Here is a 113773-nt window from a genome sequence, read left to right as displayed (position 1 = left end):
CGCAGCCTTTTGCCACGACATCGACGCTCACACTTTGCGATATCCGCCTTTTGCAGTATTCAACAAAGTGCCTAATGGTTCCTTGCAGAAAAACTAGCAAGGCCCATTCTTTGGCGAATTGCCCGACCGCCGAACGACCGGGCAATCCTCTAGCGGATGACGTTGATGAGATCGGACATCATCTGCTGGGCGGTCGACATCACCCGGGTATTGGCCGAGTAGGCCTGCTGGGTGACGATCAGCTTCGAGAACTCGCCGGCCGTGTCGGTGTTCGACTGCTCGACATTGCCGCCGACGATCGTGGTGCCGGACAGCCCGGTCAGCGGCTCGCCGGATTCCACCGTCTTGGCGTAGTTGCCGCCCGAGACCGCCTTGAGGGCGTTGGGGGCGCTGAACCGCGCCACTCCGACCTGCGCCAGGGCCACGCTGTTGCCGTTGGAATAGGTGCCGGTGATCTTCCCGTCGCTCGTCACCGCCAGGGAGTTGAGCGTGCCGGCGGAGTAGCCGTTCTGCTGCAGGGTGTTGGTGGTGATCTGGCCGGACGCGGAGCCGTACTGGGTCAGGCCGCCGGTGCCGAAGTTCAGCGCCACCGCCCCGAGATTCGTCCCGTTCACCGTCAGGTTGGGGAGGCTGAGGCTGGTGCCGGCGGGCGCGGTGAGCTGGCCGCTGCCGTTGAAGGTGAAGGCGGTGCCGACATTCTGCCAGGTTCCCGCATTGGTGCCGCTCCCGGTCTGGTTGGCGTAGTACAGGTTCCAGGTGTCGCTGGTGCCCGCCTTCGCGTCGGCTTCCGCGACCTTGGCCCAGCGCAACTGCACGCTCACCGGGGTGCCGGTGCCCGAATAGGCCGTGAGCTCGCCGCCCGCGAGACTGGAATTGACGAAGGCGGTCGCGTCGGAGGCCGCCACCGCCGGGGGCGTCGTCGCGGTGCCGGCGAGCACCCTCGCATCGCCGCCCGGCAGCGTGCCCAGGAGCGCCGAGCCCGAGGTGGTGCTCGGGCTGCTCGGCAGGTTCGCCGCGTAGGCGATGCTCGTCGTCGGCTTGGCCGGCAGGGAGGTGCCGGAGATCTTGATCGGCCCGGTGCCGGTCGACTGACCGGTCACGGCGTCGAGGCCCTGGCCGGTGAGGTAGGCGCCGGCGCCGTTGACGAGGTAGCCGTCCCGGTCGACCGAGAAGTCGCCGCGGCGGGTATAGAGGCTGGTGCCCGAGAAGACCGGCGCGCCGGCCGCGTCGCTCCCCTTGGTCTGCACCGTGAAGAAGCCGTCCCCGCTCAGCGCCATGTTGGTGGGGATGCCGGTCGCCGCCACGTTGCCCTGGAGGCTGTTGGTCAGCTGCGAATAGGCCGCGACCGAGCCGGCGGTCTGGCGGCTCGGCGGCTGCTCGGTGAGCATGTCGACGAAGTCGGTGTCGATTCGCTTGTAGCCGACGGTCTGCGAGTTCGCGATATTCCCCGAAATGTTCTCGAGGCTGAAGGCCTGGGCCTTGAGGCCCGAGACCGAGGTCTGCAGCGCGCTGAAAACGTCCATCTTCCCCAGGGCTCCACATCCCGTCTGGATCACTCGGGGGATGATCCGCAAGCCGTGTGCCACGGCTAAGTTCTTGATTTCATTGAAGGCCCGAGAGCCTGAGCGGCAAAACCCGCCGGGCGGATCCGGGTCCCTGCGGCAAAATCTGCCGCGGGATGCGAGCGGCCATGTTTACGCGGTGTTGAACCTCTTGGCCTTAGCTGCCCTTCTGGACGGCGGTGGAATCAGGGATATGCGCACGAGCAAGCGAAGCAGCCTCATACACCTGATCTACTTCTCGCGCGCTCAGCTCTCCGCCGAGCCGCGGGAACGCGCGCGCCAGGTCAACGACATCGCCCGACATGCGCAGAAGAAGAACGAGTTCTCGGTCATCACCAGCATCCTGATCGTCGATCAGGGCTACTTCATCCAGATCCTCGAAGGGGAGCGGATGTCGGTGCAGGAGACGTTCCAGCGGATCAGCGGCGACATCCGCCACCGCGACGTGCACATCGTCGAGTGGCGCGAGATCGCCAAGCGCGAATTCGTGACGTCGTTCGCGTATGTCCTGCGCACGCCGGCCAATGATGGGCTGTTCCAGAAGGCCAACCTGGCGCCGATGCTCCAGCGCGGCACCCCGAAGGCGAGCACGATCCACGCCCTCGCCCAGGCCCTCCAGGCCGACACCATGGCCAAGCAGGGCATCGACCACCTGTTCGTCTAGGAACCGCCGGGAGCCCCCGGTGATCCGTCGTGAAACTCAACCCGCTGGCTGGTTCCGATGAGCGAAGCACCCCCGATCCTGATCGTCGACGACCAGGTCAAACTCGTCCGCCTGGTGACAGAGCTGATGAACCGCCTCGGCTTCCCGGAGGTCGAAGGCGTGACCGACGGGCCGCAGGCGCTCGAGCAGCTGCGCACGAAGCGCTACGGCCTGGTGATCTCCGACCTCGAGATGGAGCCGATGGACGGGATCCAGCTCCTGCGCGAGATCCGGGCCGACGACATGCTGATGAACATGCCGTTCATCCTCACCGAGACGTCGTTCAGCTTCGAGGACATCAACGTGGCCCACCTCGCCGGGGCCGACGCCTTCATCCTCAAGCCGTTCGACCTGTCGCTGCTGAAGACGAAGCTGAAGCAGGTGCTCAACGGCCGGCCGCGCAAGCGCGAGACGCCGGTGGGACCGATCTCGAGCCTCAACGTCGACTTCCCGCTGCTCGGGAAGGTCTAAGGGACCGGGCGCCGCCCCGTAAGGGTTTTCGGGGCGGGCGCCGGATGGCCCCTCACTCCCGCCGCTTCTGGTAGTCCTTGACGTCGGTGAAGCGGATCGCGGGCGCCCGCTCCTCCTCGTAGCGCAGCGAGAAGCCGGTGGTCGCCATGAAGACCGGCGCACCGTCGAGGTCGCTTGCCATCGACGAGCCGTGCGAGCCGATGAACTTGTCGAGCTCGGCCTGCTCCTCCGACTCGATCCAGCGGCAGATGGTGAAGCGGGTCGGCTCGTAGTCGATCGGCAGGCCGTACTCGGCCTGGAGCCGCTCCTTCAGCACGTCGAGCTGCAGCGCGCCGACCACGCCGACGATCGCGCCCGAGCCGTCCTGCGGCAGGAAGAGCTGCACCACCCCCTCCTCGGCCATCTGCTGCAGGGCCTCGCGCAGCTTCTTGGCCTTCATCGCGTCGGTGAGCTTGATCCGGCGCAGGATCTCCGGGGCGAAGCTCGGGACGCCGCGGAAGACCAGCTCCTCGCCCTCCGTGAGGGTGTCGCCGATGCGCAGGGTGCCGTGATTGGGGATGCCGACCACGTCGCCCGCATAGGCCTCGTCGGCGATGGCCCGGTCCTGGGCGAAGAAGAATTGCGGCGCCGAGAGCGAGATCGGCTTGCCGGTGCGCACCAGCCGCGCCTTCATGCCGCGGCTGAGCTTGCCGGAGCAGACCCGCATGAAGGCGATGCGGTCCCGGTGGTTCGGGTCCATGTTCGCCTGGATCTTGAACACGAAGCCGGTCATCTTCGGCTCGGTCGGCGAGACGGCGCGGATGTCGGCATCCTGGCCCCGCGGCGGCGGCGCCACCTCGGCGAGCCCGTCGATCAGGTCGCGCACGCCGAAATTGCGGAGCGCACTGCCGAAGAATACCGGGGTCAGGTGGCCCTCGCGGAAGGCTTCGAGGTCGAACGGCTTGCAGCCGCCCTCCGCCAACTCCGCCTCCTCGCGCCAGGTCGCGGCGTCGCCGGCCTCCGGCAGCAGGGTGTCGAAGAGCGGGTCGTCGATCCCGGAGACCGGCACCGTGCCGGCATCGTCCGCCGCGTCGAGCCGGCGCACCCGGCGGCGCAGGAGGTCGTAGGTGCCGGCGAAGCTCCGGCCGCGCCCGATCGGCCAGGTCACCGGCGCGACGTCGAGGGCGAGCGTCTTCTCGATCTCGTCGAGGAGGTCGAAGGGATCGCGCGATTCCCGGTCGAGCTTGTTGACGAAGGTGACGATCGGGATGTCGCGCAGGCGGCAGACCTCGAACAGCTTGCGGGTGCGCGCCTCGATGCCCTTGGCCGCGTCGATCACCATCACCGCGGAATCGACCGCCGTCAGCGTCCGGTAGGTGTCCTCCGAGAAGTCCTCGTGGCCGGGCGTGTCGAGCAGGTTGAAGACGCAGTCGCCGTACTCGAAGGTCATCACCGAGGTGACGACCGAGATGCCGCGCTCCTTCTCGATGCCCATCCAGTCCGAGCGGGTCGAGACGCGGTTGCGCTTGGCCTTGACCTCGCCGGCGAGCTGGATCGCGCCGCCGAACAGCAGGAGCTTCTCGGTCAGCGTGGTCTTGCCGGCATCCGGGTGCGAGATGATCGCGAAGGTGCGGCGCCGGGCGACCGGATCGGCGGGAGCGCGCGGGGCGTCTGTCTGCATCAGCATGGGAATGTTTTTAGCCCGGACCCAGGACTCTGTCGCGGGTCCGCCAGGGGCCCCGGTCGTCGGTGAGGAGATGGCCCCGATATGGGGAGGCGCGGGCACCGCGTCAGCGCCCGCGCCGCCTCTCTACCCCGAGCCGGCGCCGGAGGGCCAGAGGGACGCCTCTCAGCCGCGGCCGATGAACGGCATCTTGGTCGCCATGACGGTCATGAACTGCACGTTGGCGTCGAGGGGGAGGCTCGCCATGTAGACCACCGCGTCGGCGACGTGCTTGGCGTCCATGGTCGGCTCGGGCCGGGTCGAGCCGTCGGGCTGGGGCACGCCGGCTTGCATGCGTACGGTCATGTCGGTGGCGGCGTTGCCGATATCGACCTGGCCGCAGGCGATGTCGTGGGCGCGCCCGTCGAGCGAGGTCGAGCGGGTGAGGCCCGTGATGGCGTGCTTGGTGGCGGTGTAGGGTGCCGAGAACGGCCGCGGCACGTGGGCCGAGATCGAGCCGTTGTTGATGATGCGCCCGCCGCGCGGCTGCTGCTTCTTCATCAGCCGAAACGCGCCCTGGGTGCACAGGAAGGCGCCGGTGAGGTTGGTGTCGACCACGGCCTTCCAGGTCGCGACGGGCAGCTCGTCGAGCTCCACCGGCGGCGCGCCGATGCCGGCATTGTTGAACAGGACGTCGAGGCGACCGAACGTCTCCTCGAGGCGCCGGAACAGCTCGGCCACCGAGGCCTCGTCGCCGATATCGGTCGGCTGCGCGAGCGCCCGCCGGCCCTTGGCCTCGATCGCAGCGGCGACCGCCTGCAGCGGCTCGGGGCGCCGGCCGGACAACGCCACGTCGTACCCCGCCTCCGCGAGCGCCAGCGCCACCGCGCGGCCGACCCCCGACCCGGCCCCGGTCACCAGTGCGACCTTCTGCGTGCTCATCGGCCTCTCCTCCCCCTGTCGTCGATGGTTGCGGCTCTTGATGGCTGTGGCTCCTTGACGGGTGCGCCTCTTCGGTTCGCCGCGCCCCCCGGAGCCGTCCGCGGCTCCCGGCATACACGAGCCCGAAAGCCCCTCCAACCGCCGCACGCGCCGCGAACCGCAACGCCCCGGTTGCCAGCACCGCCCCGCCCGGCTATGGAAGCGCCAGCCGCGCGTTGGGGCGTCGCCAAGCGGTAAGGCAGCGGTTTTTGGTACCGCCATTCCCAGGTTCGAATCCTGGCGCCCCAGCCAAAGTCTCAAGATTCTCAGCCGACCGTTGATTCTCCGGCTGTTTTCGGACCCGCCCGGGCCGACCGCTCCGTCCAGGTCCACTCGGGAGGTCCACTTGTCTGGACGGCAGGGATTCCTGCCTTGCCCCGCACCCACCTCCGCCGTCGCCGACAAACGGTCTTTTTTCGCCGTATCATCCCCCATGACCTGCGTCAGAGGTTCGGTCAGCGCGAGATCCTGCGCTCGCTCGGCCAAGCCACGCCGGGCGAGGCCCGACGGATGGCGCAACGCTTGTGGGATGGGACAGAGACCTTGTTCACCCTCGTCCGTTTCAACCGATCGCTCACGCGCGCCGATATCGCCCGGCTCGCGGAGCAGTACTTAGACTCCGAATCTCTGAAGCACGAAGGCCTCATAACGGCTATCGGGCACTACCCCAAGATCGACGACCTTCCTGGTGTCGACAGCGCGATGCTTGAAGACGGAATAGCCGATGGCAGCGATTTCGTCGGAGACTGTCCGAGGGGGACCCTCAATGATCCGGCCGAATGGGAGTTCCTCTATCAGTGCCGACTGGACGGCCTAAAGCGCGACCGGTCACTCAACAAATTCACATCCGTTCGCAGCGCGGCACAGGAACTCGCCTTACGCAACGAGATCGACCTCGACACCCCCACTCAGGAATACGCGCTCTGCCGCGCGCTACTCGACGCCGAAATCACGATCGCTGAGCAGAAACTGGCCTATCTGCGCGACGTCGTCAGGCCTCATCACCCCCTGCACGCGGTCGCCCATCGTCCGATTGTTCCTAACCCGCCCACTCGGTCCGATGCGCCAACGAAAAAGATGGCGCATCAATCTGAGAGATTGTTCAGCGAGATTTGGACCGCCTATAGCGACGATCGCGTCAGACACAACGAATGGAAAGAGGCTATTGCTCGCCAAGCCCAGTCGACAGGGCGTCTTTTCGTCGAGATATGTGGCGACAAGCCGCTCGAGGCCTATGGACCCGCCGATGCCGCAGAGTTCAGGCGTGCTCTGCTCAGCCTTCCTGGGAAATACGACAAGTGCGTTGAGTGGCGTGACATTCAGCGCCGAAGCGGCATCCGCGGCCTGATCGAGCATTGCAACGGTAAGGCGGACATCGATCGCCTGAAGCCTCAGACCTTCAACCGGCACCTTGCGGCCTTGTCGGGCATCTGGCCATGGGCTCAGGTCAACGAAGTCGTTCCCAAGGGTACGCCGTCGATCTTCGACGGTCTGCACATCAACATGAGCCGCGTCCGAGGTCGGCATCACAGCGCTCGGGACGAGCGGCCGGCGTGGAACAGTGACGAACTCGCGGCCGTGCTGAATGCAGATTTGTTTTTCGGAATTCGCAGTCGCCGAAGCTGGAAGAAGCCGGGTCCGCACGTCCTACGTGACGAACGCTACTGGGGCATCCTCATCGGCTGCCACAGCGGCATGCGACGCGGTGAAATATTCCAACTCCGGGTACGACACGTCGTACGACACAAGGAGACAGGAATCTGGCATTTCAATCTCAAGGATCCGACTCTTGACCTGAAAGCCGGAGGAAGCGCCCGATGGGTCCCTCTCCATCAGAATCTGCTGAGTCTCGGGTTGATTGAGGCATTGGTGGAGGGACGAGAAGAGAATGAATTGCTCCTCCCTGAGGGTGAGGCTGGCGCCGAGAAGACGGATACTCTCAATGATGGAGAGAACTCGCCATACGGCAGCGCCTTCGGGAAGTGGTTTCAGCGCTTTAAATCGTACCACGGTGTACGTGCTGACGTCACGTTCCACTCATTTCGACATTCGGCGACCACGCTCATCATAAACGCAGGTGCTCAGCCGAACTTTGTGGAGGAGGTGATTGGCCACGAGAGCAAGACCAGACGGTCTGAAATGGAGCGTTATTACAAAGGTCAGGCCTTGATCAAACTTAAAGACGTTATTGATCGTCTCATCTTACCAATTAACATCGAGAAAATGACCGAGGCCGCGCGCACCGGCGAACCACATCGGGTATCTGATACTCGACGGCAACTGACTGCCTGAAAATGAAATCGGCACGCTGTTTTGGCTATGCAGCGACCTTCCACACGGCTTCTACAGAAACTAGGCCGGCTCGTTTATGTGAAAATTTTGCGAATTCCTTGGTGGGCTATTGTCATGTCAGATACGCGGCTTCGCAGCGGACCTTCCAAACGATAATCGGACGGCTAAATCGGGTGGATTGCAGCTGTTCCGGTTTAGGGAGCAGGTCCGACAAAAGCAGACGCTCGGCAATTGACTGGAAATGGCCGTGACCGGCTGGTCCGCTTCCGAGCCGCTTCGTCGGATAAGCGGACGGCCCCCACCCAAATGCGAACGGGAGCAGGGCGGTCAGGCGCCTCGCCATCCTTATCCAGGGCGGTGCGCCGGCCAGCGCTGGTGCAGGTCGTCGATGACGAAGGCGTGGGCGTGCCGCCGTGCCGCGGCGCCGTCCAGGTGCGGATGGTCTGGCCCGAGGTCGGCGTGTGCATGCTCGACGACGTCCGGGTCCGAGGCGGGCCACAGCACGGCCGCCGCCGCGATGGCCGCTAGGGTGAGCACGCCCAGCACCGCGAGCGTGACCGGCATGCCGGCCTCGGCTCCAAGCCAGCCCGCCAGCGGATAGGTGACGAGCCAGGCGACGTGCGACAGGGCGAACTGAGCCGCGAACACCGCGGGCCGGTCCTCGGTCGTGGCCGAGCGCCGGAGGAGCCGCCCGGTCGGGGTCTGAGCGGCCGAGTAACCGATCCCGAGAACCAGCCATGTGGCGAGCAGCATCGGCCAGCCGATCACGCCGCCCCAGGTCGTTGCGGCGAAGGCGAGCAGCACGACGCCGAGGAGGGCCGCCGCCGGCAGCATCACGGTCCGGTCCGGCAGCCGGTCGAGCACCCGCGGCAGCAGAAGAGCCGCGACCATCGAGCCACCGCCGAACAGGCCGAGCGCGACCGCGACGTCGTTCTGGGGCCGGTGCAGGATGGCCTGCACGATCACGACCGTGTTGACGATGACCATAGAGCCGGCCGCCGACACCGCGAGGTTCAGGGCGAGGAGGCCCCGCAGGCGCGGCGTCGCGAGGTAGATGCGGAGGCCGCGGGTGGTCCGTTCGTAGATCCCGCGGCGCTCGGTCGGCTTCGGGCTCGGTAGGCCGACAGACACGACGAGCGCCGCCGAGCATAGGAAACCGACGACCGTGCCGCCGAACAGCCAGTGGAAGTTGATCACCGTCAGAAGGATGGCGGCGAGCGCCGGGCTGAGCAGGTTCTCCAGGTCGTAGGCCAGCCGCGAGAGGGAGAGCGCCCGGGTGTAGTCGCGCTCCTCCGGCAGGATGTCGGGAATGGTTGCCTGGAAGGTCGGGGTGAAGGCGGCCGAGCAGGACTGGAGCACGAAGACGAGGACGTAGACCTGCCAGATCTGGTCGACGAAGGGCAGGATCAGGGCGACGGCGGCCCTCACAAGGTCGGTCGTCACCAGGAAGGCGCGGCGCGGCAACTGCCCGGTGAAGGCGTTCGCCACCGGCGCGACCAGCACGTAGGCGACCATCTTGATGGCCAGCGCCGTGCCGAGCACCGCACCGGCCTCGGCCTTGGCGAGGCGATAGGCCAGGAGCCCGAGGGCGACCGTCAGCAGGCCGGTGCCGATCAGGGCGACGACCTGCGCGGCGAACAGGTGGCGGTAGGTCCGGTTTGCGAGGACGCTCAGCATCGGGCACCCCTCACAGGTACTTCGCCAGCGCCTTGAACTCGGCGAGCGCGGCCCTGGCCGTTTTGCCGCCGTCGGCGACGCCGTCGCCGATGCAGTGCTCCATGTGGTCCTCGATCAGGGTGCGCTTCGCGTTGGCGATGGCGCTCTCGACCGCTTGGAGTTGCTGGGCGAGGTCGAGGCAGGGCCGGCCCTCGTCGATCATCGCGATGACACCGGCGAGGTGGCCGTGTGCGCGCTTGAGGCGCTTGACGATGTCCGGGTGGGAGGCGTGCACGTGTTCCATGTTGACATGCTATCCTCCTGGATAGGATAAGGGAAGGGTATTTGACGCGTCGGTCGGACCACGGCTCGACGGGGAGATTGGATCGGGTGTCATTCGGGCGGCGTCTCATGACGATGGCCGTGGCGTTGCTGCTGTCGGCGGTGACGGTGCTGCCGCTGCTCGCCCATGGCCGGCACGAGGCGACGGGTCCCGTCGCGCACGCCATGCCGTCGACGGCGGTGCAGGATCATGCGACCGACCACCAGGATGCCGACGAGTTGATCCACCACACGCAATCGCACGCGCAGGGTGTCATGCCGACCGCGGCCGAGGCTCCCGCGGCCGGCCGGGCCTCGGTGGCGCGACCATTCACCTGCGCGGACGATGCCTGCCGCTTCGGCGGCGCTGCCGAGGGGCCGTTCGAGCCACCGAGGGCCTGAGGCCGCTCACCTCGCCCTTTCCTCGAACCACGGCTCCGCGCAGGTGCGCGGCACGCCGCCATGGCATCGACATGCTCAAACGCCTCATACCCGTGCTGCTGGCCGTCGCCGGCGGCTTCCTGATCGCGACCTGGTGGCCCGGGGCTCCCGAGGCCGTCCGCGCGATGCTGTCCCCCACCAAGGGCGGGAACGCTCCCGCCAAGCCAGAGCCTCTTCCGGCGGCCAAGGGCGAGCCGGAGAGGCCCGGCCTCGTCGCGCTGACGGACGACCAGATCGCCAAGGCGGGGATTCGGACGGGCACGGTCGGCGGAGGCAGCCTCTCGCGCCACCTGCACGTGCCGGGCACCGTCATCCCGAGCGCCAACCTGACCGCCCGCATCGCGGTCAAGACCACCGGGACGGTCGTCGAACTGCGCAAGGGGCTCGGCGACACGGTCGCGAAGGGCGAGGTCGTGGCGCTGCTCGACAGCCGCGAGATCGCCGAGACCAAGGGCGAGTACCTGGCGGCGCGGGTCTCGGCCGCCCTGCAGAAGACGCTCTACGAGCGCGACAAGGAGCTTTGGGACAAGCGCATCTCGTCCGAGCAGCAGTACCTGCGCTCGCAGGCCAGCTACCAGGACCTCAAGGTCAAGGAGGACGCCGCCCGGCGCAAGCTGACCTTCCTGGGCCTCAGCCAAGCCGAGATCGACGCCCTGCCGAAGCAGCCGGAGGCTCAGTTCGAGCGTCAGGAGATCCGCTCGCCCATCGCGGGCAAGATCGTCGAGCGCCGCGTCGACCCCGGGGCCGCGGTCGGACGGGACAACCTGGAGACCGAGCTCTACTCGGTCGTCGACCTGTCGAAGGTCTGGATCGACCTCGCGGTCAGTCCCGGCGACATGCCGCTCGTGCGCGAGGGCCAGGCCGTGACCGTCCGGGCCGAGGCGACCGGGGAGGCCGCGAAGGGCCGGATCGTCTTCATCGTGCCCGTCCTCGACCAAGCCACCCGCGCGGCCAGGGTCGTCGCGGAACTGGCCAACCCTGACGAGACGTGGCGGCCGGGCTCGTTCGTCGCCGCGGAGATCGTCATCTCCGAGAAGCCGGTGCGCGTCCTCGTCCCGGCCTCGGCGATCCAGACCCTGGAGGGCAAGCCCAACGTCTTCGTGCGCGTGGCCGAAGGCTTCGAGGCGCGCCCGGTCAAGCTCGGGCGGTCGGACGACGACGACGTGGAGGTGACGGAGGGGCTCGATCCCGGCCAGGCGGTGGTCGTAGCGAACTCGTTCACGCTCAAGTCCGAGCTCGGCAAGGCCGCGGCGGAGGACTGAACCATGATCCGTTCCATCCTCGGCTTCTCCGTCGCCAACCGCTACGCCGTCATCCTGGTGACCCTCATCGCCACCGCCTTCGGGGCGTGGTCGCTCGCGCGCTTGCCCATCGACGCTGTGCCCGACGTCACCAACAACCAGGTGCAGATCAACGCCATCGCCCCGGCGCTGACGCCGGTCGAGATCGAGAAGCAGGTCACGGTGCTGCTGGAACGCGCGCTGGCCGGCACGCCGGGGCTGGAAAGCATGCGCTCCTTCTCGCGCAACGGCTTCGCCCAGTTGACGGCCGTGTTCAGCGACAAGGTCGACGTGTACTTCGCGAGGACCCAGGTCAACGAGCGCCTGACCGAGGTGCGCGGCACCCTTCCGCCCGGGGTCGAGGTGAAGCTCGGGCCGATCTCGACCGGCCTCGGCGAGATCTACTGGTGGTCGGTGGAGTATCTGCCCCCAGGCGAGGGCGTGCCCGTGAGGGACGGCCGTTCTGGCTGGCAGACGGACGGGAGCTACCTGACGCCCGAGGGCGAGCGGCTGAGGTCCGACTTCGAGCGCACGGTCTACCTGCGGACCGTGCAGGATTGGATCATCCGGCCGCAGATGAAGAGTGTGCCGGGCGTGGCCGGGGCCGACGCCATCGGCGGCTTCGTGAAGGAGTACCAGGTCCGGCCGGACCCGATGAAGCTCGTGGGCTACGGCCTGTCCTTCGCTGACGTCACCCGCGCCATCGAGGCGAACAACGCCACGCGCGGGGCTAACTACGTCGAACGCAACGGCGAGGGCTACGTCGTCCGGGCCGGCGGCCTCATCGAGAACGTCGACCAGATCCGGGACATCGTGGTGGCGACCCGGGCCGGGGTGCCCATCCTAGTGAAGGACGTCGCGGAGGTCGGAATCGGACAGGAGCTCCGGACCGGTTCGGCCAGCGAGAACGGGCACGAGGTGGTGCTGGGCACGGCCCTGATGCTGATCGGCGAGAACAGCCGCACGGTCTCGGCCGCCGCAGACGCCAAGATCCGGGAGATCAACAAGCTCCTGCCGCCCGGCATCCAGGCCCGGACGCTCCTCAGCCGCACCGACCTCGTCGACGCGACCATCCGGACGGTGGGCAGGAACCTCGCCGAGGGCGCGCTGCTGGTCATCGCGGTGCTGTTCCTCACGCTGGGGAACATACGGGCAGCCGTCATCACCGCCCTGGTCATCCCCGTGACGATGATGCTCACGGCCACCGGCATGCTGGCGGGGAGGATCAGCGCCAACCTGATGAGCCTGGGCGCCCTCGACTTCGGCCTCATCGTCGACGGTGCGGTCATTATCGCGGAGAACAGCCTGCGGCACCTCGCCGAGCGACAACACGAGCTTGGACGCCGGCTCGGCCTGGACGAGAGGCTGGAGACGGTGCGGGTCTCGGCCGAGGAGATGATCAAGCCGAGCGTCTACGGGCAGGCCATCATCATCCTGGTCTACGTGCCCCTGCTGACCTTCACCGGCGTGGAGGGCAAGACCTTCACGCCAATGGCGCTGACGGTCCTGATCGCGCTCGTGGCGGCGTTTGTGCTGTCGCTCACCTTCGTCCCGGCGATGATCGCGACCTTCGTCACCGGGCGGGTCAGCGAGGGCGACAACGCCTTGGTCCGCGTCCTGAAGGCGGCCTACCGGCCGGTACTGTGCGGTGCCATCCGGTCACCGATAACCTTCATCGTCGGTGCGCTGGTCGTTCTCGGGATCGCCGGAGCGCTGGCGACGCGGCTAGGGCAGGAGTTCACGCCGACGCTCGACGAGAAGAACATCGTCATGGAGGCGCGCCGCATCCCATCGACGTCGATCACGCAGTCGCAGGCGATGCAGCTCGGCGTCGAGGAGACGATGAGCAAGTTCCCGGAGGTGGCCTTCGTCTACTCGCGCTGCGGCACGCCCGACATCGCCGCCGACCCGATGCCGCCGAACGCCTGCGACGCCTACCTCATCCTCAAGCCGCAGAGCGCCTGGCCCGACCCGCACGAGAGCAAAGAGGCGCTTATCGGACGGATGGAGGCGGAGGCGAAGCTGATCCCCGGCACGCTGCTCGGCTTTTCCCAGCCCATCCAGATGCGCTTCAACGAGCTCATCGCCGGCGTGCGCGACGACCTCGCCGTGAAGGTGTTCGGCGAGGAGTTCGGTCCGATGGTCGAGGGGGCCCGTAAGATCGCCGGCATCCTGCGCAGCCTGGAGGGCGCCGCCGACGTGAAGGTCGAGGAGGCGGTCGGGCTGCCGTTCCTTGAGATCAAGATCGACCGGCGCGAGATCGCCCGGCGCGGCCTGAGCATGGCCGACGTGCAGGACGTCATCGGCACGGCCGTCGGCGGCAAGGATGCCGGGCTGGTGTTCGAGGGCGACCGGCGCTTCGCCATCGTGGTTCGCCTCGCCGACGACGTCCGAGGAGACGTCGAGGCCCTGAAGAACCTCCCCGTCCCGCTGCCGCCCGCGCAGGCGGCTCCGGCCCGGTCGGGTACCGGCGTGCCGACCGCGCCGGGAGCGATGGGCATGAGCGTGCCGCTCCGCCAACTAGCGACCTTCACCTTCACGGAGGGGCCGAACCAGGTCAGCCGCGAGAACGGGCGGCGGCGCGTGGTGGTGACCGCGAACGTGCGCGGTCGCGACATCGGCTCGCTCGTGGCGGAGGCGCAGGAGCGAATTGCCGCGGAGGTGAGGCTGCCAGCCGGCTACGAGGTGCGCTGGGGCGGTCAGTTCGAGAACCTGACCGCCGCCCGGCAACGCCTGATGGTGGTCGTGCCGGCGGCCTTCGCGCTGATCTTCATCCTTCTGCTCGGGGCGCTCGGCTCCGCGCGCGACGCGTCCATCGTGTTCAGCGCCGTGCCGATGGCCCTGACCGGCGGCGTGGCCGCCCTGTGGGTCCGCGACATGCCGTTCTCGGTATCGGCGGCGGTGGGGTTCATCGCGCTGTCGGGCGTGGCGGTGCTGAACGGCCTGGTGCTGCTCAACCATATCCGGACGCTGGTTGCGGGGGGCATGGCCATCCCCGAGGCGGTCCGGGACGGGGCGCTGACCAGGCTGCGTCCCGTGGTGATGACGGCGCTGGTCGCCGCCCTCGGCTTCGTGCCGATGGCCCTGGCGACGGGGACGGGCGCCGAGGTGCAACGGCCGCTGGCGACGGTGGTCATCGGCGGCCTCGTCAGCGCGACCCTGCTCACCCTGCTGGTCTTGCCGGCGCTCTACGTCCGCTTCGGCCGGGCGGCGACGGGAGTGCGTGTCACGGAGGTGCGGCAACCTGCGCTGTGCGAGGCAGTGCGTTGAGGAAAGCCCGTGCGAGCGTGATGGCCGTTAGGTCCGCCTCCTGGTCGATCCCAGGTCGCGTGCCATCGCCGACGACTGAACCTGTTTCGGCTCATGGCCGGTCGGTCAGCCTTGAATGTCGACAGTCCATGCGGCCGCGTGGTCCTGGTGTGCGTGGCTGATGCCTTGCCAGCCTAGCCAGCCGGTGTAGAGGCCGACCAGGACGATCAGGGCGGCCGAGGCGTAAGGGGCCTGCCGGGCGAAGGCGTCGAACCCGGACCAGCGGGAGGCGACATGCTTGACGCTCAGCGCCGCGACGACGCCGGCCGAGACCATGGTCAGCGCCAGGCCGATGCTGAAGCAGACGACGAGCGCGAAGCCCAGGCTGAACTGCTTGAGCTGGATGCACAGGAGCAGGACCGTGATGGCTGCCGGGCACGGGATCAGCCCTCCGGTCAAGCCGAACAGCACGATCTGGCCGGTCGTCACATGCCGGCCCGCGAAGCGGCGGCGGATGTCCTCGGCATGGGCCCGGGCGTGGGCGTCGTCCTCGTCGCCCAGGTTCATGTGCCCGTGGTCATGGTCGTGCTCCTCGAACGCGACCTCGTGGATCTCGGCTCCGGCCGGCCCGTTGAGGCGCAGACGTGCCGTGAAGGCGTGCGGCTCCGGGATCTCCTCCAGGCTCTCCAGGAATTCGCCGCGGTGCGCGAAGGCGAACGCCTGCCGACCGCCGTCCGGGCGAAGCGTCTCGACGGTCATGCTCCCGGGAGCCGGTAGCTCACCCCGCTCCGCACGCACCCGCCAGCGCGGCGGCACCCCGTCCTCGAACACTTCCAGCGTCAGGAGACCGGCCCTGGTCGTGACGTGCTTCGTCTCGTCGTGATGGTGATGATGGTCGTGGTGCTGCTCGCGCCACGTGCGCCACGCCATCCAAAGCGCGATGCCGACGATGAGCACCGCGGAGGCGAGCTGGAAGTACGGCTCGCTCGCTTGGCCGCCCCATTCCTGGCCGAGATACTGCCCGCCGAGGGCAATGACCCAAACTACGGCGGTGTGCGAGAGCGTCGCCGCCAGCCCAAGCAGCACCGCCTGCGTGACCGTGCCTCGGACCGCGATGATGAAGGCGGCCATCATCGTCTTGGAGTGGCCGGGCTCAAGCCCGTGCAGGGCGCCGAGCAGGATCGCGCTCGGCACGAACAGCCAGGCATGCGCGGTGCCCTGCTGGAGCAGGTCAGGCAAGGAGGTCATGAGGTCTCGTCACTTGAGGTAGGTCCGCACCACCTCGATCAGCTCGGCGGCCCCCCGGGCGCGCTCTGTGTCCGGCTCGGCGTCCGGGTTCACGACGTGGTGGCGGATGTGGTCTTCCATCAATTCGGCGGTCAGCCCGTTGATGGCACCCCGCATCGAGGCGACCAGCATCAGGACGTCGGCGCAGCCGAGCTCGGCCTCCAGGGCCCGCTCGACGGCTTCCGCCTGTCCCTTGATCCGGCGCACACGCGCCAGGAGCTTGGTCCTTTCCTTGATCGTGTGGGCCATCACAGGCTTCCTCGTTATGGCGACACATAGGGGGGTACCCTATGTGTGTCCAGCGGCGTCGATGCCGTGGTGTGTGCGGAGCCGTACCATGAAGAAGGACGATCCCTGCATCGGGGTTTGCCAGTGGGACGGGCGCACCGGCTGGTGCCTCGGCTGCGGCCGCACAATCCCCGAGATCCGCGCGTGGAAGAAAATGACACCCTACCGGCGGACCGCCCTCGCGCGCGAGCTGCCCCGGCGGGTCGAGCAAGTCTCGGCCACACGGGAGCCGGCCCACTCCGACCTCGGGGACGCTTGACAGGGTGGGCGCTGGCGGGATGTATTGACTCATCGGGGAGCGATCCCCCGACGAGGCTTCGGCTGAAGAATCGCGTCCCATCTGCACTTGCTGCAAGGACGCGTCATGCCTGTGCCCAACACCATTACCGTCGACAAACTCGCGCGCCTGATCGGAACTCCCGGCTGCCCGGCCGTCGTCGACGTGCGCACCTACAAGGAATTCCTCGCCGACCAGCGGTACGTGCCCGGTTCCCTCGTCCGGGAGGCTAGCCGGGTCGCCGAGTGGGCGCCGGCGCTGCGCGGCAGGTCGGTCGTCGTGGTCTGCGAGGACGGGCGCCGGCACAGCCACGGCGTCGCTGCCTGGCTGCGCAGCGCCGGCGTGAACGCCGAGGCTCTGCAGGGTGGTATCGCAGACTGGGCGGCCGCCGAACTGCCGATGGTCCCGGCCGACAAGGTCCGCAACCGCGACGAGCAGGGCCGAACCGTCTGGGTCACGCGCGCCCGACCCAAAGTCGACCGTATCGCCTGTCCCTGGCTGATCCGCCGCTTCGTCGACCCCGACGCGGTCTTCCTGTTCGTGCCGCCGGGTGAGGTCGTCGGCGTTGCGGAACGGTTCGAGGCCGCACCCTTCGACATCGACGACCCGGGCACCTTCTGGAGCCACCGGGGCGAGCTCTGCACCTTCGACGTCATGGTCGAGGAGCTCGGCCTCGCCACGCCGCCGCTCCTGCACCTCGCGACGCTCGTGCGCGGGGCCGACACGGGCCGGCCAGACCTGGCGCCGGAGGCGGCCGGGCTGCTCGCGGCATCGCTCGGCCTGTCGCGCATCTATGCCAATGACATGGAGCAGCTCGACGCCGGCATGCTCCTCTACGACGCCTTCTATCGCTGGTGCCGGGACGCAACGGAGGAGCGTCACGACTGGGTGGGCGACCGCACTAAGGGGAAGGCCTGACCATGGCCGCGACCGCAGGCATCCAGACTGCGCCGGAGCATAGCGCAGCTGCCCCGGGAGCGCCGCTGCCCGTGACCCTGGCCGAGGCCGTGCCGATCTGGGCGCGCATCGCCGCGCTCTCGTTCGGCGGGCCGGCCGGGCAGATCGCGGTCATGCATCGCATCCTCGTCGAGGAGCGGCGCTGGATCTCCGAGAACCGCTTCCTGCACGCCCTGAACTTTTGCACGCTGCTGCCTGGCCCCGAGGCGCAGCAACTCGCCACCTACGTCGGCTGGCTCATGCACGGCACCCGCGGCGGGCTCGTCGCCGGCGGGCTATTCGTCCTACCGGGCGTGCTCGCGATCATGGCGCTGAGCTGGGTCTACGCGCTCTACGGCAACGTCGGTTTCGTCGCCGGCCTATTCTTCGGCCTGAAGGCGGCGGTGCTGGCCATCGTGCTCCAGGCCGTGATCCGGATCGGCAAGCGGGCACTCAAGGGACCGGTCATGGTCGGCCTCGCGGCTGCGGCGTTCGTGGCCATCTTCTTCTTCGACGTGCCCTTCCCGCTGATCGTGCTCTGCGCGGGCGTCATCGGCTACCTCGGCGGCCGAGCCGGCCTGCCGCAGTTCAAGGCCGGAGGGCACGGGGGTGGTGGCAAGGTCGTCGAGGGCCCCTTCCTACTCGACGATCACGAGCTTCCGCAGGAGCGGGCCGCCGCCGGGCAAACGCTGCGGATACTGCTGACCTGGGGCGCTATCTGGCTAGTACCGGTCGCTGCCATCCTGCTCGCCGCCGGCCCGGACGACGTCTTCAGCCAAGTGGCGGTGTTCTTCTCGAAGATGGCGATGGTGACGTTCGGCGGGGCCTACGCGGTGCTCGCCTACGTGGCCCAGCAGGCGGTGGAGCATTACGGCTGGCTGAAGCCCGGCGAGATGCTCGACGGCCTCGGCATGGCCGAGACCACGCCCGGCCCGCTGATCATGGTCACCCAGTTCGTGGGCTTCCTCGCCGCCTACCGGGCGCCGGGAAGTCTGCCGCCGCTCCTGGCGGGGACGCTCGGCGGGCTGCTGACCACCTGGGTGACCTTCGCGCCGTGCTTCCTCTGGATCTTCGTGGGCGCCCCTTACGTTGAGCGGCTGCGCGGCAACCGGGCCTTGGCCGGCGCGCTCTCGGCTATCACCGCCGCGGTCGTCGGCGTGATCCTGAACCTCGCGGTCTGGTTCGCCCTGCACACCGTCTTCGCCGAGACGCGACCGTTCGCGGCCGGCCCTGTCCGGTTCGACGTGCCGGTCCCGTCAAGCCTCAACCCCTGGGCCCTCGCGTTGGCGGCCGCGGCGGTGCTGGCGGTGTTCCGGTGCAAGGTCGGCATGGTCCAGACGCTCGCGGCCTGCGCCGCTGCCGGCGTCGCCCTGCACTTGGGAGGTTTGGTGTGATGGGCACCGGGCGCCGCACCGCGGCGGTCATCCTTCTCGTCCTGGCGGCGGGTCCGGCACCCGCGGGCGAGGCGTTCCGGCGCCTGACCGCGTCCGAGATCCGGGCGCGCCTTGTCGGCAAGGAGGTCACCGACGAGGTGCACTGGGCCTACCGCTTCGAGCCGGGCGGCCGCTTGCACGTCGTGTCCCTCGGGCGGGCTCACACCGCGCGGTGGCGGATCGACAAGGACGAGCTCTGCCTGGAGGCCGTTCCCTGCGTCCAGGTCTGGATGGCCGGCAACCGCGTCGAGCTCCGGCGTGGCGACGGCACCCTGCCGGACGAGGGTGTGCTGCAGGCACCGGCACGCCGGTCCTGAGGACTTCGAACCGCAACCACAATCGAGGAGACGACCATGCGTCGCTTGCTTGCATCCATCGCCGTCCTGGGCACCCTCGCGACCGGCGCGTCGGCCGCGGAGCCCTGGCAGGACGCCATCGCCACCGGGCTGGGCAAGCCCGGGACCGCCATGCCGGGCGGGGTCTACCGCGTCGGCCTGCCCCGGACCGACCTGAAGGTCACCCTCGACGGCGTGCAGCTGAAGCCATCCCTCGCCCTTGGCTCCTGGCTCGCCTTCGTGCGGCACGGGGGCGGGAACGAGGTCATGGTGATGGGCGACCTCGTCCTAACCGAGGACGAAGTGAACCCGGTGATGAAGCGCCTCGTCGAGAACGGCGTCGAGATCACCGCCATCCACAACCACCTGCTGCGGGCCTCACCGAGCACCCTCTACATGCACGTCTCCGGGCAGGGCGAGCCCGGGAAGCTCGCCACGATCCTGGCGGGGGCGCTGGGCGCGAGCCGCACGCCCTTCGGCGGCGAGACCGCCGGCGGCTCCCCGCCGTCCGGGAAGACCGAACCGGCCTCGGCCGGCGAGGGACCGGTGCCGGCGAAGGCGACCGCGCCGGATCAGTCGCTCGACCTCGACACGGCGGCCATCGACGCCGCCATCGGGCGCAAAGGCAAGGTCAACGGCGGCGTCTACGCCGTGAGCGTGCCGCGCTCGGAGACCCCGAAGGACCACGGCATGGTCGTGCCCGAGGCCATGGGCTCGGCGATCGCCATCAACTTCCAGCCGACCGGCGGCGGCAAGGCGGCCATCACGGGCGACTTCGTGCTCACCGCCGACGAGGTGAACCCGGTGATCAAGGCGTTGCGGGCGAGCGGCATTGAGGTCACGGCGCTTCACAACCACATGCTCGACGACGAGCCGCGGCTGTTCTTCATGCACTTCTGGGCGAACGACGACGCGGGCAAGCTCGCCAAGGGCCTGCGCGACGCGCTCGACCAGGTGAAGGTCGCGAAGGGCTGATGCCAGGAGCATCGCCATGATGACGATGTCGGTGAACCTCAGGGGGCGGTGCCTCGCGGTCCTGGCGGCGGCTTCGGTCACCGTCTCACTTCCGGCGACGGTTCCGCCGGCGAACGCCGCCGGCTGCGAGGGCACGTCCTGCGCCCTGAATGCGGGCGGCCAGGGCGTCGGTGCCCCGGCGGTGCCGCCGGCCGCTTCGGTCGACATCCGCGAGAGGCGGTCGGGGGACCTGTACCGCGTCTGCCTCGCCGAGCGGGGCAAGGCGTCGGGCTGGTGCAGCGCCTACCTCATGGGTGTCGCCGATACGCTGGCGGCCTTCGGCGATGGCGGCGACAAGGCCGGGATCTGCGCCGTCGACTACACCATCGAGGCCCTGACCGAGGCGTATATGGCCTGGGCGCACGCCAACGAGGCCCTGCTCCAGACCGACATGCTGGCGGGGGCCAGCCTCGCCTTCCGGCAGTGCTGGCCCTGTGGGCGGTGAACCGGAGCGCGCCCGCCTCCCTCACGATCCGCGCCAGCAATGCTCCCGGTGCCAAAGATGACGGGTCCAGGCCAGCATCCCTTCAAGGTCGCCGTCGTCTGGCGGGGCGACGCCCGGGCGCGAGCCGAAGCGCGTCCGGAAACCAGCCGGTTCGCGGCGGTGTTCGCCGTCCTTGAGCGGCACGGGCTCGCCGGCGAGCCCGCCGTATGGGTGGAGGAGCTCGCCGATGACGTCCGGGCCCAGCTTATGGCGGTGGACGCCGTGTTGGTCTGGGTGAACCCAGTGACTGAGGACACCGGCGAGGACCGCAGAGCTCTCGACGCGGTGCTGCGGGAGGTGGCGGCCGCCGGGATCCTCGTCAGCTGTCATCCCGACGTAATCGACCGGATAGGCACGAAGGAGGTGCTGGTCCGGACGCGGGAGTTGGGTTGGGGCACGGATACGCACCTCTACGCCAGCCATGCCGCGCTCGCGGCGGAGTTCCCCGCGCGCGTCGCCGAGGGGCCGCGGGTGCTGAAGTGCAGCCGCGGCAACGGCGGCATCGGCGTCTGGAAGGTAGAGCGCGCCGCGGGTCCCGACGTGCTGGTGCAGGAGGCGCGCGACCGGAGCCGGCGCACGATGCCACTCGACGCGTTCCTGGCCGAGCGCGCCGCCGACTTCGCGGCGGGCGGCCCCCTCGTCGACCAGCCGTTCCAGGCGCGGCACCTGGAGGGGATGGTCCGCTGCTACGTGAGCGGTACGCGGGTGGCCGGGTTCGGTGCCCAGTACGTGACCGCGCTCGCCTCGCCCGAGCATGGACGGGCCCCACCGCGCCTCTATTCTGGGCCGGACGACGCGCGCTTCCAGCACCTGCGCGGCCTGATGGAAGCGGAATGGATACCTGAGATGACGCTTCTGCTCGGCTTGGTCCCGGACGACCTGCCGGTCGTCTGGGACGCCGACTTCCTGCTCGGGCCGAAGGGCGCCGCCGGCGAGGACACTTACGTGCTCTGCGAGATCAACGCGAGCTCGGTTTACCCCATTCCAGACGAGGCGCACGACACCCTGGCCGCGACGCTGCGACATCGATTGGACGATGCCCACCGACCGGTGGAGCGGGACGCGGCCTTCGGAGGCTGACCGGAACCGGTTGTTAGCCTGGAAACAGCCTTGGAATACCGGATCGCTCCTCGTTTCATAGCGTACCCTTATGCGAATGGGCGGCCGCTGCCGTCACGGTGAACGTCCGCTATGGAGTGGCGTCCGCGGCTTCGTGAATGACCGGGATGGGCGCAAAGCAGCCAGAGGAGCCGTCCAGCACACGTCCGCTATCGGGATCCGAAGGGCTACGTGTGAACGATGGCGTTTGGTCGCAATCAGTCCGTCCGCATTTGCGTCAGCAAATCCCATTACGGCCGGCGGCTCTCAAAGATTGTCATCCGCTCCAACAAGAGCATGTCCGGAATGGCGTTTTTTTAGGCAACACGTCCGACCGTAGCTGACGCTTTGTCCGAGGCAGAGGTAATCGGCCCTTCCGGGGTTTGGATAGGTACCCATGCCTCTCCCGAGGCGGCATCCGCGACGGGCGTCGCGGATGTGTTTCCTCAGGCGCCACCGCCGATGGTATGACATCGGCGGTGACCCGGATCCTCGGGCTATGCCGACCGGCGGCGCAGGTCAGCGATCCGGGCGTTCAGCACGGCGCGCAACTCTTGCACCTCGACATAGGCGGCCTCGGCCTTCTCGAAGGCGGACAATCCGTCCTTTTGGATTTCCTGGGTCAGCGCCTCGATGCGCCGGACCGCGGTCAGGAAGCTCGGCGTCTCGGGTGAGCGGGTCTTGGACATGGTCAATCTCCTGGTCGCAGATCAGTTGTATGTGACGAAGGTCGGCACGACCCGGACGAAGATCGTCCCGTCGCGGAAGTGCAGGAACAGCGGCATGTGGGACTTGAGCTCGCGATAGCGCTCGATGACGAGGCCGGTGTCGGCCGCCGTCACCAGCGCCCAACCCGGCTCCCAGGCCGGGTCGTCGTCATCCCCATCGCCGAAGCCGAGCACCTCGATGGGAGCGGCATATGGCTTGATCTCGGCTGTCGCGCCGGTCCCAACGCCAGCTGCCGCGGCAAGGCCGGTCAGCAGGCTGCGCTCAACGCCTCGATTGAGCTGTCGCAGCCGCCGATCGGCGAGTTCCGCGAGATCGCCGAGGCTCGCGGCGAAGCCCTGCAAGGCCCCCGCCAGGGCGATGCGCCCAGCCGCCTCCAGATTCTCCGCGAGGGCGGCGTCGAACGCCGCGAGCGCGCGCTCGGCTCGTACGCCGGTGGCCTCGACAAGCCGGCGCACCAGTATCGCCGCGGCCGTCGGGGTCGGCTCAGATCGCGCCGCGACCGCATCCAGGGCGGTGAGCGGCGTCCCGGCATGGCCGAGCCCTGCGATGACGTTCGGAGCCCCGGTGGCCGCGCGCACGGTCGCGTAGGCGTTGAGGGCCTGGAAGCCCTCGACCGGACCGCCCCCTCGGCAGACCAGGGTCGCCGATAGGCCGTGCTCGCGGTGCAGCTCGCCCGCTCGGCCGAACGCCTCGCTCAACGAGTGCTCCGCCGACGGTCCCTCGAACATCGCGTAGATCCGGTGGAGCCGGATCAGGCCGTTCTCCTCCAGTGGGCGCAGGACGTGCTCGACGTCGCGACGGGCATCGCCGAACTCGGCGGCGATCAGCGCGATGTGGCGCGGATCCTCGGGCACCTCCCAGGTCCCCGGGCCTAAGCGGCGCCCCTCGCGCCTCAGGCGCTGCAGCGTCCTCTCCCGCTGGATCTCGCCCTCGACCGGCACCGCGCCGACCGAGATCACAGCGATGACCCTGGCTTGTACCCCGGCACCGCGCCCGTAGCGCTGACGCAGGCTGGTTTGCAGCCGGAGCACGACGGTCCTGTTGACCAAGGCCGCCGGATCGAGGGCGTCGCCGATCGCATCCCGGCAGGCGGCGAGGTCGGCAGCGGCGAGCCGAACCTTGAGCCGGGGCGGCTCGAGGCTACTGCTTGGATCGGCCTCGCCGAGCAGGAGCAGGTGTCCGTCGGACCCGAGGGGTGCGACGGTCAGGACGCTGGCCCGCACCGTGTGCTCGCCTCGCAGGCGTTGGCGCAGCCAGCCGAGCAGATCGCGGAGCTCGCGGATCTCGTCGGCGACCCGGGTCGCCCCTGCGTCGTCCAGCGGGATAGGAGGAGGACGGGCATCGCCCGGTTCAGCCGGGGGTACAGGCCCCCCGTGGGTCTTAGGAAAGAATCTGTGGTGTCGCATCGTGTCGTTCGCTGAGGTCGGGATGGGGCAGTGGTCCGGCGGCCAGCATGCCGGCGGCCGGATCGTCGAGGGTGGCGTCAGTCGAACAGCGGCCCGGGCTTGCCGTGCGGCGTCTTCGCCTTGCGCGTGGGCTTGGGGATCGCCTCGATCAGTTCGGCGATCGCATCGAGCCGCGCCCGGTCGGCCAGCCGCAGCTCCTGCCGGAGGATGCCGGCGAGGAAGGCCAGGATCTCGTCCGGGTGATCGAAACAGCGGTGGGCCAAGCCGTCGAGCAGCGTCGGCGACGACGCGCGGCGCGTGATCACCGGCACCGGCAAAACGGCGACCTGACGCATCAGCCCGTCGTCCGACAGCTCGCGGAACGCGAACCCACAGCCCGGGTCCACGACCACCACGTCCAGGGAACCCCACTCGTACTGATCGATCGCACAATCGAACGCATGCCGAAGCGCGGCGACCGAGCCCGGCTGCTCGAACGCGATCGGATGTCGGATCAACTCGATGGCGCCCTGATCCCACCAATGGGCGAGGGCATTGACCAGCGGGTGCTGAGCGCCGTCATCCGGCTCGATTAGGAACACCCGCCGGAGCCGGCGCGGGACCGGCAGGTCGTGCTGCCGGACCCACAAATAGTCGGCTTCCAGGCCATCCCGAACCACAGCGTCCTGCTCGGCCCATCCCGTCAGGAAGGCGTCGCGCACGAAGCCGGCGACCCCCGCGGTGAGGTTGCCCAGCGGCTCGGCCACGAAGGTCAGCTTGAGTTCGTGTTCGCCGATGATCGCACCGGGATCGAGCAGGATGCCGGTCGCGTCCTGGATCTCGCGGATGAGGTCGCCGGAGAGGAAGGCGTGAAGCCTTCCGGTACGGTCAGGATCGACAGGTTGGAGTTCGAGGGTAAGGCCGTCCTTGTGCCGGCGCGGGCGCTCGACCCGTGCGCGCACCCGCAAGCCCGGCGACTCGTGCGGGCGGCCGGGCTCGTTCGCGCCGGTGGGCGCGTCATGATCTGTATCTGTCATTTGTGATGTCCATCGTCAGGGGAAGGGGCGAAGGCGCCTCACCGACCGTCCAGCGAGCGCTGTCCGAGCGCCGCGTTCTGCCGTCCCCGTCCTCCTTGGGCTTTTGGGGCGAAGGGCCTTCGCCTGATCTGCTGTGATTGGACTGCTTTCCCCTCCGCTCCCGCAGCCGCAGAGGCTCGGGAGCGCGTCGCCTTTCGCTTGATTATGTTCTTCTAAGTTTGCTGTGTTTCGACTTGCTTCAGGCTCCCCGATCGGGCCGCAACGCCGACGATCCGAGCGCTCAAGGCTCGCAAGGGGTCGAGCGTCAGCGATAGGAAGAGCGTGAACTCGTCGGGCGATAACCGCACCTCCGCGGCGCGCTCCAGGCGTCCACGAAAGGTCGCAAATGCGGGCGGACAGCTTTCCGTCCTGGCTCGGATGAAATCGCTGCAGTTCGTGGGGGAAACTGCCTCGGTATGGGCCCGTATGATCGGCGCGAGCGCGCACCCAGAGCCTCGCCAGCTCGAGATCGCAGCCAGCCTCGTTCTCGCCGGCGGGCATGTCGTAGGTTGTGATCTCTTCGTGTTCGTGAGGAAGAGAGCACAGATGCCTCGCCGCCCTCCGTCGTCGCATTACTCCCGGTGTTCGCGAACTGTCTTTGCTTCACCCCGCCTCGGTTCTCGTCTCATCGATCTCGGCACGATCAGCCCCCGGGCTCTCGGGCGGCAACGCTCTGTCAGTGAACGTCTTTCAGGCTCAAAGCGATAACCGACGTAGGGTTGGGAGTGATAACCGACGTCTATCCAATTTTGGTGATATCCCACGTGACGGCGACCACCTCGATCCTAAGTCCGAGCGGAGGGGCGCCGGCTGAGCCCAACTACTCGAACTTCTGCCGTTGTTCGAAAGCAGGATATCTTACGGCGTCGTACCCCAGGCCCCGCTGTCGGATCAGGACGATCCGACAGCTCCTTGCCTCGTCTTCGCAGCGCTCGCAGCAACAGGTGCCTGGCCCGGCCTTGCCTTCCGGCTTCGGTATCCCGCAATCTAAGCCTCAGGCACGAGAGGCAGCGACCAGCGGCCAATCATATCTGCTGATCAGCCAAACACTCCAATCGACGATCCATTCACTCATCCAGTCGTCGTTCTCGGCGAAAGCCTCCGCGAAGGCGTCCTCCTGAGCGTCGTCATGGAATGCAAGCGCCGCGCGCACGTCGTCCAGGCATAGGTACCCGCACGCCACCATCTCAAGGCCCGCGTGGATCAGGTCGGCACGATCCTGCATCAGCACGGCCATCACATCGCGGCGCAAACGCTCGCAGAGTACCGCGTCGGTTAAGACTAGCAGGGCGTCCTCGTCGAGTCCGGCCAGAACCTTGAGCGGGCTCTTCTTCGTACGCCCCTCCCTGTACGCGACGACCGGATTTCTCCTATCCGCCTCTTGGCCGTCAGAGAGCTTGTGCTGGCGAAGCCAGAGGTCGGCAGTAAGCGCGTCCCAGGCATCCATCGGTTCCTTCAGGTCGCCGGGATCAGGCGGCCAGCTGGACATGAATTCGGAGGCATCGTGTATGGTCCAGCAATCGAGGGTCTGGGCTCCAGGTAAGAATGGGAGATCCCAGCACGGGTGATCGGCCAGAATCTTCGCGGGCGGGCGTCCGCGGAAGCCGAGGTCGAACGGCTTTTCGCCATAAACCTTTAGCTCCGGTGGCAGTAAGGTAAGGTCGCGACACGCTCGGCGGGCTTCCCGGAAGGCACCGGACGCGAACACCGCGGGCAGCGCTTGCACGAGATCGGGATCTGTCAACGGCATCGGACCATCGATCCGCGCCTTCCAGATCGCCAAGTCGAGGCCAGCAATCTGAGCGACTGCGCGCAGGATGGGGCGCATTTGGTCGTTGAGATGCTCTCGAACTGCGAGACGGCGCGCCTCGTCCGAGAATTCGGGCGTCATGCGATGCTGTGCCGACCGGTCGACGTCAGCGACCGCGACGTCGGGCCGATCTGACGTCACGTTGACGACCTCAGGGACCTGCGCTCCCATCAGGGACAGGCGGAAGCGCTGGCGGACGAGGTCGTGGCGGATGTGGCCGAGGAGCGTGGCGATGGTCGCTGGGTCGTGACGGCTATCCCGATCGGAGGAGGGATGGAGGGTGTATCGTGCGTCGTCCATGATCGTCGGTTCCCGATAGTCATGCTGAGAGGTTGCCAGCCGAGGGGCGTGGCGGCGGGGGGATGGCGGCCGGGGCGGTCTTCGCCCGGCTTCGGAGGATGAAGGGCTCACGACGCTCCGCTACTGGTGCGCTGTGATGCTGAGATGCCTCGACGCCAAAGCGTCATGGACTTGGAGCATCGTGACGCCGTGGCATCACGATGCTCTTGCTGGAGAGGCGAGCACGCTCAGCTCGTGTCTTGAGAGGTCGGCGATGGCAGGTGGCCACTTTCGCGCAGGACGGCCTCCGCGCCCTCGACGAGGAGATCGTTCACCTTGCAATCGCGTGCGAGGGCGACCTCTTTCAGGCGCCGTAACGTTGCGGCCGGCAGGTAGACCGACGTGCGCCGCGTAGGTGCCGGAGCACGGCCTGAGGACGGGACGCCACGATGCCCCCCGGTGAGCATCCGATCTTTCGAGTCAGCTTCGATGCCGGTTGATGCTTCGACAAGATCGTCTAAGTCGCTGAGCAGGGAGAGGCGCTTCGAAGGGCGTTGGGTCGGCTTGCTCATCGATGGGTTTGCTCCAAGCGTCGCTCGGTCCAAGCCCACAGGGCGCGGATCTCAGCGGCGGCCTTGCCAGCCGACGCGAACTCGGTGACGCCCTGCCCGCCCAGCAGCGCGTCCTGACAGTCCACGCGCTGCGTCAGTGGAGGCTCTGCGAGATGCCCCCAGCGCCGCAGGCGCGCGGCATAAGCGGCGGTGCGCGCTTGCCCTTGAGTGGGGCACTGCGTGAGCAGGAGCGCCACGCGTCCGGCGAGGCCGATCTGACCGAGCGCGCGAAGCGTGGGCTCGGTCGCCATCAAGTCGAGTAGACTTGGCCGCGCTGGGACGAGAACAAGGCCGGCGGAGCGCATGGCGAGATTGGCCGCGGGGCTTAGGGATCCCGCGGTGTCAAGGATGATGAGGTCGAAACCGCGCCGCTCGAGTGCGGCGAGGATCTTCGGCAACTGCTCGACGCGTTCGAGCCCGAGATGATCGACGGCCGGATCGTCAACCTCGCGCCGGGCGGCCCATGCGGCGAGCGAGCCCTGCGGGTCGAGGTCCAGGGCGGCCACGCGTCGTCCGGCCTGTTGGGCGGCGACAGCCAGATTGACTGCGGTGGTAGTTTTGCCGGTACCGCCCTTCTGTCCGGCGATGGCGACCGTGTCCATCAGCGTCGCCCTCCGCAAGAGGGGGCTATGGCATCAAGGCGCCATGGCGTTTCGGCGTCGCGGTGCCATGGCCTTATGGCATCGCGACGCCATCCCATCGAAGCGCCCCAGCGCCTCGGCATCGCAGCGCCAGAACGCCGTGACGCTACGGCGTTACGATGCTTCGCTCGACGATTCCCGTTTTCTGCGAAAATTCGGCAGCGCGGCTCCTGCCTGCCAAGGATATGATGCGATCTCTTCATCTCAGTCTCCGATCCCGCGACCACCTCGTCCGCCTCGCCCGTTCCGCGAGGACGTGAGGCTTGGCCGGACGCCTTCGTCCTTGCTCATCGCCGCCCCCTTCACGCCCTTGACTGCCCAGGCAGGCACGCTCGGCGGCGGTGTCTCGGTCGAGGAGGCGGGAGGAGGTGCCACGCGCACCGCAGTTCGGCTTGCATCGACGGCGCGCTCGGATGCCGCGAGAAGAGAAGGTTCTGACCGGGGCTGATCCTTCATGGCAGGCAGATCATCATGCTGATCCGAAGCGATTGGCGGCCCGGCCGCGACGTGCTCCCGGATGAGGCTTGGGATCTCGGATTGCGGCTCGGCCCCGCAATCCTGGACCGGATCCAATTCTGATGGATGCAAAGTGGGATTGAGTGAACGTGGCCCTGGTGAACCAGCTCGGACGGAAGCTATTGCCTCGACCTCGGCCGGGGCGGTTGCGCCTGCCGGTGGAAGCAGCTCGCGAGACTCTGATCCAGCGTTGGCTTGGACTGTTTGGGGATCCGCCGCGTGTACCGCCGCTTGAGCCACGCTACGCTCGTCCGGAGGCGACGCGACTGGAGCGGGTTTCGGTGCAGCTGTAGGGGGCGGCGGCGGTGACCGAGAACTGGAGACCTCTGCCTTTGTCCCGATAAGTTCGGGAGCGGCCGGTGTTGCGCCTACCGGCGTCGCTGGCCGATCCGATTTCGGACCGGGGCTGTGTGCCGCCGAGGTTGGTTGCCCGACCGCAGTGTTAGTCGAACCCGTCGCCGGGAGCTGTGACGCAACACTCGCGGCGACTGGCGGCCGCTCGGCCGGACTCGAGGTGGTTGCGGGAGTGGGCGGATGGATCAGAGGCGCACCATTCGACGTGCGCCTATATGCGAGGCCGGAAGCGAGCTCGTGGTAAGGCCGAAGCTGCGACGTTCCCAGACCGCCCAAGACCGCGGGAAAGCCCCCCACGCTCGGAGAGGTCGCTCGAAAGCTGCGACGCGCGGCATCGTCTAACTCACGGCCACGCTGTTTAGCCGCCTGGCTTACGGCATTCGCCCAGGATGACGTAGGTGAGGCTTCCGCCCCTCCAGGGGATTGGGCTGGCGTGTCAAGCGTCGCCGGGACCACAATCGGCGACCGTCCGAGCGAGATCGCAGGGCGTGAGAGCTTCGCGACGGCAGCGTCGTTCCTCCCCGGCTCGACGGCTGTAACTCGATCCCAAAGCGCTACAGCGCTTCGATCGAGGCTTGCTCGAACTTGGTCGCGGAACGTTGAAGCCGGCACTGCTTCGATCGGCAGAACGTACCCAGTCGGACGCTCGACAACTGCATCTGCGTCGCCACCGCCGACCCGAGCCGGACTGCGGGATGCGACGTCAGTGGCCTGAACTCGATCGGCCGCTCCCACATAATGGAGAAGCTCGGCACGCTTCAGCCCAAGTTGCCGACGCAGTTCTACGATCTGCGCGTCGTAGGCTGCGGCCAGACGCTCGTGCCCTTGTTCGAGCCGGTCAAAGAACTCGACCAGTTCGCTCCGGCGGGAGAATCCGAAGCTATGACCTTCCCGGACGGCTGGATCGGTCACCCCCGAGTGTAATGGAGCGGCCTTCGCGGTCTCTCGTTTGCCTTGCGCCTCGTTTGTCGCCAACAAGAGGCGCGGCCGTGAGATCGTCCGCCCGAAGACCAACCGGGCGAGATCGCGCGCGAGTTCCAGCTGACCGATTTCCATGATGAGTTCGAGGCCACGCCTCGTCAGTGCCCGCACATGGTCGGCCGGGCCTTCGATCGTGCCGTAGGCTACAGGTGTCTGTCGCCCGACCTGCATGATCTCGGCCTGGCGACCATTCGCCAGCATCAGGCTGATCGTGATCCCGGTCGCAGCCGCCCGCTCCGTAAGGATGAGGTCAGCCTCGGTGTCCCACTGCTGGCGGGCGAGGTCAGCGCCCGCCGCCGTCAGCCCGCCTTTGCGTTCCTTATTATATTGGCGCGCGGGGATGTGCTTGCCCGGCGTCCGGTCGATGCCGAGCTCTTTGTAGCTCCTCAGATCGACCCGCTTCCCCAGTCCAACCTCGGCTAGAACCGCGTTACAGCACGTACCCCAGTCCGTTCGCAGATCCTTGATCCAAGCGCGCTCGTGACAATCACGATCTTTGCGTTGTCGATGGGGACGCTCGAGAACCGTGGTGCGGTTTGCGCGCCGCTTGGTTCGCGTGATCGCGAAGTCCCAGGTGGGCGCGCCCGTATCCGGGTGCGGAATACGCCGAGCCGGACGGTCGTAGTAAACGATGTGGCAGTGGAAGTTTCGCTGATCGTTGTTGGCATCGGGCGCATGCACGACGGCCCAAAAGGGAAAGCCGCGCTGCTTGAGCTTTTCCGTGAATGCGCAAACGATGGCGTGGCGCGCGTGGCCATCCAGTTCAAACGGAAGCTCTGCGATGATCCGAGTCTGTGTGCGACCGCCACGACCTGGCGCAATGTCGATAGGCGCATGTTCTCCGACCGTCTCCGCCCATCGCCAGAATGCGAAGGCATCCTGCGTCGACAGCTTCAGCTTCAGGGGGGCTGTACGCCTCGCACCCGCCTCTCGTAGTACGGCCTGAACAACCGGTGGCGCCTCATCGATCGCCGCGAGAGCCTGGGTCCACCAACTAGGGTTCTCGCCTGGCTTGACCGTGACACGGTCGCCGGCCGGAGAGCGCTCAGTCGACTCAACGACCTCCCAAAAATGCGCGCGCTGCTCGGCCGTATCCCCGAGAGTACCGAACGAAGAGAGCGTAGTGCCGCCGTGCCGGTCTGCCTCGACCGCGCCCGCCCGCTCAACATAAGCCTGCTGCTCAGCTCCGCCTCGTCCGCCGACGCTACCGCCGATTGCTCGCGGGAGGCGTTCGGCGGCGCCCGGTCGATCAATATACTCCTGATGCGCGCAAGCGTACGATTTGCTCATGCGCCGCCCCGTCTTGGCAGCCCGGATCATCTTCAAGATCGGCGAGGTCTTGGAGATCGCGGTCTGGGACAAGTGGCAGGTCACCGCACCACTCGGCGAGATCGGGCGCTCACGGCTCTCGCGTGTGGCGAAGCGGATTCCCGGCTGCGCGTAGAGCCGATATGCGAGTTCGCGGTCGCGCTCGGTCTGAAGAGTACCAAGACCGTTCGCGGTGCCGCATAGGCGCGTGATTGCCTCGCGCACGAAGCAGTGCGTGCCGGTGATATTGGGCATTGGTGGTGGCCGCCTGAGAAGCAACGCCAAATGTTCAAGGCCAAGCTTAGGCAGGTGCGCTCGATTCGAGCAAGTGGAGTTGGTTTCGGCGCGAATCGAGGCCAGAAATTTAATCAGGCTCTAGGCGACGGCTGCGATTCATTAAGCATCGAACCCTCCAAAGACCGCTCCGGGACGCTTAAAAGGGGGGTGCGTTGTTCTGCCGCATCCTGAGCGTTTGCCTGACCTCAGATCGAATTTGGCAGCTCGTTAACTTCTGTTCGGCCGCCGCCAAACGGCCTCTGCAGAGACGCTCGTTCGATCTCGTAATGCGGGGATGGCCGACGTTCGGCTCTTCGCAAGACGCCTTACTCAGTCTGTTCCATTTGGGAAATCGAAGCCGGCTCGCAGGAGTCGCCTAATTTGGAGCTGCCGCCGGGCTGCTCCGGATTAGGGGAGCTGAGCCCTGTTCCGGTGCGCCTCGGACACGCGAGGCGCACCGGAACGTCTTTTTGGGATCGTCCTTCCCGGGAACGCTGTCCTTCCGGGGTCCTGGTCGGGCTTTGGTTCGCGCGCCCGAGCGAACGGCAAAGCCCGGCCGCCGCCCGTCGGGGCGGCCGTCTCCCGGGGTTCCCTTCCGGGGTTTTAACGGCTGTTCAGGCTACCCGCCGTGGCTGCCCAGCGGGCCGATCCGGAGCACGTGCGGTCCGGCATGAGGCTTGACCGTTCGCTCGTCATCTTGTCGCCTTCACGCATGAGGCGATCGATGAGGTTGGAGACCCGTGGAACCCCTGTCGTACACCCAGATGATCGGGACGGCGTTCGCGGCCGTTCGAATCGAGCTCGGCTTGAGATCACGCACGCGTCAGCCCGACGACCCTTACCCATGGGGCCAGCAGAAGGTCGGCGCTCGCCTGGCCGCACTGAAAAAGGGTATCGCGGGTACGAACGCGAAGGGCGAGGCCCTTATTCGGGAGTTCCTCGAGCGTTCTCAGGTCCTGATGCACAAGCAGATCTCCTACGCGGTCGATCGCGCCGAGGTCGAGACCTTTACGGCAATCATGAACGGGGAGCGTGCTCGCCGCGCGGGTCGCAGGATGCGATCGGCGCAATCCGTAGGTTCGGCGGAGCATCTTTCGCTATCCGGATGCCATTCCGAATGGGGAGCCTGGGACGATCCGGACCCTGAGGAGGACCCTTGGGAACAGGACGACTATGACAGCCCCGACGACGTTCCCAGTCTTGCTGCCATCATGGATGGCACCGACGAGCTGGACGAGGAGGAACCTCGGTTGGATCTGCGGGGGCTGTACGCGCTGGTCGCCGCATCAACGCCCGGTTGGCTGGATGTCGACGCGCCGCCGCCCTGCGTCAGTGCGCGGTTCCCGCTGTGCGGGATGCGCATTGGTGACCAATGGGAGCTAAGCCCTCTCAATATCGGTGAGCTCATGCCGGTGCTCCCGGAGATCGGCGACATCCCTTCGTCTGCGCTGCCAGCCGCTGAGGATGAAGTGCTGACTTGGCTCTTGTCCGATGGGGGAGCTGGCTACCGAGAGCCGATCCAGCAGGCGATCTGGCGCGAGCAGGCGCGACGCCACGTCTGGCCCGATCTCCTCGAATTGTATGGATTGGTTCTGGCAATAGCGCCGGGCGGCCCGGGCGGAACGACGACGCTTGAGGAGGCTGAGGTGAAATTTGCTTACTACAAAGACTGGTGTCGCTTTCCCATTGACCCCGTTTTGCATCCGGTCTGGGAAGAACTCGTCATGCTCCTTCCAGGGCGTCCTTGGCTCGCGTCGGGCGCCGGGCTGCAAGCGGTACCCAAAGGCGACGGCAGCGACGCCTCCGCCTACGAGGACGACGTTCACTACGGCGCGCGGTCGACCTGATGTCAGCGGGCGTTGAATACTCCCTGATTGTGGGCATCGAAAATTCCCTGGTCGGTGCCCTGGCCCGTAGGGTCGCGACGCCCCGCGCCCTCTCGGGCTTTTCCATCCTCAGCCACCATGCCTGCCGATACCGATCGGCTGGGAGCGACGAGGATGGTTCTGCTGGGAGAACTCGTCATGATCTTGGACCTGCACCGACAGGGCCTGTCCGTCTCCGCCATCGCCCGCCGGACCGGCCGCGATCCGAAGACGATCCGCAAGTACATCGAGCGCGGCCTCGAGCCGCCGGCCTACGGCCCGCGTCAGCCCGGCCGCCCGAGCAAGCTCGCGCCCTATCTCGATTATCTGCGCGAGCGGATCACCGCCTTCCCCGACCTGAGTGCCGTGCGCCTGACCCGCGAGTTGCGCGAGCGCGGCTACACCGGTGCCTACACCGCGGTGAAGCGGTTCGCCGCCGCGATCCGGCCGCCCGAGGCCAAGCCCTACGAGGTCCGCTTCGAGACCCCGGCCGGCCAGCAGGCGCAGGTCGACTTCGCCCGCTTCCTCGTCACCTTCACGGATGCGCCGGACACGACCTGCATCGTCTGGCTGTTCTCGCTGGTGCTCGGCCATTCCCGGCACATCGAGGCGCGCTTCGTCCTGCATCAGGACCTGCAAACGCTGCTGCGCTGTCACATGCAGGCCTTCACCGCGATCGGCGGCGTGCCGATCGAGATCCTCTACGATCGCATGAAGACGGCGGTCACCGGCGAGGATGCGGACGGCCACATCGTCTACAACCGATCCCTGCTGGCACTCGCCCAGCACTACGGATTCCTGCCGCGCGCCTGCCGCCCGTACCGGGCCAAGACCAAGGGGAAGGTCGAGCGACCGTTCTCCTACATCCGCCAGGACTTCTTCCTCGCACGTTCCTTCCGCGACCTCGACGACCTCAACCGCCAGCTTCGGAGCTGGCTCGATACCGTCGCCAACGTCCGCTTGCACGGCACCACGCAGCGGATCGTCTCGGAAGCCTTCGCCGCCGAGCGGCCCGAGTTGCAGCCCTTGCCGGCTCTGCCCTTCGACGCTCTGCTCACGCTGGAGCGGCGCGTCAGCCACGATGGCCTCGTCTCGATCGGTGGCAACTATTACAGCGTACCGGATCGGACCCGGCGCGTCGTCGAGGTGCATCAGTTGCCCGACACGATCCGCATCCTCGATGGTGGCCGGCTCGTCGCGAGCCATCCGATCCTGGAGGGACGACGGCAGTACCGCATCGACCCCGACCATCGGCAAGGCACGGCCGCTCGGGCCATGCGCCACGGCCATCCCGACAGTCTGCCGATCGGCCGCCATGGCGATCACGTCGCCCGGCGCTCGCTGGCTGTCTACCAGGCAGTCGGCGAACGGCTCGCCGGCGGGATCGGAGGCCAGCGATGAGCCGCACCGCATCCTGTGCCATCACGACCCTCGACAGCATCAAGCGCAGCTTGGTCGGCCTGCGCATGCCGCGCGCCCTGGAGGTGCTCGACGCGACGGTCCGGCGCATCGAGCAGGGCGAGATCGACGGCTTGGCCGCCCTCGACGTGATCCTGACCGAGGAACTGACGCTGCGCGAGAACCGCCGCGTGAAGACCGCCCTGCTGGTCGCGCGCCTGACCACGATCAAGACGCTGTCCGGGTTCGACTTTGCCTTCCAGCCCTCGCTCGACCGCGAGCGCGTCCTGGCGCTGGCGGAACTGACCTTCATCGACCGGGCCGAGGTCGTCCATCTGCTCGGACCACCCGGCACCGGCAAGAGCCATCTGGCGATCGCGCTCGCCGTCGAGGCGGTCAAGGCCGGGCGCAGCGTCGTGTTCTCGACGCTGGCCGACCTCGTGACCTCGCTGGCCAAGGCCGAGCGCGACGGCTCCCTGCGCGAGCGCATCCGCTATCTCTGCCGGGCCTCGCTGCTGGTCGTGGACGAGATCGGCTACCTCCCCGTCGTCCCCGGTGGCGGCAACCTGTTCTTCCAACTCGTCAACGCGCGCTACGAGCGCGGGGCGATGATCCTGACTTCGAACCGCGGCTTCGCCGAGTGGGGCGAGGTGTTCGGTGATCCGGTCGTGGCGACAGCCCTGCTCGACCGACTCCTCCACCATGCCGTGGTGATCCAGATCGAGGGGGCGAGCTACCGCCTGCGCCAGCACGCCGACCTCGTCCCCGAGCACGTCCGCTCCAAGGCCCTGATCGTTCCGCCGCCCGCACCCAGGCGTCGCGGTCGTCCACCCGGAAAGGCTGCCTCCGATCACACGGCCGGCTGATCACCGATCCGCACCGAACCCGCCGGCCAGGGAATTTTGAAAGCCCACAATTGCGGAGACTTCGGTGCCCGTTGACAACCTGAGGCAGATGGGCTCGCCGAGCCTCTGTGGCGGCTCCGGTGCAGTGATAGCATCGGAGCCGAGCCGACCATCGGTCCACTGGATACATACCTCGGGCCGATCCGACCCCGACGACAGGTGATAATTCGACGTCCGGCCATCCAGCCGTACAAGTGGAGATCCCTGAGGCCGACCTCTACGACATGCCCAGAAACGCTAGCGATGGCTACACTGTCTAAAAGGATGACGACGAAGTCGAGGGTTGAGGCGAGCTAAATTCATTATGACATCGCACGCTGCGCTGCCGCGGCGCGCGAGGATGTTGATGACTGCCATCGGACGAAAATCAAACTCCCTACAATTTTGAGTGAGCCTCCCTGGTCCCGGCATTATGAGCTTCGAAAAGGAAAATCCCTTGCAGCACATAACCGCTGATTCAGAATGGCAGACGAAGCTTCTTCGCGCGGTGCGCTCGCCTGAGGAATATCGGATCTATAAGGCAGCCCTTGAATGGGACCTGACCGATCCGATCGTGATTGAGTCACGCAAGGACGTGAAGTCGGAAGCGCAGTGGCGTGACCGGGTCGAGCCGTTCCATCATCAAGTCAGCAACCTGATTACTTTCTGTCGCCGCCTGCCTGTAACGCTGCTCGCGGACGATGTTGGGCTCGGCAAGACGATTAGTGCGGGCTTAGTGATGAGTGAGCTCATCGCGCGTTCACGGCTGTCGCGGTCCCTGATCGTCTGCCCCAAACTCCTTGGACCACAGTGGAAGGAGGAACTGGAAACGAAGTTCGATATTCCGGCCGAGGTCGCAACGGGCCGTGACCTGCTGAGCGCGAACCCGGACGGCGTCGGCGCGATCATCACAACGTACAATTCAGCGCGACTTTACTTGGAGAAACTTCCTGCCGATCGCTTCGAGCTGCTGATCCTCGACGAGGCACACAAGCTACGAAATCTCTACGGTACACCGGAGCCGCCCAAAGTGGCGCAGGTCATTCGGAGTTCCTTAGCGGCGCGGCGGTTCCGGTTCGTGCTGATGCTGACAGCCACGCCGATCCAGAATCGGCTTTGGGACCTCTATTCGCTAGTCGATCTGCTCACCGTGGCGAGAGGACACGAGAACCCGTTCGGCAACGAAGGCCAGTTTGCCCGGCGCTTCATCGCAGGTGACCGAGAGCAGGCACGCCAGCTGAAGCCGGAGGCGGCCGAGGCGTTCCGGTCGATCGTCTATGGTTACATGTCTCGGGTGCGTCGCGGCGACGCCAAGCTCCATTTCCCCGACCGCAAAGTGCAGCTGCACCGGGTGCAGCCGACACCAGCCGAGCTCGAACTGATCGCAATCGTCGCCAAGGGTATCGAGAAGCTCAATCGTCTGGCGCAGATCGGCATCCTCCAGGCGCTGACAAGTAGCCCGCACGCGCTCAGCGCCCAGCTCGATAACATGGAGCGCAACGGCACGATTGGGCCCGATTTCGCGGGCGCGGTGCGGTCAGTCGTGCGGGGCATGACGACGAGCGCGAAGCTAGATGGCCTCGGACGACTGATCACCCAATTGAAACACGAGAATCCGGACAGCTGGCGGCTCGTCGTCTTCACGGGACGGCGGGAGACTCAGACCACCATCCAGGAGTTTCTGGAGGGACACGGCCTGACGGTGGGGATTATCAACGGCACGTCTGGTGCGCGCAACCAGGAGACAATCGGACGCTTCCGCGCCAATCCGCCCGGCTACCGCGTCATCGTTTCGACCGAGGCTGGGTCAGAGGGCGTGAACCTGCAGGTCGCCAATGTGCTGGTGAACTACGACCTACCCTGGAACCCGATGATCGTGGAACAACGCATCGGCCGGGTACAACGGCTTGCATCCCAGCACGCCCATGTCAGCATTCTGAATGTCACGCTGCAGGGGACTTTCGAGGAGTACATTGTCGGGCGGCTCATGGAGAAGCTGCAAATGTCGACGAGCGCCATAGGCGACATCGAATCTCTGCTGGAAGGCTCCGTGGGGGGCGAGGATGGCGCCGCGGGCTTCGAAGAACGGATCCGCGAACTTGTGGTGGCAGCGCTCAAGGGCGCGGACGTCAAAGCAAGCGTGGCAATGGCCGAGCAGAGCATCGCGGCGGCTAAGCAGGCGCTCCTAGAGGAAGAAAAACGCATCGATGCGATGCTCGGGGACACGGATGGCCAGGGCTATGTCGGGCCGCAGGCACCAAGCCTGCCGCCGCAGACGCGCTCGATGGAGTACCAGCCCTTTGCTCTTGGCGCTCTGGGCCAGCTCGGCGCGCGGGTCACGCCGTTGGCCAACCGTCTGTTCGCGGTTGAGGATGAGGGCGGCCAGGAAGTGATCCGCTTCGAGCGCGACGCGATGAGCGGGACGCGGTCCTCGCTTTACCAGCCGGGGTCGCCTGCCTTCAGCCGGATGGTACAGCGGATGGTGGTCAGCGGCCGCTATGCGGTCCGTGACCTCGACGAGGATCCGCGGCGTGGGGCAGATGCAGCGGCGAGACAATGGGTCGAAAGCTTCGGGGGGACTCTGGTCGGCACGGAAAGCGCGGCCGCGCGCCGCTGGTTCGAAGGGGTTATCCTGGTTCGTGTACGGGCGACCGTTGCGCACGACGCCTACGAGCGGCTGATCGAGGTGCGTTGTGCACCGCGCAATCGGGCAAAGTTCTCATTTACCCGTGATGCTTTAGCTCCGCTCCCTCTGGTTCTCGATGCAGCCTCCGATGCGTTGGGGCTTAGCATCGACCAAGTCATGGAGGCGGCCCGTCAGGACCCGGGCATCGCGGAGTTCACGCGCTTCTACCTGGAACGGCGCGGACAGGAGATGGCCTCGGCGGGCCAGGATGCCCGAAAGCGTGCCAAGATGGAGGAGGATTTTACACCGCGCCTGTCGTTCGTGCTGGCAGGCGCGGAAGGCGCTGTTCTCCGGGACGTGCAGCTGCGGGTCAGCTACCGGGTCGGCGACGGCGGCTATGCAGATGAGCTGACGATCGTCCCCTCCTCTAGCCACATTTTAGCGGCGCCGGCACTGGTATCATGCGGCCCTAATCAGCAGGCCTTACCGGAGACCTGCCTCGATGCATGCGCGATCAGCGGGAAGCGGGAACTGCGGCATCGCTTGGTGGTGTCGGAACTTAATGGACGTCGGGCGCTGCCTGAGTTCGTGGTCCGGTGTGCGCTGACAAATCGCTGCCTCCTGACCGATGAGGTCGAGCGGTCGGCCATGACTGGCAAACTCGTAGGACGTGACCATCTCAAAACATCAGCAGTCAGCGGCAAGCATGCAGAGGCCAACTATTTCGGGCGCTGCGTCTTCTCGGGCGACGAAGCGTTGCGAAGCGAGCTCCGGACGAGTGATCTGTCAGGCAAGCTGTTCCGAGAGGATCGGGCCGCGTCGTCGGCCGTATCCGGGCGCATTGGCCATCAGGACGAATTCGTGGCCTGCCACCAGTCGCAAGCCCTCCTCGCCCCGAGCGAGGGCGAACGGTGCGGGGTGACGGGACATCTGGTTCGTCCCGGTATCCTGGAGTCCTGCGCAGCCACGGGAACTCGCGCCCTTCCATCGGAGCTTGACCGTTGCGTCGTTACGGGACACCGGGCGTTAAAGCGTCTCCTCGTGCCGAGTAGCGTTTCTGGAGCGCTGATGCTGGAGGAGAAAGCCGTGCGGGCCGCGCATGGAGTATATTGTCTACCTGCTGAAGCCCAAACGTGTGGCTGGAGTGGACAATCTGTGCACCCAGAGGATGTTAGGATCTGTGCGCTTACCGGAATCGGGATCCTCTACACGTTCGCAACGAATGCTGCTCCACCGCGTCTTGCGCCACTGGTTGCCCTGCTCGACGGCGTCAACCGTGCCACTGATCGGCAAGATGTGTGGGTCATGGCGGCAGCTCAGGAGGCGGCGGCTCTTCGCAAGGGTAAATGCCGGATCGAAGCCGGTGTCGCGTCACCGAACGGGCTACGTGTCGCCATGGCGTCTGAGGTCCGCACGCTATTAGGCCTGAAATCGCGCCAAGCGGGATTCATCTACGAGCCCTCCACCAACCAGATCCAGGGTCGGGTAGCGCTGGGAAAGCGGGGTACTACCGGCTGGTCCGCAGATGATGTGAATCAGTAGCTGGAAGCGCGCGTGAGTAAGCCAGCCGCGATGGTCCAATTCTAGTTAGGCATTGCAGGCCGGCTTCCGACTCGAAGCCGAACAAGCAACATGCGAATTGCTAACCCCTTGCGGACATTTGACCCGTTTCACCTGAAGATTCGGACAAGGTGGAGAGTGAAATTCTGGGTCGTGGTCGAGAGAAGACGTTCAAGTCGGTAGAAATCGGTCTGATTTGAGTGCACCCCAATCGGACCGTGCCATCCAGTAGGCTGCATCTCGTTCTATCGCTCAGATCGCAGATACAGATTGGCCGGTTTAACGAAGTGTTTTCTGCAGTAACACATTCCGACGCCGCGAGTTAGGCAACGTTTATTGCCGCAAATCCAAAAATTTAGCCGTGCGGTCATGAGGCTTGCTACCTCGTAGCCATACTCGCCTCCAGACACTATTCCACAACTTTCTCGCAAGATGCTACTCGTAAAGTTAGCAGCTCGTCCGATAATCCATCATAGTGTTAGATCGTGCCGTCGCGCGCTCGGCGTGGCCTCGCTGGGATGCGCCATGAGCGTTGCGGATGCATTTCGAAGCTTTCTTGGCAATATCAAGATTACGAACGGCCTGACGATCTCGGCACGTTACGGCGAGATCACGGCTGCGCTGAATAAGAAATTCCGGGACACTGAGTCAAAAATTGCAAACAGTCTGCAGGTCGGCTCCTATGGTCGTCATACGGCCATCAAAGGCGTTTCCGATCTCGACATGCTCTATATCATGCCGGCTAAAACATGGAATGACTATAAGGACGGCGGTCAGTATCGGCTTCTCTCTGACTGCGCAGCAGCCATAAAGGCCCGCTATCCTTCCACGACAGTCAAAGTCGATCGCCTCGTGGTACGTGTGCTCTATTCGAACTTCCATATCGAGGTTCAGCCTGTTTTCGAGCAGAGTGATAACTCTTACAAATATCCAGATAGCTACAAGGATGGAAGTTGGAAAATTACTAAGCCGCGAGATGAGCTCAAGGCTATGATGGAATTCAACGCCCAGAAGAATGACAACCTTCGTCGGCTGGCTCGGATGGCACGCGCTTGGAAAAATAAGCATGGCGTTGCGATGGGCGGGTTGCTGATAGACACTCTCGCCTACAACTTTCTAAAGCAGATGGGGTGGATGGCTCCCGCTCCGACTGACGGCATCTCGATGCCAAGATGTGGTTGCTGTCAAAGCAGCAGCCACGCTCATGCAGGAGCCATCCCCATGGAGATCACCACCGTCGGCATCGATCTGGCCAAAAGCATCTTTCAGGTTCACGCCGTCGATGCAGTTGGGCACGTCGTCGTGCGCAAGGCCTTGAGGCGGGCGCAGGTCGTGCCGTTCTTCGCCAAGCTGCCGCGCTGCCTGGTCGGCATGGAGGCGTGCGGCACGGCGCACCACTGGGCCCGGGAGCTCATGAGCCTCGGCCACGACGTGCGGCTGATGCCGCCGGCTTACGTGAAGCCGTACGTCAAGCGCGGCAAAACCGATGCGAACGATGCCGCAGCCATCTGTGAGGCGGTGACGCGCCCGAGCATGCGGTTCGTGCCGGTGAAGTCGACCGACCAGCAGGCGGCGCTGGCGCTGCACCGGACGCGCGATCTGCTGGTCAAGCAACGCACGCAGTTGGTGAACATGATCCGCGGCCTGCTCGCCGAGTTCGGGATCGAGATGGCGCGGGGCTTGCGGCACGCGCTCGAACTGGCGGCCCGGCTCTCGGCCGGAGACGCGGCCGAGGTGCCGCCGCTCGCCCAGCGCGTGGTGACCGGGCTGGCCGACCAGATCGGTGCCGTGCAGATCCAGCTCACCCGGCTGGAGAAGGAGTTGCTGGCCTGGCATCGGGACAGCGACCTGTCGCAGCGGCTTGCGACGATCCCGGGTGTCGGCATCGTCTCGGCGACCGCGCTGGCCGCCTCGGTGAGCGAGCCCGAGCGCTTCCGCTCCGGTCGGCAGTTCGCCGCCTCGTTAGGGCTGACGCCGCTTCAGAACTGCAGCGGCGGCAAGGAGCGCCTGGGCCGGATCTCACGCATGGGCGACCGCTACCTGCGTCGCCTGCTCGTGGTCGGCATGACCTCTCTGATCCGGCGCGCGAAGGCGACGCCGACCTCGGTCGACCCGCGGCTGCCGGCACTGCTGCAGCGCAAGCCGGTGCGCGTGGTGACCGTTGCGGCGGCCAATCGCACGGCGCGGGTCGCCTGGGCGATCATGACCCGCGGCGGCACCTACCGCGCACCCCTGGCCGCGGCCGCCTGACAGCACGGCAAGGAGACTTTTCCAGGTTGCGAGGACGATGAGAGTTGATGGCGAACCGGTCAGCCCGGGAGCCGGGACACCCCGCCGCTAGTCCAGGGCGTGATAGCCCGCAAAGCAGAGTGGGACCCAGCTCGCGGATACCATCAGGGCCAGCGGTCACATGAACGACTGCATCAACAGGCCGGACACAAGACTGCACCCGACCAACGCGTCAGAAGCTCAATTCGCCGCTTGCAATGCGGGAGCCATCCACACAAGACTGACGCTTACGACGGAAAGAGCTACCTATATTACGACTGGATGAGCCGAGATTTCTTTGCATTTCTCAAGGATCAGCCGAAGCAAGATTATTACGCCGCACTGGGGAGCGGCCAGCGTGTCAAGGTAAAGAAGGATTTTCGCAGAAAGGCAGGGAAGGCGTACGATCTTTGCTTGAAAGCGATCGAGGCGGAAACACAGGATTACCGCAACGACCGCTGGCGCAAAGTTTTCGGATCGAACTTCCCGCCCAGACCCGTTGCAACCACGGCTGCGGACTCGGCTTTCGAGTCCGCTCTCAAGTCTGGGGGCTACGAGGCTCGAAACACCGAACGCTTTATCGAGGACATGTACCCAATCGATATCCGCTTCGATATCGAACTGGAGTGCGAGGTGAAGCAGGATGGCTTTCGCCCATCCCTCCTACGCAGCTTGCTTGCCGCGAGCCGCGTTCTCCAGGCGAAGAAGGACTTGAAATTCTTCGTCACTGATACCGACGTACCTCCGCCTTTCACGTTGCTGTGGAAGGTGCTCAATAGAGGTCCCACGGCCGTGAGACGTGATTGTATCCGAGGCGAGATCGTACCGGATGACGGCCGTCTGGAGAAGATAGAAAGGACCAACTTTCGGGGCGACCATATTGTAGAATGCTACGCCGTGAAAGACGGCGTCGTCGTCGCCAAAGATCGCATTCACGTTCCCATAACCGAGTAGGATATCCGGTGGACAGAGCTGGTCTTCTTAAGGCGATAGCCAACACCGGCTACAACGTAGGGTTCGGCGCGAAGAAGCATTTTGCAACCTTCGATCTTGTCGAGAAAGTGCCGGGTTGGATCGGCTTCATATCAAGCGCGGTCGGAATATTTGCGCTGGTTTGGGAGCCCCTCTCCGCAAAGGTACCCTCAGCGTGCTTGGCCGTGCTTGGACTGTGCAACGTCTATATCGCAGCCTATCGAAGTAAAGAATATGATGAGGTTGGCCGGAAGCTGACCCAAATTTACAACCAGCTTCGAGATTTATATTATGAAGTCCAAGGTGGTTCTGACGTGGAGCAAAGCCACGCTCGCCTCGCAGAACTCGAGAGCAGTTTCTATGCTGCATCAATCAGCAAGCAGATACTCTTTTCCGATTGGTTCACACACTACAAGTTTTTCGCACAGCAAGAGAGAGCATGGATTAACGAGCAGCGAAAATTTACTTGGAAGGATATGGTGCCTCTTTCGCTGAGAATCGCTCTTGTAATTTTTTCTTTGGCTCTGCCTGCCGGGTTGTACCTCTTGGCGCACAAATAGTCACGTCGCTTTCTTCACTTAATTCGGGCAGTTCGGTTGGAATCTTATTGTCCACCGTGATCTACAATCTATTCTATATACTGTCAGAGGCCATTCGAAACGGACTTTCTCAAGTAAGCTATTCATAGAGAGCCGGCGCTGTGGAATGCCCCGAGGTGGACGTCGTGAGGGTCCGTATCAGGTCCAGAGCGGCGGTTCGGCGCCTGCCGACGGAAGGTCGGCTTACGGCGCTTTGCGGATCCGCCGCCGATTTCTACAGGCTGTGGAGCGCTTAAAACCGAGCGTTGACCAGGGTCCAATCCGATGGTCCATTTCCTAGGTCCGATGCCGCTCAAGACGGGTGATCGGGGGCTTAACCCCTTGATGTCGTACCCCTTCGGTTTTGGCTGAGAATCCTGGCGCCCCAGCCATTTTCTCCTTTGTTTTCCAGGGTTTGCTACCGCGGACATCGCGGACATCTGGGAACAGAACGCGAATTGCGGACGCACAAAAGTGGGCACAGTCTCCCTGTGTGGCGTCTGTTCGCTGCCTGAGGTGCTTCATCTGTGCCCGCACAAAAGTGGGCACAGGTGCCGGCCGCCCCTCACCTCGAACCGGGCCACGCGAATCAGCATGAGCGATCCCGCCTCCCCTGCCCTCCCAGGCGTCCTCGAATGGTCACGCGGCCTCGCCAGCCTCTCCCTCGGCGTGCCGCCCTGCCCCGGCCTCCGCCCCGACGAGTGGGCCGAGACGCATCGGCGCTGCCAGGAGTTCGTCGAGCGGTGGGGCATCCAGGCGCACGCCGCGGGGTGGGACACGCTGCGGCTGTTTGGCGTCGGGCCTCAGACCGGCACGATGCGGGGCGATTTCTGCGGGATCCTCATGCCTCTCTCGGTCGACGTGCACGAGGTCATGCCCGAGTGGATCAAACTCGGGAAGTGGACGGCCTACCGGCACGAGCCGGTGAAGATGCCGGGCATGATCCCGGTGTGGGAGTGCAGGCGATGACCGGCGGTGAGGCCTACCGAGCGAAGCTTCTGGCCGACAATGCGCTCGACTCGGCGATCGCGGCCTACCTCGCCGATCCGTCGAAGCCAACGGTGCTGGAGGTCGGGAAGCATCGCCTCGACATCACCGCGACTGTCCTGGCGCACCCGTGGTCGATGGAGGAACTGGCGGTGGAGGGTGCTAGCCCAGCTCGGCGGCGGAATGCTGTTCGGACAGCGGTCCTGCTGGCACTAATCTGATACGCGCAGTCTATAATTGTATCAAGACCCGGCTTCTCCGCCTAATTCAGCATGGACTGCTTATCATCAATCGCTCGCGACTAGTCATTCCATCTCCGATCAATGAGCCGATTAACTTAACGATCTGAAGTTTGGCTTTTCAAATTTTCCAGACACCAGGACGATCGCTCGACCTTGCCTTCCTGTCGGACCGCAATCGAGTTGCCAAAAACGTCATGGCATAGGCGGCTCCGTGTTAGCGATGTGCTAAAACCATGCAAACGTTGATTCGGACTCTGAAGAGCGCGGCATTATGGACAACCCTAATCTTAGCACTGAAGAGCTGGCTTCGTTCGAGAAAACAAAAATGGATTTAACTTTTTTTCGGCATGGAACTGCGTGGGCTGACCCGCTTTTCCTAGTCGAACCGCTGCATTTCTCCGAAATAAGAGACGTTTTTTATTCGTTTAGAGATAACATTACGCAGACAAGGAATTTATCTAATTTGCTACTGAATGTAATAGCCCCGACCGTAGTGATAGAGCGCGCCACTCTGAATGCAACGTTCGAGTTAAAAGATCGCCAAGATTCATTGAGCGAGCTGCATAAACGAAGATTTGTCGATGAAAAAATAAATTTTGACATATAAAATTTTTGGATTGATTATTATCCCGGGTATTCTAAAGGCACCCATCCGGATTATATATGCAAGATTATAGATACGTCTTTTTATAATTTAGCGTTCACATGTCAAAATCCTGCCGTTCGCAGTGGAGTTCGATCTCTACTGCTTGCACAAATAACGGGCGCATGGACATCGATCGAGATTATGTTTGCGGATCTTTGGGAGCAGGCCGTAAATATCTGTCCAGGCGAGCTATGCGGCTACGACGGCAAAACTCTGGGATCGATTATCCATGTCGAAAGAATGAAGCAATACAACTTTAATATTTCTAATAGATTAGGGACGCTGATCCGCGAAAAAGAGAGTTTTGATAACATATCGGAAATAATCAAAAGATATAAAGCTTCCTTCCACTCTCACGATCCTTCAATATCAGGCTTGATAGACAATTCTCATATTAAAATTCTGAATCTAGTGCGGAACGTAATTGTACACAATGCGGCCAAGTACGACGCAGAATATTTAAAATATACAATAAGCTTGACCGTTGCACCTAAGGGTGAGATTGGCGCTGATCTTGATATCAATGCGCACATGATGCACGCCCTCTTGTTTCCGGCCATGCGCTGCGCCTGCTCTTTAATCCTATCGGTTGATCGGTGGCTGTCTAATCAAAGACAAAATAAATCTCAGATGTAAAACTCTAATCAAATCCGGCGGCTACTGCCTTTGCTTGACCGCTGGACGAAGAGTTGTTTAACGTAGCTAGAGCGTGCTATGCACTTGTCATAAGTTTTCCGGCTTGCTTGAGCATGAGACAGACGAAGTCGACCATGTGCAGACCAGCCAACGTCGTGGCGTAGCGCTCGTAATCCTTGACCAGTCGCCGACAGCGAGTGGCCCAGGCAAACGAGCGCTCCACCACCCACCGGCGCGGCAGCAGGACGAAGCCGCGCTTGGCCTGGGGCGCCTTCACCACCTCCAGGTCAATGCCGTGGGCACTCGCGGCGGCTGCGGGCTTGGGACCGGAATAGCCCTGATCGACAAAGCCCAACTTGACGCTGTCGCTTGTCTCCGCCTGAACACCGGCCGCCAGCCGGCCGACCTCGGCTCGGTCGTCGGTACTGGCGGGCGTCACGTGCAGCGTCACGACATGGCCGGGCGTGTCCACCGCCAGAGGCACCTTCGCCCCCCGCTTGCGCTTGGCCCCGTCGTAGCCTGCCCGCTCGCCGCTCTCGGGCGAGGACCGCAGCGTCCGGCTGTCGAGGATCACCGCCGAGGGCTCTGGCTCCCGCTCCGCCGCCATCCGCAGCACCGCCCGCAGGTCGCCAGCCACATCCACGAAGCTGTCGGCTGATAGCCAGCGTTGCGTCTGCTGGTAGACCGTGGCCCATGGCGGCAAATCGTGCGGCATGAACCGCCAAGGCGCACCCGTCTTCACGATGGAGCGCAGCCCGTTGAACACCTCGCGCAGATCGTGGTCGCGCTGGGCCGAGTCCTCCCGCAGCAACGCGAGGTAGGGGGCCACCAGCGCCCATTCTTCATCGGACACGTCGGACGGGTAGGCGCGGCGATCGGTCGGCATCACTCTCAACGCAACGCCACCCTAACTCGTTCATAACACGCTCTAGAGCCAGGCCTACTACGCGGCTGACACACTCGGCACCTCGCTCAACCGCGTCGTGAACCGCGGCGAACGCATCTCGAACTTCGTCGACCACATACGCCTCTCGACGAGCCCCGCCCGCGCCGGCACCACGGCGCCGCGCCCGAACCGGCTGTTGCAGGTATCCATCGCCGCCATCAGCCTGCCGGACTTCTCCCGGTCGAGCGCATCGAACAGCGGGCGGGGCGCCTCGTCGAGCGGCACGAGGTCGGTGGTGACAAGCCCGGCCTTGCTGTAGCGCCACGGCATCGGCCCCTGCTCCTTCCAGGTCTGCGCCACGCCGCGGATCGCCGCGTCAATCAGGTGCCGGCTGTCGTTCGTCGCTTCGGGCAGGTGCACCACCGTCGAGACCGAGCGCATCGGGTCGCCGCGGTCGTGCTCGCTGGTGTGGTAGAAGACCGTCACGGCCGAAACCGCGAGCCCGTCGCGCCGCAGCTTCTCGCCCAGCCGCGTCGCGTGCGCCGCCACCGCCTGTTCGAGCACCGTCCGCTCGGTGATCCTGGAGGAGAACGAGCGGGTGACCGCGCAACCCTTGCGCCGGGCCGGCACGATCTCGAGCGGCAGGCAGGCGCGCCCGCGCAACTCGTGGATGATGCGCTCGCCCACCACCGTTAGCGACTGGCGCGCCGGACGCGGGTCGAGGTCGCGCAGGTCCGCCACCGTGTCGACGCCCATGGCGGTGAGCCGCGCCAGCGAGGCACGGCCGATGCCCCAGACCTCGCCCACCGAGATCCCGACCATCCAAGCGGCCCGCTCCGTCTCGTCGGAGAGGTCGCACACGCCCCCGAGCTCGGGCACCGTTTTCGCGATGTGGTTGGCGAGCTTGGCGAGGGTCTTGGTCGGACCGATGCCGACGCAGGTCGGCAGGCCGGTCCACTGCCGCACGGTGGAGCGCAGGTCCCGCGCCAGTGCCACCCGGTCGCGCTCGCGCACGTCGGAGAGGTCCAGAAAGCTCTCGTCGATGGAGTAGATCTCCACATCCGGCGCGAACTGCCGGTAGACCGTGTTGGCCCTCGCGCTCATGTCGCCGTAGAGGGCGTAGTTCGAGGAGAAGACGCGCACGTTCTTCTGACGGCATAGATTGCGGATCTTGAAGAAGGGCTCGCCCATGCGGATCCCGAGGGCCTTCCTCGGCAGTCCGCGCGATGGCGCAGCCATCGTTGTTCGACAGCACGATCACCGGCACGCCGGTGAGCTTCGGGTCGAACACGCGCTCGCAGGAGCAGTAGAAGGAGTTGCCATCGATCAGCGCGATCGCCCGGCTTATCGCTGGACGCTTGCCCGTGCCTTCACGTGGTGCCAGCGCACCGAGAACAGCAGCACGCCCCAGAGCAGGCCTTCCTCGAGATCCTCGACGGCGAAGTCCTGATCCATCTCCCGGTTGTTGAACGTGAGGGACAGCCGGTTGCCGGTCATCACCAGGCGCTTCAGGCTCATCTCGCCGTTGACCACCGCGACCACGACGGCGCCGGACGACGGCAAGAGCGAGCGGTCGACCACGGCCAGATCCTCGTCGTGGATGCCGGCGCCCTTCATGCACCAGCCGCGCACGCGCCAGATGAAGGTGGCGGGCGGGTTCGGCACGAGCCAGCGCGGCAGCTCCAGTGCGCCCTCGATGAAGCCTTCGGCCGGGCTCGGGAAGCCGGCGCAGAGGGTCGGGAGCATGAACGGGATCCGCACGAGCCCGCCCGCGTCCGCCGCCTCTGCACCGACCCGATAGAGACTCACGTGCGCCCTCCATGTTAGAACACAAAGAGAACAAACAGGCCGGAGGTTCCCGGTCAAGGCAGAGCTTCGGGCCTGTGTGGAGCGGGGACGGTGGGATCAGGAGATCGTGATGGGGAGGCGGACGACGTTCATGGTGCAGACGTTCGAGATCCACCGGAAGCGGCTGCGGCCGGGCAACCGGGATGTAGCGCCGACGGAGAGCGGTGCGCTCAAGCGCGCCGAGGCTATCGCAGGTCGGATGCCGGGCGCGGCGGCTCTGCGCATTGTGGCGGATGACGAGACGGGCGAACTGGAGAGCGTCGCGATCCCGGGTCAGTTCGGCGAGGTGCCGGAGGACTTCGCGGAGCAGGTAAGCGGGGGCTGAAGCGCGTCGTCGGCCATGACCTGTCGTGGCCGGACGGGTGGGGGCCTTGAGACGAAAGCGCCCCAAGCCGGAGATCTGGACGCGTTGAAGGTCGCTTCACCCTCATCTCCGCGGCAATACAGGCAAGCAGCCTGAGCGCGCCCCTATCACTACTGAATGCCACACACCCTCTGGGTGAGTGATTACCACAAGTCAGGCATCGCAAATATCCCCAGTTTCGTTCGCCATACTGATTCATATATACTGAAAATTTGTTTTTATTCCAAATTTGTCAATTGATCGCCGCTCGCATTTTGCCGCCCCCTGTCTCTCCTAAATCGATAGCCGCCGCTCGATTTCACTCAGATATTTTCACAAGATAGGCCCTTGCGCAAAAAACATATTAATGGATTAAAGGCGCCTTGGTCCTGAGTAGCCGCCTGGATGATCGATTATGAACCGCGATGATTTGCTTGCCAAAGTGAAATCAATGAATTGGCACCACCGGATTGATTTGGGCCAAGGTATCGTCACACCCAGCGCCGGCGCCACCAATGGAACTTTGCAAATTATCGGAGTGCCGACAAGCCTACATGGCAGTTCTGTTATTGATATCGGAGCGTGGGATGGATTTTACTCATTCGAGGCTGAGAGACGCGGAGCCGATCGAGTTCTTGCAACAGATCATTTCTGCTGGGGCGGCTCTGGAGTATTCACAAAAGACGGATTTGATTTGGCAAAAGAAGCATTGAACTCCAACGTCGAGGCGCTAAAAGTTCGCGTTGAAGACATCAACCCAAGAGATGTTGGATTGTTCGACATAGATCTTTTCCTGGGTGTGCTATATCATGCCCCCGGTCCTCTTGGGTATTTTATGAGGGTTAGATCAGTTACAAAGAAATTCGCTATTATCGAGACCCATGTCGACCTTCTGGATATTGAGAGGCCTGCTCTGGCCTGCTACCCTGCAGGCGCGCTTGGTGGCGATCCCACGAATTTCTTTGGACCGAACGAGGCGGCTGTGAAGGGCATGTGCATGGACGCCGGGTTCTCACGGGTGGAAACGGTCGGCCAATCTCCGACACGCATGGCATTTCACGCATTCGTCTGAGCGAGAGACCTGCCAAAACAAAGAACCCCGCTCGGCGGCTGCCGGCGGGGCTGAAGGCGTGGGTCCGAGGAGATCCCGTCGGCCAACGGGACGCCGCTAGTGCATTGACGCATTCAGATGATTCACGTCAGGCGTGAGGCATGCGAGTCTGAGGCATGGCTCAGACTGTCTGCGTGATTCCCAGCGCCGCCGACCTGGCGCACCTGTCCGCCATCGTCGCCGATCGGGCGCAGCCCCTCAAGCACATCCAGCGCGCCCGCATCGTTCTGCTCTCGGCCGAACGCCTCTCCGTCCTCGACGTCGCCCGCCAGGCCGGCGTCAGCCGGCCAGCCGTCTGGCGCTGGCAACAGCGCTACGCCGAAGAAGGCGTCGAGGGACTGCTGCGCGACAAGACCCGTCCGCCTGGCAAGCCGCCCCACTCCACCGACACCGTCGCCGAGGTGCTGGCGCTGACCTGCTCCGAACCGCCCGGTGAGGTCACCCACTGGACCGGCCGCGCCCTGGCGCAGGCCGTCGGGATCTCCTTACGATCGGTCCAGCGCATCTGGGACGCACACCGCCTCCAGCCACATCGGGTCCGCAGCTTCAAGCGCTCGAACGATCCAGCCTTCGCCGAGAAGGTCGAGGACATCGTCGGCCTCTCCATGGATCCGCCGCGCCATGCCGTCGTGCTCTCGCTCGACGAGAAGAGCCAGATCCAGGCCCTGGAACGCACCCGTCCGAGCCGACCCGTCACGCCAGGTCGTCCCGTCACGCCAGGTCGTCCCGTCACGCCAGGTCGTCCCGTCACGCCAGGTCGTCCCGTCACGCCAGGTCGTCCCGAAACCCAGACCCACGACTACGTCCGTCACGGTACCACGACGCTGTTTGCCGCGCTCGACGTGCTGGAGGGCACCGTGATCGGTCGCTGCATGCAGCGTCATCGCCACGACGAGTTCCTGCGCTTCCTCAACACTATCGAGGCCGCGGTGCCGGCCGGCAAACTGATCCACGTGATCCTGGACAACTACGCCACCCACAAGCACCCGAAAGTGCGAGCCTGGCTGGCCCGGCATCCGCGCTGGATCTTCCACTTCACTCCGACCTCGGCCTCGTGGATGAACGCGGTCGAGGGCTTCTTCTCGGCCTTGACCCGGCGCAGGCTGAAACGTGGCAGCTTCAGCGGGATCGTCGACCTTCAGGCTGCGATCAACCGCTACATCACCGAGCACAACGACAGGCCAAAGCCCTTCGTCTGGACCAAGCCGGCCGCCGCCATCCTCAATGCCGTCAACGGCAACGCTGCACCATCCGAATGAGTCAATGCACTAGGGCGGTTCCGGCTTCAGTCGTCGTGATGCCGCTGCCGGGCCCGGCCCTGCACGTCCTGCTCGCGCTCGATGCTTTCCAGGATCTCGGTCTGGCGCCGCGCCTCCTCGCGGATGATCCGCACGCACTCGGCGACCTTACCAAGGTGATCCCGCATCTCGCGCTGCAGGCCGCGCTTCTCCCGCTGAAGGTCGAGATACGCGATGTTGCCCTGGAGGTGCATCTGCGGCGCGTCGGGGAGCGGGGCCGGCGCGGGCGCCACGGCCGTGTCCTTGATCTTGTCCGCCTTGAGCATCAGCTTCAGCCCTCCGAGGAGGATCAGGGCACCGACAGCGGCCTGGAGGACGGGAAAGCCGGCCAGGGAATCGAAGATCGCCTTGAGGAAACCCACATCACCCATCGGCCCGCTCTCCTCGTGCATTCGCCCGCCTCCTCGCGCGAATGTCGGATATGACTTGCTCGGGGGATGGCCCGGGCGGCGCCGGGACAAGGGAAACCCCTTGCCCGGCTGCTTCTTCCTTGAGCGCTGTGATCTGCCCGACCAGGGTGTCCTTGCGCCGGACCGCGTCCTTGCGGGCGATGAAGCAGGTCAGCAGCTCGAACATGGTCAGGTTCCCGAAGGTCGGGATGTTCAGGCTGGCGGAATTGGCCTGGAAGGCGTCGAGGAACAGGGCGAGGGTCAGCTGCCCCCAGACCATGGCGCTCAGGAGCGCCCCGATCGCCCGGATGTTGGCGCCGGACGGGAAGACGCGCCCGTTGTTGATGTGCCCGTTCATGAAGAGCGCGAAGGCCCGCAGGCCTCCGCACAGGGAGAAGAACACCGCCATGTTCTCCTCGGTGGCGCCCAGGGCCGCGATGGGGCGGAGGGCCGCCCGCTCGAGGGTGTCGCCAGGCACCGCCAGCGTCAGGGCGATGAAGATCATCATCACGGCCATGCACCACTCGAACAGCCGCTCGCTGCTGTAGGGACCCGCCGGGTGGGACGGATCCGCCTCGAATAGCCCCATCGGGACCTCCCGGGTTCGTCACTTCACCGCGTGCGGGGCAGCTGCGCCACCACCGGCGCGAGGGTGTTGTGCTCGTTCGCGTCGTCCTCGAGGTTGAGCTTCCGGAACACGATCTCGGCGAGCCCGGCTTCCCCACCGGCCGCCTCCAGCGCCTTCGCCGGTGCCGCGTCCACCGCCCGCTGCACCGCCTTGGCGATCACGGCCGAGCCGACGTTGATCGACAGCTTGCCCTCCTTCACCGCGCCCGGCACGGCGTTGATGGCGTACTCGGTCACGGCGTTGGCCATCTGCTCGACCCGGCTCTGGGTGAGGAACAGGGCGGCCCAGGGGTAGACCTTGCGGATGGCCTGAATCGCGTAGGCGGCCGCCGCCGGGATGACCGCGGTGATGACGATCTCCTGGAGCAGCGCGATCCAGGGGGCGGCGGACAGCGTCACGCTGGTGGTGTCGGTGGTGGCGACCTCGGCGGCGAAGGCCGGACCGGCGATGACCGCGATCGACGTGGTCGTGATCGTCGGGCGCGCGAGCGCGCTCCGCGGAATGGGTCGCGGCCATGGTGTCTCCGGATTGTCAGGGGTGGTGAGGCGCTCAGATCAGGCCGCCCCGCTAAAGCTCAGCTATCGCATGACTTTTAATGAGACGATCTTACCATCAATCGAGATTGACAAAGACCCCTGGAAATCTCCGCGAGCACCAGCTACCGAAACGACTATCGACTGCGGGTTGTCGCTGGCTGCCGCGAGCGTCATCGCCGGTGGCGCGACCGAGCTGCTTGTGTCGCTGAGCGACGTGGTGGTGACCGCCGCCCCTGTATTCGTCAACAGGATGTCGTAGGCCCGGCTCGCCGCGCCGACACCCTGGATTACGCCCTCCAGAGTCAGCCGCGCTCGGGCGCTCCGGAACTGCCGGGTGTCGATCCGGTATACGGCCTGCGCCGGAGAGCCGGCCGTAAGCGCCAGCGGGCGCGTCTCGGCATTGTCGATACGCCCCGCACCGGCTGCCCGCTGATCAATCACCCGTGGCTTGCCCGGGCTGGTCGCGTACCCGTTGACACCCACCGTCACGTCACTCGAGCCCTCGAGGATGCTCACGGCCCCAGTGTTGAACGCCCGGAAGTTGTTGCCGACGACCGTCACGCCGTGCGCGCCGTCGCCGATCTCCACGGCGGTGTCGTTGCGGGGGAAGACGTTGCCCGAGATTGACACGTTGAAGATGTTCTTCCCGATAAAGATACCCTTCGGCTGATCAAAGATCTCGTTTCCGGTGATGGTGACCGATCCGAACTGGTAGATATTCTCAGCTTGCACCGAGATCCCGACCTTCGACTGGTTCTCCAGTGACGAGTTGGCGATTTGCAGGATGCCGGTCCCGCCAGCGGGCGGCGTGGTGACCAGGGCGTCAAGCTGGAACCAGTCGATGCCGTATTGGGCGCCCAGGAATTTGGAATTGACGATCTTGCCCGACCCGCCGCTTTCGGCCCGCAGTCCTGCCGTTCCAGAGTCTGGTTTGACGTTGTCGTACTGGGAGACAAAATCAACGATGCTCCAGTCACCGTTGTCGTTGTAGTTCATATTGCGGATGAGGCCACCGTATTTCCTGAAATTACGGCTCCAAACACGGTGCCAAGACCAGAAATATCCGCTCTCGACGTAGATATTATTTGTGAAGTCGTGAACATAGACATCTTCAATTCGTTGGCGGGTCGGGTTCTCGACCTTGTCCGACATCTGCACGCCAACCGACGACGTGGTTCCGACGCTGTTGTACAGGTGGAACCCTTTCAAGGTGGCCCCGTCGCCCATCAGCTTCACCGCAGTCCCGGTCGGGGCGCTGAACGCGATGGTGGTGCCGGCGACGCCGCCCGCCCCTTCCCAGACTTGCCGCGTGTTGGTCAGGGTGCCCGTGATGAGGATGCAGGCTTGCCTGGGGAAGATGAGCCATGCGCCTGCCGGCAGGCTCGCCGACAGCGCGTTGATCCGGCTCGTCTGGTCCGACGCGCACGCGGTGTTGCTGAGGTAGGGTCCGACATAGGTGGCCGAGGCGAGCTTCTGGACGAACTCGGTCGTCGCCAGGGAGGTCGAGCTATCGGTCAGGAGACGCGTCACGGCCGTCATCCCCGACGCGTCGTCGGTCGGCCGCAGCACCCGCGTCCAGGTCTGCCCCTGAAGCACGCACGGCACACGTGGTCCGCTGCTGCCGGATGCGTAGCACTGGCCCTGGGTGTTCGGGCCGCTCGGCGATGCGAGAGTGAGACCGTCGGCATGAGCCGGGGCAACCCACAGGGCGGCGATGATGGTGATGACGCGACGCATCAGACGAGAACCCACACATTGGAGAGGAGGCCGCGACGCAGGCGCACGGATGCGCCCGCGTCGGCGAGGGTGATGCCGGACGGATAGCCAGCAATCGCATCGCCTGACCCGGCGAGAGGGATGACCGCCAGGGTCGGCCCGGCTCCGAGAGTTCGTCCGTCGTCAACGATCACGAGATCTTGGCCGTAGGGATATCCGTCCACATCAGGCAGGGACCATGACCGCGAAGCGGTGAGCGTTGGGATGACGACGTGGACCGAGCCTTGCGGGATCAGTAGGTCCGCATCGGGGCCGATGAGGCCACCGAGCGAGGCCTTGGCCGCCAGGTGATCTGGCATCGTCTTCTGCTCCGTCGCGCCGGTCTGGGCGAATGCGACAACCGGGACCGCGCCGGCTAGCGCCGTCTCGGCCGGCATGTCGTAAGGGCGGCCGTCACCGCCCGTCACAGCGAACATGACGCCAGAACTCATCAGAATGCTCGCAATCAGAGGGTGATAAGCCGCCAATCTCTACTGAGAGCGGCCAATTTCCTGCCAGTACGACCCGGTATTGAGCAGTGTCAGGGATGCTCCCGATACCATCGTCATATTCGTTCCGCCTTTGAGACGGATGCGCGCGTTGTTCGCGATGGTCGTGTTGGCATCCTGTGCGATAATCGTGATCTGCCGGCCAACCTCGGCATTGGTAAAATCCGTCATCGTCACGGCAGTGGACGGGTTATTGGTATAAAATACCTTCTGGAACCACGCGCCGACATTAAATGTAGCCGATCCAGTTCCAAACGGAATGTAATTCGGATCGTTACCCGCAGCGACCGGCACGTTATTGCGGCTGATCGTATTGAAGCCGATGTTCTTCTGCCAGCCCGACCCCGTCGCGACCGCGGTATTGTCGGTCACGACGTTGGTCGAGCCAATCCCGCCGAAGTTGAACACCCAATCCATCCGGACGAACCGGTTGACGGCGATCATGTTGCCGTCGCCGCCCGACGCATCAAGGCCGACCGAGCTGCCGCCGGCGGCGCCGCCGCCCGAATACCCGAACAGGGTGTTGCCGCGCACGATGTTGTCGGTGGCATAGTAGGTCGTGCCGCCGCCGACAGCGGTGCCGAGCACGATGCCGCGCCAGTCCTGCGCCGACCCGGTCCACTTGTAGAGCAGGTTGCCGGTGATGAACCCCTGCTGTGCGCCCGAGATCGCGATGGCGGTCGAGAACGTGTTGAAATGATTGTTCGAGATGAAAAAGCCTGGATAGCCCTTGGCATCGGGCCAGGTAATGCCCTGATCGACGGGGACGCCCGTATTGTCCGTCCAGTGCAGTCCTTCGCAGTCGCCCGAGACATAGCCGACGTACCTGGCGAAGACAGCGTTGACGCCCGAGATCTTGCCGTCCGAGCAGCCGCCGCCGTTCTCGCCCGTGATGCTGATCGCGGCGCCCATGCCGGCGCTTGGGAAAGCCGTCGCTCCGCCGACGTCCTTGCCGCGGATGTTGAGGCCGTGGAAGTCGAAGCCCCAGATGTTGTAGGCGTCGATGCCCCTGTCCCAGTAGGTCGCGTTGTTGCCGGCGCCTGCGATCTCGACGTTGGTGACGCGCGGGCCCTTGAAGATGCTCGAGGGCGCCGAGCCGTAGCGCAGGGTGATCGCGGCGTTGCCGTTGACCTGATCGACGGCCGTGGTGAGGGTGAGGCCGTCGATCGTGATCGGCCGCAGCGCGTCACCCGGCGACAGGGCGGTACCGGCGGCGCCGGCAGCCGCGGAGGTGAACACGATCTGGCTGACGCCCGGGCCGTCACCCTTCAGGCTGACCGACTTGCCGTTGCAGACCAGGCGGCCGTTCGCCGGCGGCATGCCCTTCGGCAGGTAGATCGTCCCGCCGGTGCTCGGCAGCGCGGCACAGGCCGCGGCGAATTTCTGCGACAGGTCGGCGCCCGGGAACGCGAGCACGTTGGCGCGGTCACTGAACCAGTCCAGCAAGGACCGGTACAGTCCGGTGCCGGTATCGACCGGACCACGATAGGCCGGCAGGTCGCGCGGCATGGCGGCGGCGGGGACGAGCGCGGTTGAGAGCGCGAGCGCAACGCGCAGGTTGGCGGCACGAGGCATCGGAGATCAGCTCGCGGGAGAGAGGCGCACAAGGCGGTAGCCGTTGGCATCGCCGTCACGGTACAGGCCGCCGGCGGCGGGGACGGTCGACAGGTCGACCGGAAGCGGGGGGAGGGCGTCGAATACCCCGGCGAGCACAGCAGCCAGTGCCTGCGGGTTGGCTGCGAATGCCGCAGCGATCAGCGCGGCAACGGCGCCCTGGTCCGCGCCACCGATCAGGACCAGCGGCGAGACTGGGTTGTAGAGCGCAGCTCGCTCAGGCCGGAACAGGATCGTAGACGCGTCTGTCGCCACGCCGACGCATTGCCGCCAGCCCATCGCGGGCGGCACGCGGGTGAGTCCGCCCCCGGCGGCGATCCACAGGCGGTCACCCAGCCCGAAGTTGCCGACCGCCCCCTGAACCGGACCAAGTGTCGTGATGGCGGCGCTCTGTCCCTGGCTGGTCGCGTCGCGCACGAAGCCGAGGAGCTTGCCGCACTGGGTTGGGTCGCTTGGGTCAGCCGGCGCGCACGTATTGCCTCTGACATCGACGACGCAGCAGCTCGCCCGGATCGGCACCGCGGCGGTGCGCGTCGCCATATTGCCGCCCGAGCCTGCGGTGGCGAGCATCGCCGCGAAATCGGTCTCGCTGCCAGTGTCGCCGCCCGATTCGACCGCAATCTGATATGCGGAACGCCCGTCGGGGCCCTCACCGCCCGGTGGGCCGGGCGGCCCGCCGATCGGGATGACGACCGGCTCGCCGGCCGCGTTGTGTGTTGCAAAGGGCATCGGCTCCTCAGGGCAGGTAGGCCACGCCGTCCACGTGCTCGAGATTGCCGAAATAGGCGCTCTTGCGACGGCCGTCGGCGAGGGCGAGCAGCTCGTAGACGTAGGATCCGGGCGGGAACCGCACCGGTGCCATCATCAAGTCGGGAACCAGCAGGGTCGGCATGCCACAGCCCCGGCCCGGGATCAAAGTCTGCAAGGTGCCGCCGGGCGGCTGCGACACGGCTTCGAGGGTGACCACCGGAGACGTTTGGCTCTGGCGGATCTGCAGGACGTAATCGATGCCGGCGTCGTCGATCATCTGGGTGGTGGGTTGCACCCCCCATGCGTCTCCAGCCACGAACGGGGCGGTGCCCGGTGTAAGGGAGAGGGTCAGACCGCCGACCGTGACGGGCGGGCCCGCCATGCCTCGCCCGATGAGCATGCCGCCGGGCTCGGTGACGCTGAATAGCGTCACGCCTCCGGTCGCGCTCGTCACCAAGACGACGTGCGGGCCGAGTTCGACGTAGGGCGCGACAGCCGAGACCGTGAGCGCTCCGTCTCCCCGATTGCCCGTCCTGGCCACGATGGCGGCGGGACCGGCTTGGACGAGCGGAAACGCGTCGGTCCAGTCCTCGCTCGCTGAAGTGCGCAGATCCTGCCGCCGCGGCTGGATCGCAAGGATGTTGGTCGCCATTGCCTCAGGCCTGGGACGGGGCCAGCAGCGTGGTGGCGCGCGCGTCACCGAAGAGTGCCGTCAATGCCTCGCGCATCATGGCGAATGGGCCCGCTCCCTGCGCGACCAGTGCGCGGCCGCGGGGGTGCCGTTCCTGTTCAAGCAACAAGGGGCCTGGATGCATTCGCCCGGCCTGGCCGGCGCCATGGCCTCTAACGGTCTGGTGCTTTGGCCCAACGGCGACGTAGGCGCTGGCGATGAGAGCCGCTGCGGCGGTCGCGGCGCCGTGATGCTGCGCGTCGGCAAGAAGAGGGCCGGCCGCCTCCTCGACGGCGTCACCCACGACGGCTTTCCCACCCTTTGACGGGCTGAGAGGTAGACCTGATGACCAAGGTCCTATTCAACTTTGTCCGGTCGCGACTTCTCGCGATCGCCGATCGCCGTCCGCCCGACGTGATGATCGGAGGCGAAGCCGATCCGTATATCCGGCGCTGGTGGGTGATCCCGCGCAACCGCTTCTTCAACATCTACTTGCACCACTTCCTGCGATCGGACGACGATCGGGCACTGCACGATCACCCCTGGTGGAATGTCTCGCTGCTGCTCGACAGGCGGTACACTGAAGAGACGATCGCCGCTGGCGGCGTGCATGTGCGGACCGAGCGGCAGGCTGGTGGGTTCAAGTTCCGCGGCGCCAGCCACGCCCACCGGATTGAACTGACGCACGGCGCCTGCTGGCCCCTCTTCATCACCGGCCCGCGCATCCGGCGTGGGGTTTCCACTGCCCGCGCGGCTGGGTCCACTGGCGCGACTTCACCAACCCCGGGGACGGCGGGAAGACGATTGGGCGCGGCTGCGGGGAGGATGCTTGATGACCACGATCGAAGTCCCGTGCCCGACCTGCTCCGCCACCGGCGAGAGCACCCAGGAGGACCGACACACCGAGACGCGGCAGGACCAGTGCCGGACCTGCGGCGGGACCGGCCAGGTGCCGGCCCGCCCGGGCGGTAACGGAACGCGAAGCGCGGACGCACAAACGCCGGCACAGTTTCTCTGCGGTGTCCGTTTGCAGCCTTGGGCGTTCCGGATATGCCGGCACAATTCCCGGCACATCTGCCGGTCCCCTCCATCTCGGCCCAGGCTACGCGAATCAGCATGAGGGCTTCCGCCTCCCCTGCCTTTCCCGCCACCGTCCTCGAAATGTCTCGCGGCCTCGCCAGCCTCTCCCCCGGCCCGCCGCCCCGTCCCGGCCTCCGCTCCGACGAAGAGGGCGAGACGCACCGGCGCTGCGGCGAGGTCGTCGAGCGGTGGGGGATGCAGGCGCACGCCGCAGGATGGGACACGCTGCGGCTGTTCGGCGTCGGGCCCCGGTTACCGGCGCCGTCCGCGGCGATCTCTGCGGCATCCGGATCCCGTGGTCGGCCGACATGCACGAGGTCACGCCCGAGTGGATCAAGCTGGGGAAGTAGACCGCCTGGCCGCGGCCGAAGGCTCGTGGGTGCTCGGCGAGGATGCGCCCGGCCTGGCGGAACTCGATGCGCTCGCCGTCGGCGCGCACCTCGGCCGGGCGACCGATGACCGAGTCATCCTTTTCATCGACGCGTATCAGGCAGGGCGAGGACACGGCCGCGGGCACAGCGTGGAAACCGTACGGGCACCATCGATCATGCCTCCGGCTGGCGGCGATGCTTCGCTTGGACATTCTGCGCAGTGAGCGCAAGATGCTGGCATCGCCAGCCGATCCGAACCTGTAGGCGCTGGTGGCCGAGAGAGACGTGCGCTCCCGCCTGCACCGCGAGGATCGCCGTCATGGTGGAGATGTCCCGCAAGCGCCTTCCGGGTACTGGCTATGATATCTGGTTGATCGAAACGTCTCGGGACACCATCAAGAGGTCTCGTGCATTGTTAGAGCAGACCAAGACATTCGTCACCGCTGAGGATTTTGGACCCTCGCTGTCGCGATCCAGCGCATTCCAAACAGACGAGGCTGCCGCCACAGCCCATGTGCCGAGTTCGCACGACGGTACATGATGGATGGCAGGTGAGCGGCAGGTCATCTTCGACCGACGGTGTGCCGGCTAAACTCACCGCGTGCGGCGCAGAATGCAGGCGAGAATGAGCGCTGCTGTATTCGTCGCGTAAGCGCCCGCGCTCACAGCACGGGACCGTATTATGCGATCCGCTCAAGAGCGTCTTGGAACTCTTCGTGCATGTCCTCCCTTGGCACGTAAAGGCCGCTTCTCCGCCGTTCAACGGTGAACCATTCGCCCGTCAGGTCGTCGGAATCTTCCGCGCGCCAACGTCGCACGCGGCCGATTGGTTCACCGTCACGGTAAACTCCTTTCACGCTCGAACGGATGTCGGGTCCGAAGATCCAGGCTTCAACATGGCTGGTCGGCATCGGCTGTCCAGTTGGCGGGCCGGGCTGTACACCCTGCCAGGGACCGACCCGCCAGCCCCGTCGTCGAGGTTTGGGAGCCGTCGACGCGACGAGACGATATGAGGGCCTGCAGGTCGAGCCCCTTTCACATTTGAGATAAAATATCAAGAAAATAGTAGTATTATTTTATGGATAATCAGCCTGCAAATCCGACCCGATTGACATATATTGGATGCACAGCAGGAGTTCTCACCCATGTCGAACCGCCGCGAACTATATCAGAGTCCAAGCGGAGACTGCTGGTATCTGGGCCGAGAGCCGGGCAATGGCAGGGCTTTCATCATCCATCAGCCCAACAGTCCGTCAGGCGGCCGTCTCCGCCACATAGAGCTTGCGGCGTTCTTGAGCGACGGAAGCGGAAAGCCTGAGCAACAAGCTCTGCTTCGCTTGATCGCGACGCTTGTCGACGTTCCGCCATACTCGGATCGCCCCTGAAAGCCGAGCAATCGCCGACGATCCAGTCGAACTGTTGAGTAGAAATTTTTATCTTGATCCTGTAAACACATATTGCGAGCAAGGCGAACGCCGGCATTTGTGATGGCATTCGGCAAGGCTGATTACTTCTCTATGGCGCTATCCTGCTTGCTGAAATCACGCGCTCTTGGCAGGTGGCCATCAACGGGCTTCAGGTGAGCACCGGGCGCCGTTGCCGGACTCTCCGGCGGGGGGCTGGTGGACGAACCAGACCGGCGTTCCGCGGGCGGCCAGCCGCCCGGAGCTATCCAGGCTGATCTGAATCGAAGATTTCCAAGTAGTCGAGGGCGGCGGGTCGGGGGACGACAAGGGAGCGGGCCGATCGCGCGGCCCAGGCGCAGCTCTCATCGGCCTTGATGTGTAGTCCCGGAGGGTGATGGTGCATCACCGGCGCTGACGCGTCAGGCGGAGGACGCACCATCACCCTCCGGGACTACACACCTGGATGCCGGGCGTTCACGCCTTGTCCATCGGGCGCGACTCGGTTCCCAGGGTCGCTTGAGATCGGCAAGCACAGCGAAGACCATACTCTGCAGACGAGCATCTTCGCAGCCTCGGGCGGCGAACAGCCTGGCTTCCAGGTTGTGCCGGGGCGCCCTGAGGCTCGCACCTTGGGCTTTCACACCGGCTCGCGCCCCCGGCGACGTGGCATCCCTTCTGAGCAGCCATTCCGCGCCGCTCATCCAGCTGGATCCGGCGGTCCGCATCCATCCAACCGTTCACGGGTACGAAGCGTCGGGCAAAGCCGGTGCCGGAGCCGAGGGGGGCAGGCTGGTCACCGAGTGAGAGTTCAGCCCTGCGGCCGCATCGTCATACTTCTCCGCTCAATACGTCTCCGCTCAGGAATCAGGTGCCCGGTAAGGCAGGCAGAAGGGATTCCCTTCCACGATTCCCGTCCACGAAGAGAGGGATCAGAGTTCCGCCATGAGCCGTGGTACTGACAGTGGTGCAGCCGTACCCTGGCCAGCCACGGACCGAATGCCCACATTCCCGACCAACAGCTCGATTCGCGCAATGGAGACGCGGATTTGGCCAGCCGCGTCTTCAAGTTTCGACAGATCGATTTGACAAGGCTCGTCGTCAGTCCACCATCGACCATTGTCAATAAGCTGAAGCAGGCGACCAAGCCGCCTATGATCAAGCATCAACGACTCTATGATATCGAAATTTTGCGCCATCTCTACCTCCTTGAATTGAACGACATAGAAATACATCTCCAAAGAGATAAAGTACGATCATAAGATTCCTTCCCAATCGCGTATGATCTTTGGTAACTACGAATATTTCCCCTGATTCGATCCCGCTTCAAGCGGCTGGAAATCCGGTCGAGGCGCCGCTCTTCCCGAATAATTTTCGATACGCTCACGCGGAGCCGATCGCAGAACAGGTTTCTATCCCTGTCCATATTTGCTGGAACCTCGTCATGCAGCAACGCTGATGTACGCTGGTGCAAGGCGACCCAGGTGTTCAGGACCTGGAGCAGTTTTACATGATCGTGCTCTTCGACGGCTTGTTCGATGCGCCAGCCTAGCAGCCGTAGCCGGATGCCGGTGATCGCGATCCGCAGGGTCGATATGCCGTGAACCCTAGAGGGAGGTCGTCGCGAAGGAAGGTCGGTGGGCATCGCACCCTCCGGATTGATCCCAGCCCATCGCCGAGATGCATATGTGCATATGGCGCCTCGACCGATCGAAGCAATAAGGGTTTGCGAATAAAAATGATTATTTTCAGATATCATCCTACAAAACTGCGGTTCTGGGGGCGTCTTTGCAAACCCATGAAAGCCAGAGCATGATCATGCCGAGCGTGACCATGGCGAGGTAGTTGGTGGCTCGCCTCTCGTAGCAGGTGGCGATGCGGCGATACTGCTTGAGCCGGTTGATCAGCCGCTCGACCTTGTTGCGTTCCGGGTAGGCGGCCTTGTCGAAGTCGGGCTGACGCGGATGGTCCTCGCGGGTCGGGATAATCGGTTCGATCCGCCGCTGTTTGCGCCGGCAGCCGGCAGGTGGGCTGGAATTGCCTCGAACTCCCGGCGCGGACGCAGGCGAGGCGGCTACGCCCCGGTTGCCGCACAGCGCCCTTGTCCATCAGCGCGAACTGCTCGTGCCGCTCGCCGGCCGTCAGGACCGCCGCCATCGGCTTGCCGCTGCCCTCGACCGTCCCCTTCGCCCAAGTTTGCCGATCTGGACGAAGCGCCGGAGTGGATCCGGCGCCAGCCGGACGGGCACTCATCCATCTCGGTCAAGCGTTTCGTGTTCGCTGCCACGTGCTCTCGATAGCGAGACACAACCGTCTCGATCGAACCTCCGCTCATCAGCGTTCCTGTCGCCTCAACGGCGGCATCGATCTCGTCTGCAACCGTCAAGGCTGCCTCGTTGCCGCCGTCCTCGCCGCCCCAGGCGCGCCTGATGAGCCGAAGCTCGACCCCCTTTTGAGCCTCGAAGCCAAGCCGCATCATATTGAAGACGTGAAAGCACATGGCGCAATCCGGGCCGTGCGGCGCGGAGCCGGACGGTGGAAAAAAGAGAAGGGGCGGCTGTATCAGCCGCCCCTTCGAGGTTCTAGTGTGCTCCAGGATACTCGCCCGGATGGCGAGCGAGCTCAGCGGACGAGTGTGGGACTCTGAGTGGTATTCGAGAACGCCTTGCTGGCCTCCTCGACCGCGCGGACCGAGCCCTCGGCGATGACCTTGCTGTCCTGCACCATGTGCTGCAATCCTTCGCGGATCAGTTCGCTCTGGATCGCGGTGAACTCCTGCACCGAGGTCGCGCGCATCAGCTTGTTGAGGCCGTTGAGGTTGCGCTGCCACTGCTTCTGACCGAGATCGAACCAGTTGCGGGAAGCATCCTGGTAGGCCTGGGTCAGAACCGTACCGCAGCGCGTGATGGCTTCGATGTTCTGCTTCGACTGGCGAGCAAGGCGCTCGCTGTCCTTCCCGGTGAACCCGAGTGAACGCGTGAACCGATCAGCCGCTTCGCGAGCCTGCTGAGAGGCGGTGTCGACGTTTTTCTGCATGATGTGCTTGGCGTTCTCGGCAGCCTTCTCATTGAGATCGGCCATCTGGCTCATGCCGCTGCGAGCGACATCGGCGAACTGAGTGCCCTGCTCGCTGGTCTCGTTGATGCTTGCCTTGACAGAGTCGGCGAACTTCTCAGCCTGCTCGGGCTGCTTGTTGGTCGTGGCATTGGGATGGGCAGCCATGGGAATTTCCTAACACTATTTCGTTCATGCACTAAAGTGCTTACTATATCCGATAAGCACGCCGAATTTTATCGACAAACCAGCTTGGTTTTTTGCTGCATTACATACATATCGCAGCAATTTCCTATTTTGCAAGGAGACAAAGAACATTTATTTGTAAAATGTGCTATGTTATATTTTACTACATGTGGCGATTGAGTTGCAGACAACTCAACGCTTTACACAACTCGATTGGACCGCATCGAGGCTACGATCCGATGCCGGGGCTCCTGGGCAGCGTCCGGGAGCAGACTCGTGCGGGCAAGGCCTGTTCGGACCGCCGCCCCATGACCAACTCGTCGGCGGCCAGTGCGAAGCCTCTGGCGGATCTAGCTTGTTGGCCGCAGCCTGTGCCGTTGCGAATTCGAGCATCATGTCTTCGATGTCGGCGGGTCCAAGCATGATCGTTCCTCGGCGGCCATGTTGCACCGCACAAAACAATGGCCGGTTTGAAGGGGAGGTTCCATGCGATCCACGCTGATGCCCATCTCGGCCCGTTGCCAGGGGTGAGCTGCCGGATCTGCCGACCTGGGTACCGCGGGAGAATGGGTGACGCGGTTGACGTGAAGGCGGCGCATCCGGCGTGAAGCGGCGCGGGTTCCTGGCGCAGTTTGCGGCCCCGCTCTGGCGCTTCAAGGAACGGCTCGGCGCGACGGAGGATCCGGAAGCCTCGCGGGAGGCCACCGGCGGCCACTACCTGATGGAGGTCTTCCCCGCCCTGGCGATGCCGTCCCTCGATCCCGCCGTCGACGGCCGCCTCGGCGGGCCGCGCGACAATCCGGCCCACCCCACGTCCCTCACCCCTACAGGCTGGCAGGCGGTGATCGCCACGGTGCGGCAGCAGGCCGTGGAGGCCGAGGTCGCGGGCTCGCGGAGTGGACGGAGGCCCTGGCGGGGATCGAGCCCCGCGCAAGGCCGACCAGGACCGGCTCGACGCGGTGCTCTGCGCCCTGATCGGGCTGCACTGGCACGTCCGGCCGCGGGACGCCTCGGTCATGATCGGCGATCGCGCCTCGGGCGACAGGGGGCGCCGGCAAGCCGGACGGTGCGGGCGCGGCTGGAGGCCGTTGCCAAGAAGGCCGTTGCCAAGGAGGCCGCTGCCAAGAAGGCCGCTGCCAAGGCTTGTGCCGTTCCGGCCGACCCCGAGCGCCGCGTCACGACCTCGGCCAGCGGCGGGCCTTGAAGGTCGTCTCGTCACCGTTCCAGAACGCGATCTCGCCGTGGATCGTATCGGCGCCGTCGGCCTCGGCCCAGCCCTCGCCGAACACCTCGTCGCCCTCGTCCGAGCCCTGGAACCGGAATCCGACATCGGTCTGGCTGTAGGCGCAGTCGAGACCCGCCACGACCGCCACGAAGCGGAACTCACCTGCTCCGTTCGGCTCGAAGGCGATGAAGGCCGGCTCGACGAGGTCGAGGTCGTCGCTGTCCCACGTGCCGGTCTCGGTGATGCGCCAGCGGCCCTGGAGCCGCTCCCGAATGCTGCTCATGCGACCTATCTCCCGGTGGATGGAGGACGAACATGACCGGCGAGGCTGCGATGACGCGGGACATGATCCTGACCCAGTATCGGCCGATCCGGCGCGCGATCCGGGCCATCCTCGCGCAGGCGGTCCACGCCTGCAAGAAGGCCGACCTCGACCGGGCCGCCAAGCATCTCGGCCTCGTGGACGACGCACAGCTCGCGGACGACACGGTCTTCGACATGCTCTGCGACGTTGCGCTGTTCGAGCCCAACCAGCGCGGCCGGCGGGTCTTCGACGGCTTCCTGCACGACCGCCTTGCCACTCTCGACCCACCGGAGCAGGACGTCGCCCGCCGGATGGGCGGGGCGTTCGTGTCGATCGTCCGGGTGGCGGAGTGGCACGCACAGGCCGGTCTCTGGCTGGAGGATCTGCTCGATGCCGGACGTCGTCTCTGGCTCCTCGACGAGGGCCTCGAAGCCTCGGCACGCGAAGGCCTCGTGATCGGCATGCGGTTGTTCGAGGCCGGGCCGTTCCACGCCGGGTTCGGCATCGTCGTCGAGCCCCGCGAGGATCTGGTCGCGTTCTGCACGCAAGCCACCGCTCGCGGCGCCCGCCTGCCCGTGCGTCATTCGCTGGCCGCTGCGCTCTACGCGGACGACATCCAGGCGCGGAGCCCGCCCGTCATCGACGAGGCGGACGTGCCCGAGGCCATCGTCGAGGCCCTGATACGGCAAGCAGACCCGTCCGCCGGCCGGCCCGTGGTCCCGGCTCGACGGAGTCGCAGGCCGCACGGGTGACGCGCTCCCGGCGGAGGTCCGCATGGTTCTAATAGGATCTGCCCTGGACCGGGTCTGCATTCGCTTGATCCGCAGCTTATCCTGCCGCCAGACAGGGGCCGCACCGAGCGGCGAACATCGGCACCGGGGATCGAGCGCGACGATGAGGGATGACCATCCGACGATGCAGGGCCGGAGGCGCAGGACCGCTCGCCCCGTTCCGGCCCATGGTCGACGAGCCGTGCATGCCTGAGCGGGACGGTTCGTCGGTCCGGATGGAGGACATCGCGCGCGCGGCCGGCGTCTCGCTGATGACGGTGTCGAACGCCTTCCAGCAGCCGGCCAAGGTGCGGGCCGAGACGCGCGAGCGGATCTACGCGGCGGCGGACGCCCTCGGCTACGTGCCCAACCGCGTCGCCGGCAACCTCGCCTCCGGCCGCAGCCGCTTCGTCGGCGCCATCGTCCCTTCCTTACGCAACTCGAACTTCGCCGGCATGGTGCAGGGCCTGCAAGAGCGGCTGGAGGTTCTCGGCCACGAGCTGCTGCTCGCCAACGCCGACACCGCCGAGCGGCAGGTCGGCGCGGGCCGCATCTTCCTCGGCCGGCGCGTCGGCGGCCTCGTCCTCACCGGAACCGAGCATCCGCCGGGCTTGCGCACCATGCTGCGGGCGGCCCGGCTGCCGGTGGTCGAGACGTTCAGCGTCGACGGCCCGTTCATCGACATGGCAGTGGGCTTCTCGAACTACGCGGCGTCGCGTGCGCTGATGGCGCTGGTGATCGAGCAGGGCTACCAGCATGTCGGCTTCGCCGGCTACGCGCCGCGCGACATGCGCTTCCGCGAGCGGCAGCGCGGGTTCCAGGACGCCCTCGCCGAGGCGGGGTTGCGCAACGACCTCCTGTTCTTCGGCCCCGAGACGCTCGGCTTCTCGGGCGGGCGTCACGCCCTCGACCATCTCCTCGGGATCGAGCCGCGGCTGCAGGCCCTCGTCTGCGTCACCGACATCTTCGCGGTCGGCGCCCTGTTCGAGTGCCAGCGCAAGGGATGGCCGGTGCCGGGCCGCTTCGCCGTGGTCGGCTACGGCGACTACGAGATCGCCGCCGAGGTGCCGCCGGGCCTGACGACCGTGCAGACCCGCGCGCGCATCATCGGCGCCACCGCCGCCGACCTGCTGGTCGCCCGCGGGGAGCAGCGGGCGGTGCCCGATCCGATCAGGGACATCGGCTACCAGCTGGTCCGCCGCGGCAGCCTCTGACGACGCCGGATCACCCGCCCACGGCGCGAGAACGGGCTTGTGCTCAGCCCGCGACAGGTAAATTGTAGCGCTACAATCAGCGCGGACGCACGATGGAATCCTCTCTCAAGGCCATGCTCTCCCGGTCCAGGACCGGCCGGACCGTCGGATGACGCCGCGCCCCGGCCTTGTGGCGCCTGAGGCCTCGACGGAGGCGGCCGATCTCCGGCTCGAGGGCCTGGAGAAGCGCTACGGTACGGCTCAGGCGGTCGCGCATCTCGAACTCGCGGTCGAGGCCGGCAGCCTGGTGGCGCTGCTCGGGCCATCGGGCTGCGGCAAGACCACGACGCTCCGGATGATCGCCGGTTTCGAGCGGCCGGACCGGGGCCGGATCACCGTGGCCGGCCGCGACATCACCGGGCTGCCGCCACACCGGCGCGGGCTCGGCATGGTGTTCCAGAATTATAGCCTCTTCCCGCACAAGACCGTCGCGGAGAACGTCGCCTTCGGCCTGCGCATGGCCGGCCTCGGTCGCGCCTCCCGGGACGAGGCGGTCGCGCGCATGCTCGACCTCGTGCAGCTCGGGGCCCATGCCGACAAGCACCCGTCGCAGCTCTCCGGCGGCCAGCAGCAGCGCGTGGCGCTCGCCCGCTCGCTCGCCCCGAACCCACGGGTGCTGCTCCTCGACGAACCCCTCGGCGCCCTCGACAAGAACCTGCGCGAGAGCATGCAGTTCGAGCTGCGTCGGCTGCAGCGGCGCTTCGCCATCACCACGGTGCTGGTGACCCACGACCAGGAGGAAGCGCTCTCGATGAGCGACCGCGTCGCGGTGATGAATCGCGGCCGCGTGCTCCAGGTCGGGCGTGCCGCCGAGATCTACGACCGGCCGGCGACGCGCTTCGTCGCCGAGTTCCTGGGCACCGCCAACATCCTGGCGGGCACGGTGGCGGAGGGCCGGTTCCGGCCGGCGGGCGTCGCGTCGACCGGGAAGGCGCCCGCGCTCCTCTCCGTCCGGCCCGAGCGCGTCGCCCTCGGGCCCGAGGCCGAAGGGCTGGAGAACCGCTTCGAGGCGCGGGTGGTCTCGTCGGCGTTCCGGGGCGTCTACGCCGCCTACCAGCTCGACGTGCCGGCACTGGGCCGCGAGCTCTACGCCTACCGCCAGGCTGGCGGTCCGCTCGGGCAGCTCGCCTATGGGGTCGGGGACGTGGTGCAGGCCGGCTGGGGACCTGAGGACGGGGTGATCGTGGAGGACGATTCGTGAGCGGCACGACGGCACGGCACGGAGCGGGCGCCGGGGCCCGGGTGGGCATCGATGTCGGGGGAACCTTCACCGACTTCGTGCTCTCGCATCCGGCGGACGGGCGCCTCGTCCACTACAAGGAGCCGAGCACGCCCGACGACCCGGCCCGGGCGGTGGTGCGGGGATTGGTGACCTGCGCCGCGAAGGCGGGGCTCGCGCCGGGCGACGTGTCGCTCCTCCTCCACGGCACCACGATCGGCCTCAACGCGATCATCCAGCGCGCCGGGGCCCGCATCGGGCTCGTCGTCACGACCGGGTTCCGGGACATCCTGGAGATCGCCCGCAGCCGGATGCCGTCCTCGTTCGACTTCCATGCCCGCAAGGAGGAGCCGCTGGTCCCGCGCGACCGGGTGTTCGAGATCGAGGCCCGGTTCGACCCAAAGGGCCAGGCGACCCGCACCCCCGACGCGGATGCGCTCGATGCGCTGGCGGGGGCGATACGGGCCGCCCGGCTCGACGCCGTCGCCCTGGTGACGATGAACGGCTACGCTGCCCCCGAGGCGGAGGGCGCCATCGCCGACGCGCTCCAGGCGCGCTGCCCGGGCGTCGCCGTGACCTCCGCGGCGCGGATCTGGCCGGAGATCCGGGAATACGAGCGCACCCTCGTCGCCTGCCTCAACGCCTACATCCAGCCGCTGATGCAGGGCTACTTCGCCCGCCTGGCGAGCGGTCTCGCCGAGATCGGCACGGGCGCGCAGGTCTTCGTCACCGCCTCGAACGGCGGCTCGATGAGCCTCGACTCGGCGGTCGCCCGCCCGGTCGAGACGATCCTGTCGGGCCCGGCTTCCGGCGTGATGGCGGCGGCGCGCCTCGCCGGTGCGGCGATGACGGGGACAGAAGTGCCCGCAATCATCACCTTCGACATGGGCGGGACCAGCAGCGACATCGCGGTCGCGCTGGACGGCGAGCCGGAATTCGCGACCCGCACCGAGGTCGGCGGCCTGCCGCTGGTCCTGCCGGTGGTGGCGGTGAGCGCCATCGGGGCGGGCGGCGGCTCGATCGTCTGGATCGACGACCACGGCGTCCTGAAGGTCGGGCCGCGCAGCGCCGGCGCCGCTCCGGGTCCCGTCGCCTATGGCCGCGGCGGCCGGGAGCCGGCCGTCACCGATGCCTATCTCGCCACCGGGCTCATCGATCCCTCTCGTTTCCTCGGCGGCCGCATGACCCTCGACCGGGGAGCGGCCGAAGCGGCCCTCGCCGGCATCGCGGCGCGGATCGGGCTTGATGGAGCAGCCCCGGCCGCCGCCGGGGCGCTCGCGGTCGCGACCGCCGGGATGGCGACGGAGCTGTTCAAGACCCTCGCCCAGCGCGGTCTCGACCCGGCCGACTTCACCCTGGTGCCGTTCGGCGGCGCCGGCCCGACTCATGCCAACCTCCTGGCGCAGGAGGCCGGTATCGCCCGCGTGGTGGTGCCGCCCGCGGCCGGGACGTTCTGCGCGCTCGGCGCGGTGAGCGCCGACCTGCGTCGCGACTTCGTGCGCAGCCTGCGCACGCCCCTCGAGGCCGGCAGCGCGCGCCGCCTCGCCGCGACCTTCGCGGCCCTCGCCGGCGAGGGTCGGGCCTGGCTCGCGGAAGAAGGGCGGTTCGCCGGCGACGTGAGGCTGCAGCGGGCGGCGGACATGCGCTATGCCGGCCAGGCCTACGAGCTGCGCGTCGGCCTCGACCACCTTCCCGACGATGCGCCAGAGACGGCCTTCGCCGAGGCTTTCCACCTTGAGCACGAGCGGGTCTACGGGTTTCGCGACGCCTCGGCCCCGATCCAGGTGACGACCTTGCGCCTCGCCGTGATCGGCCGCACGCCGGCCTTGCCGCTCCCGCACCTGCCCGAGGCCCAGGGCGACCCGGTCCCGCGGGGAACCAGGCCGGTCTACCTCGCCGGACGCTGGCGGGAGGCGGCCGTGTTCGACCGTGCGACGCTGGCAGCCGGGCACGCCTTCGCGGGGCCGGCAGTCGTCGAGCAGGAGGACACCACCGTGATCGTGCTTCCCGGCTGGGGCGCCCACCTCGACCGGGCCGGCAACCTGCACCTGACGCGGAGCGCGCAGGCATGAGACTCGATCCCGTCACCCTCGAGATCCTCGGAAACAAGGTCGCGGCGGCCGCCGAGGAGATGTGCTTCACGCTCCAGCGCACCGGCCGCACGCTCTACGTCAAGGAGACCGCCGACTTCGCCTGCGCGCTCGCGGGCCTGGACGGCACCTTCTTCGCCTATCCGCGCTCGATCGGCGTCTCGGGCTTCGTCGCCCTCGACTGCAGGGCCGCCATCGCGGCAGCCGGCGAGCTGGAGCCCGGCGACGTCATCCTGACCAACGACCCCTACCGCTCGGTCGGCCTGGCGACGCACCTGCCCGACCTGCACCTGATCGAGCCCTACTTCCACGATGGCCGGGTCGTCGCCTACGGCTGGGCCTTCGTGCACTGCTCCGACGTCGGCGGCCGGGTGCCGAGCAGCATCTCGCCGGTCAACCATGAGATCTTCCAGGAGGGGCTCCAGATCCCGCCGGTGAAGCTGGTGCGGGCAGGCCGGATGAACGCCGACGTCGAGCTGCTGTTTCGTGCCAATTCCCGCACGCCGGACGCCAACATGGGCGACATCCGCGCCATGCTGGCGGCGCTCGCCACCGGGCGGCGCCGGGTCGAGGGCCTGATCGCCCAGCACGGCGTCGAGGCCTTCCTGGCGGGCCAGGAGGACCTCCTCGACTACGCGGCCGGGAAAGCCCGGCGGGTGCTGCGGCGGGTCCCGGACGGCGTCTATCGCTTCAGCGACTTCCTCGACGACGATGCGGTCTCCTCCCTGCCCGTGCGCCTCGCCCTGGCGCTCACGGTGCGCGACGGCACCGTGACCCTGGACTTCACCGGGACCGACCCGCAGGTCGCGGCGGCGATGAACGTGCCGAGCCACGGCCAGCCGCATGCCTGGCTGACCCTGCGGGTTCTCGCTCTCGTCAACACCCTCGATCCCACGGCGCCCCTCAACCGAGGGCTCCTGCGCCATGTCGCGATCGTCGCGCCCAAGGGCTCGCTCGTGAACCCCGAGCACCCGGCGGCGGTGGGCGTGCGCCACGCGGCGGCGATCCGCGTCAACGACCTCCTCAACGGGGCGCTCGGCCTCGCCCTGCCGGAGGCGATGCCCGCGGCGAGCAGCGGCCTCGTCGTGCCCCTCGTCGTCGCCGAGGCGACGGAGGACGGCGCGCCGAACGTCCAGGTGGTCGAACCGATGATCGGCGGCACCGGCGCCCGCTACGGGGCGGACGGTGTCGACGGGCGCGACAGCGGCATCTCGAACCTCGCCAACAATCCGGTCGAGACCGTCGAGGCGGAGGTCGGCATCGAGGTCCTGCGCTACGCGCTTCGGCCGGATTCCGGCGGGGCCGGGCGCTGGCGCGGCGGATGCGGCCTCGACCTCACCTTCCGGGTCCTCGGCGAGGGCTCGCAGGTGCTGGCCCGCGGCCTGGAGCGCCTGCGCTTCCGGCCCTGGGGGATGCGCGGCGGCCATCCCGGTGCCCCGACGGAGTTCGTGCTCAACCCCGGCACGCCGGGGGAGCGGCGCTTCGGCAAGATCGACCTGCTTCCGGTGGCCCGCGGCGACGTCGTCTCGCTGCGCACCGCCGGGGCCGGCGGTTACGGCGATCCGGCCGAGCGCGACCCGGGCCTGGTGCTGGCCGACGTCCGGCGCGGCCTCGTCTCGGCCGAGGCCGCCCGGGCGGTCTACGGCGTGGTGCTGGCGGACGGGGCGGTGAACGCTGCCGAGACGGCGCGGCTGCGCGCCGACCAGCCGCCCCGCGGCCCGGCCCACGACCACGGGCGCGAGCGCGCGGTCTACGAGCAGGTCTTCACGGCGGACCTGCTCGACCGTCTGAACGCGGCCCTGTTCCGCCTCCCCGCCGCTCGCCGGACCGCGACGCGCCGCGCGATCCACGCCCGCGTCCTGGCCGACCTGCCGGGTGCCTTCCCGGGCCACGAGGACGTGCCGACCCGGATCCATCGCGCCCGGCTCGTCGCCGAGATCGAGGCGCTCGAAGGCCGCGTCCACCCCTGACCTTGCACGAATGATGCCGGAGAGACGGACCATGACCGACTTGACCCGACGCAGCCTCCTGCGGACGAGCGCCGCCGCCGGCACCGCCGCCCTCGCGGGCTTTCCCGCCCTGGCACAGAGCCGCGAGATCACCGTGACGGCCCTCGGCGGCGTCTGGGAGGAGGCCGTGCGCAAGAGCTTCGTGGCGCCCTTCGAGCAGAAGACCGGCGCCAAGGCCAACGTGCTCCTCGGCTCGCCGCCGCAATGGCTGTCGCAGGTCGAGGCGAACCCGCAGAACCCACCGATCGACGTCATCATCGCGACGCCCGATCTCGCCATCAGCGCCGCGAAGACCGACCTCCTCGACACTTTCACGACCGAGCGGCTGCCGAACCTCGCCGACATCCCGGAGGAGTTCACCAAGGCCCTGTCCGGCAAGGGCACGGTATTCGACTACGGCGTGGCCGGCATCACCTACAACAAGAAGACGGTGAAGAACCCGCCGAAATCCTTCCGCGAGTTCGTCGACCGCACCGCCGCCGGGGAGTGGACCGCCTCGCTGCCGGGCCTCACCTACGCGGTGACGCCGATCATGCTGATCTGGACGCTCGCCAAGGCCCTGGGCGGCGGCGTCGAGAACGTCGATCCGTTCTTCCAGGCGATGGCGCGGATGCGCAAGAACGTGGTGTTCTGGGGCGGGCCGAACGACTTCTTCAACCACCTGTCGAGCGGCGAGGCCGACCTCGGCATCTATTTTGACGGGCGGACCTGGGCCCATGTCGATGCCGGGGCGGACTGGATGGACTTCGTCAACCCGAGCGAGGGCGGCTCGATCAATGCGCTCGCGGTGATCAAGCCGAAGAACGCCAAGCCGCTCGCCTGGGACTATGTCGACGTGATGCTGAGCCCCGAGGCGCAGCTGCGCTTCGCCACGATGCTGAACTACCCCGTCACCAACCGCAAGGTGGTCTATCCGGACGCCCTCAAGCGCCGCTTCACGCCCTGGCAGCAGGCGCATTTCCCGCCCTACGAGGAGATCGCGAAGGTGCGCTCGGCCTGGGTGGACCGCTGGAACCGCGAGATCCGGGGGTGAGATGACGACAGAGGCAACACGAGGGGCGGCACGACGGCCGGTCCTGACCGGGCGCCCCTCCATCGGTCGGCCTTTCCTGGCCCTGCCGGCGGTGCTGTTCCTGCTCGCCTTCTTCGTGCTGCCGCTCCTCGACAACGGCCTGCGCAGCGTCGTGCCGGCGGATGGACAGGGCCTGACGGCGGCGCGCTACATCCAGGTCCTGACCGACCCGTTCTACCTCGACAGCATCCTCCAGACCGTCCTGCTCTCCGGCGGCGTGACGCTGATCTGCGCGCTCATCGGCTACCCAGTGGCTTACTACCTCGTGCGGCATGCCGGCCGCCTGAGCAGCCTGATCATCTTCCTGCTGATCGCGCCGCTCCTGACCTCGATCATCATGCGCACCTACGGGTGGCAGGTGCTGTTCGCTCGCCGCGGCCTGATCAACACCTGGCTGGTGCAGGATCTCGGGCTGATCGAGCGGCCGTTGCGGGTCCTCGACACGCCGGGGCTCGTCGTGGCGAGCCTCGTCCACGTGCTGGTGCCGTTCATGGTCCTGTCGATCGCCGCGGTGCTGCAAGGCGTCGACCGGCGCCTGGAAGAGAGCGCGCAGCTCCTCGGGGCGAGCCCCTGGCGCACCTTCCTGTCGGTGACGCTGCCGCTCTCCCTCGACGGGATCGGCACGGGAGCGATCCTCGTCTTCATGGTCGCCAACGGCAGCTTCGTCACCCTGGTGCTGCTCGGCGGCGGGCTGAAGACCCTGCCGCTCCTCATCTACCAGCAGTTCAACACCACCCGGGATTTCGGCCTGGCGAGCGTGATGAGCACCGTGCTGCTCGCGGTCGCCCTCGCCTGCCTGGTCCTGCAACTGCGCCTCGTGCGCCGGAGCGGCGCGTGATGCAGGCCCGGTTCGGACGTTTCCTGCTCGGCGGCTTCGTCGTCCTGTTCTTCGCCTTCCTGATCCTGCCGATTGCGATCGTGGTCGTCGGCTCGTTCACGCAGGCGAGCTTCATCACCTTCCCGATCCCGGGCTGGTCGCTGCGCTGGTTCCAGCGCATCCTCGACTATCCGCCCTACCTCGCCTCGATCCGGGTGAGCCTCGCGGTCGCGGTGGGCGCGACGATCCTGTCGTGCCTCATCGGCGTCCCGGCGGCGCTCGCGCTCGCCCGCTCCTCCTCGGCGCTCGCGGGCGCCACGATGGTCTATTTGCTCTCGCCTCTCTCGATGCCGATGATCGTGATCGGCTTCTCCGCCCTGTTCTTCCTGTCGCGGATCGGGGTCGGGGTCTCGTTCACCGCCCTGCTCATCGCCCACACGGTGGTCTGCCTGCCTTACGTCCTGCGCACGGTGGCGGCGACCTATCGCGGCACCGGACGCAGCCTGGAGGAGGCGGCGGCCCTCCTCGGCGCCAACCCGCTCCAGGTCTTCTGGCACGTCGTCCTGCCGCTGATCCGGCCGGGCATCGCGGCGGGCTCGCTGTTCTCGTTCCTGGTGTCCTTCGACAACCTGCCGATCTCCTACTTCTTCGGCAGCCCGGAGACGCTCACCCTGCCGGTGGTGATGCTGAGCTACATGGAGCACCAGTTCGACCCCTCGATCGCGGCGTTGAGCACGCTCCAGCTCGCCCTCGCGGTAATCGGTCTCGTCGTCGTCGACCGGCTTTATGGGATCGAGCGGATGACGGTCGCGGCGTGACACCTCGACCGACGCTCGAAGCGGCTCGCCGAAGCGCGCTTGTGAACCGCTCCGGGTTTCCCAGAGGCTCCCACTTCCGAGAGGATGGAGCCATGACGAAGCGAAGAGCCCCGTTGTTCCTGAGATGCGCGAGCGCGCCGTTCGGATGGTGCGCGACCGCGAGGGCGGGCACGGCCCGCAAGCAATACCTGGCTTTGCGCTACACCGAGCGCCTGGCCGGCGCGGGCATCGAGCCGTCGGTCGGCACAGCGGCGGCGACGGTGACGACAACGCCCTGGCGGAGACGATCAATGGCTTGTTCAAGGCGGAGGTGATCCATCGACGAGGGCCGTGGCGCTCCGTCAAAGCGGTCGAGTACGCCCCCCTGGAGTGGATCGACTGGTACACCCACTGCCGCCTGCTCACGCCGATCGGCAACATCCCTCCCGCCGAGGCCGAAGCGCGCTGTCATACCCACATCGGCGACCAGGCCTTGGCCGCCTGACCCAAGACGAGCAGCCTTCGAAAAACCGGTGCCGTTCATGGCCGTTCATGGCCGCCAACGTCCACGACACGCAAGCGGCGGGCCAGCTGCTGGACCGCGCCGCGGAGGCGGGCTGGGCGCCGGTGCGGGTGAAGGCCGATCGGATCTACACCGGCGCGCGGATGGACGAGGCCGCGGCCCGCCACGGCGTGGAGGTGCAGGTCTCCGCCCGTGAGGCGCAGGCCAAGGGCTTCCAGCCGGTGCACCTGCGCTGGCGCATCGAGGCGGCCTTCGACGCGCCAGCGCCGCCTGACTCGCCACTGGGAGCAAATCCCAGCGGCGGCCGAGGACAGCATCAATATCGCCGACTGCCACAGGCTCATGCAGTCCTACCAGAGGCGCCAATACAGATACCCATAGTCAAACAGCCTCTCAAGGGATAATTTTTCCAAATGCGGCGCTCAAGAGTCACATAGGAAAACAGAGAGCTGCTTTGGAGATCATGACCGCGCACTGAAAACGCTCCCGCTGATCGCAGGAGAGCGAATCACGCTTCACGCGACACGCGAAGCCCTTTTTTCAGCAGCCTGCCAGCGGCAGGAGAGCCGGGAAAGGGCGGTGGCAACTGAGAATGTCGTTGCGGCAGACGCTCGCGCGAGCAGACAGGTCGAAGGCCTCCGCCCGAGCCTCAATCCTCGAACGGGACGACACTCCATTCGCGCAAACCGCGCATATCGCGTACCTTTCCGATTGACCTGCGCCGAATTTTGCGCTCTTCGAGCGCTAACAGTCGGTCAATCGCGCAATCTCCTGCGCGATCCGCGCAAAGGAGGAACGCATGGCGGGGCTACGGATGGGCGAGGTCCGGATCAAGCGCGCGATCGAGCGCGTACCGGGCGGGATGATGGTGGTGCCGCTGCTCGTCGGCGCGGTGATCGCCACCCTGTTCCCGGCGACCCCGAAGGTGTTCGGCTCGTTCACCGGCGCGCTGTTCACCGGCGCGCTGCCGATCCTGGCGGTGTTCTACGTCTGCATGGGGGCGAGCATCGACTTCCGCGCGACGCCCTACATCGTCAAGAAGGGCGGTACGCTGCTCGTCGTGAAGGTCGGCATCGCGATGATCCTCGGGGTGATCTTCGGCCGCCTGATCGGCGAGGCGCCGGTCGCCGGCGGGCTGTTCGCCGGGCTCTCGACGCTGGCGATCGTGGCGGCCATGAACGACACCAATGGCGGCCTCTACATGGCGCTGATGGGCCAGTACGGTCGGCCGCGGGACGTCGGTGCCTACACGATCATGTGCCTCGAATCCGGCCCCTTCCTCACCATGGTGACGCTCGGCGTCGCCGGCCTGTCGGCCTTCCCGTGGCAGACGATGGTCGGCAGCATCCTGCCGCTCCTCGTCGGCATGATCCTGGGCAACCTCGACCGGGAGATGCGCGACTTCCTCGGCCGCGCCGTGCCGGTGATGATCCCGTTCTTCGCCTTCGCCCTCGGCACCGGGCTCGACCTGACCAAGATCTGGCAGGCGGGGCTGCTCGGCCTCGGCCTCGGCGTCGCGGTGGTGGTCGTGACCGGCATCCCGCTCTTCCTCGCCGACCGGCTCACCGGCGGCACCGGGGTGGCCGGCGTCGCCGCCTCCTCGACCGCCGGCAACGCCGCCGCGGTCCCGGCGATCATCGCCGCCGCCAACCCGGCCTATGCCGACGCCGCCGCCCCCGCGACGGTGCTGGTGGCCGCGACCGTGGTGGTCACCGCCATCCTCACGCCGCTCGCCACCGCCTGGACCGCCCGGCATTTCGGCGAGCGGACGGAAGAGGACGCCGCGTCGGAATCAGCCCCCGGGGCCCCGCACGCGGCCCCGCATCTGGCCAAGCAGGCGTGATCGTGGCGCGCCGCTGGCTCATCCTCGCCGACGACCTCACCGGCGCGGCCGACTGCGCCATCGCCTTCGCCCGCCGCGGCCGCTCGGCCCGCGTGCAGTGGGGCGAGGCGGGGTCCGGGGCGCAAGAATCCGGGGCGCAAGAATCCGGGGTTCAAGAATCCGGGACGGAGGAAGACGTCGTCTCGCACGACGCCGACAGCCGCCAGCTCGGCCCGGAGGCGGCGGCGGCGCGCCACGCCGCCCTCCTCGACCGGCTGCACCATCCGGGCCGATCGGTGTTCAAGAAGATCGACTCGACCCTGCGCGGACAGCCGGGGGCGGAACTCGCCGCCACCCTCGAGCGCCTGCGCCGGCGCGAGGGCGCGGCCTTCGGGATCCTGGCGCCGGCCTTCCCGGCGACCGGCCGGACCACGATGGCCGGCAGGATCCTGGTCGAGGGCCAGCCCCTGGAGGAGACCGAACTCTGGCGCCGGGACCACAGCTACGCGACCGGCGCGCTGCCCACGATGCTGGAGGAGGCCGGCCTGCCGAGCGCGACGATCGCCCTCGCGACCGTCCGGGCCGGCGTCGAGCCCTTGCGCACGGCGCTGATCGCGGCGTCGCGGGCGGGAGCGGTCGCGGTGCTCGACGCGGAATCGGACGACGACCTCGCGCGGATCGCCGAAGCCGGCCGGGCGCTCGACGCGCAGGAGGGCCTGGTCTGGATCGGCAGCGCCGGCCTCGCCCATGCGCTGGCCATGCAGGAAGCGGGGCCGGCTGCCCCGGCGCAGAGAATCCCGGCCGGCCCGGGCGGCACCCTCGTGGTGGTCGGGAGCCTCGCCGCCGCCTCTCGCGCCGCCGCGCGCCGGCTCGTCGGGGAGACGCGCCTGCGCCACGTCCCGGTCACGCCGGACATGCTGCTTCAGGCGGACGAGGCCGAGCGGGCACGCTGCCGCGACGCCGTGGTCGCGGGGCTGAGCGCCGGGGACGACGTGCTGGTCGAAGTGGCGATGGGCGAGGCGCCGGATCTCTCGATGGGTGCCCGTCTCGCCGATGCCCTCGGCGCGCTGCTGGCGCCCGTCGCGGCCCATCTCGGCGGGCTCGTGGCGACGGGCGGCGAGACCGCGGCGGCGTTGCTCGCGCATCTCGGGGTCGACGGATTGCGGCTGATCGACGAGATCGAGCCCGGCGTCTCCCTCGGCCTGACGCGCGGCGCCCTCGAGGTGCCGATCGTCACCAAGGCCGGCGCCTTCGGCCATGCGGACACGCTCCTGCGCGCCGTCCATCACCTCCGGGCCATTCGAAACCAGGGTTCTCCGACATGAGCCGACCGACCATCGCGATCACCATGGGCGATGCCTCCGGCATCGGGCCCGAGATCATCATGAAGGCGCTGGCCCTGCCCGAGGTCGCGGCGATGTGTCGGCCGCTGGTCGTCGGCGATGCCGAGCGCCTGCGCGAGGCAGGAAGCATCGTCGGCTCGGACCTCGCGGTCCAGGCGATCGCCTCGCCGGAGGAGGCGTCGTTCGCCCCCGGCACCGTCGCGTGCATCGACCTGGCGCTGATCCCGCCGGGCCACCCGTTCGGCCGCGTCTCGCCGGTCTCCGGCGAGGCGGCGTTCCGCTACATCGAGCGGGCGGTCCAGATCGTCCAGGCCGGCCAGGCCGCCGCGATCTGCACGGCGCCCTTGAGCAAGGAGGCCCTGCACGCCGCAGGGCACAAGTATCCGGGCCACACGGAGCTTCTCGCCGAGCTGACCGGCACGCCGGAAGTCTCGATGATGCTGGTCTCGCCCAAGCTCCGGGTGATCCACGTCACGACCCATATCGGGCTGATCGACGCCATCGCGCGGATCGAGCCGGGCCTGGTCGAGCGGGTGATCGCGCGGGGCCACGACACCCTGGTCAAGGCCGGGATCGCGAATCCGCGGATCGGCGTCTGCGCCATCAACCCCCATGCCGGCGAGAACGGCCTGTTCGGTCGCGGCGAGGAGGCCGAGAAGATCACGCCCGCGGTCCAGGCCTGCCAGGCGAAAGGCTGGCGGGTCGAGGGGCCGCTCCCCGCCGACACCCTGTTCTTCCTCGCCGGCCGCGGCGACTACGACATCGTGGTGGCGATGTACCACGACCAGGGCCACGGCCCGATCAAGGTGCTGGGGCTGGAGGCCGGGGTGAACATCACCGTCGGGCTGCCGGTGATCCGCACCTCGGTCGACCACGGCACCGCCTTCGACATCGCCGGCAAGGGCATCGCCGATGCGGGCTCGCTGGTCGAGGCCCTGCGCCAGGCAGTGGATCTCGCCCCGCGCCGGGCGGTCTGAGCGCCATGACCCGCGGCCGGCACCGGCACCCGCTGCTGCTGGAGGCGCTCCAGGCCGGCGAGGTCGTGGTCGAGGAGCTGGCGGAGCGCTTCGGCGTCTCCGCCTCGACGATCCGGCGCGACCTCCAGCAGCTGGCGACGGACAAGGCGATTCGGCGCACCTATGGCGGCGCGGTGATCGCCCACCCGCTGCCGGAGGCCAGCCTGCCGGAGCGCGAGACGCAGGCCCGGCCCGAGAAGGCTGCCATCGCCAGGGCCGCCCTGGCCCTGCTCACTGACGACGACATCCTGATCCTCGACGGCGGCTCGACGGTGGCGGCCTTCGGGGCCGGACTCGCCGGGCGGCGCCACGCGATCATCACCAACAACCTGCCGCTCGTGAGCGTGCTCGCCGGCGCGCCCGGCCTCAGCCTGACGGTGCTCGGCGGCGCGGTGCGGCCCGGCAGCATGAGCACGATGGGCCCCCTGGCGGAGGCCTCCTTGCGCCGTCTCACCGCCGACAAGGCGGTGGTGAGCGGCGACGGCTTCGTCGCGGGCCGCGGCCTGTGCGAGGCGGCGATCGAGCAGATCGCCCTCAAGTCGCTGATGATGGAACAGGCGGCCGAAACCGTGGTGCTGATGGATTCCTCCAAGCTCGGCCGCGCGACGCAGGGAGCCTGGGCGCCCCTGCCGCGCCGCTGGACCCTGGTGACCGATGCCGGCGCCACCGACGCGCAATGCGCGGAAGCGGAGGCGGCCGGGGCACGGGTGGTGCGGGCGAAGGGGTGAACGGCGCTTCCGGGATGCCGGCCTGATCGAGCGCGGGTACCTCCTCTCCCCGCCCACGGGGAGAGGAGAAGACTGGCGCCATTTTTGTCCAGGCTTCTCCCCGGGAGAGTTATGCCCGCATCGGAGAGGGACCCCTGATCTCTCTCGACTGGCGCTGATCGCGCGAAGACCGCGGAACGCAGACCGCGCGCGGTCACGACACCCTACGCCGCCAGCTCGTCCTTCACGAACCGCCCGTCGATCATGATCGCCCGCATGTGCCGGCCCTGGCCTGTGAGGAGCGAGAGGTCGGAGAGCGGATCGCCGTCGACCACGATCAGGTCGGCGAAGGCGCCCGGGGCCACCACGCCGGCCTTGCCCTCCAGGCGCACCACCTTGGCGGCGTTGACCGTGGCCGAGCGGATCACCTCGATCGCCGGCAGGCAGCGGCCGCGGATCACGAATTCCTCCGACTGGTGGCGGTGCATCTCGCCCAGCAGGTCGGTGCCGTAGGCCATCATCACGCCGGCGTCGCGCAGGATCTCGAGGGCGGCGAGCCCCGCCTCGCGCACGTCCTCGATCTTGGCCACCGAGGCCGGCGGCAGGCCTAAGCCCGCGCCCTCCTTGGCGAGGGCGTCGAAGGTGACGTTGGTCGGCACCACGTAGGCGCCCTTGTCGCGGATCAGCCGCGCGGTCTCGGGCGTCACCAGGTTGCCGTGCTCGACCGAGATCACCCCGCACTCGACCGCCCGGCGGATCGCCGCATCGGTGTAGAGATGGGCGGCGACGTAGGTCTGGGCGTTGCTCGCCTCCTCGACGATCGCCCGCAGCTCCTCGACCGAGTAGCCCAGGAACGCGATCGGGTCGGTGGGCGACGACACGCCGCCATTGGCCATGATCTTGATGAAGTCGGCTCCGGCCTTGATCTCCTCGCGGGCGACGCGGCGCACCGCGTCGACGCCGTCGCAGACCCGGCCCATGGCGCCGAGCTTGGTGGCGTAGTGGCTCACGTCCCGGGCGTGATAGCGGCCGCGGTAATCGGTGTGGCCGCCGGTCTGCGACAGCGCCTTGCCGCAGATCACGAGGCGCGGGCCGTCGATCAGCCCTTCCCGCACCGCCATCACCAGCCCGTGATCGGCGCCGCCGAGGTCGCGCACGGTGGTGAAGCCGCGCATCAGCATGCCGCGCATGATCTTGGCGGTGCGGAGCGCCACCAGGGAATCCGGCAGGTCGGCATTGGCGCCGAGATCGGGGATCGTCGCGATGACGTGGACGTGGCAATCGATCAGACCCGGCATCAGCGTGCGGCCGGCAAGGTCGATCACCCGGGCCGACGACGCGGTGAGCGGCCGGTCCGAGACCTCCCGGATGGTGCCGCCCTCGACCAGGACGTCGTAGCCGTCGAGCGCGGTGTCGTGGGTGCCGTCGAGGATCCTGGCGTTGCGGAACAGGACGAGGTCGGCGCTCATGCGGGCGGTTCCTTCAATTGCCGAGGCGAACCCGGAAGGCCGGGCGCGAGGCGTCCACGGCACACTGGACAGCGAGAAAAAAACAGGCAAGCTTGTTTTTTTATCAGGCAGCAGAACCCGGAGGAACGGTGACGCAGACCGGACGCCCGCAGCAGGCGCGCAGCCTCGCGACCCGCGAGCGGCTGGTGCGCGCGACGATCGACGAGATCCATGCCGTCGGCTACCACGCCGCCACGACGCACCGGATCGCCGAGCGGGCGCAGGTCTCCCGCGGGGCGCTGCTGCACCACTTCCCGAGCCGGTCCGATCTCGTGCGCGCGGCGCTCGAAACCCTGCTCGACGACGGCACCGCCGAGATCAGGGCGGTGTCGCAGGACGTGCGCACGGGGGCGCTGCCGCTCGCCGACTTCGTCGACTTCCTGTGGCCGCTCTTCTCCGGCCGGTTCTTCCAGGTCTCGATGGAGCTGATCACCGAATCCCGCACCGATGCGGCCTTGCGCGAGAGCCTGATCCCGGTGGTGCAGCGCTTCCACGCCGCCCTCGATGCGATCTGGGTCGAGTTCTGCGATGCCGAGGCCCGGCCGCCGCGGGAGGCCCGGATCATCCTCAATCTCACGGTGAACCTGTTGCGCGGCATGGGCGTGCAGACGGTGCTGCGGCCGGATCCGGAGTATTTTCGCGATCTGATCGAGGCCTGGAAGGCGGTGCTGCCGCAGCTGATCAGCGGGCCGGCGGGCGACGCGGCCTTCGCAGGTCCGCGCTTCTCGCGAGAGGGCGGCGTGGCCGCGCCCGAGCTTGGCACCTCTCTTGCCAACACCCCTCTTGCCAACACCTCTCTCGCCGATCGGGCGACCACCCGTCTTGCCAAAAGGGCAGACACCTGTCCTACAAATAGGTCAGCTCTCGTCACCTCGAAGCCGTGAACCGCATGAGTGCCGCCACCCTCTCGCCCGCCGCGCCCGGCCTCTCGGCCCGGCTCGGCCGCCTCGCCGTCCTGGCGGCCGTCATCCTGGCCTACGCGGTCGTGTTCGCCCCGATCGTGATGGTGATCGTCACCTCGTTCTTCGACCAGGAGATCGTCACCTTCCCGCCGGAGGGCCTCACCTGGCGCTGGTACCTCAATGCCTGGGCGCAGCGCGACTTCGCCCGCGGCTTCCTCACCTCGCTCCAGATCGCGCTGGCCGCCACCGCCATCGGCGTGCCGCTCGGCACCGCCGCGGCGCTCGCGCTGGTGCGGGCGAACATCCCCGGGCGCGGGCTCATCAACACCTTCCTGCTCGCACCGCTGGCGGTGCCGGCGATCGTCGCGGGCTCGGCCCTCTACATGTTCTACCTGCGGGCCGAGGACTGGCTCGACATGGACATCAAGGCGACGCTGGGCGGCCTCGTCGCCGCCAACGTCCTCATCACCATCCCCTGGACGGTGCGCCTCGTCACCGCGAGCCTCGCCGGACTCGACCGCTCGGCGGAAGAGGCGGCGGCCAATCTCGGCGCCCGGCCGCTCACGGTGTTCCGCCGCATCACCCTGCCGATGCTGCGGCCCGGCATCGTGGCGGCGGCCCTGTTCTCCTTCGTGGCGAGCTTCGAGAACCTCGAGCTCAACCTCCTCCTCGTCGGCCCGGGGCGCACCACCCTGCCCGTCGCCATGCTGAGCTACCTGGAATTCCGAATGGACCCGACTCTGGCCGCCGTCGCGACCGCGCAGATTCTGATGGTGACGATCCTGATGCTGGTCACCGACCGCTTCGTGAAGCTGTCGCGGATCGTCTGATGGGCACCCTCCAGCTCGACGGCGTCACCAAGCGCTACGGCGAGGCGATCGCGGTCGCCGGCGTCGATCTCGACATCCGCCAGGGCGAGCTCGTGGCTTTGCTCGGCCCCTCCGGCTGCGGCAAGACCACGACGCTCCGGATGGTCGCGGGCTTCATCGAACCCACGGCCGGCCGCGTCGTGATCGGCGGGCGCGACGTGACGCGGCTGCCGCCATATGCCCGCGACACCGGCATGGTGTTCCAGTCCTACGCGCTGTTCCCGCATATGAGCGTCGCCGACAATGTCGGCTTCGGGCTGGAGATGCGGAAGGTGGGTCGGGCCGAGCGCGACCGGCGCATCGCCGAGGCCCTGCGGCTGGTGCGCCTCGACGCGCTGGCCGACCGGCTGCCGCGCCAGCTCTCCGGCGGGCAGCAGCAGCGCGTCGCTCTGGCCCGGGCGCTGGTGGTGAGCCCGGCGGTGTTCCTCCTCGACGAACCCCTGTCGAACCTCGACGCGAAGCTGCGCTCCGAGGTCGGGCTCGAGATCCGCGAATTGCAGAAGCGCCTCGGCCTCACCACCCTGATGGTCACCCACGACCAGGACGAGGCCCTGGCCATGGCCGACCGGCTGGTGGTGATGGAGCATGGCCGCGTGCTCCAGGTCGGCAGCGCGGAAGACCTCTACGAGCGCCCGGCCAACACGTTCGTCGCCGGCTTCGTCGGGCGCTGCAACCTGCTCGACGGCGCGCGCGAGGGCGCCGGCGTGTTTCGCCTGGCGAGCGGCGCCGCCGTGCCGTGCGCGCCCGACGCGACCGCCAGGAGCGATCTCGCCAAGGGCGGCCAGCTGGCGATCCGGCCGGAGCGGATCGAGGTCGCGCCCGATCCCGCCGGCACCGGCCGGCTCAGGGCCGTCACCTATCTGGGCGCCCGCACCGAGTATCACCTCGATCTCGCCGGCGAGCCGATCGTCGCGGTGAGCCCGACGCCGCTCCCCGACGATCCCCGCCGCCGCCTCGTGGCCGGCGATCCTGTCCGCATCACTTGGACTCCCGACGCTGCCCGCGTCATTCCCATCCCCGACGCGTCCCGCGTCATGCCCGCAGCAGAGAGCCCCGCCCGATGATCACCCGTCGCTCCCTCATCGCCAGCAGCGCCGCCCTCGGCCTCGCCGGCACCCTCCCCGCCCGGGCCGAAGCCGCCCCGATCGTCGTCGGCACCTGGGGCGGCGATTACGGCGCGCTCCTGCAGCAGAACATCGACGTCCCGCTGATGAAGCCGCAGGGCATCGAGGTCTCGCAGGACATCGCCAACCAGGATCCGCGCCGCACCAAGCTGATCGCCGAGCGCACCAGCCGCCGCGCCAGCATGGACGTCGCCTGCATCAACGACATCGACAGCTACATGCTGAGCCAGCTCGGCGTGCTGGAGACCGTGCCGGCCGCCGAGGTGCCGCGCCTGTCGCAGGTGATCGACGTCTTCCGCAAGCCGCACTCGATCCCGCACATCTACTCGGCGCTGGTCGTGCTCTACAACCCGAGCAAGGTCACCACCCCGCCGACCCGCTACGCCGACATCTTCGATCCCAAATACAAGGGCCGGGTCGGGTTCTCGGACATTCTCTGGAACTTCAACATGGCCGGCGCCAATATCGGGGCCGGCGGCACGCCCACCGACTTCACCAAGGGCCAGGCGGCCCTGATGGACCTCAAGAAGCTGTCGCCGAAGGTCTATCCGTCGAACGAGACCTTGGCCGCGGCCCTGAAGTCCGAGGAGGTGTGGATCTCGATGATGTGGCTCGCCCGCGGCTTCATGTGGAAGCAGGCCGGCATCCCGGTCGAGATGGCGGTGCCGGAGGAGGGCGCGCTGCCGATCCTGTTCGAGGCCGGCGTGCCGAAGAACTCGCGGGCCAAGGACAGCGCCTTCAAGTACCTGAACGCCATGCTCGACCCGAAGGCGCAAGTCGCCTTCGCCCAGAAGATGGGCTACGTGCCGACCGTCAAGGACGCCAAGCTGCCGGAGGATCTGGCCAAGCAGATCAGCCTGACGGAGGCGCAGCAGGCCAAGCTCCGGCCGCTCGACTACGCCACGATGCAACAGCAGCAGGCGGCGTTCACGGATTTCTGGAACAAGGAATTCAAGGGGTAGGCTGTCGACCAGTCTTCCTCGGGGCTTTCTGGCGACATGCCGAGACAAGCCTAACGCGGGTCTCCCCCCTCCCGTCTGGGAGAGGGGAGACCCGCGCCTGAGCCTTGTCCGAGAGTTTTCCCGGACCGCCGGGATCATTCCGAGCCCGCTGCGCGGCCCCCGGGATGACCCTGTGCGGTGGAGAGGTGGGTGCCAACCCCGATCCCGTCCGCAACCAAGAAATCCCCAATCCAAAGGTCCGCCGTGTTCGCCCTCATCCTGCCGGCCGTTCTCGTCGTCGCCGCGCTGCTGGTCGGCCCGATGGTGCTGCTCGCGCGCATCTCGCTCAATCAGTACAGCGCGACGCAGCTGATGATCGAGGCGACGACGGCGCAGAACTACCTCAACGCCGTGGCCGATCCGTATTACCGCAGCGTGATGGGCACGACGCTGGTGATGGCCTTCGCCTGCACGGCACTGACCCTGGCCCTCGGCTTCCCGGCCGCCTACCGGCTCGCCCGGATGGAGAGCCGGTGGAAGAGCCTCGTCACCGTCCTGACCCTGATCCCGCTCCTCGTCGGCAACGTCGTGCGGGCGGCGGGCTGGCTCGGGCTCCTCGGCAATGACGGGCTCATCAACGCCACCTTGCGGGGCCTGCACGTCACCTCGGCGCCGCTGCAACTGATCTACACGCCCGGCGCGGTCGCGATCGGCACGATCGCGGTCGTGCTGCCCTACATGATCCTGACCCTGTCCTCGGTGATCGAGAGCATCCCGCGGGCGGTGGAGGAGGCGGCGGCGAATCTGGGGGCCGGCGCCTTCACGGTGTTCCGCCGGGTGGTGTGGCCGCTGGCCTTGCCCGGCACGGTGGCGGGCTGCGTCCTCGTCTTCATCCTGTGCATGAACACCTACGCGACCGCGGTGCTGCTCGGCGGCTCGCAGTTCAAGATGATGGCGCCCGCCGTCTACGACCAGTTCTCGAAGGGCATGAACTGGCCGTTCGGCGCCGCCCTCGCCTTCATCCTGCTCGCCGCGACCTTGGTCCTGACGGCACTGGGCACCGCGCTCCTCGGCCGCCGCTACGCCCGCTGACAGAAACAAGAACACGGGAGGACACCATGAGCGACGCCCCGATTCTCGCCGGCAACGAACTCGCCGCCGAACGGGCCAAGGCCGGCCAGCCGCCCCTCGTCCCGTCGACCTCCCGCGACCGCGGGATCGGGCCGCACAAGCGCCTGGTGCTGCGGGGCGCCACCGTCATCGACGGCACCGGCGCGCCGCCGATCGGCCCGACCGACATCGTGGTCGAGAACGGCCGCATCGTGCAGCTCAAGAAGGTCACGGGCAACCTCGCGACGAGCGTCAACCGGCCGGCGCCCGGCGACCACGAGATCGATTGCCGCGGCAAGTGGGTGACGCCGGGCTTCGTCGATTGCCATGCGCATGCGGGCGTCGCGTATCATGCCGCCAACGGCTGGGTGCCGCCGGTCGAGTACGTCTACAAGCTCTGGCTCGCCCACGGCGTCACCACGGTGCGCGAGATGGGCTCGTTCAACGGCCTCGACTGGATGCTCGACCAGAAGAAGCGCGCCGAGGCCAACGAGATCGCGGCGCCGCGGCTCCTGGCCTACAGCTACTTCCCGGCCGTCAACGACATGCTGAAGCTGATCCACACCCCCGAGGAGGGACGGGCGTGGCTGCGCAAGCTCAAGGAGCGCGGTGCCGACGGGGTGAAGTTCTTCGGCGCGCCGCCCGCCATCATGGAGGCGGCCCTCGACGAGTGCCGCAAGCTCGGGCTGAAATCGGGTTGCCACCATGCCCAGATGGCGGTGACGCGGATGAACGCGCTGACCACCGCCGGCTGGGGCCTCACCAGCGCCGAGCATTATTACGGCCTGCCCGAGGCCCTGTTCGAGGACAGGGTGGTGCAGAACTTCCCGCTCGATTACGACTACAACGACGAGTATTTCCGCTTCTCGGTCTCCGGCCAGATGTTCCGCCAGGGCGCGGAGCCCGGCTCCAGGAAATGGAACGAGACCCTGGAGCGCTTCCTGGAGCTCGGCTTCACTTTCGTGCCGACCTTCACGATCTATGATGCCAACCGCGACCTGATGCGGGCGCGCCAGGCCGACTGGCACAAGGACTACACCTGGAAGTCGATGTGGGACTACTTCACCCCACAGCGTGGCGGCCACGGCTCGTACTGGTATCGCTGGTCGACTCAGAACGAGATCGAGTGGAAGGAGAACTACCGGCTCTGGATGGCCTTCATCAACGAGTACAAGAACCGCGGCGGCCGGGTCTGCGCCGGCTCGGATTCGGGCTTCATCTACCAGATCTTCGGCTTCGGCTACATCCGCGAGCTGGAATTGTTGCAGGAGGCGGGCTTCCACCCGCTGGAAGTCGTGCGCGCAGCGACCTCGCAAGGAGCGGCCCTGTGCGGGCTCGAGGACGAGATCGGCACCGTCGAGGTCGGCAAGCGCGCCGACCTCCTGGTCCACGACCACAACCCGCTGACCGACTTCAAGCTGCTCTACGGCACGGGGGCGCTGCGCCTCGACGAGGCGACGAACGGCGCCACCTGGCACCGGGGTCTCAAGTACACGATCAAGGACGGGGTGATCTACGACACCGCCGAGCTGCTCGCCGACGTGCGCGAGCTGGTCAAGGCGACCTGGGACGAGGCGGTGCCGAGCAAGTACGCGGCACCGCAGCAGGCGGCACCGTGACCGATAGCCTCGACTTCGTCGTCCTCACCGGCTTCCTCGGCTCGGGCAAGACGACGCTGCTGCGCGACTACCTCGCCCTCCCCGAGGCGGCCGACACCGCGATCATCGTCAACGAGGCCGGCGAGATCGGCCTCGACGGGCTGATCCTGCGCGAGAGCGGGGGTGAGGTGCCGATGACGATGCTGGCGAATGGCTGCGTCTGCTGCCAGATGACGAGCGACCTCGCCCGCACCGTCGAGGCGCTGCTCGCCGCCGAGCGGCCGGAGGCCTCGGGGCCGCTCCGACGGATCGTGCTGGAGACGAGCGGGCTGTCGAAGCCCGGACCGGTCCTGCGCCAGCTCGCGAGCCTCGCCGGCTTTCCCATGCGGGTCTCGGTCCTCGCCACCTACGATGCGCTCCGCGGTCCTGAGACCTCCGCCTTCGAGGAGGCTGCGGCGCAATGGGCCGCGGCGCACCGCATCGTGCTGACCAAGCTCGACGCCGCGCCCCTTGGCCGGCCCGCGCAGGCCAGGGCCGAGGTCGCGGGCCTGAACCCACTCGCCGAGATCGTGGCCGATCCCGACCGCGAAGCCGCGGTGTCGGCCGCCTTCGCGCCTTTGCCCGGCGCCGGCCTCGATCCGGCGCTGCTCCAGGCGGAACCCGCCGGCGCCCATCCCCGCGTCGCGATCTGGCTCGCCCGGCCCACCGCTCCCCTCCCCTACGACGATCTGGCGGCCTGGCTCGACAACCTCGCGGGCCAACTCGGCGAGCGGCTCTTGCGCCTCAAGGGCCTGGTGCGGGTCGTCGAGTCGGATCGTCCCCTGCTGGTCGAGAGCGTCGGCACGCTGTTCTCGCGTCCCCGCCCCTTCGGCCGGCCGGGCGAGGGCGCGGCGCCGTTCGTGGTGGTGATCGCCCGCGACCTGGCGGCGGGAGAACTGGAGGACGTGGCGCCTGCCGGGCTGTTCCGGTTCGCGCCGCGGGTTCCGGACAGCCCGTTCGTGCGGGCGGGGGCCGGGGTGCCGCGGGCGGATGCGGTTCGAGGCTGAACCGCTCAGCTTTCCGCGGGAAAATCCGCCCCGCGGCTCACCGCCTCCGACGCCTCGATCTCCTTCAGCCGCGCCCGCATCCGCTCGGTCACGGCCTCGAAGCCCCAGGCGCCGAGCACCAGGTGGCGCGGCGGCGACGCGCTCTCGGTCACCCGGATCATCGCCTCGGCGGCGCGGACCGGGTCGCCGGCCTGGGTCCCGCTGTTCTCGGCGGTGGCCTTGAGGCGGGCGCCGGCGGTCTCGGCGTAGTCGGCGATCCGGCTCGGGGTCTGGACGAGGGAGCGGCCGGCCCAGTCGGTGCGGAACGGCCCAGGCTCGACGCAGGTGACCCGCAGCCCCAGGGGTCCGACCTCCGCCGCCAGCGCGTCCGACCAGCCCTCGACCGCGTGCTTGCTCGCCGCGTAGTAGCCCGAGCCGGGAAACCCGATCAGCCCGGCGACCGAGGTGATGTTGATGATGTGCCCGCTCCGTTGCGCCCGCATCACCGGCAGCACCGCGCGGGTGAGGGCGAACAGTCCGAACACGTTGGCGTCGAACTGGGCGCGGATCTTCTCCTCCTCGCCCTCCTCGACCGAGGCCTGGTAGCCGTAGCCGGCATTGTTGACGAGGACGTCGATGCGGCCGAACCGCTCCTGAGCGCCGGCCACCGCCGCCGCGACTTGATCGGGCTTCGTCACGTCGAGGGGCAGCGCCAGCACCCGGTCCTCCGCCCCCGCCGCGAGGTCGGCGACCCGGGCGGCGTCGCGCGCCGTGACCACCGCACGCCAGCCGCGGGCGAGGACCAGCTTGGCCAGTTCGCGCCCGAACCCGGTGGAGCAGCCGGTGATGAGCCAGACCGGCGTCGATATCTGCGGCATGGATGAGGTCCCGAAATAGGCCGCCGGAGCCCTCGAGGACCCGGCCGATCGACCGGGATAGCGCGGCGCACCGAGCGAGGTTCCGGCAGCGCCGCGCGACTCGATGCCGGGGACGGGCGGCGAAGGCGCGAAGCCGAATTCCAGCCGGAAACTCCCGCCGGGGACATTCCCGGCCATCATCGAGCCTCGAAAGTCTGGCACGATGGCGCCCTTGACTAGGATTCTCACCTCGAATCATGTGACTATGACACAAAATTCCATGATCTCTGTTCAAGAAATCATGATTAATGGCTACGAAACGGCACGAACATTCATTTTATAATTTATTTACTGCAGATTTACAAGATTTATGATGTTAATTATTAAATATGATGTTTTGACATTTTTACTTCTAGAAATTTTCAAATCATGATCAGTACCCGATGTGTTGGCAGCGGCTTCGTCGTGGATTGTAAGCCAATCTCTCCGTCTTCGCCTCCGTCATCTTTGGGAGAGCGACTGAAATTCCTAGGACTGCCGGCGATCGACACGCTGGTGACAGTCGGAGCGGGCAGCGCTAACGTCACGTCGCGAGTCAGGCCTGCCGCCCTGTCGCGTGTCCCGCGTGCCGGCGACGACGAGGACATCTCGCAGTCGTTCAACCCGCAGCGGCAAGACGGTCGGCCGCACCTACGACGGCGTAGAGGTGCTGGCGCCCAAGATGCGCTCGAAGAGCTTCACGTCCGCCGAGGTCCGGCAAGCGATCGGGCGGGCGATGCAGGACATCGGCGTGTCGAGCCCGTCCGAGGCACCGAGGGAGAAGGCGGCCAAGTCGCCCCCGGGAAAAAGTCGGCTCGGGAAAAGACGGAGGACGCGGCGGAGAACCGGCTCGCGAAGATCATCAAGATCATCGCCGAGTGCCCGTTCGCGCCCCCGTGATGATGGCGGACGCCAGGACCGGGGCGGCGCGTCTCCCGGCCGCCCTCGGCGCGAGCGCTCACCCGCCGGCCGGGATCCGCGCGATCGCCTTGATCTCGAAGTCGAACCCCGCGAGCCAGGTCACGCCGACCGCGGTCCAGTTCGGATAGGGCGCCTCGCCGACCACGCCGTCACGCACCCGCATCACGGTGTCGAGCTGCGCCGCCGGGTCGGTGTGGAAGGTCGTCACGTCGACGACGTCGTCGAAGGTGCAGCCCGCCGCTTCCAGCACCGCCGCGAGCCGGGTGAACGCCAGGGCGACCTGAGCCGCGAAGTCGGGTTCCGGCGAGCCGTCCTCGCGGCTGCCGACCTGGCCGGAGACGAACAGCAGGTCGCCGGAGCGGATCGCGGCCGAGTAGCGGTGCCGCTCGTAGAGGGCCTGCCGGCCGGGCGGAAAGACGGCGTCGCGCATGCGCCGCGCCGGAACGTCGGTCTGAGCCTGCGCCATGAATTGCTCCCTCGGTCCTCAAGTTGATATACGGGACGTATGTGAGAGAGCACGGATACGCAGCGTATGTCAATTCACATGCGCTGCGTATGCCAATGAGGGTGGGTCGAGGTGGCCGGACGACGCGCGCAGATGATGGAAGAGACGAAGGACAAGCTCATCCGGACAGCCCGGGAGGCCTTCGCGCGGAAGGGCTATGCGGCCGCCTCGATGGACGAGCTGACCGCCGCGGCCGGGCTGACGCGGGGTGCGCTCTATCACAATTTCGGCGACAAGAAGGGGCTGCTCCAGGCGGTGATCGACCGGATCGACGCCGAGATGGCGGCGCGCCTGCGCGCGGTCGGCGAGCGGGCCTCTCACCCGTGGCGCGGCCTCCTCGACGAGTACCGGGCCTATATCGAGATGGCGCTGGAGCCGGAGATCCAGCGCATCCTGCTCCTCGACGGCCCGGCGGTCCTCGGCGATCCGTCGCTGTGGCCGAGCCAGAATGCCTGCCTCGCCGAGACGACCCGGCGCATCCAGACCCTCGTCGCGGACGGGGCGATCCCCCCGGTGGACGCGGAAGCTGCCGCGCGGCTCCTCAACGGCGCCTCGCTCCACGCGGCCCTCTGGGTCGCGGCGTCGCGGGAGCCGGAGGCGACGCTGGGCAAGGCGCTCGAGGCGTTCCGGCGGCTCGCCGAGGGGTTGGCGCGCCCTTGAGCGCAACTTGACACCCGCCCCCGCACCCCCCAGTGTCTTCGGCTCCCAGGGGGGCCTCGTGAGGAGGCTGAGATTCCGCCGGTCCGGACCCGTCCGGGCGCCGCGGTGACCCTATGAACCTGATCCGGGTCATGCCGGCGTAGGGATGCGGGACCGGCGAGGGCAAGGCCCTCACAGCCGTCTTTTCGCGCATGATCTCCGCCGGACTGGCCGTCGCCCGGGATGGGCGCGAGGTGGCCGTCATGTCGCAAGCGGAGATCGTCGAGGCCCTCCTCGATTTCATCGGGCGCCCAAGCGCGACCGAAGCGGAGTTCGAGGCGCTGGCCCTGCGGCTCTTCGCCTATCAGTTCGCCCACAACGCGCCCTATCGCCGCTTCGCGCAACAGCGCGGGCGCACGCCGCTGACGGTCCGGCGCTGGCGCGACATCCCGGCGGTGCCGATCAAGGCGTTCAAGGATCTCACCTTGAGCTGCTGCCCGCCCGACGAGGCCGAACGGGTGTTCATGACGAGCGGCACGACCGGGAGCGGGCGGGGCCGCAGCTACCACCCGACGCTCGCAGTCTACGACCGCTCGATGCTCGCGGGCTTCGCCGCCCGGATCATGCGCGGGCGCCAGACGATCCGGATGGGCATTCTGTTTCCGGACGAGGCGGCGCTCCCGCATTCCTCCCTCGCCCATTACCTGGCGCTGGCGAAGGACCATTTCGGCACGGAGGACAGCGCCGTCTTCGTCGGACCCGGGGGGCTCGCCCTCGACGCGCTGCTGACATTCCTCGCCGAGGCCGAGGCCGCGGGCGAACCCCTCGCGCTTTTGGGCGCCACCTACGCCTTCGTGCCGGTGATGGACGCGCTGGCGGAGCGGGGCCGCCGCTTCGCCCTGCCGGCGGGGAGCTTCCTCTTCGACACCGGCGGCTTCAAGGGCCAGTCGCGCGAGATCGAGCCGGACGCGTTCTACGACGGGCTCTCGGCAGCTTTCGGGGTTCCGCGGAGCGAATGCCTCAACATGTACGGCATGACCGAACTGAGCACCCAATTCTACGACGACGGCAACGCGGTCTGTCCGCCGGTGAAGTCCGGCCCGCACTGGATCCGCAGCCGCGTCGTCGACCCGCTGACCGGGCAGGACCTGCCCGAGGGCGAGACCGGCGTGCTGGTCCACCACGACCTCGCCCACTTCAATTCCGTCTCGGCGATCCTGACCGAGGATGCCGGCGTGATCGCGCCGGGCGGCTTCCGGCTGCTCGGCCGGGTCGAGGGCGCGGCGTCGCGCGGCTGCTCGGTCGCGGTGGCCGAATTCCTGGCTGCCGCGCAGGGATGAGGATCCTGGAGCAGGCCGGGCACCTCCCGGGCCTCCCGGCCGAGGCGGTCGGCCGGCGCGTCGTCGAGCACCGCGCCTGGGGCGAGACCGTCGGGGTGGCGCTGCCGGACCTCCGGGAGGATCAGGCGAAGGCCCTGTGCGGGCATGTCCGCGCCCGAGCCCGCGAGACCCTGCGGCGGATGGAGACCGTCCGGATCGTCGAGGCGATCGACCGGGCGAGCGCCTGCCTGCTCGACCGCGCCCACCCGTTGCGCCGGAAGGCGGAGGCGCTCCTGCCGGTCGTCACCGGCTACGACCGCGAGACGGTGCGGCTCGGCCTGACGAGCTACCTGAAAACCTTTCGGCGGCCGCAGCTGCTGCGGTTCCTCGCCGAGGATTTTTCGAATCCCGGCGTGCTCGACGGCTTCCAGCCGGCGGTGAAGGGCGGGTTCGTGCGGGCGCGGGGGCCCGACCTGCTGCTGCATGTCTGGGCCGGCAACGTCCCGGCCCTGCCGCTCTGGAGCCTCGTCTCGGGGTTGCTGGTCAAGGCCGGCACGATCGGCAAGCTCGCCTCGGCCGAGCCGCTGACCGCGGGCTGGTTCGCGCACCTGATCGCGGAGACCGATCCCGAACTCGGCGAGTGCCTGGCGGTCACCTGGTGGAAGGGCGGCGCCGGCGGGACCGAGGCCACCTTCCTCGCGCAGGCCGATTGCGTCATGGCCTATGGCGGCAACGAGACCCTGACGGCTTTGCGCGCCAAGGTGCCGGTCACCACCCGGTTCCTGCCGCACGGCCACCGCATCGGCTTCGCGATGATCGCCCGCGAGGCCCTGGACAGCCGCCGCGCCGGCACCCTCGCGCGCCTCGCCGCCCAGGACATCGTGCGCTACGAGCAGCAGGGCTGCTACGCACCGCAGATGCTGTTCGTCGAGCGCGGCGGTCCGGTCGCGCCGGACGAGTTCGCCCGCCACCTCGCCCATGGACTCGCCGCCCTGGCGAGCCGCCACCCGCGCCGGCGCCTCGATCCGGGCGAGGCCGCGTCCATCGCGGCCTGGCGGAGCGCCCACGAGATGCGGGCCCTCGACGGGGAAGCGACGCTGCTGGGCGATCCGGCCGATCCGTGGAGCGTCGTGCTGCTCGACGCCGCCACGGGCTTGAGCCCGTCCGGCCTCAACCGCAGCGTGGCCGTGGTGGCGGTCGACGCTCTCGCGGACGTGCCGGCCCTGGTGGCGCCGCACCGCGCGTATCTCCAGAGCGCCGGGATCGCGGCGGCCCCCGCCACGCTGTTCCGCCTGGCGGAGGATCTGGCCGCGGTCGGCCTCACCCGGATCGCCGCCCTCGGCCGCATGACCGCGCCGGAGGCCGGCTGGCACCATGACGGCCGCTTCAGCCTGCTCGACCTCGTCACGATGACGGAGATCGAGGCGAGCGCCGAGGCCGCGGCGGAAGGCTTCGCGCCCTATGCCGACTGATCCGTATCTCTCCCTCGCCGGCGTGCGCTACCGCTTCCCCGGCGATCCAACCGACACCGTCGCCGGCGTCGACTGGGCGATCCCCCGCGGGGCGATCCACTGCCTGCTCGGCCGCAGCGGCTGCGGCAAGACCACCCTGCTCAAGCTCGCCGCCGGGCTGCTGGCACCGGATGCCGGCACGGTGCGGATCGACGGGACGGGGGTGAGCGGCCCGCCCGAAAAGGTCGGCTTCGTGTTCCAGGCCCCGACCCTGCTCGCCTGGCTCTCCGCCCTCGACAACGTGCTGCTGCCGGTCTCGCTCAAGCGCCGGCCTCAAGCCCCCGACCGGGAGGCCGCCCGCGACCTCCTCGCCGCGATGGGCCTCGGCGACCTGACCGAGCGCCGCCCCGCCGCCCTGTCGGGCGGGCAGCAGAGCCGGGTCGCGATGGCCCGGGCGCTGGTGACGGAGCCGAGCTTGCTCCTCCTCGACGAGCCCTTCGCCGCCCTCGACGCGCTGACCCGCGAGGAGTTGCAAGAGGACCTCCTGCGCCTCTGCACGTCCCGCGGCACCGCGGCGCTCTTCGTCACCCACGACATCGCCGAGGCGGCCTATCTCGGCGACCGGGTCGGCGTGATGGCGGCCGGGCGCCTGGTGCACGAGGGCGCGGTCCCGCTGCCGCGGCCCCGGCCGCCGGGCATCCGCTACGAGCCCGCCTTCGGGGCGGTCTGCCGCTCGCTCCGCGCGATCATGGACGGCGCTCCCTCGAACAGCCCGTCTCCTGCGATCGGGCGGGCGGCGTGAGGACGCGTCTCGCCTCCGCCCTGCTGCTGGCGGCCCTGCTCATCGCCTGGGAGGCGTGGTGCCGCTCAGGCAGCGTCTCACCCCTCGTCCTGCCCGCCCCCTCCGCCGTCGCCGGGACGCTGTGGGGCGAGGCCGCCTCCGGCCGGCTCTGGCCGCACTTGCGCGTCACCGTGACGGAGATGGCGCTCGGCCTCCTCGCCGGCACCGTCCTCGGCCTCGGTGCCGGAATCCTGCTGTCGGAATCGCCGGCTCTGCACCGGGTGCTGCGTCCCTACGTGCTGGCGAGCCAGCTGGTGCCGAAGCTGGCGCTGGGGCCGCTCCTGATCCTGTGGTTCGGCTTCGGGCTGACGCCGACCGTGGTGATCACCGCACTGATCTGCTTCTTCCCGCTCTTCGAGAACACCCTCACGGGCCTCGATCAGGTCGAGCCCGGGCAGCGCGAGCTCTTCCGGATGCTCGGGGCGAGCCGCGCGCAGACCCTGCTGCGCCTGAAGCTGCCCGCTTCGCTGCCGGTGATCCTGGCGGGCTTCCGCGTCGCCATCGTGCTCGCCCTCGTGGGTGCGGTGGTGGGCGAGTTCGTCGGCGGGCGCCAGGGACTCGGCGCCTCGATCATCGCCGCCCAGAGCGTGATGGATTCGAGCCTGATCATCGCCCTCTTCGTGGTCATCACCGCCCTCGGGATGGTTGTCTACGAGGCCGCGCGGGGGCTCGAGGCCGTGATCCTGCGCCGCTACGCCAGAGATTGAACAAAGATGCGCTCCCTCCGCCTCCTCGTCCTCCTCGCCCTCGCCTGGCTCGTCTCCCCGGCCCTGGCGCAGCCCCTGGAAAAGGTCACCGTCGGCGGCTGGAGCCAGCCGATCAGCGAGATCACCAACCTGCTCGCCGAGCCCGATCACGGGTTGTTCAAGGCCCGCGGCATCGCCCTCGACTACGTGCCGGGCAATGGCGGCGGCTCGGCGATCCAGGCGTTGCTCTCGGGGCAAGCCGACATCGCCTTCACCGACCCGGCCTCGTTCTACCTCGCCCTCGACAAGGGGGCGGACCTGGTGGCGATCTACAACATCTATCCGCAGAACGTGTTCAACGTGGTCTCGCCGAAGGCCCGCGGCATCCGCTCGGTGGCGGACCTCAAGGGCAAGCGCGTCGGCGTCTACAGCCTGGCGAGCGGCACGCGCCAGCACCTGCTCCTGCTGCTCGCCGGCGCCGGGCTGAAGGAGAGTGACGTCACGGTCGAGGTGACCGGCCTCCTCAACTTCGCCCCCCTGATCCAGGGCCAGGTCGACGCGACGGCCGCCACCGATACCGGGCTCCTCGTCGGCCGCGCCAAGGGCCTCGGCGAGGTCGACGTGATCGCGGTGCGCGACCACCTGAACCTCCCGAGCGACATCTTCGTGGTGACCCGCAAGGATTACGAGGCGAAGAAGCCGCTGCTGAAGCGATTCCTCGCCGCCTACCGCGATTCCGCCGCCTGGATGATCGCCAAGCCCGACGAGGCGGCGCGGCTCGCCGTCACGCGGGCGATCAATGGCCGCGACGAGGCGATCAACCGCGAGGTCATCCGCCTGCGCAATGCGTCCAGCGTGTCGCCCACCACCGAGCGCGAAGGCTTGGGCCATTTCGATCCCGCGATCCTCCAGCAGGGCGCCGACCTGTTCCGCAGCCTCGGCCTCGTCACCCGCCCCCTCGACATGGGCCAGGTGGTGAAGAGCGACCTGATTCCGGCGAAGGAGGGCAACCCGTGAGGTTCCGCGACCGCGCGATCCTGGTCACGGGCGCCAGCCGCGGCATCGGCGCGGCGATCGCCACGGCCTTCGCCGCCGAGGGCGGCCTCGTCATCGTCAACTACCGCGAGAACCATGCCGCCGCCGAGGCGGTGGCGGAGCGGTGCCGGGCGCTCGGCGGGCCGGCGCTCACGGTCGCGGCCGACGTGACCGATCCGGCGGCGGTGGCCGGGCTCGCCGCGCGGATCACCGAGGAGGTCGGCCGCCTCGACGCGGTCGTCAACAACGCCTTCGCGCCGTACCGCTTCGACCCCGACCGCCGGGTGCGCTTCCGCGACGTGCCGTGGGACTCCTACCAGCGCCAGTTCGACGGCGCGGTGCGGGCGGCCTACACTGTGATCCAGGCGATGCTTCCGCTGATGACCCGGCGCAGCGGGGCCGCCATCGTCAACCTGGCGAGCGACCTCGTCGCGCGGCCGAGCATCCCCTACCACGACTACACCACCGCCAAGGCGGCCCTCGTCGGCTTCAGCCGCAACCTCGCGGCCGAGCTGGGGCCGATCGGGGTGCGGGTCAATTGCGTGGCGCCGGGGCTGGTCACCCCCACGGAGGCGAGCCGGGACACGCCGGAAGAGGTGCGCGAGGCGCTGATCGCCCAGACGCCCCTGCGCCGCCTCGCGACGCCGGAGGACGTGGCCGGGCCGGTGCTGTTCCTGGCGGGCGAGGAGAGCCGGTTCGTGACCGGGCAGGTGCTGTACGTGGATGGTGGGCTGGTGATGGGGTGAGCCACACCGGCGAGTGCACCCCCGTCGCACATTCTGGAAATGGCGCGGGTCTCCCCTCTCCCCGCCCGCGGGGAGAGGAGAACGCGCAGGACCTACGGACGCTCATCGACAGCCGGATATCAGTCGAAACCCTGCTGACCCTCACACCCCGAACGCCAACCCCTCCCGCTCGTAATCCTCCTTCACGCATTGCAGGATCAACCCGATCTCCGGCGAGGGATCGTTCTTGCGGTAGCTCATGATCACCGGGATCAGCGCCCGCTCCTCGTCGAGAGGCCGGTAGGCGACGCCGTCGCGGCGCAGGCGCTCGATCGAGGCCGGCACCACGCACACCCCCGCCTCCGCCGCCACCAGACCGAGCGCGGTCTGGAGCTCGCGCACCTCGTGGATCACCGGCGGGCGCACGCCGTGCTCGCGAAACAGCGCCAGGATGCGGTCGGCGTTGTTGGGCCGGGCGCTCTTCGGATAGAGGATCAGCGCCGAATCGGCGAGGTCGGCCATCTTCAAGGGGCCCGCCGGGCGCGCGGCGTCCCAGGCCATCGGCACCGCGACGATCAGCGTCTCGTTGCGCAGGAGCACCCGGGTGATCGCCGGGTCCTCGATCTCGACCCGGCCGAAGCCGACATCGATCCGCCCCTCCTTCAAGGCCGCGATCTGCTCCAGGGTGAGCAGTTCGAGGAGCGTCATGTCGACGTCCGGGCGCTTCAGCCGGTAGCCGCGCAGGATCTCCGGCAGCCGGCCGTAGAGCGTCGAGGCGACGAAGCCGATGCGGAAGCTGTTGCGCTCGGCGACGCGCAGGCGGCGGCCGGTCTCGCGCAGGTCGTCGACGCGCTCCAGGATCTGCAAGGCCTGCTCGTAGATCACCCGGCCCGGCTCGGTCAGCCGCACCGGCCGCGAGCCGCGCTCGATCAGCGCCAGGCCGAACTCCTCCTCGAATTGCTGCACCTGCTTGCTGAGCGCCGGCTGGGCGACGTGCATCAGGTCGGCCGCGCGGGTGAAGCTCTGCTCACGCGCGACGGCCACGAAGTAGCGCAGGTGGCGCAGCTCCAATCATTCCTCCCAGGAATGGTTTTGTTCCCAATCGGTCTTGGACCTCGGTATGCCCGTTCCTTAGAACTGAAAAAAGAGGAAACGCTCAGGGCGCGAGCGGGGCTCGGGACGGGACAGTCCAGGAAGAGCACCCTGCCACCCTGTGTGAAGACGAGAGAGAGATCCGAGCCGGCCGCGCAGCACGTGGACCGGCAACGACCTCCTTCGTCCCGGAACAGCCGGACAGGCAGGGAGAACGTCATGCTGGACGATCTGCATCAGGTGGTCGAGGGCGCGGTCGAGGAGAACCCCGAGACCGGCACCTATCGCTGCCGGCGGGACATCTTCACCGATCCCGACATCTTTGAGCTGGAGATGCAGCACATCTTCGAGGGCAACTGGATCTACATGGCCCACGAGAGCCAGATCCCGAACCCGAACGACTACTTCACCACCTTCATGGGCCGCCAGCCGGTGGTGATCACCCGCAACCGCAAGGGCGAGTTGCAGGCCTTCGTCAATGCCTGCAGCCACCGCGGCGCGATGGTGTGCCGGCACAAGCGCGGCAACAAGGCGACCTTCACCTGCCCGTTCCACGGCTGGACCTTCAGCAACGGCGGCAAGCTCCTGAAGGTGAAGGATCCGGAGGGCGCCGGCTACCCCGAGAGCTTCAACCGCGACGGCTCGCACGACCTGACCAAGGTGGCCCGCTTCGAGAACTATCGCGGCTTCCTGTTCGGCAGCCTGAACCCCGACGTGAAGCCGCTGACCGAGCATCTCGGCGAGGCGACGCGGATCATCGACATGATCGTCGACCAGTCGCCGGACGGGCTGGAAGTCCTGCGCGGCTCCTCGACCTACGTCTATGACGGCAACTGGAAGCTCCAGACCGAGAACGGCGCCGACGGCTACCACGTCAGCGCGACGCACTGGAACTACGCCGCCACGACCAGCCGGCGCAAGGAATCGCACGTCGTCGACAAGACCCGCGCCATGGATGCGGGCGGCTGGGCCAAGCAGGGCGGCGGGTTCTACTCGTTCGAGCACGGCCACCTGCTTCTCTGGACCACCTGGTCGAACCCGGAGGACCGGCCGAACTGGGATCGCCGCGGGGAGCTGGCGGACCAGCACGGGCAGGCGATGGCGGACTGGATGATCAGCCGCTCGCGCAATCTCTGCCTCTACCCGAACGTCTATCTGATGGACCAGTTCTCGTCGCAGATCCGGACCTACCGGCCGATCGCCGTCGATAAGACCGAGGTGACGATCTACTGCATCGCGCCGAAGGGCGAGACGCCCGACGCCCGGGCCCGGCGCATCCGCCAGTACGAGGACTTCTTCAACGCCAGCGGCATGGCGACCCCGGACGACCTGGAAGAATTTCGCGCCTGCCAGATCGGCTATCGCGGCCGTGCGGCGCAGTGGAACGACCTCTGCCGCGGCGCCAAGCACTGGATCGAGGGGGCGGACGAGGGCGCGAAGGCGATCGGGCTGAAACCGCTCCTGAGCGGGGTCAAGACCGAGGACGAGGGCCTTTTCGCGATCCAGCACCGCTACTGGATGGACACGATGCGGCGGCACCTGCCGTAGGGCACCGCTTCTCACCCCTCCCCCGCAGGGGGGGAGGGATCGGGAGCCGGCCCCACCAATCACACCGAAACACCGACGGCGCCGCCCCCTCCCGGGACGCCGAGCGCCCCCGCACGCCCTCAAGGAGCCCTCCGATGCCCCTCACCCTGGAGCAGGTTCAGCAATTCCTCTACCGCGAGGCCCGCTTCCTCGACGACCGCGACTTCGACGCCTGGCTCGCGCTCTACGCACCCGACGTCGAGTTCTGGATGCCGTCCTGGGACGACGACGACCAGCTCGTCACCGACCCGCAGCGCGATGTCTCGCTGATCTACTACGACAGCCGCTGCGGCCTGGAGGACCGGGTGTTCCGCATCCGGACCGAGCGCTCCAGCGCCACCAGCCTGCCGGAGCCGCGCACCTCGCACAACATCTCGAACGTCGAGATTCTGGAGCAGGACGACACCAGGTGTAAGCTCCGCTTCAACTGGCTCACCTTCAACTACCGCTACAAGACGGTCGACACCCATTTCGGCACGTCGTTCTACACCCTCGACACCAGCGGCGGGACGCCGCTGATCAAGAACAAGAAAGTCGTCCTCAAGAACGACTACATCCACCACGTCATCGACGTCTATCACATCTAGGGAGGGCGCCATGAACACTATCGCGCTCAATTTCGAGGACGGAGTCACCCGCTTCATCGCCTGCCGCCCCGGCGAGACGGTGGCCGACGCCTCCTATCGCCTCGGCATCAACATCCCGCTCGATTGCCGGGACGGCGCCTGCGGCACCTGCCGGGTCCGGTGCGAATCCGGCCGGTTCGATCCGGGCAGCTACATCGAGGACGCGCTGACCGACGAGGAGGCGGCGGAAGGTTACGGCCTCGCCTGCCAGATGCGGCCGCAGACCGACCTGGTGCTGGCCGTCGCCGCTTCCTCCGAGGTCTGCAAGACGAAGGCCGCCGCCCTCAAGGGCACGGTCGCGGCGGTCCGGCGGCTCTCCGACACCACCTTCGGGCTTGAGCTCGAGACCGAGGAGCCGGTCGGTTTCCTGCCGGGGCAGTACGTCAACATCGCGGTACCGGGGAGCGGCCTCGCGCGGTCCTACTCGTTCAGCTCGGTCCCGGGCAGTGCCAAAGCCGAGTTCCTGATCCGCAACATCCCGGGCGGGCTGATGAGCACCTTCCTGGCGCAAGGAGCGCGGGAGGGCGACACCCTCGACCTGACCGGGCCGTCCGGCAGCTTCTACCTGCGCGAGATCCGCCGCCCGGTGCTGATGCTCGCCGGCGGCACCGGCCTGGCGCCGTTCCTGTCGATGCTGGGCAAGATCGGCGAGACTGGCGCCGACCAGCCGATCCACCTCGTCTACGGCGTCACGCACGACGCCGACCTCGTCGAGACCGACGCGCTCGAAGAGGCGGCGGCGAAGATCCCGGGCTTCAGCTTCGAGACCTGCGTCGCCTCGCCCGAGAGCCGGCACGCGAGGAAGGGCTACGTCACCGCGCATCTGGCCGATGCGCACCTGCATGGCGGCGACATCGACACCTATCTGTGCGGCCCACCCGCGATGGTCGACGCGGTCCGCAAGACCTTCGCCGAGCGGGGCCTGAACCCGGCGAGCTTCCACTACGAGAAATTCGCGGCGAGCGGCGTCGGGGGTGGGGCATGACCGGCTTCGTCTCGCCCGGCCGCTTCGCCGCCAAGGTCGCGGTGGTGACCGGCGCCGCACAAGGGATCGGCCGCGAGGTCGCCCTGCGGCTCGCCCGCGAGGGCGCCGCCCTCCTCCTCACCGACCGCTCGGCGATCGTCGAGGAGATTGCGGCCGAGGCCCGCGATCTCGGCGCGAAGGCCGGGGTGCAGCTCGCCGACGTCGAGACGTTCGAGGGCTGCGAAGCCGTGATGACGGCAGCGGCGGCGCGGTTCGGCCGGCTCGACGTGCTGGTCAACAATGTCGGCGGCTCGATCTGGTTCAAGCCCTACGCGCATTACGCCCCGCACGAGGTCGAGGCCGAGATCCGGCGCTCGCTGTTCCCGACCCTGTGGTGCTGCCGGGCGGCCCTGCCGCACATGCTGGCGAACGGGAGCGGCAGCATCGTCAACGTGTCGTCGGTGGCGACGCGGGGCGTCAACCGCGTTCCTTACGCCGCCGCCAAGGGCGGGGTGAACGCCATCACCGCCTGCCTCGCCTTCGAATACGCCGAGCACGGCATCCGGGTGAACGCGGTGGCCCCCGGCGGCACCGAGGCGCCGCCCCGGCGCATCGCCCGCAACCCGGCCGCGCCGAGCGACCAGGAGCAGGCCTGGATCGCCGAGGTGGTGGCCCAGACCAAGGCGTCGAGCCTGATGCACCGCTACGGCACCGCCGCCGAGCAGGCCGCCGCGATCCTGTTCCTCGCCTCCGACGAGGCCTCCTACGTCACCGGCGTCACCCTGCCGGTGGCCGGCGGCGACCTCGGATAATCTTTCACCTAACCACAAAAGAGGAAACGCTGATGACCACCCAGTCTCCGATCACCGATTCCGCCGAGGCTCAAGCTCTGTTCGACAAGGTCGCGGGCCTCTCGACCGAGACCGGCAACCCGCGCATCAAGCAGATCGTGCGCCGCGTCGTCGAGGATGCCTGCCGGATCGTCGAGGATCTCGATGTGACCCCGAGCGAGTTCTGGACCGCGATGAGCTACCTGACCGAGACCGGCCAGAAGAACGAGTTCGGCCTGCTGATGCCGGGGCTGGGCATCGAGCACTTCATCGACCTGTGCATCGACGCCAAGGAGCGGGCAGCCGGGATCGAGGGCGGCACGCCGCGCACCATCGAGGGCCCGCTCTACGTCGCCGGCGCGCCGCTGGCGAAGGGCCAGGCGCGCCTCGACGACGACCCGGAGGACGGCGAGGTGCTGATCGTCGAGGGTCAGGTGACGGGCAAGGACGGCGCGCCGGTGGCAGGCGCCATCGTGGATGTCTGGCACGCCAACACGCTCGGCAACTACTCGGTCTTCGATCGGAGCCAGAGCACCTGGAACCTGCGCCGGCGCATCGAGACCGATGCCGAGGGCCGCTACCGCTTCCGCAGCATCCTGCCGAAGGGCTATGGCTGCCCGCCGCACGGCCAGACCCAGAAGCTGCTGGACCAGCTCGGCCGCCACGGCCAGCGCCCGGCCCATATCCACTTCTTCGTCTCCGGCCCCGGCCACCGGCATCTGACGACGCAGATCAACCTCTCGGACGACCCCTACCTGCACGACGACTTCGCCTTCGCCACCCGCGACGGCCTGATCGCCGAGGTGGTGCGGGTCACCGACCCGGCGGCCGTGACGGCGGCAGGCTTGGACGCGCCGTTCTCGGCCATCCGCTTCGACTTCGCGCTCAACCCGGAGGTAGCGCATGCGCCCGATCCGGTGGTGGTGCGCCCGCACGCCGAAGCCGCCTGAGGCGCGACGCCAAAAACCCTCCCCCCCCTCTGCGGGGGAGGATGGCCCCCGCGTCAGCGGGGGTTCGGGAGAGGGGACGCCGCTTCCGGAGAGGTCGCGCGCTTCATGACGGGCGACACATCCTGAAGCGTCGCGTTCCCCTCTCCCACCCGGCGCACGAGTGCCTCGCACTCGCAGCCGGGCACCCTCCCCCGCGGAGGGGGGAGGGTTGGGACTGCGCCACAGGCGCCATCCGATCGCCCGTCTCCCGCCTTGTCCCCCCACATCCCCGAGACCCCCATGCTCGCCAAGAACCAGCTCCACGACGCCGTGCATCAGGCTCCCGCCCGAGACCTCGCGGTCGCCGAGATCCGCACCACGATCGTCGACGTGCCCACCGTCCGGAAGCACAAGCTCTCCCAGACCTCCGTCACCGCGCAGAGCTACGTCATCGTCCAGCTCCGTCTCGCCAACGGCGTCGAGGGCATCGGCGAGGCCGCGACCCTCGGCGGGCCGCGCTGGAGCGAGGAGAGCGTCGAGGGCATCAAGGCCACCATCGACGCCTACCTCGCCCCCGCCCTGATCGGACAGCCGGCCGACCGCTTCGTCACCGCCGGCGAGCGCCTCGACGCCGCGGCCAAGCGCAACAACGCCGCCAAGGCGGCGCTGGAGACCGCCCTGTTCGACGCGGTGGGGAGAAGCCTGGGCCTGCCGGTCGCCGCACTCCTGGGCGGTGCGGTGCGCACCAGCTTCCCGGTCCTGTGGACGCTCGCCTCCGGCGACCCCGACCAGGAGATCGCCGAGGCCGAAGCCAAGCTCGCGGCGCGGCTCCACCGCACCTTCAAGATCAAGATCGGCGCGCTCTCCCCCGAGGCCGACCTCGCGCGGCTCGCCCGCCTCTCGAAGGCGCTCGTCGACCGCGCGGCGCTCATCGTCGACGCCAACCAGGCCTGGGACGAGACCACCGCCCGCCGCTGCCTGCCGCGCCTCGCCGATCTCGGCATCGCCCTCGTCGAGCAGCCGCTGCCGGCATGGAACATCGCCGGGATGGGCCGCCTGCGGGCGCGCGACGGCGTGCCGCCGCTGCTCGCCGACGAATGCGTGTTCACGCCCCACGACATGATGGGCGTCGCACAAGCCGCCGCGGCGGACGCGGTCTCGCTGAAGCTCGTCAAGCATGGCGGCCTCGTGTCCTTGCGCAAGGTCGCGGCGGTGGCCGAGGCCGCCGGGATCGGACTCTACGGCGGCTGCCTCTTGGAGAGCTCGGTCGGCGCCGCGGCCCATCTCCACGCCTTCGCGGGCCTGCGCGAGCTGACCTGGGGCTGCGAGCATTTCGGGCCGCAGATCCTCACCGGCGACCTCGTCGCCGAGCCGCTGGCCTTCCACGACTTCGCGGTGCACCTGCCCGAGGGCCCCGGCCTCGGCGTGACCCTCGATCCCGACAAGCTGCGCCACTACGCCCGGAGCTGATCCCATGCTGTACTGCGTCGAGATGGACGTCGCGATCCCGCACGGCCTCGACCCCGACACGATCGCCAGGCTGAAGGCCGACGAGAAGGCCCGCGCCCAGGATCTCCAGCGCCAGGGCAAGTGGCGCCACCTGTGGCGTGTGGCCGGACGCTACGCCAATGTCAGCATCTTCGACGTCGAGAGCCACGACGAATTGCACGACATCCTGTCCGGCCTGCCGCTCTTCCCGTTCATGACGATGCGCGTGACCCCGCTCGCGCGCCACCCCTCGGCGATCGACTGAAGGGATGCGGGCGGGGATTCGATCAACCTCGCCACTCCCACCCTCCGCGTCATCCCGGGGCTCGGCGAAGCCGAGAACCCGGGATCCATAACCGCCGAGGTCTGAGAACGAAGCGGATCGCGTTCCGTCTGATCCTGGAACGTCAGCGGTCATGGATCCCGGGTTCCGCTGCGCGGTCCCGGGATGACGATGGCGGGAATGATTTCCGTCGGTCATTCCGACGGAGCCCGACGCCGCCCGGCGCAAGATCAAGAAAAACCTAAACAAATCCTTCAGGAGGAAACCCGACCCATGCCCATATCACGCAGCATCGACGTCCAGGACGTCATCAACCGCCACGGGGTCTCCCGCTTCCAGATGCGGATCGTGCTCCTGTGCTTCCTCGTCGTCGCCATCGACGGGTTCGACACCGCGGCGATCGGCTACATCGCCCCGGCGCTCCGGGCCCAGTGGGGGGTGACCCAGGCCCAGCTCGCGCCGCTGTTCGGCGCCGGGCTGTTCGGCCTGATGATCGGCGCGTTCCTGTTCGGGCCGCTGGCCGACCGGGTCGGCCGCAAGGCGGTGCTGATCGCCACCACGGCCTTCTTCGGGCTCGCCAGCCTCGCCTCGGCCTGGTCGACCTCGATCGAGATGCTGACGGTCCTGCGCTTCGTCACTGGCTTAGGCCTCGGCGGCGCGATGCCGAACGCCATCACGCTGACCTCGGAATATTGCCCCGAGCACCGCCGCTCGTTCCTCACCATGGCGATGTTCTGCGGCTTCACCGTCGGCTCGGCGCTCGGCGGCTTCGCGGCGGCGCACCTGATCGCCGATCACGGCTGGGCCTCGGTGCTGGTGATCGGCGGCGTGCTGCCGGTCGCGCTGGTGCCGGCGCTGGCCCTCGGCCTGCCGGAATCGGCGCGCTTCCTCGTGCTCAAGCAGGCCCCGGCGGAGCAGGTCGCCCGGCTCCTCCGCCGCATCGCCCCGACTGAAGACCTCTCCGGCGTCACCTTCACGGGCATCGCCAAGCCCAAGGGCTCGCCGATCGGCCAGCTGTTCCAGCCCGGCCTCGTCGCCGGCACGCTGTGCCTGTGGGTGACGTTCTTCATGAGCCTGCTGATCTTCTACCTGCTGTCGAGCTGGCTCCCCACCATCATCAGCAGCGCCGGGCTGTCGCTCAAGGAAGCCTCGCTGGTCACCGTCATGCTCGCCACCGGCGGCACCGTCGGCGGGCTGGTCCTCGGCGCGCTGATGGACCGGATGAACCCGCATGCGGTGCTGGGCCTGTCCTACCTCGCGGCCGCCGGCTTCGTGGCGCTGATCGGCAGCGCGACCGGCTCGGTGCCGCTCCTGGTGGCGGCGGTGTTCGGCGCCGGATTCTGCGTCGCCGGCTCGCAGATCGGCATCAACGCCCTCTCGGCGAGCACCTACCCGACCGCGAACCGGGCGACCGGCGTCGCCTGGGCCAACGCGGTCGGCCGGATCGGCTCGGTGGTCGGCTCGATGATCGGCGCCTCGCTGATCGGCCTCGGCTACGGCCTGCCGGCCACCTTCGGCATCGTTGCCCTGCCGGCGCTGATCGCGGCGGGCAGCATCCTGCTCAAGGGCCGGCTCGGCACCCCGGCGGCGCGCCTCGCCCCGGCACTGCAGAGCCCCTGACGCTCCCACCTCCCCCGCGCGAGGCGCCGTCGCCCCGCGCGGGGGCCATCGAATCCGCGAGTTGTCCAGGGAGATCCGCCATGACGCCGACATCCTCCGCCTCCCGCGCCCCGCTGCGCATCGCCGTGATCGGCGGCGGCATCGGCGGGCTGACCCTGGCGCTCGCCCTGCGCCGCCACGGCCTCGCCGCCGCCGTCTACGAGCAGGCGGCGGAACTCGCCGAGATCGGCGCCGCCGTGGCGCTGTCGGCCAACGCCACCCGCGAATTCGAACGGCTCGGCCTCGGACCGGCGCTCGCCGCCGTCTCGACCGAGCCGACCGAGCTGATCTTTCGCGATGGGCGCAGCGGCGCCCGGGTCGCCGCTTTCCCGGTCCGCGACGGCGGCGCCTACCGGGCGCGGTTCGGGGCGCCGTATGGCGGCGTGCACCGGGCCGACCTGCAGAAGGTGTTGAGCGGCGCACTCGCCGGCGCGGGCCTGCATCTCGGCCACCGCCTGACCGCGATCGAGCAGAACGGGGACGTGATGGCGCTCACCTTCGCCAACGGCACCGAGGTCGAGGCCGACCTCGTGATCGGCGGCGACGGCGTGCGCTCCGCCGTGCGGCGCTGGATCACCGGCGGCGAGGCGGTGCGCTATTCCGGCACCAGCGCCTTCCGGGGCGTGGTGCCGATGCACCTCCTGCCGTCGCTCCCCGACCGCCAGGCGATCCAGTTCTGGATGGGGCCGGACGCGCACCTGCTGCACTACGCCATCGGCGGCGAGGCGGATTCCGTAAATTTCTTCGCCGTCGTCGAGGGACCCGAGACCTGGACCTCCGACCGCTGGCTCGCCGGCATCGCGGGGGCCGAGCACCGCGCGGGCTTCGCCGGCTGGCATCCGGCGGTGATCGAGATGCTGGACGCCCTGCCCCAGACCCAGCGCTGGGGCCTGTTCGTCACCGATCCCCTGAGGCGCTGGCACCGGGGCCGGGCGGTGCTGATGGGCGACAGCGCCCACGCCATGCTGCCCCATCACGGCCAGGGCGCCAACACCACGATCGAGGACGCCGTGACCCTGGCCGAGTTGCTGGCCGCGGGCGGCGCGCGCGACCTCGATCGCATGATGCGGCGCTACCAGGCCTTGCGGCAGGCGCGCACCCGCACGATCCAGCGCAGCGCCTGGGCGACGAACCGCCTCCTGCACCTGCCCGACGCGGCCGGTCCCGCGGCCCTGGCGCGGCGCAACGCCCGGATGGCCCGCTTCCCCGAGGATTTCGGCTGGATCCACGCCTTCGACGCACGGGCCACCGTTCTGGAGGCCATCGCCGGCGAGGCGAGAGCCGCCTGATCCCTCGCCGATCACGGCTCCCTGTCGGCCGCGGGTACCGGGCCCCCGGACGGGAGACGCCCCGCCCGCGGATCTCCGCCACGCGGTCGCGTCGGGCCCTCCTCGTCGCGGGCGATGGCGAGCCCGATGCCGCTCGCGGGAGCAGGTCACCGCGATCACCGGCTCGGGGCGGATTGGGAGCCGGAGGTGGGCATGGCGCCCCACGACACGGAGCGAGGGTTCGCGCCGCCTCGCGGATCCGCACGTCCGTCGCCGCCCACCTTGACCGGATCAGGAAAATAGTCTTCAATGGTACCAGTTTAGCTTGCATTAAGCAGGACGACCGCATCGAATCGGCGCGGCGTGCGACCGGCTGTGCGGGTCGACCGTCAAGGCGAACGTCTCCGTGCCAGAATCGAGATGGGGATCGGTCGGTGGTGCGGCGCTTTGGTCTATCTCCGTGAGCATTCGTCAATGCCGAGATGAGCCGGAGCCTTGCAGGTCGGATGAGAGCGTGAGCGGACTTGCGTCGCGAGGGCTGGCGGCGTCCGGAACTCTACGCCATCCGCCCCGAGGCGGGCTGTCTCAGTGATGCGTCGGGCGGCAAACTCTTCGGGCGCGCGCATTACGCCAGACGGACTAGGCTTTAAGTCCGAATGTTTCTAACATAAATCAAGTACTACCTCTGCGCGTATGATCCTGACATACGACACGACGACGGCCGCCAAGGGTCGTCCCCCCACCCCTCCCCGCGCCGCGGAACTGCTCGCGCATGTCCTGCGCGACCTCGCCCTGTCCTACGAGGCGGAGTGTCCGGGCGGCTTCGCGCGTTTCCGGCAGTCGCTGTCGGTCGAGTCGCTCGCGGTCATCGCCCGCTTCACCGGCTCGGCGTCGAGCGACGAGGCGGCGCTCACCCTGGCGCGCCAGGTCCACGAGACGCTGCTCGACGTCGAGGAGGACGTCTGGGCGCTCCACACGGCCGCGCACTGAACCCTACTCCGCCGCGACGACCCCGCTCTGCGCCGCGTGCAGGCGCCGGTAGGCGCCGTTCGCCGCCACCAGGGCATCGTGCGAGCCCTGTTCCAGGATGCGCCCGTTCGACACCACGGCGATGCGGTCGGCATGCCGGATGGTGGCGAGGCGGTGGGCGATGACGAGCGTCGTGCGCCCTTCCGTCAATTCGGAGAGGGCCTGCTGGATCTCGCGCTCGGTCTCGGTATCCAGCGCCGAGGTCGCCTCGTCGAGGATCAGGACCGGCGGATTCTTCAAGAACACCCGGGCGATCGACAGGCGCTGCTTCTGGCCGCCGGAGAGCTTGACGCCGCGCTCGCCCACCACCGTGTCGAGGCCGTCGGGCAGCATCGCGATCAGCGCGTCGAGCCGGGCGCGCCGCGCCGCCTCGCGGATCTCCGCCTCGCTCGCGTCGAGCCGGCCATAGGCGATGTTCTCGCGGATCGTGCCGGCGAACAGGAAGACGTCCTGCTGCACGATGCCGATCTGGCTGCGCAGGGACGCCAGGGTCAGGTCGCGGATGTCGTGCCCGTCGATGCTGATGCGCCCGGCCTCGACGTCGTAGAAGCGCGGCACCAGGGAGCACAGGGTGGTCTTGCCGGCGCCCGAGGGCCCGACGAAGGCCACGGTCTCGCCGCTGCCGATCGCGAGGTCGACCCCCTCGAGCACCGGCCTGCCGTCGCCGTAGCCGAAACGCACGCCCTCGAACCGGATCTCGCCCCGGAAGGGCGGCGCGGGACGCGCGCCCGGCCGGTCGACGATGTCGGGGGTGGTGGCGAGGAGCGCCATATAGCGGCGGAAGCCCGCGATCCCTTTCGGGTAGGTCTCGACCACCGCGCTGATCTTCTCCAGCGGCCGGTAGAACACCCCGACGAGGAGCAGGAAGCCGACGAAGCCGCCGGGGCTGAGATCGCCCCGCACCACGAAGGCGGCGCCGCCGAGCAGCACCACGATCTGGACGAGGCGCATGCCGAGATAGTTGAGCGACAGGCTCGCCGCCATGATCCGGTAGGCCTCGAGTTTGGTGGCGCGGTAGCGCTCGTTGTCGGCCGCGAAGAGACGCCGCTCATGGGCCTCGTTGGCGAAGGCCTTCACCACCCGGATGCCGCCGACATTCTCCTCGATGCGGGCGTTGAAGGCGCCGACGCGTCCGTACTGCGCCTGCCAGTTGCGCGTCATGCGGCCGCCATAGCGCACGGTGACGAAGGCGATGACCGGCAGGATCGCGGCGGTCATCAGCGCGAGCGGCGGGTGGACGAGGAGCATCAGCCCGAAGGCGCCGAGAAGCGTCATCACGGCGATGAACAGGTCCTCGGGCCCGTGATGGGCGACCTCGCCGATCTCCTCCAGGTCCTTCGTCACCCGGGCGACGAGATGGCCGGTCTTCTGGTTGTCGAAGAAGCGGAACGACAGCGTCTGCAGGTGGTCGAAGGCGCGGGCCCGCATCATGGTCTCGATGTTGATGCCGAGCACGTGGCCCCAATAGGTCACCACCACCATCAGCCCCGCATTGGCGACGTAGAGCGCCGCGAGCCCCACGGCCGCGAGCAGGATCAGGCTCCAGTCCTGCCGCGGCAGCAGCACGTCGACGAAGGCCTTCACCGCCATCGGGAAGCCGAGCTCGAGCAGGCCCGACAGGATGGCGCAGCCGAAATCGACGAGGAACAGGGCCCGGTGCGGCCGGTAATAGGCGAGGAAGGCCTTGAGCATGTCGATCCGGCGGGGGTGAGGCGCAGCCGGGGCGGCGCGCGGGGTCCTGATACGCGGGAAACCGCGGGCGCGACAAGATCGTGGCGCGTGCCAAAGGGCCGCTCCGGACGGGAGAATCGGGTTGCGAAAAAGATAGGGTGTGTTGGGGGAGGTGGCGGCGCTGTCGCCGAACCTACCTCTGCATGATTCTAAATCAAACGCGTCGCAGGCTTCCGGGCATGGATGAGAGCGGCAGGCGGAATTCTACTTGCAGATAGTCATGGACAGATAGTCATCGCCAGATGGTCATGGGCGCGCGATGTGGCGCAACGTCGGGTTGGGAGGATCATATCCCGGGGCGGCGTCAAGCCGTCCGAAGGACGTGGCGCGGGTATCCCCGTCTCCCCACGGGTGGGGAGAGGAGGACACCCGCGCTTCTCCTGCGTTCGGAAAGCCCTGCGATAGAGGTCCTTTCA

100 protein-coding genes, 1 tRNA gene, 6 pseudogenes and 1 riboswitch (1 of these 108 running past the window's edge) are annotated in these 113773 nt (G+C 67.5%); of the genes and pseudogenes, 69 read left to right on the top strand and 38 right to left on the bottom strand.

Annotated features, from left to right (window positions below):
• Positions 1-149: 149 nt before the first annotated feature.
• Positions 150-1523 carry a flagellar hook protein FlgE gene (locus DA075_RS17455; protein ID WP_099954290.1) on the bottom strand — a complete coding sequence of 458 codons (1374 nt, stop codon included), beginning with the start codon at positions 1521-1523 and terminating at the stop codon, positions 150-152.
• Between the two features lie 232 nt (positions 1524-1755).
• Here DA075_RS17455 and DA075_RS17450 point away from each other — a divergent pair, with 232 nt between their 5' ends.
• Both DA075_RS17450 and DA075_RS17445 read left to right on the top strand, forming a co-directional pair.
• A complete protein-coding gene (locus DA075_RS17450) occupies positions 1756-2226 on the top strand; it encodes a BLUF domain-containing protein (protein WP_099954289.1) in 471 nt (156 codons plus the stop codon).
• A 57-nt stretch (positions 2227-2283) separates the two neighbouring features.
• Positions 2284-2736, top strand: a complete 453-nt coding sequence (locus DA075_RS17445) for a response regulator (RefSeq protein ID WP_099954288.1) — start codon at positions 2284-2286, stop codon at positions 2734-2736.
• Between the two features lie 52 nt (positions 2737-2788).
• On the opposite strand, the gene DA075_RS17440 is transcribed toward DA075_RS17445, so the two are convergent.
• Together DA075_RS17440 and DA075_RS17435 are read right to left on the bottom strand one after the other, a co-directional pair.
• Positions 2789-4402 (bottom strand): peptide chain release factor 3, encoded by a 1614-nt coding sequence (locus DA075_RS17440; RefSeq protein WP_099954287.1) that lies wholly within the window; start codon positions 4400-4402, stop codon positions 2789-2791.
• Between the two features lie 162 nt (positions 4403-4564).
• Positions 4565-5320 (bottom strand): SDR family oxidoreductase, encoded by a 756-nt coding sequence (locus DA075_RS17435; RefSeq protein ID WP_164712371.1) that lies wholly within the window; start codon positions 5318-5320, stop codon positions 4565-4567.
• Between the two features lie 216 nt (positions 5321-5536).
• Between DA075_RS17435 and DA075_RS17430 the strand changes: the two genes are divergently transcribed.
• Together DA075_RS17430 and DA075_RS17425 are read left to right on the top strand one after the other, a co-directional pair.
• Positions 5537-5611: transfer RNA gene (locus DA075_RS17430), tRNA-Gln, on the top strand.
• Positions 5612-5731: 120 nt separating this feature from the next.
• Positions 5732-7651, top strand: a complete 1920-nt coding sequence (locus tag DA075_RS17425) for a DUF6538 domain-containing protein (RefSeq protein WP_123834326.1) — start codon at positions 5732-5734, stop codon at positions 7649-7651.
• Positions 7652-7996: 345 nt separating this feature from the next.
• On the opposite strand, the gene DA075_RS17420 is transcribed toward DA075_RS17425, so the two are convergent.
• Positions 7997-9328 carry an MFS transporter gene (locus DA075_RS17420; protein ID WP_024830174.1) on the bottom strand — a complete coding sequence of 444 codons (1332 nt, stop codon included), beginning with the start codon at positions 9326-9328 and terminating at the stop codon, positions 7997-7999.
• Positions 9329-9338: 10 nt separating this feature from the next.
• On the bottom strand, positions 9339-9611 hold the full coding sequence (locus DA075_RS17415; protein ID WP_024830175.1) for a metal-sensing transcriptional repressor: 273 nt from the start codon (positions 9609-9611) through the stop codon (positions 9339-9341).
• 107 nt (positions 9612-9718) lie between these two features.
• Between DA075_RS17415 and DA075_RS17410 the strand changes: the two genes are divergently transcribed.
• From DA075_RS17410 to DA075_RS17400, 3 genes are all read left to right on the top strand, one after another.
• Positions 9719-10030 carry a hypothetical protein gene (locus DA075_RS17410; RefSeq protein ID WP_024830176.1) on the top strand — a complete coding sequence of 104 codons (312 nt, stop codon included), beginning with the start codon at positions 9719-9721 and terminating at the stop codon, positions 10028-10030.
• Positions 10031-10101: 71 nt separating this feature from the next.
• A complete protein-coding gene (locus tag DA075_RS17405) occupies positions 10102-11331 on the top strand; it encodes an efflux RND transporter periplasmic adaptor subunit (RefSeq protein WP_024830177.1) in 1230 nt (409 codons plus the stop codon).
• A 3-nt stretch (positions 11332-11334) separates the two neighbouring features.
• Positions 11335-14619 carry an efflux RND transporter permease subunit gene (locus tag DA075_RS17400; RefSeq protein WP_024830178.1) on the top strand — a complete coding sequence of 1095 codons (3285 nt, stop codon included), beginning with the start codon at positions 11335-11337 and terminating at the stop codon, positions 14617-14619.
• Positions 14620-14724: 105 nt separating this feature from the next.
• Here the strand turns inward: DA075_RS17400 and DA075_RS17395 are convergent, their stop codons facing one another.
• Together DA075_RS17395 and DA075_RS17390 are read right to left on the bottom strand one after the other, a co-directional pair.
• Entirely contained in the window at positions 14725-15846 is a 1122-nt protein-coding gene (locus DA075_RS17395; RefSeq protein ID WP_024830179.1) for a nickel/cobalt efflux transporter, read from the bottom strand.
• Between the two features lie 9 nt (positions 15847-15855).
• Positions 15856-16134 (bottom strand): metal/formaldehyde-sensitive transcriptional repressor, encoded by a 279-nt coding sequence (locus tag DA075_RS17390; protein WP_024830180.1) that lies wholly within the window; start codon positions 16132-16134, stop codon positions 15856-15858.
• An 88-nt stretch (positions 16135-16222) separates the two neighbouring features.
• On the opposite strand from DA075_RS17390, the gene DA075_RS17385 reads away from it, so the two are divergent.
• The 7 genes from DA075_RS17385 to DA075_RS17355 all read left to right on the top strand — a co-directional run bounded on the left by DA075_RS17385 (position 16223) and on the right by DA075_RS17355 (position 21732).
• Positions 16223-16432 carry a DUF1289 domain-containing protein gene (locus tag DA075_RS17385; RefSeq protein ID WP_024830181.1) on the top strand — a complete coding sequence of 70 codons (210 nt, stop codon included), beginning with the start codon at positions 16223-16225 and terminating at the stop codon, positions 16430-16432.
• 105 nt (positions 16433-16537) lie between these two features.
• Positions 16538-17368, top strand: coding sequence for a chromate resistance protein ChrB domain-containing protein (locus tag DA075_RS17380; RefSeq protein WP_024830182.1), 831 nt, complete (start codon positions 16538-16540; stop codon positions 17366-17368).
• A gap of 2 nt (positions 17369-17370) precedes the next feature.
• Positions 17371-18780, top strand: a complete 1410-nt coding sequence (gene chrA / locus DA075_RS17375; RefSeq protein WP_024830183.1) for a chromate efflux transporter — start codon at positions 17371-17373, stop codon at positions 18778-18780.
• Positions 18780-19136 carry a hypothetical protein gene (locus tag DA075_RS17370; RefSeq protein ID WP_024830184.1) on the top strand — a complete coding sequence of 119 codons (357 nt, stop codon included), beginning with the start codon at positions 18780-18782 and terminating at the stop codon, positions 19134-19136. Before chrA ends, DA075_RS17370 begins: the two co-directional genes overlap by 1 nt.
• 36 nt (positions 19137-19172) lie before the next feature.
• Positions 19173-20129 carry a DUF1259 domain-containing protein gene (locus DA075_RS17365; RefSeq protein WP_024830185.1) on the top strand — a complete coding sequence of 319 codons (957 nt, stop codon included), beginning with the start codon at positions 19173-19175 and terminating at the stop codon, positions 20127-20129.
• A 16-nt stretch (positions 20130-20145) separates the two neighbouring features.
• On the top strand, positions 20146-20613 hold the full coding sequence (locus DA075_RS17360) for a Rap1a/Tai family immunity protein (RefSeq protein WP_024830186.1): 468 nt from the start codon (positions 20146-20148) through the stop codon (positions 20611-20613).
• Positions 20614-20670: 57 nt separating this feature from the next.
• On the top strand, positions 20671-21732 hold the full coding sequence (locus tag DA075_RS17355) for a Cj0069 family protein (protein ID WP_024830187.1): 1062 nt from the start codon (positions 20671-20673) through the stop codon (positions 21730-21732).
• A 515-nt stretch (positions 21733-22247) separates the two neighbouring features.
• Here the strand turns inward: DA075_RS17355 and DA075_RS17350 are convergent.
• From DA075_RS17350 to DA075_RS17325, 7 genes are all read right to left on the bottom strand, one after another.
• Complete coding sequence (locus DA075_RS17350) at positions 22248-22439, bottom strand: hypothetical protein (protein ID WP_024830188.1); 192 nt, start codon at positions 22437-22439, stop codon at positions 22248-22250.
• A gap of 21 nt (positions 22440-22460) precedes the next feature.
• Positions 22461-23702 (bottom strand): exodeoxyribonuclease VII large subunit, encoded by a 1242-nt coding sequence (locus DA075_RS17345; protein WP_244936174.1) that lies wholly within the window; start codon positions 23700-23702, stop codon positions 22461-22463.
• A 260-nt stretch (positions 23703-23962) separates the two neighbouring features.
• Complete coding sequence (locus tag DA075_RS17340; RefSeq protein WP_024830190.1) at positions 23963-24901, bottom strand: hypothetical protein; 939 nt, start codon at positions 24899-24901, stop codon at positions 23963-23965.
• A 1033-nt stretch (positions 24902-25934) separates the two neighbouring features.
• Positions 25935-27050, bottom strand: coding sequence for a hypothetical protein (locus tag DA075_RS17335; RefSeq protein ID WP_024830191.1), 1116 nt, complete (start codon positions 27048-27050; stop codon positions 25935-25937).
• A gap of 227 nt (positions 27051-27277) precedes the next feature.
• Positions 27278-27601, bottom strand: coding sequence for a hypothetical protein (locus DA075_RS36015; RefSeq protein WP_123834324.1), 324 nt, complete (start codon positions 27599-27601; stop codon positions 27278-27280).
• Positions 27598-28242, bottom strand: a complete 645-nt coding sequence (locus DA075_RS17330) for a ParA family protein (protein ID WP_024830192.1) — start codon at positions 28240-28242, stop codon at positions 27598-27600. The genes DA075_RS36015 and DA075_RS17330 overlap by 4 nt, the downstream gene beginning before the upstream one ends.
• 243 nt (positions 28243-28485) lie before the next feature.
• A complete protein-coding gene (locus DA075_RS17325; protein ID WP_099956650.1) occupies positions 28486-31695 on the bottom strand; it encodes a MobA/MobL family protein in 3210 nt (1069 codons plus the stop codon).
• A 761-nt stretch (positions 31696-32456) separates the two neighbouring features.
• On the opposite strand from DA075_RS17325, the gene DA075_RS17320 reads away from it, so the two are divergent.
• The 11 genes and pseudogenes from DA075_RS17320 (at position 32457) to DA075_RS36005 (ending at position 46378) form a co-directional block, all read left to right on the top strand.
• Positions 32457-33563, top strand: coding sequence for a thioredoxin domain-containing protein (locus tag DA075_RS17320; RefSeq protein WP_024830196.1), 1107 nt, complete (start codon positions 32457-32459; stop codon positions 33561-33563).
• 153 nt (positions 33564-33716) lie between these two features.
• Positions 33717-34982, top strand: coding sequence for an IS21-like element ISMex13 family transposase (gene istA / locus DA075_RS17315; protein WP_200602002.1), 1266 nt, complete (start codon positions 33717-33719; stop codon positions 34980-34982).
• Positions 34979-35845: an IS21-like element ISMex13 family helper ATPase IstB gene (istB, locus tag DA075_RS17310; protein ID WP_099952836.1), complete on the top strand. Its 867-nt coding sequence runs from the start codon at positions 34979-34981 to the stop codon at positions 35843-35845. Before istA ends, istB begins: the two co-directional genes overlap by 4 nt.
• A gap of 451 nt (positions 35846-36296) precedes the next feature.
• Complete coding sequence (locus DA075_RS17305; protein WP_051475892.1) at positions 36297-40031, top strand: DEAD/DEAH box helicase; 3735 nt, start codon at positions 36297-36299, stop codon at positions 40029-40031.
• Positions 40032-40481: 450 nt separating this feature from the next.
• Positions 40482-41042 (top strand): annotated as a pseudogene (locus tag DA075_RS37530) (SMODS domain-containing nucleotidyltransferase); the annotation flags it as partial.
• A gap of 228 nt (positions 41043-41270) precedes the next feature.
• The gene (locus DA075_RS37525) at positions 41271-42299 is read left to right on the top strand and encodes an IS110 family RNA-guided transposase (RefSeq protein WP_024830198.1); all 1029 of its coding nucleotides are present in this window, start codon (positions 41271-41273) and stop codon (positions 42297-42299) included.
• 300 nt (positions 42300-42599) lie between these two features.
• The gene (locus DA075_RS36010) at positions 42600-43271 is read left to right on the top strand and encodes a nucleotide-binding domain-containing protein (protein ID WP_123834322.1); all 672 of its coding nucleotides are present in this window, start codon (positions 42600-42602) and stop codon (positions 43269-43271) included.
• 8 nt (positions 43272-43279) lie between these two features.
• Positions 43280-43849: an SLATT domain-containing protein gene (locus tag DA075_RS17290; protein ID WP_099954284.1), complete on the top strand. Its 570-nt coding sequence runs from the start codon at positions 43280-43282 to the stop codon at positions 43847-43849.
• Positions 43850-44461: 612 nt separating this feature from the next.
• Positions 44462-44836, top strand: a complete 375-nt coding sequence (locus DA075_RS17285; protein ID WP_099954283.1) for a hypothetical protein — start codon at positions 44462-44464, stop codon at positions 44834-44836.
• The gene (locus DA075_RS17280; protein ID WP_123834320.1) at positions 44833-45075 is read left to right on the top strand and encodes a hypothetical protein; all 243 of its coding nucleotides are present in this window, start codon (positions 44833-44835) and stop codon (positions 45073-45075) included. The genes DA075_RS17285 and DA075_RS17280 overlap by 4 nt, the downstream gene beginning before the upstream one ends.
• Before the next feature lie 808 nt (positions 45076-45883).
• Positions 45884-46378: a hypothetical protein gene (locus tag DA075_RS36005; RefSeq protein WP_123834318.1), complete on the top strand. Its 495-nt coding sequence runs from the start codon at positions 45884-45886 to the stop codon at positions 46376-46378.
• Between the two features lie 76 nt (positions 46379-46454).
• Here the strand turns inward: DA075_RS36005 and DA075_RS17275 are convergent, their stop codons facing one another.
• The 3 genes and pseudogenes from DA075_RS17275 to DA075_RS17265 form a co-directional block, all read right to left on the bottom strand.
• The gene (locus DA075_RS17275; RefSeq protein WP_099954281.1) at positions 46455-47264 is read right to left on the bottom strand and encodes an IS5 family transposase; all 810 of its coding nucleotides are present in this window, start codon (positions 47262-47264) and stop codon (positions 46455-46457) included.
• Positions 47265-47321: 57 nt separating this feature from the next.
• Positions 47322-48612 (bottom strand): annotated as a pseudogene (locus tag DA075_RS17270) (Y-family DNA polymerase).
• The gene (locus tag DA075_RS17265) at positions 48609-49073 is read right to left on the bottom strand and encodes a LexA family protein (protein ID WP_099954280.1); all 465 of its coding nucleotides are present in this window, start codon (positions 49071-49073) and stop codon (positions 48609-48611) included. The pseudogene DA075_RS17270 and the gene DA075_RS17265 overlap by 4 nt, the downstream one beginning before the upstream one ends.
• A gap of 109 nt (positions 49074-49182) precedes the next feature.
• On the opposite strand from DA075_RS17265, the gene DA075_RS17260 reads away from it, so the two are divergent.
• From DA075_RS17260 to DA075_RS17250, 3 genes are all read left to right on the top strand, one after another.
• Positions 49183-49437, top strand: a complete 255-nt coding sequence (locus DA075_RS17260) for a hypothetical protein (protein WP_099954279.1) — start codon at positions 49183-49185, stop codon at positions 49435-49437.
• Positions 49438-49870: 433 nt separating this feature from the next.
• The gene (locus tag DA075_RS17255) at positions 49871-50527 is read left to right on the top strand and encodes a DUF1698 domain-containing protein (protein WP_108394320.1); all 657 of its coding nucleotides are present in this window, start codon (positions 49871-49873) and stop codon (positions 50525-50527) included.
• Between the two features lie 155 nt (positions 50528-50682).
• The gene (locus tag DA075_RS17250) at positions 50683-51825 is read left to right on the top strand and encodes an IS630 family transposase (RefSeq protein WP_164712367.1); all 1143 of its coding nucleotides are present in this window, start codon (positions 50683-50685) and stop codon (positions 51823-51825) included.
• Positions 51826-51851: 26 nt separating this feature from the next.
• Here the strand turns inward: DA075_RS17250 and DA075_RS17245 are convergent, their stop codons facing one another.
• The 8 genes from DA075_RS17245 to DA075_RS17210 form a co-directional block, all read right to left on the bottom strand.
• The gene (locus DA075_RS17245) at positions 51852-52235 is read right to left on the bottom strand and encodes a hypothetical protein (protein WP_099956649.1); all 384 of its coding nucleotides are present in this window, start codon (positions 52233-52235) and stop codon (positions 51852-51854) included.
• Positions 52228-52842 (bottom strand): hypothetical protein, encoded by a 615-nt coding sequence (locus tag DA075_RS17240; protein ID WP_174800098.1) that lies wholly within the window; start codon positions 52840-52842, stop codon positions 52228-52230. The genes DA075_RS17245 and DA075_RS17240 overlap by 8 nt, the downstream gene beginning before the upstream one ends.
• Before the next feature lie 23 nt (positions 52843-52865).
• On the bottom strand, positions 52866-53279 hold the full coding sequence (locus DA075_RS17235) for a hypothetical protein (RefSeq protein ID WP_099954277.1): 414 nt from the start codon (positions 53277-53279) through the stop codon (positions 52866-52868).
• A 180-nt stretch (positions 53280-53459) separates the two neighbouring features.
• Complete coding sequence (locus DA075_RS17230; protein ID WP_123834316.1) at positions 53460-55154, bottom strand: right-handed parallel beta-helix repeat-containing protein; 1695 nt, start codon at positions 55152-55154, stop codon at positions 53460-53462.
• Positions 55154-55609 (bottom strand): hypothetical protein, encoded by a 456-nt coding sequence (locus DA075_RS17225; protein WP_123834313.1) that lies wholly within the window; start codon positions 55607-55609, stop codon positions 55154-55156. Before DA075_RS17225 ends, DA075_RS17230 begins: the two co-directional genes overlap by 1 nt.
• Before the next feature lie 54 nt (positions 55610-55663).
• On the bottom strand, positions 55664-57256 hold the full coding sequence (locus DA075_RS17220) for a hypothetical protein (protein ID WP_099954274.1): 1593 nt from the start codon (positions 57254-57256) through the stop codon (positions 55664-55666).
• Between the two features lie 6 nt (positions 57257-57262).
• On the bottom strand, positions 57263-58024 hold the full coding sequence (locus DA075_RS17215; RefSeq protein WP_099954273.1) for a hypothetical protein: 762 nt from the start codon (positions 58022-58024) through the stop codon (positions 57263-57265).
• Positions 58025-58031: 7 nt separating this feature from the next.
• Positions 58032-58697, bottom strand: coding sequence for a hypothetical protein (locus DA075_RS17210; RefSeq protein WP_164712167.1), 666 nt, complete (start codon positions 58695-58697; stop codon positions 58032-58034).
• On the opposite strand from DA075_RS17210, the gene DA075_RS17205 reads away from it, so the two are divergent.
• The gene (locus DA075_RS17205) at positions 58684-59040 is read left to right on the top strand and encodes a DUF5131 family protein (protein WP_244936171.1); all 357 of its coding nucleotides are present in this window, start codon (positions 58684-58686) and stop codon (positions 59038-59040) included. The two genes, DA075_RS17210 and DA075_RS17205, sit on opposite strands and share 14 nt — an antisense overlap.
• A gap of 32 nt (positions 59041-59072) precedes the next feature.
• On the opposite strand, the gene DA075_RS36625 is transcribed toward DA075_RS17205, so the two are convergent.
• Entirely contained in the window at positions 59073-59402 is a 330-nt protein-coding gene (locus tag DA075_RS36625; RefSeq protein ID WP_164712365.1) for a hypothetical protein, read from the bottom strand.
• Between the two features lie 733 nt (positions 59403-60135).
• Positions 60136-60324: pseudogene (locus tag DA075_RS17190) on the bottom strand (Mu transposase domain-containing protein); the annotation flags it as partial.
• 161 nt (positions 60325-60485) lie between these two features.
• Here DA075_RS17190 and DA075_RS36000 point away from each other — a divergent pair.
• On the top strand, positions 60486-60707 hold the full coding sequence (locus tag DA075_RS36000) for a hypothetical protein (RefSeq protein ID WP_123834309.1): 222 nt from the start codon (positions 60486-60488) through the stop codon (positions 60705-60707).
• A 139-nt stretch (positions 60708-60846) separates the two neighbouring features.
• Here the strand turns inward: DA075_RS36000 and DA075_RS17185 are convergent, their stop codons facing one another.
• The 4 genes and pseudogenes from DA075_RS17185 to DA075_RS17160 all read right to left on the bottom strand — a co-directional run bounded on the left by DA075_RS17185 (position 60847) and on the right by DA075_RS17160 (position 64791).
• A complete protein-coding gene (locus DA075_RS17185; protein WP_099954271.1) occupies positions 60847-61077 on the bottom strand; it encodes a hypothetical protein in 231 nt (76 codons plus the stop codon).
• A gap of 1693 nt (positions 61078-62770) precedes the next feature.
• Positions 62771-63214, bottom strand: coding sequence for a hypothetical protein (locus DA075_RS35990; RefSeq protein ID WP_123834307.1), 444 nt, complete (start codon positions 63212-63214; stop codon positions 62771-62773).
• 115 nt (positions 63215-63329) lie between these two features.
• Positions 63330-63744, bottom strand: a pseudogene (locus DA075_RS17170) (transposase); the annotation flags it as partial.
• Positions 63745-64191: 447 nt separating this feature from the next.
• Positions 64192-64791, bottom strand: a complete 600-nt coding sequence (locus tag DA075_RS17160) for a phasin family protein (protein WP_164712363.1) — start codon at positions 64789-64791, stop codon at positions 64192-64194.
• A gap of 622 nt (positions 64792-65413) precedes the next feature.
• Here DA075_RS17160 and DA075_RS38155 point away from each other — a divergent pair.
• Positions 65414-66013 carry a hypothetical protein gene (locus DA075_RS38155; RefSeq protein ID WP_174800097.1) on the top strand — a complete coding sequence of 200 codons (600 nt, stop codon included), beginning with the start codon at positions 65414-65416 and terminating at the stop codon, positions 66011-66013.
• Here DA075_RS38155 and DA075_RS17150 read toward each other — a convergent pair.
• Positions 65985-66317: a hypothetical protein gene (locus DA075_RS17150; RefSeq protein ID WP_099954269.1), complete on the bottom strand. Its 333-nt coding sequence runs from the start codon at positions 66315-66317 to the stop codon at positions 65985-65987. The genes DA075_RS38155 and DA075_RS17150 overlap by 29 nt on opposite strands.
• 32 nt (positions 66318-66349) lie before the next feature.
• Between DA075_RS17150 and DA075_RS17145 the strand changes: the two genes are divergently transcribed.
• From DA075_RS17145 to DA075_RS17080, 14 genes and pseudogenes are all read left to right on the top strand, one after another.
• Entirely contained in the window at positions 66350-67090 is a 741-nt protein-coding gene (locus DA075_RS17145) for a DUF7986 domain-containing protein (RefSeq protein ID WP_099954268.1), read from the top strand.
• Between the two features lie 224 nt (positions 67091-67314).
• On the top strand, positions 67315-68322 hold the full coding sequence (locus tag DA075_RS17140; RefSeq protein ID WP_164712361.1) for a LacI family DNA-binding transcriptional regulator: 1008 nt from the start codon (positions 67315-67317) through the stop codon (positions 68320-68322).
• Positions 68323-68470: 148 nt separating this feature from the next.
• Positions 68471-69562: an ABC transporter ATP-binding protein gene (locus tag DA075_RS17135; RefSeq protein ID WP_099954266.1), complete on the top strand. Its 1092-nt coding sequence runs from the start codon at positions 68471-68473 to the stop codon at positions 69560-69562.
• Positions 69559-71652, top strand: coding sequence for a hydantoinase/oxoprolinase family protein (locus DA075_RS17130; RefSeq protein ID WP_099954265.1), 2094 nt, complete (start codon positions 69559-69561; stop codon positions 71650-71652). The genes DA075_RS17135 and DA075_RS17130 overlap by 4 nt, the downstream gene beginning before the upstream one ends.
• A complete protein-coding gene (locus DA075_RS17125; protein WP_099954264.1) occupies positions 71649-73640 on the top strand; it encodes a hydantoinase B/oxoprolinase family protein in 1992 nt (663 codons plus the stop codon). The genes DA075_RS17130 and DA075_RS17125 overlap by 4 nt, the downstream gene beginning before the upstream one ends.
• Before the next feature lie 31 nt (positions 73641-73671).
• Complete coding sequence (locus DA075_RS17120; RefSeq protein ID WP_099954263.1) at positions 73672-74712, top strand: extracellular solute-binding protein; 1041 nt, start codon at positions 73672-73674, stop codon at positions 74710-74712.
• 1 nt (position 74713) lies between these two features.
• Positions 74714-75589: an ABC transporter permease gene (locus DA075_RS17115; protein ID WP_099954262.1), complete on the top strand. Its 876-nt coding sequence runs from the start codon at positions 74714-74716 to the stop codon at positions 75587-75589.
• Positions 75589-76386 carry an ABC transporter permease gene (locus DA075_RS17110; protein ID WP_099954261.1) on the top strand — a complete coding sequence of 266 codons (798 nt, stop codon included), beginning with the start codon at positions 75589-75591 and terminating at the stop codon, positions 76384-76386. Before DA075_RS17115 ends, DA075_RS17110 begins: the two co-directional genes overlap by 1 nt.
• A gap of 182 nt (positions 76387-76568) precedes the next feature.
• Positions 76569-76870 (top strand): annotated as a pseudogene (locus DA075_RS17105) (integrase core domain-containing protein); the annotation flags it as partial.
• 50 nt (positions 76871-76920) lie between these two features.
• A pseudogene (locus DA075_RS17100) lies at positions 76921-77269 on the top strand (IS5-like element ISMpo5 family transposase); the annotation flags it as partial.
• A 418-nt stretch (positions 77270-77687) separates the two neighbouring features.
• Complete coding sequence (locus DA075_RS17095; protein WP_244936169.1) at positions 77688-78731, top strand: 2-keto-3-deoxygluconate permease; 1044 nt, start codon at positions 77688-77690, stop codon at positions 78729-78731.
• Positions 78732-78733: 2 nt separating this feature from the next.
• Positions 78734-80035 (top strand): four-carbon acid sugar kinase family protein, encoded by a 1302-nt coding sequence (locus DA075_RS17090; RefSeq protein WP_099956646.1) that lies wholly within the window; start codon positions 78734-78736, stop codon positions 80033-80035.
• Complete coding sequence (gene pdxA, locus DA075_RS17085) at positions 80032-81030, top strand: 4-hydroxythreonine-4-phosphate dehydrogenase PdxA (protein WP_099954259.1); 999 nt, start codon at positions 80032-80034, stop codon at positions 81028-81030. The genes DA075_RS17090 and pdxA overlap by 4 nt, the downstream gene beginning before the upstream one ends.
• A gap of 5 nt (positions 81031-81035) precedes the next feature.
• Positions 81036-81797, top strand: coding sequence for a DeoR/GlpR family DNA-binding transcription regulator (locus DA075_RS17080; protein WP_099954258.1), 762 nt, complete (start codon positions 81036-81038; stop codon positions 81795-81797).
• Positions 81798-82000: 203 nt separating this feature from the next.
• Here DA075_RS17080 and DA075_RS17075 read toward each other — a convergent pair whose 3' ends face one another.
• Positions 82001-83245, bottom strand: a complete 1245-nt coding sequence (locus tag DA075_RS17075) for a metal-dependent hydrolase family protein (RefSeq protein ID WP_099954257.1) — start codon at positions 83243-83245, stop codon at positions 82001-82003.
• Between the two features lie 128 nt (positions 83246-83373).
• On the opposite strand from DA075_RS17075, the gene DA075_RS17070 reads away from it, so the two are divergent.
• From DA075_RS17070 to DA075_RS17040, 7 genes are all read left to right on the top strand, one after another.
• A complete protein-coding gene (locus tag DA075_RS17070) occupies positions 83374-84168 on the top strand; it encodes a TetR/AcrR family transcriptional regulator (protein WP_099954256.1) in 795 nt (264 codons plus the stop codon).
• Between the two features lie 5 nt (positions 84169-84173).
• Positions 84174-85016: an ABC transporter permease gene (locus DA075_RS17065; protein WP_099954255.1), complete on the top strand. Its 843-nt coding sequence runs from the start codon at positions 84174-84176 to the stop codon at positions 85014-85016.
• The gene (locus DA075_RS17060) at positions 85016-86119 is read left to right on the top strand and encodes an ABC transporter ATP-binding protein (RefSeq protein ID WP_099954254.1); all 1104 of its coding nucleotides are present in this window, start codon (positions 85016-85018) and stop codon (positions 86117-86119) included. The genes DA075_RS17065 and DA075_RS17060 overlap by 1 nt, the downstream gene beginning before the upstream one ends.
• Positions 86116-87141 (top strand): extracellular solute-binding protein, encoded by a 1026-nt coding sequence (locus DA075_RS17055; protein ID WP_099954253.1) that lies wholly within the window; start codon positions 86116-86118, stop codon positions 87139-87141. The genes DA075_RS17060 and DA075_RS17055 overlap by 4 nt, the downstream gene beginning before the upstream one ends.
• 243 nt (positions 87142-87384) lie before the next feature.
• Positions 87385-88212, top strand: a complete 828-nt coding sequence (locus tag DA075_RS17050; RefSeq protein WP_099954252.1) for an ABC transporter permease — start codon at positions 87385-87387, stop codon at positions 88210-88212.
• Between the two features lie 26 nt (positions 88213-88238).
• Positions 88239-89849: an amidohydrolase family protein gene (locus DA075_RS17045; RefSeq protein ID WP_099954251.1), complete on the top strand. Its 1611-nt coding sequence runs from the start codon at positions 88239-88241 to the stop codon at positions 89847-89849.
• Complete coding sequence (locus DA075_RS17040) at positions 89846-90874, top strand: CobW family GTP-binding protein (RefSeq protein WP_099954250.1); 1029 nt, start codon at positions 89846-89848, stop codon at positions 90872-90874. The genes DA075_RS17045 and DA075_RS17040 overlap by 4 nt, the downstream gene beginning before the upstream one ends.
• Before the next feature lie 5 nt (positions 90875-90879).
• Here the strand turns inward: DA075_RS17040 and DA075_RS17035 are convergent, their stop codons facing one another.
• Positions 90880-91731 carry an oxidoreductase gene (locus tag DA075_RS17035; RefSeq protein ID WP_099956645.1) on the bottom strand — a complete coding sequence of 284 codons (852 nt, stop codon included), beginning with the start codon at positions 91729-91731 and terminating at the stop codon, positions 90880-90882.
• Between the two features lie 976 nt (positions 91732-92707).
• Positions 92708-93136, bottom strand: a complete 429-nt coding sequence (locus tag DA075_RS17030) for a RidA family protein (protein ID WP_232387983.1) — start codon at positions 93134-93136, stop codon at positions 92708-92710.
• 132 nt (positions 93137-93268) lie between these two features.
• On the opposite strand from DA075_RS17030, the gene DA075_RS17025 reads away from it, so the two are divergent.
• The 7 genes from DA075_RS17025 to DA075_RS16995 all read left to right on the top strand — a co-directional run bounded on the left by DA075_RS17025 (position 93269) and on the right by DA075_RS16995 (position 99892).
• Entirely contained in the window at positions 93269-93835 is a 567-nt protein-coding gene (locus tag DA075_RS17025; RefSeq protein WP_244936167.1) for a TetR/AcrR family transcriptional regulator, read from the top strand.
• A 37-nt stretch (positions 93836-93872) separates the two neighbouring features.
• A riboswitch (TPP riboswitch) is annotated at positions 93873-93998 on the top strand.
• A 28-nt stretch (positions 93999-94026) separates the two neighbouring features.
• On the top strand, positions 94027-95154 hold the full coding sequence (locus DA075_RS17020; RefSeq protein ID WP_210206988.1) for a LuxE/PaaK family acyltransferase: 1128 nt from the start codon (positions 94027-94029) through the stop codon (positions 95152-95154).
• Positions 95151-96605, top strand: coding sequence for an acyl-CoA reductase (locus tag DA075_RS17015; protein ID WP_099954249.1), 1455 nt, complete (start codon positions 95151-95153; stop codon positions 96603-96605). The genes DA075_RS17020 and DA075_RS17015 overlap by 4 nt, the downstream gene beginning before the upstream one ends.
• A complete protein-coding gene (locus tag DA075_RS17010; protein ID WP_099954248.1) occupies positions 96595-97386 on the top strand; it encodes an ABC transporter ATP-binding protein in 792 nt (263 codons plus the stop codon). Before DA075_RS17015 ends, DA075_RS17010 begins: the two co-directional genes overlap by 11 nt.
• The gene (locus DA075_RS17005; protein WP_099954247.1) at positions 97383-98132 is read left to right on the top strand and encodes an ABC transporter permease; all 750 of its coding nucleotides are present in this window, start codon (positions 97383-97385) and stop codon (positions 98130-98132) included. Before DA075_RS17010 ends, DA075_RS17005 begins: the two co-directional genes overlap by 4 nt.
• 6 nt (positions 98133-98138) lie before the next feature.
• Positions 98139-99128, top strand: a complete 990-nt coding sequence (locus tag DA075_RS17000; protein ID WP_099954246.1) for an ABC transporter substrate-binding protein — start codon at positions 98139-98141, stop codon at positions 99126-99128.
• On the top strand, positions 99125-99892 hold the full coding sequence (locus DA075_RS16995) for an SDR family oxidoreductase (RefSeq protein ID WP_099954245.1): 768 nt from the start codon (positions 99125-99127) through the stop codon (positions 99890-99892). Before DA075_RS17000 ends, DA075_RS16995 begins: the two co-directional genes overlap by 4 nt.
• A 141-nt stretch (positions 99893-100033) precedes the next feature.
• On the opposite strand, the gene DA075_RS16990 is transcribed toward DA075_RS16995, so the two are convergent.
• Positions 100034-100942, bottom strand: coding sequence for a LysR family transcriptional regulator (locus DA075_RS16990; protein WP_099954244.1), 909 nt, complete (start codon positions 100940-100942; stop codon positions 100034-100036).
• Positions 100943-101182: 240 nt separating this feature from the next.
• Between DA075_RS16990 and benA the strand changes: the two genes are divergently transcribed.
• The 10 genes from benA (at position 101183) to DA075_RS16940 (ending at position 111587) form a co-directional block, all read left to right on the top strand.
• The gene (gene benA, locus DA075_RS16985) at positions 101183-102511 is read left to right on the top strand and encodes a benzoate 1,2-dioxygenase large subunit (RefSeq protein ID WP_099954243.1); all 1329 of its coding nucleotides are present in this window, start codon (positions 101183-101185) and stop codon (positions 102509-102511) included.
• 134 nt (positions 102512-102645) lie between these two features.
• Positions 102646-103137: a benzoate 1,2-dioxygenase small subunit gene (gene benB, locus DA075_RS16980; protein WP_099954242.1), complete on the top strand. Its 492-nt coding sequence runs from the start codon at positions 102646-102648 to the stop codon at positions 103135-103137.
• A gap of 10 nt (positions 103138-103147) precedes the next feature.
• Positions 103148-104161, top strand: a complete 1014-nt coding sequence (gene benC, locus DA075_RS16975; RefSeq protein WP_099954241.1) for a benzoate 1,2-dioxygenase electron transfer component BenC — start codon at positions 103148-103150, stop codon at positions 104159-104161.
• Entirely contained in the window at positions 104158-104952 is a 795-nt protein-coding gene (locus DA075_RS16970) for a 1,6-dihydroxycyclohexa-2,4-diene-1-carboxylate dehydrogenase (protein ID WP_099954240.1), read from the top strand. The genes benC and DA075_RS16970 overlap by 4 nt, the downstream gene beginning before the upstream one ends.
• A gap of 32 nt (positions 104953-104984) precedes the next feature.
• A complete protein-coding gene (catA, locus tag DA075_RS16965; protein ID WP_099954239.1) occupies positions 104985-105920 on the top strand; it encodes a catechol 1,2-dioxygenase in 936 nt (311 codons plus the stop codon).
• 279 nt (positions 105921-106199) lie between these two features.
• A complete protein-coding gene (locus DA075_RS16960; protein ID WP_099954238.1) occupies positions 106200-107369 on the top strand; it encodes a muconate/chloromuconate family cycloisomerase in 1170 nt (389 codons plus the stop codon).
• A 4-nt stretch (positions 107370-107373) separates the two neighbouring features.
• Positions 107374-107652, top strand: coding sequence for a muconolactone Delta-isomerase (gene catC / locus DA075_RS16955; RefSeq protein ID WP_099954237.1), 279 nt, complete (start codon positions 107374-107376; stop codon positions 107650-107652).
• A gap of 291 nt (positions 107653-107943) precedes the next feature.
• Entirely contained in the window at positions 107944-109290 is a 1347-nt protein-coding gene (locus DA075_RS16950; RefSeq protein ID WP_099954236.1) for an MFS transporter, read from the top strand.
• Positions 109291-109370: 80 nt separating this feature from the next.
• Positions 109371-110618: an FAD-dependent monooxygenase gene (locus DA075_RS16945; protein WP_099954235.1), complete on the top strand. Its 1248-nt coding sequence runs from the start codon at positions 109371-109373 to the stop codon at positions 110616-110618.
• Positions 110619-111290: 672 nt separating this feature from the next.
• A complete protein-coding gene (locus DA075_RS16940; RefSeq protein WP_099954234.1) occupies positions 111291-111587 on the top strand; it encodes a hypothetical protein in 297 nt (98 codons plus the stop codon).
• A 3-nt stretch (positions 111588-111590) separates the two neighbouring features.
• Here DA075_RS16940 and DA075_RS16935 read toward each other — a convergent pair whose 3' ends face one another.
• Complete coding sequence (locus DA075_RS16935) at positions 111591-113318, bottom strand: ABC transporter ATP-binding protein (RefSeq protein WP_099954233.1); 1728 nt, start codon at positions 113316-113318, stop codon at positions 111591-111593.
• A gap of 452 nt (positions 113319-113770) precedes the next feature.
• A protein-coding gene (gene hppD / locus DA075_RS16930; protein ID WP_099954232.1) for a 4-hydroxyphenylpyruvate dioxygenase crosses the window boundary here: on the bottom strand, positions 113771-113773 show its 3' portion. It continues 1128 nt past the right edge of the window; the window shows 3 of its 1131 coding nt (coding positions 1129-1131); its start codon lies off the right edge, out of view; it ends in the stop codon at positions 113771-113773.

Origin of the sequence: Methylobacterium currus (assembly GCF_003058325.1) — a bacterium.
GTDB classification, from domain to species: Bacteria; Pseudomonadota; Alphaproteobacteria; order Rhizobiales; family Beijerinckiaceae; genus Methylobacterium; species Methylobacterium currus.
Note: the sequence above shows the minus strand (reverse complement) of the source record. Positions and strands in the feature narration are given on the sequence as shown.

Bases quoted from the DNA above. Each gene is read 5' to 3' on its own strand.
- DA075_RS17380 (WP_024830182.1), top strand. From the start codon at position 16,538: ATGCCTGTGCCCAACACCATTACCGTCGACAAACTCGCGCGCCTGATC.
- DA075_RS17435 (WP_164712371.1), bottom strand. From the start codon at position 5,320: ATGAGCACGCAGAAGGTCGCACTGGTGACCGGGGCCGGGTCGGGGGTC.
- DA075_RS17000 (WP_099954246.1), top strand. From the start codon at position 98,139: ATGCGCTCCCTCCGCCTCCTCGTCCTCCTCGCCCTCGCCTGGCTCGTC.
- DA075_RS17225 (WP_123834313.1), bottom strand. From the start codon at position 55,609: ATGTTCGCTGTGACGGGCGGTGACGGCCGCCCTTACGACATGCCGGCC.
- DA075_RS17390 (WP_024830180.1), bottom strand. From the start codon at position 16,134: ATGGCCCACACGATCAAGGAAAGGACCAAGCTCCTGGCGCGTGTGCGC.
- DA075_RS17440 (WP_099954287.1), bottom strand. From the start codon at position 4,402: ATGCTGATGCAGACAGACGCCCCGCGCGCTCCCGCCGATCCGGTCGCC.
- benC (WP_099954241.1), top strand. From the start codon at position 103,148: ATGAACACTATCGCGCTCAATTTCGAGGACGGAGTCACCCGCTTCATC.
- DA075_RS17095 (WP_244936169.1), top strand. From the start codon at position 77,688: ATGGCGGGGCTACGGATGGGCGAGGTCCGGATCAAGCGCGCGATCGAG.
- DA075_RS17355 (WP_024830187.1), top strand. From the start codon at position 20,671: ATGACGGGTCCAGGCCAGCATCCCTTCAAGGTCGCCGTCGTCTGGCGG.
- catC (WP_099954237.1), top strand. From the start codon at position 107,374: ATGCTGTACTGCGTCGAGATGGACGTCGCGATCCCGCACGGCCTCGAC.
- DA075_RS17405 (WP_024830177.1), top strand. From the start codon at position 10,102: ATGCTCAAACGCCTCATACCCGTGCTGCTGGCCGTCGCCGGCGGCTTC.
- DA075_RS17215 (WP_099954273.1), bottom strand. From the start codon at position 58,024: ATGCCCTTTGCAACACACAACGCGGCCGGCGAGCCGGTCGTCATCCCG.
- DA075_RS17185 (WP_099954271.1), bottom strand. From the start codon at position 61,077: ATGCCGACCAGCCATGTTGAAGCCTGGATCTTCGGACCCGACATCCGT.
- benA (WP_099954243.1), top strand. From the start codon at position 101,183: ATGCTGGACGATCTGCATCAGGTGGTCGAGGGCGCGGTCGAGGAGAAC.
- pdxA (WP_099954259.1), top strand. From the start codon at position 80,032: ATGAGCCGACCGACCATCGCGATCACCATGGGCGATGCCTCCGGCATC.
- DA075_RS17110 (WP_099954261.1), top strand. From the start codon at position 75,589: ATGCAGGCCCGGTTCGGACGTTTCCTGCTCGGCGGCTTCGTCGTCCTG.
- DA075_RS17395 (WP_024830179.1), bottom strand. From the start codon at position 15,846: ATGACCTCCTTGCCTGACCTGCTCCAGCAGGGCACCGCGCATGCCTGG.
- DA075_RS17240 (WP_174800098.1), bottom strand. From the start codon at position 52,842: ATGGGGCTATTCGAGGCGGATCCGTCCCACCCGGCGGGTCCCTACAGC.
- DA075_RS17245 (WP_099956649.1), bottom strand. From the start codon at position 52,235: ATGGGTGATGTGGGTTTCCTCAAGGCGATCTTCGATTCCCTGGCCGGC.
- DA075_RS36010 (WP_123834322.1), top strand. From the start codon at position 42,600: ATGAGCCGAGATTTCTTTGCATTTCTCAAGGATCAGCCGAAGCAAGAT.
- DA075_RS17285 (WP_099954283.1), top strand. From the start codon at position 44,462: ATGAGCGATCCCGCCTCCCCTGCCCTCCCAGGCGTCCTCGAATGGTCA.
- DA075_RS17325 (WP_099956650.1), bottom strand. From the start codon at position 31,695: ATGCCCAATATCACCGGCACGCACTGCTTCGTGCGCGAGGCAATCACG.
- DA075_RS35990 (WP_123834307.1), bottom strand. From the start codon at position 63,214: ATGCCCACCGACCTTCCTTCGCGACGACCTCCCTCTAGGGTTCACGGC.
- DA075_RS37525 (WP_024830198.1), top strand. From the start codon at position 41,271: ATGGAGATCACCACCGTCGGCATCGATCTGGCCAAAAGCATCTTTCAG.
- DA075_RS17360 (WP_024830186.1), top strand. From the start codon at position 20,146: ATGATGACGATGTCGGTGAACCTCAGGGGGCGGTGCCTCGCGGTCCTG.
- DA075_RS17160 (WP_164712363.1), bottom strand. From the start codon at position 64,791: ATGGCTGCCCATCCCAATGCCACGACCAACAAGCAGCCCGAGCAGGCT.
- DA075_RS17220 (WP_099954274.1), bottom strand. From the start codon at position 57,256: ATGCCTCGTGCCGCCAACCTGCGCGTTGCGCTCGCGCTCTCAACCGCG.
- istA (WP_200602002.1), top strand. From the start codon at position 33,717: ATGGTTCTGCTGGGAGAACTCGTCATGATCTTGGACCTGCACCGACAG.
- DA075_RS17330 (WP_024830192.1), bottom strand. From the start codon at position 28,242: ATGGACACGGTCGCCATCGCCGGACAGAAGGGCGGTACCGGCAAAACT.
- DA075_RS17275 (WP_099954281.1), bottom strand. From the start codon at position 47,264: ATGCCGACCGATCGCCGCGCCTACCCGTCCGACGTGTCCGATGAAGAA.
- DA075_RS17230 (WP_123834316.1), bottom strand. From the start codon at position 55,154: ATGCGTCGCGTCATCACCATCATCGCCGCCCTGTGGGTTGCCCCGGCT.
- DA075_RS17060 (WP_099954254.1), top strand. From the start codon at position 85,016: ATGGGCACCCTCCAGCTCGACGGCGTCACCAAGCGCTACGGCGAGGCG.
- DA075_RS17125 (WP_099954264.1), top strand. From the start codon at position 71,649: ATGAGACTCGATCCCGTCACCCTCGAGATCCTCGGAAACAAGGTCGCG.
- DA075_RS17455 (WP_099954290.1), bottom strand. From the start codon at position 1,523: ATGGACGTTTTCAGCGCGCTGCAGACCTCGGTCTCGGGCCTCAAGGCC.
- chrA (WP_024830183.1), top strand. From the start codon at position 17,371: ATGGCCGCGACCGCAGGCATCCAGACTGCGCCGGAGCATAGCGCAGCT.
- DA075_RS16935 (WP_099954233.1), bottom strand. From the start codon at position 113,318: ATGCTCAAGGCCTTCCTCGCCTATTACCGGCCGCACCGGGCCCTGTTC.
- benB (WP_099954242.1), top strand. From the start codon at position 102,646: ATGCCCCTCACCCTGGAGCAGGTTCAGCAATTCCTCTACCGCGAGGCC.
- DA075_RS36015 (WP_123834324.1), bottom strand. From the start codon at position 27,601: ATGAGCAAGCCGACCCAACGCCCTTCGAAGCGCCTCTCCCTGCTCAGC.
- DA075_RS17010 (WP_099954248.1), top strand. From the start codon at position 96,595: ATGCCGACTGATCCGTATCTCTCCCTCGCCGGCGTGCGCTACCGCTTC.
- DA075_RS17140 (WP_164712361.1), top strand. From the start codon at position 67,315: ATGCCTGAGCGGGACGGTTCGTCGGTCCGGATGGAGGACATCGCGCGC.
- DA075_RS16940 (WP_099954234.1), top strand. From the start codon at position 111,291: ATGATCCTGACATACGACACGACGACGGCCGCCAAGGGTCGTCCCCCC.
- DA075_RS17135 (WP_099954266.1), top strand. From the start codon at position 68,471: ATGACGCCGCGCCCCGGCCTTGTGGCGCCTGAGGCCTCGACGGAGGCG.
- DA075_RS17305 (WP_051475892.1), top strand. From the start codon at position 36,297: ATGAGCTTCGAAAAGGAAAATCCCTTGCAGCACATAACCGCTGATTCA.
- DA075_RS17450 (WP_099954289.1), top strand. From the start codon at position 1,756: ATGCGCACGAGCAAGCGAAGCAGCCTCATACACCTGATCTACTTCTCG.
- DA075_RS16945 (WP_099954235.1), top strand. From the start codon at position 109,371: ATGACGCCGACATCCTCCGCCTCCCGCGCCCCGCTGCGCATCGCCGTG.
- DA075_RS17075 (WP_099954257.1), bottom strand. From the start codon at position 83,245: ATGAGCGCCGACCTCGTCCTGTTCCGCAACGCCAGGATCCTCGACGGC.
- DA075_RS17035 (WP_099956645.1), bottom strand. From the start codon at position 91,731: ATGCCGCAGATATCGACGCCGGTCTGGCTCATCACCGGCTGCTCCACC.
- DA075_RS17365 (WP_024830185.1), top strand. From the start codon at position 19,173: ATGCGTCGCTTGCTTGCATCCATCGCCGTCCTGGGCACCCTCGCGACC.
- DA075_RS17255 (WP_108394320.1), top strand. From the start codon at position 49,871: ATGAACCGCGATGATTTGCTTGCCAAAGTGAAATCAATGAATTGGCAC.
- catA (WP_099954239.1), top strand. From the start codon at position 104,985: ATGACCACCCAGTCTCCGATCACCGATTCCGCCGAGGCTCAAGCTCTG.
- DA075_RS17045 (WP_099954251.1), top strand. From the start codon at position 88,239: ATGAGCGACGCCCCGATTCTCGCCGGCAACGAACTCGCCGCCGAACGG.
- DA075_RS17205 (WP_244936171.1), top strand. From the start codon at position 58,684: ATGTTGGTCGCCATTGCCTCAGGCCTGGGACGGGGCCAGCAGCGTGGT.
- DA075_RS17260 (WP_099954279.1), top strand. From the start codon at position 49,183: ATGGGGAGGCGGACGACGTTCATGGTGCAGACGTTCGAGATCCACCGG.
- DA075_RS16970 (WP_099954240.1), top strand. From the start codon at position 104,158: ATGACCGGCTTCGTCTCGCCCGGCCGCTTCGCCGCCAAGGTCGCGGTG.
- DA075_RS16960 (WP_099954238.1), top strand. From the start codon at position 106,200: ATGCTCGCCAAGAACCAGCTCCACGACGCCGTGCATCAGGCTCCCGCC.
- DA075_RS17150 (WP_099954269.1), bottom strand. From the start codon at position 66,317: ATGAGCAGCATTCGGGAGCGGCTCCAGGGCCGCTGGCGCATCACCGAG.
- DA075_RS17025 (WP_244936167.1), top strand. From the start codon at position 93,269: ATGATGGAAGAGACGAAGGACAAGCTCATCCGGACAGCCCGGGAGGCC.
- DA075_RS17415 (WP_024830175.1), bottom strand. From the start codon at position 9,611: ATGGAACACGTGCACGCCTCCCACCCGGACATCGTCAAGCGCCTCAAG.
- DA075_RS17335 (WP_024830191.1), bottom strand. From the start codon at position 27,050: ATGGACGACGCACGATACACCCTCCATCCCTCCTCCGATCGGGATAGC.
- DA075_RS17030 (WP_232387983.1), bottom strand. From the start codon at position 93,136: ATGGCGCAGGCTCAGACCGACGTTCCGGCGCGGCGCATGCGCGACGCC.
- DA075_RS17115 (WP_099954262.1), top strand. From the start codon at position 74,714: ATGACGACAGAGGCAACACGAGGGGCGGCACGACGGCCGGTCCTGACC.
- DA075_RS16950 (WP_099954236.1), top strand. From the start codon at position 107,944: ATGCCCATATCACGCAGCATCGACGTCCAGGACGTCATCAACCGCCAC.
- DA075_RS17080 (WP_099954258.1), top strand. From the start codon at position 81,036: ATGACCCGCGGCCGGCACCGGCACCCGCTGCTGCTGGAGGCGCTCCAG.
- DA075_RS17020 (WP_210206988.1), top strand. From the start codon at position 94,027: ATGATCTCCGCCGGACTGGCCGTCGCCCGGGATGGGCGCGAGGTGGCC.
- DA075_RS17385 (WP_024830181.1), top strand. From the start codon at position 16,223: ATGAAGAAGGACGATCCCTGCATCGGGGTTTGCCAGTGGGACGGGCGC.
- DA075_RS17370 (WP_024830184.1), top strand. From the start codon at position 18,780: ATGGGCACCGGGCGCCGCACCGCGGCGGTCATCCTTCTCGTCCTGGCG.
- DA075_RS17410 (WP_024830176.1), top strand. From the start codon at position 9,719: ATGACGATGGCCGTGGCGTTGCTGCTGTCGGCGGTGACGGTGCTGCCG.
- DA075_RS17340 (WP_024830190.1), bottom strand. From the start codon at position 24,901: ATGACAGATACAGATCATGACGCGCCCACCGGCGCGAACGAGCCCGGC.
- DA075_RS17210 (WP_164712167.1), bottom strand. From the start codon at position 58,697: ATGGCGACCAACATCCTTGCGATCCAGCCGCGGCGGCAGGATCTGCGC.
- DA075_RS17250 (WP_164712367.1), top strand. From the start codon at position 50,683: ATGGCTCAGACTGTCTGCGTGATTCCCAGCGCCGCCGACCTGGCGCAC.
- DA075_RS17145 (WP_099954268.1), top strand. From the start codon at position 66,350: ATGACCGGCGAGGCTGCGATGACGCGGGACATGATCCTGACCCAGTAT.
- DA075_RS17055 (WP_099954253.1), top strand. From the start codon at position 86,116: ATGATCACCCGTCGCTCCCTCATCGCCAGCAGCGCCGCCCTCGGCCTC.
- istB (WP_099952836.1), top strand. From the start codon at position 34,979: ATGAGCCGCACCGCATCCTGTGCCATCACGACCCTCGACAGCATCAAG.
- DA075_RS17065 (WP_099954255.1), top strand. From the start codon at position 84,174: ATGAGTGCCGCCACCCTCTCGCCCGCCGCGCCCGGCCTCTCGGCCCGG.
- DA075_RS17350 (WP_024830188.1), bottom strand. From the start codon at position 22,439: ATGTCCAAGACCCGCTCACCCGAGACGCCGAGCTTCCTGACCGCGGTC.
- DA075_RS36005 (WP_123834318.1), top strand. From the start codon at position 45,884: ATGTTTGCGGATCTTTGGGAGCAGGCCGTAAATATCTGTCCAGGCGAG.
- DA075_RS17445 (WP_099954288.1), top strand. From the start codon at position 2,284: ATGAGCGAAGCACCCCCGATCCTGATCGTCGACGACCAGGTCAAACTC.
- DA075_RS17420 (WP_024830174.1), bottom strand. From the start codon at position 9,328: ATGCTGAGCGTCCTCGCAAACCGGACCTACCGCCACCTGTTCGCCGCG.
- DA075_RS17400 (WP_024830178.1), top strand. From the start codon at position 11,335: ATGATCCGTTCCATCCTCGGCTTCTCCGTCGCCAACCGCTACGCCGTC.
- DA075_RS17015 (WP_099954249.1), top strand. From the start codon at position 95,151: ATGAGGATCCTGGAGCAGGCCGGGCACCTCCCGGGCCTCCCGGCCGAG.
- DA075_RS17280 (WP_123834320.1), top strand. From the start codon at position 44,833: ATGACCGGCGGTGAGGCCTACCGAGCGAAGCTTCTGGCCGACAATGCG.
- DA075_RS17120 (WP_099954263.1), top strand. From the start codon at position 73,672: ATGACCGACTTGACCCGACGCAGCCTCCTGCGGACGAGCGCCGCCGCC.
- DA075_RS36000 (WP_123834309.1), top strand. From the start codon at position 60,486: ATGGTGGAGATGTCCCGCAAGCGCCTTCCGGGTACTGGCTATGATATC.